Origin of the sequence: Candidatus Borkfalkia ceftriaxoniphila, assembly GCF_004134775.1 — a bacterium.
Classification (GTDB): domain Bacteria; phylum Bacillota; class Clostridia; order Christensenellales; family Borkfalkiaceae; genus Borkfalkia; species Borkfalkia ceftriaxoniphila.
The window spans coordinates 1-115,343 of sequence record NZ_SDOZ01000004.1 but is presented as its reverse complement, the minus strand read 5'-3'; the positions used below and the strand labels follow the sequence as shown (position 1 = coordinate 115,343).

The 115,343-nt window shown below is 52.8% G+C and carries 107 protein-coding genes, 1 tRNA gene and 1 riboswitch (1 of these 109 running past the window's edge); of the genes, 15 read left to right on the top strand and 93 right to left on the bottom strand.

Translation table 11 applies throughout. The annotated features are described in order from the left end of the window. The 6 genes from ESZ91_RS10445 to ESZ91_RS10420 all read right to left on the bottom strand — a co-directional run. Window positions 1-709 carry the 5' portion of a transporter substrate-binding domain-containing protein gene (locus tag ESZ91_RS10445; RefSeq protein ID WP_129227015.1) on the bottom strand. It extends 152 nt beyond the left edge of the window, so the window shows 709 of its 861 coding nt (coding positions 1-709); the start codon lies at window positions 707-709; its stop codon lies off the left edge, out of view. Window positions 710-923: 214 nt separating this feature from the next. Beyond that, window positions 924-4,022, bottom strand: a complete 3,099-nt coding sequence (locus ESZ91_RS10440) for an Ig-like domain-containing protein (protein ID WP_129227013.1) — start codon at window positions 4,020-4,022, stop codon at window positions 924-926. Continuing rightward, a complete protein-coding gene (locus ESZ91_RS10435) occupies window positions 4,019-5,704 on the bottom strand; it encodes a hypothetical protein (protein WP_129227011.1) in 1,686 nt (561 codons plus the stop codon). The genes ESZ91_RS10440 and ESZ91_RS10435 overlap by 4 nt, the downstream gene beginning before the upstream one ends. Next, the gene (locus tag ESZ91_RS10430) at window positions 5,688-6,440 is read right to left on the bottom strand and encodes an ABC transporter ATP-binding protein (protein WP_129227009.1); all 753 of its coding nucleotides are present in this window, start codon (window positions 6,438-6,440) and stop codon (window positions 5,688-5,690) included. Before ESZ91_RS10430 ends, ESZ91_RS10435 begins: the two co-directional genes overlap by 17 nt. A 44-nt stretch (window positions 6,441-6,484) precedes the next feature. Continuing rightward, complete coding sequence (locus ESZ91_RS10425; protein ID WP_161971143.1) at window positions 6,485-13,408, bottom strand: MBG domain-containing protein; 6,924 nt, start codon at window positions 13,406-13,408, stop codon at window positions 6,485-6,487. A gap of 204 nt (window positions 13,409-13,612) precedes the next feature. After that, window positions 13,613-14,296: an ATP-binding protein gene (locus ESZ91_RS10420; protein WP_129227005.1), complete on the bottom strand. Its 684-nt coding sequence runs from the start codon at window positions 14,294-14,296 to the stop codon at window positions 13,613-13,615. Between the two features lie 89 nt (window positions 14,297-14,385). Between ESZ91_RS10420 and ESZ91_RS10415 the strand changes: the two genes are divergently transcribed. Beyond that, the gene (locus tag ESZ91_RS10415; protein WP_129227002.1) at window positions 14,386-15,021 is read left to right on the top strand and encodes a Crp/Fnr family transcriptional regulator; all 636 of its coding nucleotides are present in this window, start codon (window positions 14,386-14,388) and stop codon (window positions 15,019-15,021) included. Here ESZ91_RS10415 and ESZ91_RS10410 read toward each other — a convergent pair. From ESZ91_RS10410 to ESZ91_RS10370, 9 genes are all read right to left on the bottom strand, one after another. Beyond that, window positions 15,018-15,590 carry a biotin transporter BioY gene (locus ESZ91_RS10410; RefSeq protein ID WP_129227000.1) on the bottom strand — a complete coding sequence of 191 codons (573 nt, stop codon included), beginning with the start codon at window positions 15,588-15,590 and terminating at the stop codon, window positions 15,018-15,020. The genes ESZ91_RS10415 and ESZ91_RS10410 overlap by 4 nt on opposite strands. 9 nt (window positions 15,591-15,599) lie before the next feature. After that, window positions 15,600-16,568 (bottom strand): biotin--[acetyl-CoA-carboxylase] ligase, encoded by a 969-nt coding sequence (locus ESZ91_RS10405; RefSeq protein WP_201270905.1) that lies wholly within the window; start codon window positions 16,566-16,568, stop codon window positions 15,600-15,602. A 95-nt stretch (window positions 16,569-16,663) separates the two neighbouring features. Beyond that, on the bottom strand, window positions 16,664-18,178 hold the full coding sequence (locus tag ESZ91_RS10400) for an uL15 family ribosomal protein (protein WP_129226998.1): 1,515 nt from the start codon (window positions 18,176-18,178) through the stop codon (window positions 16,664-16,666). A gap of 93 nt (window positions 18,179-18,271) precedes the next feature. Next, on the bottom strand, window positions 18,272-19,807 hold the full coding sequence (locus tag ESZ91_RS10395; protein ID WP_161971142.1) for a UDP-glucose--hexose-1-phosphate uridylyltransferase: 1,536 nt from the start codon (window positions 19,805-19,807) through the stop codon (window positions 18,272-18,274). Window positions 19,808-19,926: 119 nt separating this feature from the next. After that, complete coding sequence (locus ESZ91_RS10390) at window positions 19,927-20,721, bottom strand: hypothetical protein (protein WP_129226994.1); 795 nt, start codon at window positions 20,719-20,721, stop codon at window positions 19,927-19,929. Window positions 20,722-20,818: 97 nt separating this feature from the next. Further along, window positions 20,819-23,254, bottom strand: coding sequence for a DNA ligase D (gene ligD / locus ESZ91_RS10385; RefSeq protein WP_129226992.1), 2,436 nt, complete (start codon window positions 23,252-23,254; stop codon window positions 20,819-20,821). An 87-nt stretch (window positions 23,255-23,341) separates the two neighbouring features. Further along, window positions 23,342-23,417 (bottom strand) — tRNA-Thr (locus ESZ91_RS10380). A 64-nt stretch (window positions 23,418-23,481) separates the two neighbouring features. Beyond that, complete coding sequence (locus ESZ91_RS10375; RefSeq protein ID WP_129226990.1) at window positions 23,482-24,393, bottom strand: diacylglycerol/lipid kinase family protein; 912 nt, start codon at window positions 24,391-24,393, stop codon at window positions 23,482-23,484. Between the two features lie 88 nt (window positions 24,394-24,481). Continuing rightward, entirely contained in the window at window positions 24,482-25,168 is a 687-nt protein-coding gene (locus ESZ91_RS10370) for a hypothetical protein (RefSeq protein WP_129226988.1), read from the bottom strand. A gap of 81 nt (window positions 25,169-25,249) precedes the next feature. Between ESZ91_RS10370 and ESZ91_RS10365 the strand changes: the two genes are divergently transcribed. The 3 genes from ESZ91_RS10365 to ESZ91_RS10355 all read left to right on the top strand — a co-directional run bounded on the left by ESZ91_RS10365 (window position 25,250) and on the right by ESZ91_RS10355 (window position 27,806). Beyond that, complete coding sequence (locus tag ESZ91_RS10365) at window positions 25,250-25,927, top strand: DUF6062 family protein (RefSeq protein ID WP_129226986.1); 678 nt, start codon at window positions 25,250-25,252, stop codon at window positions 25,925-25,927. Window positions 25,928-26,077: 150 nt separating this feature from the next. Further along, window positions 26,078-26,662, top strand: coding sequence for a TetR/AcrR family transcriptional regulator (locus tag ESZ91_RS10360; RefSeq protein WP_129226984.1), 585 nt, complete (start codon window positions 26,078-26,080; stop codon window positions 26,660-26,662). A gap of 13 nt (window positions 26,663-26,675) precedes the next feature. Next, complete coding sequence (locus ESZ91_RS10355; protein WP_129226982.1) at window positions 26,676-27,806, top strand: glycosyltransferase; 1,131 nt, start codon at window positions 26,676-26,678, stop codon at window positions 27,804-27,806. Between the two features lie 36 nt (window positions 27,807-27,842). On the opposite strand, the gene ESZ91_RS10350 is transcribed toward ESZ91_RS10355, so the two are convergent. After that, complete coding sequence (locus tag ESZ91_RS10350) at window positions 27,843-28,490, bottom strand: HAD family hydrolase (protein ID WP_129226980.1); 648 nt, start codon at window positions 28,488-28,490, stop codon at window positions 27,843-27,845. A 13-nt stretch (window positions 28,491-28,503) separates the two neighbouring features. After that, window positions 28,504-30,225 carry an arginine--tRNA ligase gene (argS, locus tag ESZ91_RS10345; protein WP_201270904.1) on the bottom strand — a complete coding sequence of 574 codons (1,722 nt, stop codon included), beginning with the start codon at window positions 30,223-30,225 and terminating at the stop codon, window positions 28,504-28,506. Window positions 30,226-30,333: 108 nt separating this feature from the next. Between argS and ychF the strand changes: the two genes are divergently transcribed. Beyond that, window positions 30,334-31,431, top strand: a complete 1,098-nt coding sequence (gene ychF / locus ESZ91_RS10340) for a redox-regulated ATPase YchF (RefSeq protein ID WP_129226978.1) — start codon at window positions 30,334-30,336, stop codon at window positions 31,429-31,431. A 59-nt stretch (window positions 31,432-31,490) separates the two neighbouring features. Here the strand turns inward: ychF and ESZ91_RS10335 are convergent, their stop codons facing one another. From ESZ91_RS10335 to ESZ91_RS10320, 4 genes are all read right to left on the bottom strand, one after another. Further along, window positions 31,491-31,640 (bottom strand): YjzC family protein, encoded by a 150-nt coding sequence (locus ESZ91_RS10335; protein WP_129226976.1) that lies wholly within the window; start codon window positions 31,638-31,640, stop codon window positions 31,491-31,493. 60 nt (window positions 31,641-31,700) lie between these two features. Then, window positions 31,701-32,477, bottom strand: coding sequence for an undecaprenyl-diphosphate phosphatase (locus tag ESZ91_RS10330; RefSeq protein WP_129226974.1), 777 nt, complete (start codon window positions 32,475-32,477; stop codon window positions 31,701-31,703). Window positions 32,478-32,564: 87 nt separating this feature from the next. Next, window positions 32,565-32,774, bottom strand: a complete 210-nt coding sequence (locus ESZ91_RS10325; RefSeq protein WP_129226972.1) for a helix-turn-helix domain-containing protein — start codon at window positions 32,772-32,774, stop codon at window positions 32,565-32,567. Between the two features lie 158 nt (window positions 32,775-32,932). Continuing rightward, complete coding sequence (locus tag ESZ91_RS10320) at window positions 32,933-33,433, bottom strand: shikimate kinase (protein WP_129226970.1); 501 nt, start codon at window positions 33,431-33,433, stop codon at window positions 32,933-32,935. Between the two features lie 88 nt (window positions 33,434-33,521). On the opposite strand from ESZ91_RS10320, the gene ESZ91_RS10315 reads away from it, so the two are divergent. Then, entirely contained in the window at window positions 33,522-34,538 is a 1,017-nt protein-coding gene (locus ESZ91_RS10315) for an A/G-specific adenine glycosylase (protein ID WP_129226968.1), read from the top strand. Window positions 34,539-34,579: 41 nt separating this feature from the next. Here ESZ91_RS10315 and ESZ91_RS11670 read toward each other — a convergent pair whose 3' ends face one another. The 6 genes from ESZ91_RS11670 to ESZ91_RS10285 form a co-directional block, all read right to left on the bottom strand. Then, on the bottom strand, window positions 34,580-36,571 hold the full coding sequence (locus tag ESZ91_RS11670; protein ID WP_161971141.1) for a glycosyltransferase: 1,992 nt from the start codon (window positions 36,569-36,571) through the stop codon (window positions 34,580-34,582). Between the two features lie 162 nt (window positions 36,572-36,733). Continuing rightward, window positions 36,734-37,156 (bottom strand): hypothetical protein, encoded by a 423-nt coding sequence (locus ESZ91_RS10305; RefSeq protein ID WP_129226966.1) that lies wholly within the window; start codon window positions 37,154-37,156, stop codon window positions 36,734-36,736. Between the two features lie 113 nt (window positions 37,157-37,269). Further along, a complete protein-coding gene (locus ESZ91_RS10300) occupies window positions 37,270-38,148 on the bottom strand; it encodes an ATP-grasp domain-containing protein (protein ID WP_129226964.1) in 879 nt (292 codons plus the stop codon). Window positions 38,149-38,210: 62 nt separating this feature from the next. Beyond that, window positions 38,211-39,491 carry a homoserine dehydrogenase gene (locus ESZ91_RS10295; protein ID WP_129226962.1) on the bottom strand — a complete coding sequence of 427 codons (1,281 nt, stop codon included), beginning with the start codon at window positions 39,489-39,491 and terminating at the stop codon, window positions 38,211-38,213. Then, window positions 39,488-40,267, bottom strand: a complete 780-nt coding sequence (locus ESZ91_RS10290) for a type III pantothenate kinase (RefSeq protein ID WP_129226960.1) — start codon at window positions 40,265-40,267, stop codon at window positions 39,488-39,490. The genes ESZ91_RS10295 and ESZ91_RS10290 overlap by 4 nt, the downstream gene beginning before the upstream one ends. Window positions 40,268-40,291: 24 nt before the next feature. Continuing rightward, window positions 40,292-40,945: an ECF transporter S component gene (locus tag ESZ91_RS10285; RefSeq protein WP_161971140.1), complete on the bottom strand. Its 654-nt coding sequence runs from the start codon at window positions 40,943-40,945 to the stop codon at window positions 40,292-40,294. Between the two features lie 333 nt (window positions 40,946-41,278). On the opposite strand from ESZ91_RS10285, the gene ESZ91_RS10280 reads away from it, so the two are divergent. Next, complete coding sequence (locus ESZ91_RS10280) at window positions 41,279-41,482, top strand: chorion class high-cysteine HCB protein 13 (protein WP_129226956.1); 204 nt, start codon at window positions 41,279-41,281, stop codon at window positions 41,480-41,482. Window positions 41,483-41,525: 43 nt separating this feature from the next. Here ESZ91_RS10280 and ESZ91_RS10275 read toward each other — a convergent pair whose 3' ends face one another. Continuing rightward, on the bottom strand, window positions 41,526-42,056 hold the full coding sequence (locus ESZ91_RS10275) for an NUDIX domain-containing protein (RefSeq protein WP_129226954.1): 531 nt from the start codon (window positions 42,054-42,056) through the stop codon (window positions 41,526-41,528). Continuing rightward, window positions 42,053-42,787 (bottom strand): hypothetical protein, encoded by a 735-nt coding sequence (locus tag ESZ91_RS10270; protein ID WP_129226952.1) that lies wholly within the window; start codon window positions 42,785-42,787, stop codon window positions 42,053-42,055. The genes ESZ91_RS10275 and ESZ91_RS10270 overlap by 4 nt, the downstream gene beginning before the upstream one ends. Before the next feature lie 160 nt (window positions 42,788-42,947). Between ESZ91_RS10270 and ESZ91_RS10265 the strand changes: the two genes are divergently transcribed. From ESZ91_RS10265 to ESZ91_RS10255, 3 genes are all read left to right on the top strand, one after another. Continuing rightward, a complete protein-coding gene (locus ESZ91_RS10265; protein ID WP_129226950.1) occupies window positions 42,948-43,172 on the top strand; it encodes an HPr family phosphocarrier protein in 225 nt (74 codons plus the stop codon). A 121-nt stretch (window positions 43,173-43,293) separates the two neighbouring features. Beyond that, the gene (locus tag ESZ91_RS10260) at window positions 43,294-43,818 is read left to right on the top strand and encodes a DUF4364 family protein (protein WP_129226948.1); all 525 of its coding nucleotides are present in this window, start codon (window positions 43,294-43,296) and stop codon (window positions 43,816-43,818) included. A gap of 16 nt (window positions 43,819-43,834) precedes the next feature. Continuing rightward, window positions 43,835-44,113 carry a TIGR03905 family TSCPD domain-containing protein gene (locus ESZ91_RS10255; RefSeq protein ID WP_129226946.1) on the top strand — a complete coding sequence of 93 codons (279 nt, stop codon included), beginning with the start codon at window positions 43,835-43,837 and terminating at the stop codon, window positions 44,111-44,113. 52 nt (window positions 44,114-44,165) lie between these two features. Here ESZ91_RS10255 and ESZ91_RS10250 read toward each other — a convergent pair whose 3' ends face one another. From ESZ91_RS10250 to ESZ91_RS10220, 7 genes are all read right to left on the bottom strand, one after another. Beyond that, a complete protein-coding gene (locus tag ESZ91_RS10250) occupies window positions 44,166-45,281 on the bottom strand; it encodes a DUF5677 domain-containing protein (protein ID WP_129226944.1) in 1,116 nt (371 codons plus the stop codon). 23 nt (window positions 45,282-45,304) lie between these two features. Continuing rightward, complete coding sequence (locus tag ESZ91_RS10245) at window positions 45,305-46,654, bottom strand: MATE family efflux transporter (RefSeq protein ID WP_129226942.1); 1,350 nt, start codon at window positions 46,652-46,654, stop codon at window positions 45,305-45,307. 12 nt (window positions 46,655-46,666) lie between these two features. Further along, entirely contained in the window at window positions 46,667-47,872 is a 1,206-nt protein-coding gene (locus tag ESZ91_RS10240; protein WP_129226940.1) for an MFS transporter, read from the bottom strand. A gap of 10 nt (window positions 47,873-47,882) precedes the next feature. Further along, on the bottom strand, window positions 47,883-48,329 hold the full coding sequence (locus ESZ91_RS10235) for a GNAT family N-acetyltransferase (protein WP_129226938.1): 447 nt from the start codon (window positions 48,327-48,329) through the stop codon (window positions 47,883-47,885). 105 nt (window positions 48,330-48,434) lie between these two features. After that, a complete protein-coding gene (locus ESZ91_RS10230) occupies window positions 48,435-49,130 on the bottom strand; it encodes a vWA domain-containing protein (protein WP_201270903.1) in 696 nt (231 codons plus the stop codon). A 78-nt stretch (window positions 49,131-49,208) separates the two neighbouring features. Continuing rightward, window positions 49,209-50,435 carry an aminopeptidase gene (locus tag ESZ91_RS10225; RefSeq protein WP_129226936.1) on the bottom strand — a complete coding sequence of 409 codons (1,227 nt, stop codon included), beginning with the start codon at window positions 50,433-50,435 and terminating at the stop codon, window positions 49,209-49,211. Between the two features lie 9 nt (window positions 50,436-50,444). Continuing rightward, window positions 50,445-51,671 carry an aminopeptidase gene (locus ESZ91_RS10220; protein WP_129226934.1) on the bottom strand — a complete coding sequence of 409 codons (1,227 nt, stop codon included), beginning with the start codon at window positions 51,669-51,671 and terminating at the stop codon, window positions 50,445-50,447. Between the two features lie 137 nt (window positions 51,672-51,808). On the opposite strand from ESZ91_RS10220, the gene ESZ91_RS10215 reads away from it, so the two are divergent. Beyond that, a complete protein-coding gene (locus tag ESZ91_RS10215) occupies window positions 51,809-52,456 on the top strand; it encodes a pentapeptide repeat-containing protein (protein ID WP_161971139.1) in 648 nt (215 codons plus the stop codon). Continuing rightward, window positions 52,453-52,962 (top strand): GNAT family N-acetyltransferase, encoded by a 510-nt coding sequence (locus ESZ91_RS10210; protein ID WP_129226930.1) that lies wholly within the window; start codon window positions 52,453-52,455, stop codon window positions 52,960-52,962. The genes ESZ91_RS10215 and ESZ91_RS10210 overlap by 4 nt, the downstream gene beginning before the upstream one ends. Before the next feature lie 33 nt (window positions 52,963-52,995). On the opposite strand, the gene ESZ91_RS10205 is transcribed toward ESZ91_RS10210, so the two are convergent. The 27 genes from ESZ91_RS10205 to purE form a co-directional block, all read right to left on the bottom strand. Continuing rightward, on the bottom strand, window positions 52,996-53,829 hold the full coding sequence (locus tag ESZ91_RS10205; RefSeq protein ID WP_129226928.1) for an MBL fold metallo-hydrolase: 834 nt from the start codon (window positions 53,827-53,829) through the stop codon (window positions 52,996-52,998). 3 nt (window positions 53,830-53,832) lie between these two features. Continuing rightward, window positions 53,833-54,276, bottom strand: a complete 444-nt coding sequence (gene dtd / locus ESZ91_RS10200) for a D-aminoacyl-tRNA deacylase (RefSeq protein ID WP_129226926.1) — start codon at window positions 54,274-54,276, stop codon at window positions 53,833-53,835. Window positions 54,277-54,344: 68 nt separating this feature from the next. After that, complete coding sequence (gene efp / locus ESZ91_RS10195; RefSeq protein WP_129226924.1) at window positions 54,345-54,902, bottom strand: elongation factor P; 558 nt, start codon at window positions 54,900-54,902, stop codon at window positions 54,345-54,347. A gap of 32 nt (window positions 54,903-54,934) precedes the next feature. Beyond that, entirely contained in the window at window positions 54,935-55,987 is a 1,053-nt protein-coding gene (locus ESZ91_RS10190; protein ID WP_129226922.1) for an aminopeptidase P family protein, read from the bottom strand. Window positions 55,988-56,039: 52 nt separating this feature from the next. Then, window positions 56,040-56,882: a TIM barrel protein gene (locus ESZ91_RS10185; protein ID WP_129226920.1), complete on the bottom strand. Its 843-nt coding sequence runs from the start codon at window positions 56,880-56,882 to the stop codon at window positions 56,040-56,042. Beyond that, on the bottom strand, window positions 56,879-57,766 hold the full coding sequence (ribF, locus tag ESZ91_RS10180; RefSeq protein WP_129226918.1) for a riboflavin biosynthesis protein RibF: 888 nt from the start codon (window positions 57,764-57,766) through the stop codon (window positions 56,879-56,881). The genes ESZ91_RS10185 and ribF overlap by 4 nt, the downstream gene beginning before the upstream one ends. Then, the gene (truB, locus tag ESZ91_RS10175; protein WP_129226916.1) at window positions 57,760-58,608 is read right to left on the bottom strand and encodes a tRNA pseudouridine(55) synthase TruB; all 849 of its coding nucleotides are present in this window, start codon (window positions 58,606-58,608) and stop codon (window positions 57,760-57,762) included. Before truB ends, ribF begins: the two co-directional genes overlap by 7 nt. Window positions 58,609-58,676: 68 nt before the next feature. Continuing rightward, window positions 58,677-59,633 (bottom strand): DHH family phosphoesterase, encoded by a 957-nt coding sequence (locus ESZ91_RS10170; protein WP_129226914.1) that lies wholly within the window; start codon window positions 59,631-59,633, stop codon window positions 58,677-58,679. Beyond that, window positions 59,620-60,000 carry a 30S ribosome-binding factor RbfA gene (rbfA, locus tag ESZ91_RS10165; RefSeq protein ID WP_129226912.1) on the bottom strand — a complete coding sequence of 127 codons (381 nt, stop codon included), beginning with the start codon at window positions 59,998-60,000 and terminating at the stop codon, window positions 59,620-59,622. The genes ESZ91_RS10170 and rbfA overlap by 14 nt, the downstream gene beginning before the upstream one ends. 53 nt (window positions 60,001-60,053) lie before the next feature. Next, window positions 60,054-62,828, bottom strand: a complete 2,775-nt coding sequence (gene infB, locus ESZ91_RS10160; protein WP_129226910.1) for a translation initiation factor IF-2 — start codon at window positions 62,826-62,828, stop codon at window positions 60,054-60,056. Between the two features lie 4 nt (window positions 62,829-62,832). Then, on the bottom strand, window positions 62,833-63,159 hold the full coding sequence (locus tag ESZ91_RS10155) for a hypothetical protein (protein WP_129226908.1): 327 nt from the start codon (window positions 63,157-63,159) through the stop codon (window positions 62,833-62,835). Next, window positions 63,146-63,418 carry an RNase P modulator RnpM gene (rnpM, locus tag ESZ91_RS10150; protein ID WP_129226906.1) on the bottom strand — a complete coding sequence of 91 codons (273 nt, stop codon included), beginning with the start codon at window positions 63,416-63,418 and terminating at the stop codon, window positions 63,146-63,148. The genes ESZ91_RS10155 and rnpM overlap by 14 nt, the downstream gene beginning before the upstream one ends. 18 nt (window positions 63,419-63,436) lie before the next feature. Then, window positions 63,437-64,576, bottom strand: coding sequence for a transcription termination factor NusA (nusA, locus tag ESZ91_RS10145; protein ID WP_129226904.1), 1,140 nt, complete (start codon window positions 64,574-64,576; stop codon window positions 63,437-63,439). A gap of 27 nt (window positions 64,577-64,603) precedes the next feature. Continuing rightward, a complete protein-coding gene (locus tag ESZ91_RS10140) occupies window positions 64,604-65,077 on the bottom strand; it encodes a ribosome maturation factor RimP (protein ID WP_129226902.1) in 474 nt (157 codons plus the stop codon). Window positions 65,078-65,182: 105 nt separating this feature from the next. Continuing rightward, window positions 65,183-66,706, bottom strand: coding sequence for an exonuclease domain-containing protein (locus tag ESZ91_RS10135; protein WP_129226900.1), 1,524 nt, complete (start codon window positions 66,704-66,706; stop codon window positions 65,183-65,185). A 9-nt stretch (window positions 66,707-66,715) separates the two neighbouring features. Then, a complete protein-coding gene (gene ispG, locus ESZ91_RS10130) occupies window positions 66,716-67,756 on the bottom strand; it encodes a flavodoxin-dependent (E)-4-hydroxy-3-methylbut-2-enyl-diphosphate synthase (RefSeq protein WP_129226898.1) in 1,041 nt (346 codons plus the stop codon). 37 nt (window positions 67,757-67,793) lie between these two features. Further along, complete coding sequence (nrdR, locus tag ESZ91_RS10125) at window positions 67,794-68,282, bottom strand: transcriptional regulator NrdR (RefSeq protein WP_129226896.1); 489 nt, start codon at window positions 68,280-68,282, stop codon at window positions 67,794-67,796. A 132-nt stretch (window positions 68,283-68,414) separates the two neighbouring features. Beyond that, window positions 68,415-70,256 carry a glycerophosphodiester phosphodiesterase gene (locus ESZ91_RS10120; RefSeq protein ID WP_129226894.1) on the bottom strand — a complete coding sequence of 614 codons (1,842 nt, stop codon included), beginning with the start codon at window positions 70,254-70,256 and terminating at the stop codon, window positions 68,415-68,417. 119 nt (window positions 70,257-70,375) lie between these two features. Then, a complete protein-coding gene (locus ESZ91_RS10115; protein WP_129226892.1) occupies window positions 70,376-74,074 on the bottom strand; it encodes a phosphoribosylformylglycinamidine synthase in 3,699 nt (1,232 codons plus the stop codon). A gap of 10 nt (window positions 74,075-74,084) precedes the next feature. Further along, window positions 74,085-75,371: a phosphoribosylamine--glycine ligase gene (purD, locus tag ESZ91_RS10110; RefSeq protein ID WP_129226890.1), complete on the bottom strand. Its 1,287-nt coding sequence runs from the start codon at window positions 75,369-75,371 to the stop codon at window positions 74,085-74,087. 18 nt (window positions 75,372-75,389) lie between these two features. Then, window positions 75,390-76,574: a phosphoribosylaminoimidazolecarboxamide formyltransferase gene (locus ESZ91_RS10105; protein ID WP_129226888.1), complete on the bottom strand. Its 1,185-nt coding sequence runs from the start codon at window positions 76,572-76,574 to the stop codon at window positions 75,390-75,392. 13 nt (window positions 76,575-76,587) lie between these two features. Beyond that, complete coding sequence (locus ESZ91_RS10100; RefSeq protein WP_201270902.1) at window positions 76,588-77,310, bottom strand: IMP cyclohydrolase; 723 nt, start codon at window positions 77,308-77,310, stop codon at window positions 76,588-76,590. Between the two features lie 5 nt (window positions 77,311-77,315). Next, window positions 77,316-77,933, bottom strand: a complete 618-nt coding sequence (gene purN, locus ESZ91_RS10095; protein WP_129226886.1) for a phosphoribosylglycinamide formyltransferase — start codon at window positions 77,931-77,933, stop codon at window positions 77,316-77,318. Beyond that, window positions 77,930-78,955 (bottom strand): phosphoribosylformylglycinamidine cyclo-ligase, encoded by a 1,026-nt coding sequence (purM, locus tag ESZ91_RS10090; protein ID WP_129226884.1) that lies wholly within the window; start codon window positions 78,953-78,955, stop codon window positions 77,930-77,932. The genes purN and purM overlap by 4 nt, the downstream gene beginning before the upstream one ends. A 17-nt stretch (window positions 78,956-78,972) precedes the next feature. Then, window positions 78,973-80,400, bottom strand: a complete 1,428-nt coding sequence (gene purF, locus ESZ91_RS10085; RefSeq protein ID WP_129226882.1) for an amidophosphoribosyltransferase — start codon at window positions 80,398-80,400, stop codon at window positions 78,973-78,975. A gap of 18 nt (window positions 80,401-80,418) precedes the next feature. Beyond that, window positions 80,419-81,126 carry a phosphoribosylaminoimidazolesuccinocarboxamide synthase gene (gene purC / locus ESZ91_RS10080; protein WP_129226880.1) on the bottom strand — a complete coding sequence of 236 codons (708 nt, stop codon included), beginning with the start codon at window positions 81,124-81,126 and terminating at the stop codon, window positions 80,419-80,421. 30 nt (window positions 81,127-81,156) lie between these two features. Beyond that, window positions 81,157-81,654 (bottom strand): 5-(carboxyamino)imidazole ribonucleotide mutase, encoded by a 498-nt coding sequence (gene purE / locus ESZ91_RS10075; RefSeq protein ID WP_129226878.1) that lies wholly within the window; start codon window positions 81,652-81,654, stop codon window positions 81,157-81,159. A 65-nt stretch (window positions 81,655-81,719) separates the two neighbouring features. Here purE and ESZ91_RS10070 point away from each other — a divergent pair, with 65 nt between their 5' ends. Then, window positions 81,720-82,013, top strand: coding sequence for a hypothetical protein (locus ESZ91_RS10070; protein ID WP_129226876.1), 294 nt, complete (start codon window positions 81,720-81,722; stop codon window positions 82,011-82,013). Window positions 82,014-82,385: 372 nt separating this feature from the next. On the opposite strand, the gene mscL is transcribed toward ESZ91_RS10070, so the two are convergent. From mscL to ESZ91_RS10035, 7 genes are all read right to left on the bottom strand, one after another. Further along, window positions 82,386-82,952, bottom strand: coding sequence for a large conductance mechanosensitive channel protein MscL (mscL, locus tag ESZ91_RS10065; protein WP_129226874.1), 567 nt, complete (start codon window positions 82,950-82,952; stop codon window positions 82,386-82,388). A gap of 18 nt (window positions 82,953-82,970) precedes the next feature. Next, the gene (locus ESZ91_RS10060; RefSeq protein ID WP_129226872.1) at window positions 82,971-83,789 is read right to left on the bottom strand and encodes an HAD-IIB family hydrolase; all 819 of its coding nucleotides are present in this window, start codon (window positions 83,787-83,789) and stop codon (window positions 82,971-82,973) included. A gap of 59 nt (window positions 83,790-83,848) precedes the next feature. Further along, window positions 83,849-84,475: a putative ABC transporter permease gene (locus ESZ91_RS10055; RefSeq protein WP_129226870.1), complete on the bottom strand. Its 627-nt coding sequence runs from the start codon at window positions 84,473-84,475 to the stop codon at window positions 83,849-83,851. Window positions 84,476-84,542: 67 nt separating this feature from the next. Continuing rightward, window positions 84,543-85,226, bottom strand: a complete 684-nt coding sequence (locus ESZ91_RS10050; protein WP_129226868.1) for an ABC transporter ATP-binding protein — start codon at window positions 85,224-85,226, stop codon at window positions 84,543-84,545. Beyond that, on the bottom strand, window positions 85,217-85,978 hold the full coding sequence (locus ESZ91_RS10045; RefSeq protein WP_129226866.1) for an ABC transporter permease: 762 nt from the start codon (window positions 85,976-85,978) through the stop codon (window positions 85,217-85,219). Before ESZ91_RS10045 ends, ESZ91_RS10050 begins: the two co-directional genes overlap by 10 nt. 19 nt (window positions 85,979-85,997) lie before the next feature. Continuing rightward, complete coding sequence (locus tag ESZ91_RS10040) at window positions 85,998-86,999, bottom strand: substrate-binding domain-containing protein (RefSeq protein ID WP_129226864.1); 1,002 nt, start codon at window positions 86,997-86,999, stop codon at window positions 85,998-86,000. A 22-nt stretch (window positions 87,000-87,021) separates the two neighbouring features. Then, window positions 87,022-87,270: a TM1266 family iron-only hydrogenase system putative regulator gene (locus ESZ91_RS10035; protein ID WP_129226862.1), complete on the bottom strand. Its 249-nt coding sequence runs from the start codon at window positions 87,268-87,270 to the stop codon at window positions 87,022-87,024. A gap of 227 nt (window positions 87,271-87,497) precedes the next feature. Between ESZ91_RS10035 and ESZ91_RS11830 the strand changes: the two genes are divergently transcribed. Continuing rightward, window positions 87,498-87,632: a hypothetical protein gene (locus ESZ91_RS11830; RefSeq protein ID WP_268878054.1), complete on the top strand. Its 135-nt coding sequence runs from the start codon at window positions 87,498-87,500 to the stop codon at window positions 87,630-87,632. A 27-nt stretch (window positions 87,633-87,659) separates the two neighbouring features. Here ESZ91_RS11830 and ESZ91_RS10030 read toward each other — a convergent pair whose 3' ends face one another. The 10 genes from ESZ91_RS10030 to ESZ91_RS09985 form a co-directional block, all read right to left on the bottom strand. After that, window positions 87,660-88,505: a protein-ADP-ribose hydrolase gene (locus tag ESZ91_RS10030; RefSeq protein WP_201270901.1), complete on the bottom strand. Its 846-nt coding sequence runs from the start codon at window positions 88,503-88,505 to the stop codon at window positions 87,660-87,662. Window positions 88,506-88,521: 16 nt separating this feature from the next. Then, window positions 88,522-90,747 (bottom strand): hydratase, encoded by a 2,226-nt coding sequence (locus ESZ91_RS10025; RefSeq protein ID WP_129226859.1) that lies wholly within the window; start codon window positions 90,745-90,747, stop codon window positions 88,522-88,524. A 116-nt stretch (window positions 90,748-90,863) separates the two neighbouring features. Continuing rightward, entirely contained in the window at window positions 90,864-91,274 is a 411-nt protein-coding gene (gene atpC, locus ESZ91_RS10020) for an ATP synthase F1 subunit epsilon (RefSeq protein WP_129226857.1), read from the bottom strand. 8 nt (window positions 91,275-91,282) lie between these two features. After that, entirely contained in the window at window positions 91,283-92,668 is a 1,386-nt protein-coding gene (atpD, locus tag ESZ91_RS10015) for a F0F1 ATP synthase subunit beta (RefSeq protein ID WP_129226856.1), read from the bottom strand. Between the two features lie 31 nt (window positions 92,669-92,699). Further along, complete coding sequence (atpG, locus tag ESZ91_RS10010; RefSeq protein ID WP_129226854.1) at window positions 92,700-93,563, bottom strand: ATP synthase F1 subunit gamma; 864 nt, start codon at window positions 93,561-93,563, stop codon at window positions 92,700-92,702. After that, window positions 93,556-95,097, bottom strand: a complete 1,542-nt coding sequence (atpA, locus tag ESZ91_RS10005) for a F0F1 ATP synthase subunit alpha (RefSeq protein ID WP_129226852.1) — start codon at window positions 95,095-95,097, stop codon at window positions 93,556-93,558. The genes atpG and atpA overlap by 8 nt, the downstream gene beginning before the upstream one ends. Before the next feature lie 18 nt (window positions 95,098-95,115). Next, window positions 95,116-95,334 (bottom strand): F0F1 ATP synthase subunit delta, encoded by a 219-nt coding sequence (locus ESZ91_RS10000; protein WP_129226850.1) that lies wholly within the window; start codon window positions 95,332-95,334, stop codon window positions 95,116-95,118. A gap of 1 nt (window position 95,335) precedes the next feature. Next, window positions 95,336-95,869 (bottom strand): F0F1 ATP synthase subunit B family protein, encoded by a 534-nt coding sequence (locus ESZ91_RS09995; RefSeq protein ID WP_129226848.1) that lies wholly within the window; start codon window positions 95,867-95,869, stop codon window positions 95,336-95,338. Window positions 95,870-95,896: 27 nt separating this feature from the next. Beyond that, window positions 95,897-96,148, bottom strand: coding sequence for an ATP synthase F0 subunit C (atpE, locus tag ESZ91_RS09990; protein ID WP_129227110.1), 252 nt, complete (start codon window positions 96,146-96,148; stop codon window positions 95,897-95,899). Window positions 96,149-96,275: 127 nt separating this feature from the next. Continuing rightward, window positions 96,276-97,043, bottom strand: coding sequence for a FoF1 ATP synthase subunit A (locus ESZ91_RS09985; protein ID WP_129226846.1), 768 nt, complete (start codon window positions 97,041-97,043; stop codon window positions 96,276-96,278). Between the two features lie 182 nt (window positions 97,044-97,225). On the opposite strand from ESZ91_RS09985, the gene ESZ91_RS09980 reads away from it, so the two are divergent. Then, on the top strand, window positions 97,226-97,702 hold the full coding sequence (locus ESZ91_RS09980; protein WP_129226844.1) for a PH domain-containing protein: 477 nt from the start codon (window positions 97,226-97,228) through the stop codon (window positions 97,700-97,702). 84 nt (window positions 97,703-97,786) lie between these two features. On the opposite strand, the gene ESZ91_RS09975 is transcribed toward ESZ91_RS09980, so the two are convergent. The 13 genes from ESZ91_RS09975 to ESZ91_RS09915 all read right to left on the bottom strand — a co-directional run bounded on the left by ESZ91_RS09975 (window position 97,787) and on the right by ESZ91_RS09915 (window position 115,066). After that, window positions 97,787-98,317, bottom strand: coding sequence for a ferritin-like domain-containing protein (locus tag ESZ91_RS09975; protein ID WP_129226842.1), 531 nt, complete (start codon window positions 98,315-98,317; stop codon window positions 97,787-97,789). Between the two features lie 135 nt (window positions 98,318-98,452). Next, window positions 98,453-99,268, bottom strand: coding sequence for a TMEM164 family acyltransferase (locus ESZ91_RS09970; protein WP_129226840.1), 816 nt, complete (start codon window positions 99,266-99,268; stop codon window positions 98,453-98,455). Window positions 99,269-99,408: 140 nt separating this feature from the next. After that, window positions 99,409-100,203: a hypothetical protein gene (locus ESZ91_RS09965; RefSeq protein WP_129226838.1), complete on the bottom strand. Its 795-nt coding sequence runs from the start codon at window positions 100,201-100,203 to the stop codon at window positions 99,409-99,411. A gap of 103 nt (window positions 100,204-100,306) precedes the next feature. Beyond that, window positions 100,307-100,903: a signal peptidase I gene (locus ESZ91_RS09960; RefSeq protein ID WP_129226836.1), complete on the bottom strand. Its 597-nt coding sequence runs from the start codon at window positions 100,901-100,903 to the stop codon at window positions 100,307-100,309. Further along, window positions 100,890-102,509, bottom strand: a complete 1,620-nt coding sequence (locus tag ESZ91_RS09955; protein ID WP_129226834.1) for a DUF2357 domain-containing protein — start codon at window positions 102,507-102,509, stop codon at window positions 100,890-100,892. The genes ESZ91_RS09960 and ESZ91_RS09955 overlap by 14 nt, the downstream gene beginning before the upstream one ends. Before the next feature lie 19 nt (window positions 102,510-102,528). Then, complete coding sequence (locus tag ESZ91_RS09950; protein WP_129226832.1) at window positions 102,529-104,070, bottom strand: hypothetical protein; 1,542 nt, start codon at window positions 104,068-104,070, stop codon at window positions 102,529-102,531. A gap of 47 nt (window positions 104,071-104,117) precedes the next feature. Continuing rightward, window positions 104,118-104,813, bottom strand: a complete 696-nt coding sequence (locus ESZ91_RS09945) for a signal peptidase I (RefSeq protein WP_129226829.1) — start codon at window positions 104,811-104,813, stop codon at window positions 104,118-104,120. Between the two features lie 120 nt (window positions 104,814-104,933). Continuing rightward, window positions 104,934-105,872 carry a hypothetical protein gene (locus ESZ91_RS09940; RefSeq protein WP_129226827.1) on the bottom strand — a complete coding sequence of 313 codons (939 nt, stop codon included), beginning with the start codon at window positions 105,870-105,872 and terminating at the stop codon, window positions 104,934-104,936. Window positions 105,873-105,930: 58 nt separating this feature from the next. Then, the gene (locus ESZ91_RS09935; RefSeq protein ID WP_129226825.1) at window positions 105,931-106,614 is read right to left on the bottom strand and encodes a hypothetical protein; all 684 of its coding nucleotides are present in this window, start codon (window positions 106,612-106,614) and stop codon (window positions 105,931-105,933) included. A gap of 65 nt (window positions 106,615-106,679) precedes the next feature. Continuing rightward, a riboswitch (cyclic di-GMP riboswitch) is annotated at window positions 106,680-106,761 on the bottom strand. A 60-nt stretch (window positions 106,762-106,821) separates the two neighbouring features. Then, entirely contained in the window at window positions 106,822-108,225 is a 1,404-nt protein-coding gene (locus ESZ91_RS09930; RefSeq protein WP_129226823.1) for an EAL domain-containing protein, read from the bottom strand. A 91-nt stretch (window positions 108,226-108,316) separates the two neighbouring features. Then, window positions 108,317-110,623: an EAL domain-containing protein gene (locus tag ESZ91_RS09925; RefSeq protein WP_129226821.1), complete on the bottom strand. Its 2,307-nt coding sequence runs from the start codon at window positions 110,621-110,623 to the stop codon at window positions 108,317-108,319. A gap of 18 nt (window positions 110,624-110,641) precedes the next feature. Then, the gene (locus ESZ91_RS09920) at window positions 110,642-113,656 is read right to left on the bottom strand and encodes a GGDEF and EAL domain-containing protein (RefSeq protein WP_129226819.1); all 3,015 of its coding nucleotides are present in this window, start codon (window positions 113,654-113,656) and stop codon (window positions 110,642-110,644) included. 3 nt (window positions 113,657-113,659) lie between these two features. After that, window positions 113,660-115,066 carry an extracellular solute-binding protein gene (locus tag ESZ91_RS09915; protein WP_129226817.1) on the bottom strand — a complete coding sequence of 469 codons (1,407 nt, stop codon included), beginning with the start codon at window positions 115,064-115,066 and terminating at the stop codon, window positions 113,660-113,662. Between the last annotated feature and the right edge of the window lie 277 nt (window positions 115,067-115,343).

Sequence of the window (115,343 nt, the reverse complement as noted above, 5' to 3'; positions counted from 1 at the left end):
CGTCTCCGACCAAATATAAATATCCCGTCTGCGCTGTAGCTGCGCCCGCCTTTTTGCCTGTCAATTCTTTCAAAATCTTTTCCACATCTTCGACGGTCTTGCAGTTATCAAAAGTCGTGTCGGATTCTTTCACCGCGATCTTCTGCGTGGCCTGGTAATATTCAACGCTGAAATCCAACGTTTTATCTCTTTCTTCGGAGATAGTCAAGCCAGCCATGCAAATATCTGAACTGCCATCCGCTGCGGCAAGAATGGAAGCATCGAAATTCATATTCAAAACGACAAGCGTTTTGCCCATGTATTCCGCCATCATTTTTGCGACATGCATATCGATACCCGCCAATTTAGAACCGTCCATATATTCGAAAGGCGCAAATTCCGCATTGGTCGAAACGACCAATTCTTTGCTCCTGTCTTTGGACACGGTCTGCACAGAGCCGATATCGCCCAATTTTCCGTTTCCTTCCTTTTCGACGATGGAATCCAGCGTGACGCCGTCGATTCCTTCACTGCTCTTGAGCTTGCCCATAAACTCGTTGACTTTGTCCAAAAGTTCTTTGTTACCCTCTTTCACAGCATAAGCATAACTTTCGTCCGTCAGTTTTACGTCGATCACTTTTACATTTTCCGGCGATGCGCAACCGACGATCGCGAAACAGAGTACCGACGCCAATAACGCGGCGATGACAGCCAAAACTACTTTCTTCATTTTTGAACTCCTCTGGTATAAATTTACGGCGCGGAAAAATTTCCGCGCTGTTTTTCAGCATAAAAAACAGTTTTATGATACGGTTTCATTTTATCACGATACGCGCATAAATGCAACTGTTTTGGTTTTGAATTTGAATTATTATGCAACATTTTCATGGAATCATGAATATTTACAGGCGCCCGCATAAGCGGACGCCTGTAATAAACCGAATTTAAAACAACGGAACTGCCTTTACGCCCGCATACTTTATGCCCGCGGCCGTGTCGGACTGCTGTTTTTGATAATTGTTCGCGCTGTCGGATCCGTACATATAAAAACGGAAATCCTGCGTGCCCGCCGCGAGCGGTAAGATCTGTCCCTGATGACCCACGTCGCCCTCCGCGTCCTTCAACACGTCGATATTCACGTAATAACAGGAATAATCGGACAGAGAGGCGATCTGCGACGCCAAAGAAAGTTGCGCGTAATTTTTGCCGCCGCCGTAATAAGCGATGCCGCCGTGCACGTACTGTTTGCCGTCCACGATCTGGATCAGATTTCCGTAGCGCGCGGGATCTTTGCTGCAGACAAAATCGAGCATTGCGCCGATATTGAGTTTCAGATCGGACATTTCTGTGTCGATGAGCGTACTGCTGTCCACAAGGCTCAGATCCTTCCAGTCGTACAGACGCACGTCGCCTTCCAGACGGAGCACGGACGCGAACGACGTGCCGCCCGAACCCGACCAGCCCTCGAAATTCAAGCCCTGATCCGCCGAATCTTTATACAGCACGGTGCCCGAGAAGTTACTTTCCACTCCGACGGTAAAAAGTCCGCTCGTTTCCAGCACGCTGTCCTTTAAGACGACGTCGGTCATGACGTACGTTTTGTAAAAATATTCGTCGTTCAGATATTGGTTGCTCTGCGCGCGGTACGCGTTCCCGTTTTCGTCGAGAAGGTTGGGTTCGATGCACGCCGCAACGTCGGAAGAGAGCGCTTTGCTCGCGCGCAAAGCGCGGTTCGCGCCGATCTTCAACAAAAATTCCCGTCCCTGCGAAATGACGCAGCCTTCGATACGCACGTCGATGCGCTCATTCTCCGCGCCCTTGTTTTCGGAAAGGCTGTCGATGAAATACTTGCTTCCGTCGCGGTTGCCGCCGTATGCGCGCACAACGTTGCGCCCGTTGCGGATGCGGCAGTTCAAAATCTGCGCGTCTGCATTGATCTCCAACGTCGTACCCACGTTGTTCAGATTGGAAAGGTCGTAACCGCCGCCCTCCGTCTGCAAAGATTCGTCGCTGCACCCGAGCAAGGTCACGTTGTACAGCGTGACGCCGTCCGTACGGATAAGGAACGCGGCGTTGTCCTGCCCCGCGACGGAAGCGACCTGCCCGTAACTGACGAAATACAAGGGGCCTCGGAACAGCAGCGGCTGTCCCGTGCCGTCCCTGGCGTTGGTAAAGTATTCGGCATCGATGGAGTATCCGTTGCCGTACACGTCGTTTTTGAATTCAAGAACGTATTTGACGTACGCGTTCTCCTCGGCGTTCGTATTCTTATAGAATTCGATATTGTAGGTTGATTTCATTTTCCCGAGCATGGATTCGCGTTCGGAAAGTGGCAGGACTTCGCCCGCGGCGTTCGTACCGAGTTTGATATTTCCGCCCAAAACCACGGCTTTTCCCGCCTTTGTTTCCTTAAACAACTGCGCGCTCGTCTGCACCTGCACGGCGCGGTGCGCCACGTTAAACGTGACGGTCGCGCGCACGTTTTTGCCGAACGAATCGTTGCCCTGCCACGAGGCGGTCACGGTCACTTCTCCCGTGCCGACGGGGCTCAGCGTCACGCGGTCGTCCGTCACGGACAGTTTCGCCACCCTCTCGTCGGAAACTGTAAAATCCAGATCGGACAGTCCGTCCACGGCCTCGTCCACGTTATAAGCCAATACTTTGAGTTCATAAATATTGGAAACGGTTTTATCGCCCGTACCGTCATAGCGCTCGCCCGCGATCGTCGTGCGCCCCGCCAGCCCAACGCTGCTCTTATCGGTAAACTGCACCGCCGTGACGGAACGCACCGCTTCGATCTCCAGTTCCGCGGGATAAATATCCATCGGCTTATTGTTGCGGTAAGCCTGCGCCTGCAACGTGAACGCAGTGCCCACGCGCGCAGTCAGCGTACAGACGCTGCCGCTATCGTTCTGCGAAAGTTCTATCTGCGCCGCATCCGCCGTATTCGTGACCGACCAACGGTAGGTTATGCCGTTGACGATGACCGACGGCACCGCGTAAAAGGCGACGGGCGTATCCAAAAGTACGGTCGCGCCGTTGCCGCTCTGCACGGGCAACTCCGAACGGAGAGAGAACGCGAAGTCTTCGAACGAAATCCCCACTTCTTCGATTTTTCCGCCCGCGCTCACCGAAACGGTAAACTCGCTGTCGTGCATTTCGGCAAACCGCACGTCGACGCGGTAACGCCCTGCGGAAAGCATCGTCACCTCGCTTTCCGCGACGTTCGCGTTTTCCGCGACCGTAGGTTCGCTGTCCGATTCTACATAGAAACTCGTCTGTTCGCTTTCTTTTTCAAGCGATAACACTTGCCCCGTGCCGCCGTTGACGGTAAAGCCCGATACGGTGGCGGTCTTGGAAACGTCGAGCGTCACCGTCTTGCGGAGATCGCCGCCGAGCCCTCCCTCTACGGTCACCGACAGCACCGTTCTGCCGCTGAAAGGCAAAAGGATCGTCGCCGCTCCTTCGTCGATCTCGGCAAAGCCGCTCAGCACTTGTATCTTCGCCCCCGCAAACCCGCTCGGCACGATCGTCGTCTGAAATCCGAACCGTCCCGAAAACGCTTGCGCAGTATAGCCGCTTTCCGACGACGTCAGAATATTTTCGCGGTCGGCATCGCCGAAAGAAAAGAGAGTAAAATCAAAATCGTAAGGTTTCGAAGAACCGACGATCACCGTCAGAGAATCGGTGTAACCGCCGTCTTTGCTTACGGCCACGACGCGCGCCGAACCAGCGCTCTTGGCGATCAGCGTTCCGTCTTCTTTCACGGAAACGTCGGCAAATTCGCTGCCTTCCACTTCTTCCACGCGGAAAGAATATTCTTTGTTGCTCGCGTTGGCGGGGCGCACTTCCGCGCTCAGGCGAGTATCGTTATTATAACTCGCAAGATCCAGGCGAAGAGTATCGTGTTCGGGTTTTTCCAGAATTTCGATGCCGCTCGCCGAAACGGACACGCCCAGACTCGCCACGTTGCCCGAAGAAAACACGACGAATATGAAGAGCAACGGCAAGACAAGCATCAATGCAATGACATTTTTTCTCATAGCAGGCCTCCGCCGCTGAACTCGTAATATTTTTTACCGAGTTTGCGGACGAGATAATAGTAAGCGAGCGCCGCCGCGCACAAAGACACGACGCCGACGATCAAATAAGTGATATATTCGCCGTTCCAACCGCGCAGGGTGAAGAGCATACGAATGAGCAGCACTGCGCCGCCGATCAGGAACGAGGCGAGCATGCCGAGCACGATGATCGTACTGACGGTATTGCCCGATTCCTTGATCTCGCCGTCTTCTTCCGTGGAAAATTTGGCATGGTTGAAATCCGAACGCGTGGCAAAGCAGATCTGCGCGAAACTGCACAGCATTCCCGCGGCGAATAAAAACAAGGCGATCCATAGACTTAAGTATCCCGTTGCAAACAGCAAAAGCGCCGAGATCGCCTGCGAGTACGCAGTCACGACCATACACAGAAAAACTTTGGAAAAGAATACGGATTTATAACTGACGGGCATGGCTTTCACGGAATAAAACATGGCGCCGTCGCGGCTGATATTTGTGGTACAGAATACGTTGGTGAGCGAACCGAACAAGAGCGTCAAAAATATTGCCAGTTCCACGTTGCAGTTTACGCCGATCAGTTTGACGACGAGCGAAGCCCCTACCGACATACAGAAATATACCATCATCGGCATGATCACCGCCACCGAAAAATAAGAAAACATATAGGACGGCGTGCGGAAGATCTGCAAAAACTCCTTTTTCACGAGCGCGGAAAAGGTCGTTCTGCGTTGCGTCAGTTTACGTTTGGGATAAATAAAGTTTTCTCCGCCCGCAATGCGCGACTGCAACGCGCGGGTCAGGATGGCGCGGATCATGGTCATCGACAGGATCAGGCAGACGATGAGCATGATCAAAATGCCCAGCCCGCTGAATAAACGCTCGCGTTTGAGCATGAAATTGGCGAGCCATTTGCCCGGATAGAGAACGTTCGCAAACGATTGCAGGAAATCCATCACCCGTTCATTGAAGAAATATTTCAACTCGTCGCCGAGCAGCATTTCTTTCACTGCGCCGAGCAGCATGGCGTACAGGTAGAACAACGCCGCGGTGATCGCCGTGACGATGATAAAATTCAAAAGAAAGCGAGGTTTCAAAAACTGTTTGACCGCATTGTACGGCAGCGCCAGAAGCGAGGCGACCGCAATGGAAATGAGCGGCAGGAGCACGCAGGCAGCGGCAGTCATCAGATAATACCAGGCGGGCTGCGGAGAATGCACCGCGATCGTGATGTTGACGGGCAAAATCGTCAAAAGCGCGAATAATATCTGTCCCGCATAAATGGTCAAAAGTTTGGAAACATACAGCGTCTTTGCGCCGACGGGCATGGCGGAAAATAATTTCATATCGTCCGCGTCAAACAGCGCGCGGTTGATCTGCGAAACGCCGCCGATGACCATAAAAATCAGAATCGCGGTATACGCGATGCTCAAAAGTTCGTAGAGCCGCGCGGTGGGATTGTAAACGCCGTCCGTCTTGATCGAAAGATAAATATCGGAAAATTTTCCGAAAAATATTGCAAATATCACTAAAAAAGCGGCGGTCAGCAAAATGCGCAGCGTAAAGCCGACCGCGTCGAAATTGCCCTTTTTGAACGAGGAGGCGCGTTCTTGCCGCTGCTTGCGAAGGAGTGCTTTGAGGAGCGAAACGTCAATTTTGTCTTTCATTTTGTAAAAAGTACTCCTCGAAATCAAAATAAGGATCGCGCGCGATGATTTCTTTTACGTTGATATCGGAAATTTGTTTGCCCTTTCTGATCAGCACGACGCGGTCGCAAAGTTTTGCGACCGTGTTGAGCGCGTGCGAAGAAAAGATAATGCAGTTGCCCGCCTTGGCGTAGCCGCGCATAAAATCCTGCACGGCGCGCATAGTGCGGGGATCCAGTCCCGTCATCGGTTCGTCCAATATCCACAGTTTGGGCGCGTGAATGAGCGAAGCCATCATGCAGATCTTCTGGCGCATTCCGTGCGAATAAGAGGACACGAGGTTGTTGATCGCGTCCCCCAACTGAAAAACCTGTTCGAGCGCATCGAGGCGCTCTTTGCGAAGTTTCGTGGACACTTTGTAGACGTCCGCCATAAACGAAACGTATTGAATGCCAGTCATTTTCACGAACACGGCGTGATTATCGGTGACAAATCCCATGTTCATTTTGGCTTTCACGGGTTCCTTTTTGATATCGTAACCCGAGATCGAGATGCTGCCTTTTTCAAAAGGCAGCATCCCCTCCAGACATTTCAGCGTGGTAGACTTCCCTGCGCCGTTGTGGCCCAAAAGCCCCACGATCTCTCCCTCGTGACAAGAAAACGTCACGTTTTCGATCGCATAATCCGCTTTTTTCGAGTACTTTTTATACAAGCCCTGAATTTGCACGACCGCGGGCGAGTTGTTTTTTTGTTCCATATTCTTCCTCTTTCCTATTTTTGTAAATTATTCGTTTTACTGCCTTATACAGCGACTACCCAGCCGCTTTCGGTGTAGGTGTAGGTTTTGCCGACTTCGAACGATGCCGAATATTCGCCGTTGAAATTGCCATTCAAAATGAAATTTGTTGTAAAATAATCAATTGCACCAGATTTACTATAATCTTCTTGAATTGAATAAGTCAATACAGAGGTAGTCCCTATGCTGATTTTTGCATCTTTTTCCGCTGAAAGTGCTACAGCAAAATAAGCATTTTCGCAAACGATTAATTCGCCTTTAATAATAACTCTTGCAGGAGTAGTTGCGTTGTATGCAAACACAGGTTTTGTTCTATAAACATTCGGCATATTTAAACATGGATAATCTTTTACGTTGCCCAATTCCCCATCTTGCCATTGCATTACCTTATTATCGGCAAACGTATAATTGTCATTGCCATATGCAGATAAACCGCCAGCCGAATTCTCACCTTTTCCTGCAATAACTAATTTTGCTTCTTTTTCTACAGTCAAATCCATGCCTGGTAGCATTTTAATTTGCACGCCTTGTGATATTGTCGTTGTTCCAGAGGAGATAATTATATTGAAATTACCGGGGACAGGAACTTGTAGCTTTGAAGTATCCATGCTTAATAAACCATCAAGGCTTAATGTTAAATTATTTAATGCGGCATCCCCATGGATATCAAATGTAATTTCACCATTTTCTTCATTTAGCGATTTAAAAACACTACCACTCGATAACTGTATAAATGCTTTATTTGTGGTTGAAACAAAAGAAACATCTGCATTCACATCTTTTTCTGTTAAGAAAGGTTTTCCTGTTACAAAAGCTCGTGCAATATAGTTTGCACCGAATTGTATTTCTGTATTGCAAATAATACTGGACATTGAATATTGATTTATAGGAAAAACTTTTGATCTTAAAGATAAAGATATAGATATAGTCCCTCCTTTATAACCTACAAGATTGAAAGGTTCAACCATATTCGCGCCCGATTTAACTACTATATTTCCACTTCCATAAGCAAATCCCATGCATTCAAACGAAGCACCTGTTTCAAAATTGATGACTGCATGATCTTTAACTTCCATTTGTCCGAAATAATTACCTTTGGGCGTTGATGTAGTAGGATTGGACGCTGTAACCATTTTAGCATTTACAATAAGCTTTCCGTATACTGTTAAATTTGTATTCTCCGAAACCGTTAACGTGACAAACGCAGTTTTACCTACTGCAACCCAAGTCCTTTCAACATCTTTCGTATTCGTACTATAATTCGCATCATACGGCACAAGCAAGGTAACCCCTGCTTTCACTTCGTAGTTTGTAGCGGAGTACAAATCGGTAAATTTAGCGAGGGTTTCCGCAGAGGCGAAAGCCGTATCGTGCTTGACGATAACGGTGCCCTCCGTAGCCGCCTCGAGCGCATCTTCGATCGTGTAGAGTGTATCACCTACGCCGACCGATTTCAGTTTGAAATACGTTTCGGTTTCTTGTTCGGTCAACTCGAAATATTGATTTTCCGCATCATATGCCAAAGCGTATAATACAAAATAGGTGGAACCGATATCAAAATTCGCGTTTGTAGTAACAGTGAATTTAAGATTTAAATATGCGATTTCTTCCTCACTCAAAACGCGTTCCTCGCCCAAAATCCGATATGTGGGTTCGGGAAGAGCCTTTACCTCGAAATCCGCTTCAAGCGGATCGACGGCAATGGTCACTTTTTCGCGGCGGGCGTTGATCGTGATTTTCAAGGCAAAATCGTTGTAATTTTTCGGATCGGCGTTATAAACGGCGTCGTACTGATTGTTGCCCAAAACCAATTCACGCGAAGGCTCTTTCCAAGTAAAATATTCGTCCAATGTAATGCTTTCGAGCGTTTTTCCGACGCCCATGACTTCGGAAATTTCGGGGTGCGTCTTACCTTCGTAATCGGCTTTATGCACCGTGATCGTGATATCTTGCGTTTCACCGAAATAATTCTTTCCTTCCGATAAAGTCAACGTTATGACGAACGAACCGCCATCGGGAACGTCGGTAAATTTATTCTTCGTATTGCTCCGATTGCCGTCCCCCGTCCATTTCACGCCGCTAAGGTCTACGACCTGCTCCGCGCCGTTATAGGTATAATCCGTTTGCACAGCGGAAGTATCGATCGTGCCCTGCGCCTTGGTTATAGTAATAGTATATACGTCATTGACGCTTTTATAATTTGATCCGGAAACGGTATACGTGATCTCGTACGTACCCGCATCCGCAAAGGCAGGCGTCCCCTCGAAAGGTTTTCCGTTTACTGTATACGTGACGGTTAACTGATCGTCTACGTTGCCCGTAACCGTTATGCCCTCGCCGAATTCGGCACCGTCGTAAGTTTTATTCTGATTCCCCGGATTTGTCACCGTCAGTTCTTTGGGTGCGATGGTGACGGTATAGGAGCCGCTCTTTTCAATGTAATTCGCACCGAAAACGCGATAACCGACCGTATAACTGCCTGCGTCGGTAAACTGCGGCACGGTATCCGATTTCTTGTCACTATACGTATATTCTATCGTATAACCAGCATCCAAAGCCTCGACCGTCACGCCGTTGCCCTGCTTCTGCGCGTTAAAGGTAAAGTTATTTTCCTGCGGCGTGACCGTCAATTCCGCTTTATGGACGATGACCTCTATCGTTGCGGTCGCGTCCGCATAGTTGTCCGTTCCCGCGACAGTGAGCGTAATGGTATGCGTGCCCGCATTTATGAAAGCATGATCGCCCCAAGTCACCTCGCCGAAAGCCGCTTTCACATCGTTCAAATCAATAACGTGTTCTGCGCCGTCGTACGTCCATTCCGTACCCGTAACGGAAGAAACGTCGATCGAGTTGGGTGCTTTGGTAACGGAAAGATCATAAGTTCCGTTCGCATCGTTATAATTATCATTGCCCGTAACGGTATAATGCACCGTCACCGACTCGACGTTTGTCAGAACGGGCACGGCAGGGTTGCCGCCATATAAAACGGTGAAGTTATCTTCCCCGAATGCAGTTACGGAAATGCCTTTGCCCTGCGCGCTGCCGGTGTAAACGTACGATTGGTTTTCCGCCACGATTTCATAGTCTGCTTTGGCGACTTTTACCGTGACTTCGACGGAAACCGCCTTATAATTTTCGCTTTCCGCGACGGACAGCGTAACGGTATATTCGCCCGCGTCTTTAAATACGGTTTCGCCGCTGACGGCGACGGTGCCGTTGGTCGCGGTCGCCTTAGAAAAATCTACCGTATGATCTTGCCCGTTATAGGTAAATTCCGTTGCGCCGATCCCGGAGTAATCGATGTGATTTTCAGCCTTTAGTATCGTTACTTCGAAATCTCCGTCTACAGGAACGTAATTTTCCGCAGAAACTTTGTAGGAAATCTTATACGTGCCCGCATCGGTCAACGAGGGAACGGCAGTCGTAAATTCACCATCGTTTATACTGTACTCGACCGCAGCGGCGACGCCTTGAACGGTCACCTCGAATTCGTGCGCTTTGCCGTCGTATGTTTTCGTTGTTTCGGACGGTTCGAGAATGACTCCGTCGCCAAAGTTCGAATCCACTAATGTGACTTTTAAATTGTATGAAATTTCAAAATCGGCTGTGACGTCGGTATTCTGATAAAAAATTTGGTATGAACCGCTTTCCCATTCGAAATGTTGCGCAAAACTGCTTTCGTCGGTCGCCATATAGGTTCCCTGTTTTGTCGATTTCAGCCGCACGATGCCCTCGAATACGAAAGGCGAGCCTTCCGCAAACCGCGGCCCGAACGTCCATTTGATCCCGCTCTTCTGATTATCCGAACGTTCGACCGCGAAAACCTGTTTTTCCACGGTAAACGATGCCGAATCTATGGTGATATCATAATTCTCGTTGAAAAGATTTTCAATGGTCGCGGTATATTCGCCTGCGTTAAATAAAGCGGCGGGCGTATAGGCTGCGCCGTCCTTGGTATAAACGATGGTCATGTCGCCGAGTATGCTTTCGGGTTCGTCGAACGCGAGCGCCGAAACGGAATGCGAAACAATTACCTCGTCGCCGAAAGTATAAACGTCGCGTTCAGCGGACACTGTAACGGTCACTTCTTTCGGAGCGACGGTAAAGCCGATTCCGCTCATCTCGATGTCATAATTTTCCGCAGTAAATCCGACGGCTTTTGCCGTGTAATTGCCGACGATGAATTTTTCGTCTTCGTACGGAGATTCGTCGCGTGATACGGAAAGAGAGCCACCCACCAGGACTTTTTCATCTTCGTCATATGCGAATTTGCCGAAAACAAATTTTAGTTCGGGCGTTTCGCCGTAAATATATCTTTCTTTGTCCGCCTTTACGTCGATCGTCAAAGACTTTTTCGAAACGGTCAACTCCGCGGTCTCAACGTGTACGTTATAATCGGGAAGTTCCAGCCCCTCCAAAGAAACTACGTATTTGCCGACGGCGAGTTGCGAGCCGTCGAAGGACTGATCGCCTTGCGCATACGCGAATACGACGTTCTTCGTCTGTTCCTCCTCTTCCGACTCCGAAATAAAGCCTTCGTAAGCGACGCTCGCCTCGGGCAGATCGCCGTAAGTCAGAGAAGACTGTCTGAGACTCACCGTCGCGGTAAGGTCTTTTTTGATAACGGTAAACGGCGTTTTATTGACCAATATATCATAATTTTCGGATTGCGCCTCGACGGTCGCGATATAGTTGCCGACATGGAAAACATTGTCCGAAACAACAACGCCCTCGGAATTTTTGAATACGGCGCGGGGATTGCCGATATCGCTCATATTTTCCCCGTAGACGAAACCTTCGTACGTAATTTTCTCCACGGGTTTTTCGCCGTAAACGAGAGAAGTTTTTTCCACGCTTACATTGAGCGTGAGATCTTTTTTCGCAACTTCGAAGTTTTCCGCGGCTGCAAATGCGATGGCATAATTTTCCGACGTCAGCCCGCTCACGGAAACGGTATAACTGCCTGCAACAAAACGCGCGGAGAAATCATGCACTTCGCCGTCTTTGGTGTAAGCGTACACGGCTGTGCCCGAAAGCACGTTTTCGTTTTCGCCCTCGATAAATCCGTCGTACGTAATTTCAGGGTTCGGCTTTTCTCCGTATACGATCGAGGGGACCTTCACGCCGATCTGCAAATCCGCCTTTTCGATGGTAAATTCTGCGGCATCGACGTTCAGTTCATAATTTTCGTTCGCGGCAAAACGCGCGTTCACTACGTATTTGCCCGCGCCGAACAGACCGTTCGGCAGATAAGCCTCACCGTCTTTTGTAAAGGTATATTCGGGAACGAACAGAGATTCATCCTCTTTTAAAATTCCCGTAAATTTTACGTTACATTCGGGATCTGTTCCGTAAATGCCGCCCTTTGCGGTAAGCACAGCCCTCGCTTCGCGTTTGGAAACGATAAAGGATGCGGCTCTCGCATAGGAAATGTTATAATTCTCCGAGGTGAATCCCTGCACCGAAACGGTATATTCGCCCGCGCCGAACAAGCCTTCCGCCGTGAAAGGTTTGCCGTTTTTCGTATAGGAATATTCTGCCGCGCCGCCGAGCGAAGTTTCACCGTCGCCGTTCGCAAATCCGTCGAAACTCAAATCTAAAATCAATAAGATATCAGAAATTTCGCCGTAGACGAAATTTTCCGCGCTCACCGTAACGGTGAGATCTTTGGGCGTAACTGTCAGAGTCGCCGCCGTGACGTTAAGCACATAATTATCGGGTTCCGCAAATTCCGCGACGACGGAATACGTACCGACGCCGAGTTTATTGCCCGCAACGGGGATGCCGTCTTTCTCGGTATAAGTATAACGAGGGTGCAGATCCAAACTCGTTTGGCTGTCCTCGTATTGAAAATCGCCGTACGTGACGAAAGGCGCGCTTGCCGTACCGTAAACGACGCTGTCGGCGCCGAGTCCGACGGTGACGGAAAGCGCCGCTTTTTCCACGGTCACCGTTTTCGAAAATTCCTGCGTGTCGGTCAAGACGTTCTCGCCGTACACCGCGGTGACGGTTACGGAAAGTTCGTATTCGCCCGCATTGCGGAGCGTGAATTTTTCTTGGGCGGAACCGTCGTTCCACACAAATGTATAGACGATGCTTTCCTCTTCGGTATTTTTCAAATCCGAAACAAGAGCGAAATCGTCCCCTTTTCCGTAAATGAGATCGCCCTCGGTCGAAATCTCCGCGCCGGAAAAATCGACGCTGTATTTCGCGAAAATCTCCGCGTTATCGGCGGGCATTTTATCGCCCGTTTCGACGGGGGTATCGTAATTTTTATCCCAATACCAACCCTCGAATACGAACACGGGATCGACGCCTTCGGGTTCGGTCAAAGCGAGCGCGGATTCAAATTCGACGCTCTCGTCTTTCGTTTCGCCCAAAACATTTCTGGTGAGCCGATAATGATTTTTCGTATATAGCGCGGTTATGACCGTCTTGCTCGTAATGCTCGTGTGCGGTTTATCCCATTTCTCGAAAGTATATCCCGGATGTTCGGGCGGCGTAGGCAGAGTTGCGTCTTCACCCTCTTTGACTTTCTGATCTTCGCCGATCTTTTCGCCCGTGACGCCGTCTTTGAAAGACACGCTGAAATATACGTCTTCGGGGTCTTTTTCTTCGCGGGAAAATACCGCATAAAACGTGACGTCGCCGACGACGATGTGACTCTCGACGGGCTTTGCGTCCTCGCCTTCGGTAAGGCTCCAACCTTTAAACGTATACGTGTACGTTTCGTCGTCCTCTTTCGTCGGAGGTGTTTCGGGAAAAACGACGCGGCTGCCCAATGCGGCGTCCGCCGAATCATACTCCTCCCCTTCGCTGATAAACGTGACTTTATAAGTTTTGCCTACGATATTTGCGTCAATGCAACCCGTCAACAAAAAGGCAAAACCCAAAGCCAGCAATGCAGCCAATAACCATCTTTTTTTCATCATTGCTCCTTTTTTCGCGTGCAAAACAGACCGAAAAAACTGATTTCTTTTCAATCATTTTTCCCGGTCCGTTTTGTTCTGCAATTTCAGTTGTTCAATTTATACCATACTTTACGCCAAAAAGCAAGCGGATGATCCTCAAATTCGACAAATCGTGACTTTTTTCACGGAATTCTCATTCACATAATTACAAAAATTGGGAAATCATTTTTTGAACACCTTTCCGTCCGTCGAGACGATATAAACTTCAAAAGGAATATTTTTCCCGCTATTTTCCAGCGCCGCGCAAAGAGCGCTCTCCATTTTGCCGCAGCACGGCACTTCCATACGGACAAGAGTGAGGCTCAGAATATCGTTCGCCTTTAAGATCTCCGACAGTTTTTCGGAATAATCCGCCATATCCAGTTTGGGACAGCCGACGAGTGTGACGCGGCCGCGGATAAATCTGCCATGAAAATCGCCGCAGGCGTACGCGGTGCAGTCTGCCGCGACGAGAAGGCGGGCGCCTTGAAAATAGGGCGCGTTGACAGAGACGAGTTTGATCTGCACGGGCCATTGCGAAAGTTCGCTCCGTGCTTCGTTAGCCGTTTCGGGCGCGCTCCTGCGTTCGATCTTTTTCGATTGCGCGGACGGACAGCCGCACGGCAGCGTCTGCGTTTTTGCGCGCGCCACTGCCGCCGCGTCATAGGCGGGCGCCTCGCGCGTTTCAAACGAGATGGCGTTCGCGGGGCAAGCGGGCAGGCAATCGCCGAGCCCGTCGCAATAATCTTCACGCAAAAGTTTTGCCTTGCCGCCGGCCATGCCGATGGCGCCTTCATGGCACGCCGCCGCGCACAGACCGCAGCCGTTACATTTTTCTTCGTCTATTTTTATAATTTTCCGAATCATAAAAAAAATACCTCCTTGACTTTACGCATGAATTATACTATACTTTTTGCATAAAATACGTTGTAACGACAACGGATTGGAGAGAAATCATGAAAAATTTCCATCAAAACTGCCCTCTCTTTCGGAATCTCGAAAATGAAGACAGCGCGCTTGCAGCACTGTGCGCGCGCAATAAGAATTATGAAAAGGGCGAATTTTTATTGCACGCGGGAGAGCCGACGCGCGAATTCGGTATATTGACGAGGGGTACCGCGCATATCGTGCGCGAGGACGAAGAGGGAAATCCCGTGCTCGTGGCGGAACTCGGAAGCGGCGAACTGTTCGCCGAAGCGTTCGCGCTCGTCGGAACGCCTTTGGCCGTGAGCGTGATAGCGGCGTCCGATTGCGAGGCGCTGTGGCTCCGCGCGCAAAAATTTGCCGACGCCGACGCAAATTTACAGCCCGTAGCCGCCAATCTGTTACAGATCCTCGCGCAAAAGAGCGTCGCGCTGACGGAACGCGTGGAGTGCCTGTCCAGGCGGACGCTGCGCGGGAAAGTGCTCTGCTATTTAAAAAAGGAATCCGAGCGCATAGGCTCGGATTCCTTTACGATCCCTTTCGACAGGCAGGCGCTCGCCGACTTTTTGGGAACGGACAGAAGCGCGCTTTCCGCCATGCTGTCAAAATTGCAGCGGGAAGGCGCGCTCGAATTTCATAAAAATCGATTTCGGCTCAAAAATATTTAATCGGCGCGGAAATTTTTATTGACGATCGGCAAAAGTTTTTTGGCGAGCAGCGCCGCCAGAACGCAGAGCACGATATCCTTGAAAATATACAAAATATTGTACGTCCAAAGCGCCGCCCAGACACCCGAAGCGTGCATATAAAAACGCCATATACAGCAAAAGTAGATCGTGCCGAACAGATAGTCTGCGAACATCGCCGCGAGAGAGGCAAAGATCATGCGCCGGAACGACGGCATATTGTTCCGATGCGCGATCGCGCCCGCCGTTGCCGCGGCAGCGACAAAACCTAAGATATAACCGAAAGTGAGTTCCATCACATACCAGTATCCGCCCCCTTTCGTGAATACGGGCACGCCGACGAGCCCCAGCATAAGATAACAGAGCATGGACAGCGCGCCGTATTTCCAGCCGAGCAACAGCCCCGCGAGCACGCATATCACCGTCTGAAAACTCAGAGGCACGGGCCAGAACGGAATTTTTATGTAGGCCGCCACAGTCATGAGCACTACGAAGATCGCGCATTTCGCCAATTCCTGCGCGGCAGATACTTTCTTTTCAGATGTTTCCACAAAGCCTCCTTATTGTATCTTTACGCTGACTTCGCCCGAAGAGAGCGGGCACTCTCTCCCGTCCGCAAAACGCACGCGCAGATAACAGTTTTCGTCGATATCCAGAACTTCCGCTTCGCCCGATTCCCCGCCCGTAACGAGCACGGTTTTACCGATGAGAATGCTTCGGCGCTTATATTCGGGATAAAAGGCGCGCACGGGAATATTTTCATAATAATATCGGAACCGTTCCAGAATACAGGCGACGAGTTTTGCGCGCGTATCGCCCGAACATTCGCCGTCGGGATAGAGCGCCGCAGCGACGTTTGCAAGTTCCGCAGGGAACGCCTGTGTTTTGACGTTGATCCCGAACCCGAGCACCGCGTATTCAAGCCCGCCGTTTTCCACGCTGAAAGACGCTTCGGTGAGGATACCGCAAACTTTTTTGCCCGATACGAACACGTCGTTCACCCACTTGATGTCCGCCGACCGTCCCGTTACGCGCTCGATGCCCTCCGCCACGGCGACCGCCGCGCAGGTGGTGATGAACAGCGTTTCCGCCGCCGTGTATCCGGGACGGAGCACGACACTGCAATAGATGCCCGCCCCCCTCGGCGAGTAAAAAGAACGCGCGAAACGCCCTCTCCCCGCGCTCTGCTCTTCGGACAGGATCACCGTCCATTCTTTCGCGCCGCCGAGCGCGAGTTTTTTCGCCGCGTCGTTGGTCGACGTCACTTTTTTTTCCACGATCACGTCGAAATCATGCGTCAGAAAACGCTGCACCGACGGGGCGGTCAAAACATCGGAATCCTCTTCGAGAAGATAGCCCCGATTGGTCGCGGCATGGATGGCGTGCCCTTCCGCTTTGAGCCCCTTCACCGCCTTCCACACCGCCGCGCGCGAAACGCCCAACTCATCCGCCAACTCCTCTCCCGAAACGCTTTCCCCGCGCCTTTTTTCCAATACTTTTAAAACATCCTGTTTTACACTCATGTCCATGATTTTATCATATCGCGATCTTATTGTCAACCATATTGAAATAATTAGTTTACAATCTCGATCGAAAAAAGCGGGGAAGCGCTCCCCGCTTTCTATCATACCTTTTTCAGTTTGACGACTTTGCCGCCCGTTATGACGATCATCTTTACGGCGGGAAGAGAAAAATCCGCCGCCTCGACGGTAAGGGCTTTATCCAGGCTGCCGCGCGCGAGCACCTTGACGGCGCTCATCTTAGGCTGCACGAGTTTTTTCTCTTTGAGCGTCTGTAAATTGACGATCTCGTCTTCCTTGAAGTTGGCGGCAATGGTATCGAGATTGATATAGCCGCGCTTTGCCTGCGCGACGCGGGGCGTGTTGTCCGCGACCTCGTCCGCAAGAGCCATCAACTGTTTGGCAGTCGCGTCGCTGACCAGTTTTTCCGCTTCGAGCACGCTCACCTTATCCGTGACGGTAAAGGACGAAAGGCTCTCTACCGTAGCGCCCTCTTCGATGAACTCTTCGAGTTGCTCTTCGGTAATGGTTTCGCCCGAATCTTTTTTCGCATAGACTTTGATCAGTTTCTTTTTGATGAGATCTTCCCGCGGTTCGTAGGGAATGGAAAGATTCTGCTCGAAAGGAAATTCCTGCAAAGTCAGCCCGTTGTTATCCGCCGCCTGTTCGATCAGTTCCAGCGCGTATTGCAAACTGCGGCTGCCCGTGATCTTATAACGCACGGGTACGTCTTTATATCTCTTCTTTTCGCTCACGTCGCGGAAACGGTATTTGTCCTCTATATTGGAGGGCGACAGCGCGAGATACAGAATAAGACTCTTGCGGTTGGCGTTTATTTTCGCAAACTGCTTACGCCCGCGGTTGATGCTGTTATAGTTCCAACTCGTGCGCTCCTTTACCCCGCTGACCGTCAACAACGCGTTGCGCACCGAATTATAGATATCCTTGATCTCGTCATCCGCCTGAATGAGTCGCGCCGTGAAACTGCGGCGGTACTGCACGAAAACTTTGGTTCCCGTCACCGTCGTAACGAGCGCGTTGTCAAACTCGTCGCCTTCGGCCGCTTCCGTTTCGTCCTCTTCCTCCTCCGCCTCTTCCTGCGCGGGTTCTTCGGGAACAGGCTCCGCGGCAGGCTCTTTTGCAACGGGTTCTTCCACGACGGCGGTTTCTTCTGTTACGGGTTCTTCCACGACGGCAGTTTCTTCTGTTACGGGTTCTTCCACGACGGCAGTTTCTTCCGTTACAGGTTCTGCCGCGGCCTCTTCGTCCTCTTCTTTTTCCCAAAGGGCGTAAAGCACAATGCCTTTCTTTTTGACGCGCAAAGTTTCGGGCGCCTTTTGGGTACACGTTTCGTCAAGGTACCAACCGCCGAAACGATAGCCTTCGCGCTGTTCGGGTGCGGACTGATCGGCGCGCGCGCCTTTGTAATACGACTTAATATCTTCCTTGCCGCACGACACGTACGTGACTTGAATACGCCTTGAAAGCACGGCGATCAGACAGACGATCGCGATAAACAGTACCACGCACACCGCCAAAAGCGTAAGGGCGAGCGGGCTGTCGAACAGCGCTTTCAATTTCTCCCACCAGGATGCCGCTTGCAGTTGATCGATTCGCATAACTTCCGTTCCTCCTTGCCGAACGCTTTTTCAATATACCATATTATACCATAAAGCACCGCGAAAGCGCAAGGCTTTGAACGAATATTCCCCCTACGTTCTTTGAAATCCGCAACCGCGTAAAAATTCGTCGAACCCGCGGCGGCCCGTTTCGTCGCGCTTGAATACGGCGGTGCAGTCGAGAATGCCCGCGCATACGCGGTTGACGTAGGATATGACGCGCTCGTGCGCCGCCTCACGGTTTGCCGCCGTACCCTCTTGCAGCAGATCCTTTATCATGCCGCGGTGCAAATATAAGGGATGCGTATTTTCTTCCGGCGCCGACGCATCGTACGGCGCGCCCGCCACGATATCGGTGATCTCTTCGAGTTGCGCCTTCAAACGCCCCGGCAGGATAAATAATCCCATCGCCTCGATGAGCCCGATGCCCTCGCTTTTGATATTGTGATAGCGCGGGTGCACGTGGAAAATGCCGTCGGGGAACTGTTCGTCCGCACGGTTGTTGCGGAAAATGAGCGTAACTACGTACTTGCCTCCGACTTTGCGCGCGATGGGCGAGCAGGAATTGTGCGGCGTATCGCCGCTGTGCGAAAGTACGTTGCAGGCAGGGCTGTCGAATTTTTTCCACGCCGCGATCAGCCGCTTTGCGAGCGCCGCAACCGACGCGCGGTTTTCGCTTTCCAATTGAAAGGCGCTGTTATACCAATCAAGAATACCCGCGCGCACATCGGGAAAAGCGGGCTCCTCGTATAAAACGTCAAATTCAGCGCGGTGCATGGGCATTTCGTGCCTGCCGCCCTGGAAATGTTCGTGATTGAGAATGGAGCCGCCGATGATCGGCAGAGAGGCGTTGCTCCCGATAAAATAGTTGGGAAACGCATCCACGAAATCGAGCACCTTTTCCACCGTGGAATCGTTTACGTTCATGGGCGTATGCGCCTCGGAGATCGCGATACAGTGCTCGTCATAATAGGCGTAGGGAGAATATTGCACGAACCAGGGCTCGCCGCCCAGGATCGTCTTTACGGTGCGGATATTCTGGCGCGGCGCCTGTGCGCCTTGCCCTTCGAAGCCCTCGTTTTCCTTGCAGAGCGCGCACGCGGGATATCTTTTACTTTGCGGCGCGGTGAGCAGTTTTGCAATGTCCTTATTGTTTTTTTCGGGTTTGGACAGATTGACCGTGATCTCCAGCGTGTTCTGCCCGTCGTCGTAAGTCCATACGAGATTTTTTTCGATGGCGGTCTTTTGGATATAGCCGTTGCGCACGGATAATCCGTACAGATAATCGCACGCGCATTGCGCGCCTTTCTCCGCTTTGATCGCGTAAAAAGCGCGGTTCACTTCGGAAGGCGGGGGCGTCAAAAGCCCGAATATGCCCGCGGCAAAGCGCGCCTCTTCCCCCGCGTCGCACAGTCCGCGTTCGCGGGCGAACGCGCAGATCTCCGCGTACAGCGCGTCGGGAACGCGCATTTCGTACACGTCGCTCGTTTCCGCATTGCCGTCGTAAGGCGCAAACAGCCCGAATTTAGACAAAAGAAGATTGCGCGTATAAATTTCATCGCAAGCCTGTAAATGCAAAAACGCCTTTGCATAGGCGATCAGCCGTTCGATCAGCAATTCTCCGTTCATAAAACCTCCGTCAGAGCGCGTCCTTCTTACAATACATATGTATTCTAACAATTTTTTCATGATTCGTCAAGACAAAAAAAGGCGCGGAGCAAATTGCTCCGCGCCTTTCTTTATCAATTTCATTCGCCCTGCAACGGCGCTTTTTTTTCGGCAAAATATCGTTTGGCGTTGTTTTCCTCCAAACGGGTCAAAAAGCCCGCCGCGGGCAGTTTTTCGAGGTTTTCCCCTACCTTACGGGATATGAAAAGGTAAATACAGTAGATCGCGGGCAACCCCAGATTTGTTTCCAACAGGGAATTTACGACGAGCACTCGCAATTTTTCCGCCATTTCGACGATGCCGCTCGAACGGATACCTCCGATAAGCAGGGAAAATTCCCAGCCGAACTGCACGGCCACGCCGATCGCAATGAGCCACAGGATCCGGAAACGGTATTTCTTTTCCTTTTGGAAAATATTCCAGCCGATCACGGCGAGATAGGAAAGGAACAAAAATAAAGCCATAAATCCGTGATAAGCGCCCGTGGTGCGGGCAATGGTGATCTCAGGCGCGTTCCCGAACATGCCGGCCAGCATGGGACAGGCGAGCCACCAAAGGAGAATGAGCGCCGTCCATTCGGCGAACCGTTCGTCTTTACGGAGAGCCAGCCAGATCCAGGCAAAGTTTGTGATGCCGTAACTCATGGACATCCACAAGAGTACCCAGAACATACTGCCGCCCTCTATGGTACGCGAATGCGTCAGCAGATGAAAGATGCCGTAATCGACAAGAAAGTACAGCACGCCGCCGCACAGCGCGAACAGCAACGTCAATTTTCTTTTGCTCAAAAACAACAGCACACAAAATAACACCAAAAACGCCGTATCCAGCCAGATATACGCCGTGTTGAACGTGCGTTGCGCAATGACTCCCATTTTTCGATCCTCTCTTTCCTTTTGTAATATATATCCATGATTATATATGACAAAATGCGATTTGTCAATGAAAAAGACGGCATCGCCGCCGTCTTTTCTAAATTTGCAACTGCTGCCCGATTTGGAAAAATCCTTTCCACGGATCGGCTTTTTTCAGTCGTTTGAGCGCGTCGAACATATCGACGCCGTCGGGCGCCACCGTAGAGAGTTCCCGCCAGGCAATGGGCATGGAAACGTGCGCGCCGGGCCGCGCGCGGAGCGAATAAGGCGCGACGCTCGTAGCCCCCCGCCCGTTGCGCACCCAGTCGATGTAGATCTTACCCTTTCTTTTGATCTTGCGCACGTTGCTCGTATACCTTTCGGGCCATTTTTTCTCCATCAACTGCGCCACCTGCCGAGAAAAATCGCGGAACGCGTCCCACTCCGCCGTCGGACGAAACGGCACGACGACGTGATATCCCTTTCCGCCGCTCGTCTTTAAAAAACTTTGCAGGGACAGCGAGTCGAGCACTTTTTTCAGATCTTTGACTCCCTGTCGGATCTGACCAAGCCCCATGCCCTCGTCGGGGTCCAGATCGAAGATCATCATGTCGGGCCTTTCCAGATCGTCCGCACGGCTGCCCCAGACGTGAAATTCCAGCGTGCCGAGTTGCGCTTCCGAGATCAGACCCCTTTCGTCTTTCAGATAAAAATAATCGCTCTTTTCGCCTTCGCTGTTTTCGATCTCTAAAATTGCCGTCCCCTCGCCCTCCGACACGGGGTGTTTTTTAAAAAAGCACGCGGCGGATACGCCCTTATGACACCGCACGACGCTGAGCACACGCCCGCCCGCGTAAGGCATCATCCGCTTGGCGACGGCGGCGTAATACTGCGCGATTTCGAGTTTTTTCACTTCGGGATCTTTAAAAACGATCTTATCGGGACTGCTGACGGGAATGCCAAGCACGGTCGCCTCTTTTTTCGTTTCCCTCTTTGGTTCCGATTTTACGTCCTTCTCGGAAAGCGGCGTTTCCCGCACGACTTCCGTCGGTTTTTTGTCCGTGCGCAGCCCCTTGAAACTCGCCTGCCGCAACACGTTTTCGTCCGTCCATTCGGCAAACTGCACCTCTGCGACCAGACGGGGTTTCAGAAAAACCGTTTCCGTTTCGTCAAATTCGGGCGCGGTTTTAAAAGGAGATATTTCCGTGCGCAACTTGTCGAATTTTTTCAGCAGCGACTCCGCATCCCGTTGCCCGAACCCCGTTCCCGCGCGCCCCGCGAAAATCAATTTTCTGCCTTCGTACACCCCGAGCAGAAGCGCGCCGATCCCGCCCGCTTTTTTCTCCGAGATCTGATAACCGCCGATCACGAATTCCTGACGGTTATAGCATTTCATTTTGATCCAATCGCCGTTTCGCGTTCCACTGTACCGCGAATCGAGTTTTTTGCCGACAATGCCTTCCAGACCGATTTTTGCAGCGGCTTGAAAGATCTCCTCTCCGTTGCCGAGCGTGTGTTTGCTGTAAACGACGGATGCGGGCGCGCCCTTCATCAATTTTTCAAGCGCGCTTTTTCGCTCGGAAAGCGGGAGATCGCGCAGATCTTTGCCGTCGGCCGCCAACAGGTCAAAGACGATGAACGTCAATTCTTTTCCCGTCGGCTTTTTCAGATAGTTTTGCAGCGCCTGAAAATCGCTCTTTCCGTTTTCGTCCGCTATGATCATTTCCCCGTCGAGTACCATCGAGCGCCCCTTGCTCCACGTTTCCAACGCCTTCGCAACGCTTTTGAATTTCGCCGCATAATCGTGGCCGCCGCGCGTCATCAGTTTCACGGAGCCGTCCTCCGCGTACGCCAGTATGCGGTAGCCGTCGTACTTGATCTCGTAAGCCCAGCCATCTTCCTGCGGAAGTTTATCTACGGATCGCGCGAGATGCACGGAAAGGTTTTGAAACGGAATGACTTTCGTCTGCGACGATTCCTCCGCCGCGATCTTCTCTAACTTGCGTCCCGAGCGAACGCTCGTATCATAGTCGGAAATGCCCGTACCGGGTGCCGCAAACTCGTCCTTCTCTTTGATGAGCAGCCAATTTTCCGCGCTCTCGTTTTCCCTCGGAGCCATGCGGACAAGCGCCCATTTGCCGTGCAGGCGCTCTCCCGACAACTTAAATTTCAAAGAGCCTTTTTTAAGCCCTTCTTCGAAATCTTCCTGCGGCTCCCACGCGCCCTCGTCCCACAGCATGACCGTACCGCCGCCGTATTCTCCTTTCGGGATCGCGCCCTCGAAATCGGCGTATTCCACGGGGTGATCCTCCACGTGCACCGCGAGCCTTTTATCTTTGGGATTATAGGAAGGGCCTTTGGGCACAGCCCAACTGAGCAGCACGCCCTGCCATTCCAACCGAAAGTCGAAATGCGTTGTCCGCGCTGCGTGATATTGTACCACGAATTTCAAACCTTTCTTTTTGCGTTGCTTGCCGTTCGCAGGCTTCCCCTTCGGCTCGCTCGTCTTGACAAAATCTCTTTTTTCCTGATATTTCTTCAACTTTTCGGACATGGGTAACCCTCCATTGAAGTTTATTATGGACATTTTTAAAAGTTAAAAAACAAAAACCTCTCACGAAAATAATTTCGTGAGAGGTTTTGGAGCTGGTGGCCGGACTTGAACCGGCGACCTGCTGATTACGAATCAGCTGCTCTACCGACTGAGCCACACCAGCGTTTCGGCAAAAGCACGGGGCTTTCGCGATTAGCCTACTTATTATACCATAATTTTAAAAAAAATCAAATGTTTTTCAGCCCTTTCGGCACAATCATATTGATTTTTTTCGGAAGGACTTGAATTTTTACGTTTCCGCTGATCCCCTTTTCGCCGTCGAAATTCCAAATGACGTTTTCAGGCACGAAAATTTCGAATTCGGAGCCTTCAAAGCGCACGATCTGCTTTTCTTTGAATTTATATCCGAATAAAAACAGGCGCGCCAAGGCTATATATGCGCGTATCCGCTTTAAAAACGTGGGATTTTTCGTCTGCTTGACGAGCGCGATCTCCAGTTTTCCGTCGGCAAAACTGCCCTTTTTGTTGATGTGCATGCCCGCGACGTAACGTCCGTTCATCAGGAGCACGAACACGCTCTGCGTATTCACCGTTTCGTTTCCGTTACGCACTTCGACGGGAAATACGTCGAAGCGCATATTTTTTTTGATGCCTTCCAACCCGTATGCCATTCTGCCGATGAGTTTTTTCTGGCTCTGCGGCGTGGTGTACGTCGCACTCGTGAAAGCCCCCGCCGCCACCACGTACATGGCGTAGCGCTCGTTCACTTTCACGCAGTCGAGCATTACGTTTTCCCCGCCGAGTATGACTTTCAGCGCCCGGCGGATATTTTTCGGGATATGCAGAGAATGCGCGATATCGTTGACCGTACCGCTGGGAATATAGCCGAGTTCGGGCATGATCTCCGCAGACGCCACCCCCTGCAACACTTCGTTGAAAGAGCCGTCGCCGCCCGAAAAGACGATGGCGTCGTATTTTTTCGCCGCCTCGCGCGCCGCCGCAGTCATATCGCCGCAGGCGCGCGTTTCATATACGTCCACGATCTCATATTTCTCGCGGAGTTTATCCACGACGTACTTGATCTTTTTTCGGATTCGCCCTTTGCCGCTGACCGGATTGTAAATAAAAATACAATTCATGAATTTTAGCCAAAATCCCCGTAAAAATTCTCTGATGACATTATATATGATTCCGCAAAATTTAGCAAGCGTTCGCGAAAATTGCCCTTCATTTTTGTAATTTTTGTGCCGTTTGCATATAAAGATCGCTCATGCAGGCATAGATTGCACGAATGTCCGACGAGGCAAACAGCCCGTCGCTCACAGCCAGAAGCCCGCACGCGCTCTCCACGCTTTCGTTCATCGCGTCATAGCGCGCCTTGGAAAGCGTTTTTTCCCCCTCCAATATCGTTTGCAGTCCCGTAAGCGCGTCTTTTGCGCTCTCCATCGAACAAAACGCCCCCTCGCGGTTGATGCGCCCCGCGTCCAACTCGTCCGCCGTCTTGCTCAAAAGAACGATACAGTCGTAATACACGCGAAAATACGAAGCGATTTCGGCGGCCGCCGACGCGTCCGACGCGGGAAGGTAAAAACCGCTCATTACAAAGGACAGAACTTCGGCGTTCTGCCCTCCGTCGACGAGATCGGCGCAGACCGCCTCCGCCGATCTCTTTGTGCGGTACACGGAATATACGACGGCGTACCCCTTGCCGCGGTGCAAAAGATAGCCCGCGCCGCCGCCCGAGGAGACCACGTCGGAAACGGACAGCGCCAAATCCTCGCGGTAGACGGTCTGCGAACAGACGAAGTATAATTCCCGCCGCAGCGCGACGCGCGCCGCCCGCTCCCCCGCCGCGACGAGGATCGTCAGCGCGAGCAGGCAGACGGCGAGAAAAATTGCGCACGAAAGGCGCAAATAAAACGCTTTTCTTTTTTTCCGATTTGTTTTATAATGAATGCACCGCATACCTAAATTTATGACGGAAGGGGTTTATTTATGAATTACCATATCGGAAACATGCTCATTTACCAGGAGTTCAACGGGAAAAATCAATGCCCGCTGTGCGCCATCCGCAATATCCTGGAAAGGCGGCTGACCGAGCAATACCTGAACGAATCGGTGATGGAAGATTTTCAGCGCCGCATGGTCAACGAAAAGGGCTTTTGCCTGCACCATACCGAAATGATGCTGGCGCGCCAGAACAAACTTTCCCTCACATTGCAGCATATTACAAGGCTCACCGCGCTCAAAGGCCGTCTGGAAATTACCGCCGAACCGAAGATCGCGAAAGAAATGGCGGATTTTTTTATCGATTCGGACAGCCGCTGCGTCATCTGCGACGGCGTGGAAGTCAACATGATCCGCTATTATAAGACGGTTGCGGAAATGTTTTTCGCCGAAAAGAAATTCAAGGAGATCCTGCAAAACACGAAGGGGTTCTGCCTGGAACATTTCGGGCAACTGCTGCGTTACGCTTCGTTCGCGCGCACGCGGAAAAAGGATTATATCTATACGCTGACCAAACTGGAACAGGCGAGCGTGCAGTCGCTTTTAGAGGACTTGAACTGGTTTGCCGCTAAGCACGACTACCGCAATGCGGACAAGCCCTGGAACGGCGCGGAAGATTCCCTTTTGCGCTCCGTCGTAAAGATGCACGGCGATCGGGCGAAATAAAATATTTGAAATTCTTTGCGGAAAAATTTATGATTTCTTAATCATTTTCATGTATTCTTACATAGAACCGCAAAGATTTCTCCATTTATTGACAAAAACGAAAATGTCGTTTATAATTTATGGGTAGTAAGCGGAGGAAAAACCAAACAAATGCACGGCAACAAACAAGACAAACGCAGCGTTCGCACCTGCGCAGCCATCGAGAGCGCGCTTTTAAGGCTTCTCGGCGGCCGCGACATCAACGAGATCACGATCAAAAGGCTATGCGAGGAGGCGGACGTAAACCGCACTACGTTTTATCTGCATTATACCAGTGTTTTCGACGTTTTGGAAAACATTCGGGAAGAGATCATCACGCGCATTTTGAAAAATTATACCGTTCATAAATTTCCCCACGGCTCGGAGGCATACACCGATTTTCTGACTGCCGTGCGGGAAGAAACGGAGCGCATGCCCATGCTAGAAGAATTTCTGGCGAATTCAAAAGAGGCGGCGATGTTCACGCAGGATCTGAAATATTCTTTTTACGAACGGCTGCACGGCGCGCTCGTGAAAGAGGCGAGCGAGGACAAGAAAGAATGCTGCGCCTATGTGACCGTGTTTTTGTGTTCGGGCGTCATAGACGCGTATATTCTTTGGCTGAAAAACGGAAAGGCCACTCCTTTCGAAGTATTGTGCAAGAGTTTTTCCGCCCTCATCAAGACGGGGCACGCCTGCTTTATGCCCCACGAATGAACGAGAGGAATTTATGAAAATAACCATAGTCGCCGACGTGCTCGGCGAAGAAAATAACGGGACCACTATCACGGCGAAACGCCTCATTCAGCATTTAAAAGAGCGCGGGCACGCCGTGCGCGTGATTTCCCCTTCCGAAGAGGACGGGGAGGGGTTCATTCGGGTACCCAAGATCAATTTCGGAATTTTCAATTCGTACGTAGCGAAAAACGGCGTGGAACTTGCCAAACCCAACGAGGATATGATCCGCGAAACGATCAAGGACAGCGACGTGGTGCATATTCTGATGCCTTTTTTTCTCGGGAACGTGGCGATCAAAATGTGCCGCGAAAACGGGATCCCCGTTACCACGGCTTTCCACGTGCAGCCCGAAAACGTGAGTTGTCATTTCGGCCTGCAAAAGAGCGCGTTCGTCAACCGCCGCATCTATAAATTTTTCCATAAGCATTTTTACGCCTATACCGAATACATTCACTGCCCCACCCGATTTATCGCGGAGGAACTGAAAAAACACGGGTATAAACAGGATCTGCGCGTCATTTCCAACGGCGTGGACGAACTGTACCGCGCCGAGCGCGGCGAAAAACCCGAACGGTACCGCGGCAAATTCTGCATTCTCTCCACGGGGCGCCTGACCAAGGAAAAATGTCAGAAACTTCTGATCGAAGCCGTGAAAAAGTCGCGTCACGCGGACGAGATACAACTGTTCATCGCGGGACAGGGCCCGTTGCTCAAAAAACTCGTAAAGGCGGGCGAGGATCTGAAAAATCCGCCCGTCATCGGTTTTCATCCCAAGGAAGAGTTGGTAAAGATGATCAACTACTGCGATCTGTACTGCCACCCGTCGTATGCGGAGATCGAGTCGATCGCCTGTGTCGAGGCGATCACCTGCGGGCTGGTGCCCGTTATTTCCGACAGCAAAAAGTCGGCGGCGCGCTACTTCGCGCTGCGCCCCGAATGCCTGTTCAGCGCGGGCAACAGCGCGAACCTCGCGCAAAAGATCGACTACATGATCGAACATCCCGAATTCCGCGAAACGTTGCGCACGGAATATGCGGAATACGCAAAACAGTTCGCCCTGGAAAAATGTATCGACGAAATGGAAAAAATGTTTACCGACGCAGTCGAGGGAAAACACAGATAAAAAGAGCCGCGGAAATATTTCCGCGGCTCTTTCACGTTATCCGAATATTTTTTGCGTCAGTTCTTTGAAATCCCGCGCGAAACAGTCGGCGCCCGCCGCGACGAGTTCATCGCGCGTGCGGTAGCCCCAAAGTACGCTCACGCAGCGCATTCCCGCGTTTTTCGCGGTTTCGACGTCCGTATCCCCGTCGCCTACGAAGACCGCCTCCGCGGGTGAAACGCCCAACTGTTTCAGGATCGCCTGCGTGCCCGCGGGATCGGGTTTGACGGGATAGCGGGCGGAATTGCCCAGAACGGCGTCGAACGCGTGTTCCCGCAAAAGCGTTCTGCACAGCACTTCCGTCGTATTCTGCGCCTTATTGGTGACGATCGCGGTCTTGACGCCCCGCGCCCGTATATCCTGCAAAAACGCAGATTCGCCTTCAAACATTTTCGTGCGCCCGTTGTCCCAATGCACGTGCAGATCGCCGTAATAGGCATAGCACTCGTCCAGCCTGTGCCGTTCATTTTCGGGCAGCGACATCGCCGTAAACTCGCGGCCGCCGTGCCCCACGAATAGGCGCGTGTCCTGCATGGAAACGGGGGGAAACCCGAAATGCGCGAGCATGGCGTTCATACAGGCGTTGAGATCGGGCAGAGTGTCCAAAAGCGTGCCGTCCAGATCGAAAAGTATCGCTTTTACCATGGTATCGCTCCGATCACATTTTTTCGGGAACGCCGATCCCCAGAAGAGCCAGCGCGTTTTTCAGCGTTTGCAGCGTCGCACTCGTGAGCGCAAGACGGAAATTTTTGTCCTTTTCTTCCGCGCCCAAGATCTTGCAGTCGAAATAAAATTTGTTGTAGATCTGCGCCAGATCCACCGCGTAGCGCGCGATCAGGCTAGGCTCGTATTTTTCCAGCGCGTCGGAAAGAAGTTCGGGAAATTCCGATATCTTTTTGACGAGTTCGAATTCCTGCGGACAGATATCTTTCGCCTCGTACGCGCTTACTTCCCCGCCCTTTGAAAGAACGCTGTTCGCGCGGGCGCAGGTGTACTGCACGTAGACCGACGTTTCTCCCTCGAAATTGAGCACTTTATCGTAGGAAAAGGTGATATCCTTGATCTTATTGTTGTAAAGCGCGCCGAAAATGACCGCGCCCACGCCCACCGTGCGGGCAATCTCCTCTTTGTCGGAAAGGGAGGGGTTCTTTTCGGAAATGATCTCGTACGCCTTTTGAATACACTTGTCGATGACGTCTTCGAGATACACGACGTTGCCCTTGCGGGTAGACATGGCGCCCTCTTCCAAAGATACCATGCCGTACGCCACGTGCACCAGATCTTTCGACCATTCCTTGCCCATCAGTTCCAGCACCTTGAAAAGTTGCTTGAAGTGCAGATTCTGCTGATAGGCGACCACGTACAGGCATTTATAAAAATCGTACGTTTGCTTACGGTACAGCGCCGCGGCGATGTCGCGCGTGGCGTACAGGCTCGCGCCGTCCGAACGCAGAATGATACACGGCGGCATGCCGTACGCTTCCAGATCGACGATCTTTGCGCCCTCGCTCTCCTTTAAAAGCCCCTTTTCTTCCAACTCTTCGATGACGGGACCCATTTTGTCGTTGTAAAAACTTTCACCCGCCCAACTGTCGAAATGCACGTCCAAAAGTTTATAAATTTTGGAGACGTCTTTCAAGGTGAGTTCCTTGAACCACTCGAAGAGCGCCACGCTCTCCTTGTCACCCTCTTCGATCTTTTTGAAATAGGAACGCGCCTCGTCGTTCAGCGCCTCGTTCGATTCCGCTTCCCGATGAAAGCGGACGTACAATTCGTTGAGCGCGCGCAGGCCGCCCTTTTCCACGTCCTCGCGGCTGCCCCAGCGCTTGAACGCGGATATGAGTTTGCCGAACTGCGTGCCGTAATCACCCAGATGGTTGATGCCCACGGGCGTATATCCCAAAAATTTATGCAGTTTATAGAGCGAACTTCCGAGAACGGTCGTCGAAAGGTGCCCGATATGAAAGGGCTTGGCGATGTTGACGGAGGAATAGTCGATGCAGACGGTCTTGCCCGTTCCCTCGTCGGAAGAGCCGTAGCGCTCCTTTTCGGAAAGGACGCGCGAAAGCGTTTCCTTCGCCCAGAAGTCGCGGTCGATCTTGAAATTGACGTAGCCGTTCACAGCCGAAACTTCGCTCACGAATTCGTCCGCGGGAACAGATTTTGCGATCTCCTCGGCGATGAGCGCGGGGGATTTTCTGAAAATTTTCGCAAATTTAAAGCAAGGCAGGGCAAAGTCGCCCATCTCCGTATTGGGCGGCAGGGCGAGCATGGAAACGAGTTCGTCTTCCCCGATCCCCTCTATGTTCAATTTTTTCGCGATGTGCCGTTTAAAATCCATATCGACCTCGAAATTTCTGTAATATATCAATTTTACCATATTTTCGCGGAATTTACAACTTTTTGCGCTTTTCCCCCCGAAACTTTTTGATTATTTTCGCGATTTATATTATAATGGCATCTGACAGACAAACCGAGGTGTATTCATATGAAATTAGGCGTAGTGGGACTTCCCAACGTGGGCAAATCCACTCTTTTCAACGCGATCACGCACGCGGGCGCAGAGGCCGCGAATTATCCTTTCTGCACCATCGAGCCCAACGTGGGCGTGGTGGCGGTACCCGACGAGCGGCTCGATAAACTCGCCGCCCTGTACGACAGCAAAAAAATAACCCCCGCGGTCATCGAATTCGTGGACATTGCGGGACTGGTCAAGGGCGCGTCCAGGGGCGAAGGGCTGGGCAATAAATTTTTGTCGCATATCCGCGAAGTGGACGCGATCGTGCACGTGGTGCGCTGTTTTGCGGACGAGAACGTGACGCACGTGGAAAACTCCATCGATCCCATCCGCGACATCGGCACCATCAATCTCGAACTGATCTTATCCGACATCGAATCCGTGCAAAGAAGGCTGGATAAAGCCAAAACTTCCGCCAAAGGCGGCGATAAAAAATATCTCGCGGAAGCGGAATTTCTCTCCCGCATTCTCAGCCATCTCGAAGAGGAAAAGCCCGCGCGCACCCTCGAAATGACCGAGGAAGAGACGGAAATCATGAAAAACCTGTTCCTTCTGACTTCCAAACCCGTCATTTACGCGGCGAACATCGCGGAAAAGGATATGGGCACGGACGAAAACGAACTGCCCATGGTCGCAAAGGTAAAAGAATTCGCAAAGAACGAGGGCTCGGAAGTTCTGGTCATCTGCGCGAAAACGGAAGAAGAACTTTCCCAACTGCCCCCCGACGACGCGCAGATGTTTTTGGAAGATCTCGGACTCAAAGAGAGCGGGCTCAACCGCCTCATCAAAAAGTCGTACGACCTTTTGGGACTCATCAGTTATCTTACGGCGGGCGAAAAGGAAACGCGCGCCTGGACGATCGAAAAAGGCACCAAGGCGCCCCAGGCGGCGGGAAAGATCCATACCGATTTCGAAAAAGGTTTTATCCGCGCCGAAGTCGTGGACTGGCAGATCCTGCTGGAATGCGGCAGTTATACGGCTGCCAAGGAAAAGGGAAAGGTTCGTTCGGAGGGAAAGGATTACGTCATCCGCGACGGCGACACCGTCCTCTTCCGTTTCAACGTATAAAAAAGAGCGGAGTACGTCGTACTCCGCTCTTTTTGTTTTCCCGTAAAATTTACGAAAATTTATACCTGCTCGTAATAGCAGCCGGACTGCTGTGTAGGCGGGAAAGTTTCACCTTCGTTCATATAGAGTTTGCCCATGTCTTCGCCGTTCGGTCCTACGACTTTGTAGGTACCGCTCTTGGGACAATTGTCGCCTGAATGCATCTGCATAAATGAATTCCTCCTTGAATTTTATAGTAACAGTTTGCGCAGGAGATTTAAATTTATGCGTCAGAAAGGAAAAATAATCAAAAGGATCGATAGTACGATCAAATAAATGCAAAACGCCCCGTATTTTCCTTTTTTGATGGCTTTGAGCATGATGCCGATGGCAAACAGTCCGCACAAAAAAGACAGCAGCGTGCCCACCGCCAGTGCGGGAAAACCGATCCCCGCCAGCGACACGCCCCCTTTCGCGCACTTGACGATCTCCACGAGGAGCGCGCCCGCGATGATCGGAACGCTCATCAGAAAGGAGAAATCCGCCGCTTCGTCGCGGCTCGCGCCGCAAAGGACCGCGGCGGAAAGCGTCGTTCCGCTCCTCGATAGCCCGGGTATGACCGCGACCGCCTGCGCAAGCCCCACAACGAGCGCGCGGCGCTTGTCGACGGGGCGGTACAGCGCCGTACGGCGCGTCTTACGTTCGGCGAGCGCCAACAATACTGCGGTCAGCGCGAACGCCACCCACAAAAACTTTCCGCCGAAAAATGCTTTATCCACCAGATCGCCCAAGAGAACCCCGACGAGCGCCGCGGGCACGGTGGCGATCAGAAGCCTTAAAAGATCGGAAAAGGGCGGACGAAACAGCGCGAGCAGTTTTTTGAAATAGACCGCGATGACGGCGACGAGCGTCCCCGCGTGCAGTACGATCCCCAAAAACATATCCGCGCCGCCCGTACTCACCCCTAAAAGCCGCTCGAACAGCAGAATGTGTCCGCTGGAAGAAACGGGCAAGAATTCGGTGAGTCCCTGCACGATGCCCAATACCGCCGCTTTCCAGATCTCCATAAAGCCCCCTTGTCCGAAGAAAATCACTTTATATATATGAAACGGGGGGCGCGCATATGCGCGCCCCCCGCCGAATGTTCCGAATTATCAATAATTTTTGCGTCCGATGAGAAAATCGATGTCCACGTCGAAAAAGTCCGCCAACAGCCAGAGGCTCTTGATACTCGGCTCCTTTTTCTGTGAGAGCCATTCGCTCACGTTGCTCTGGCGCATGCCTATGGCCTTTGCCAGAGCGTACTGCGTGACGCCCGACTCCTTCATCAATTCTTTCAGCCGCTCCGCAACCAAGATTTTCAAAACGCATCCCCTTTTTTATTGACATTATATCTCAATGGTGATATAATTATTCAAAATATCTCCTTAGAGATATACAAAAGAAGACAAACGGGAACGATGCGTTTCGGTATGGGTAAAAAAAGCGGGGATCCGGAAACTTCCGGATCCCCGCTTTTTATTCAGAGCCCGACCGCCGCAGCGATGGCACGGACAGTCTCTTCCAGTCCCAACCCGTCACACGCGACTGTCGCGTCCGCATATTTTTCGTATAGGGGCGCGCGCTCGGCGTACAGTTCCGCGAGCGTTTCGCCCTGCCGCCGCATGACGACGCCGCGCCGCGCGATATTTTTCAGACGCCTTTCTACTTCGGCAAGGCTGAGTTCGAGATAGACGACGGTGCCCAGTTCTTTCAAATGTTTCATCGCACGTTCGCCGTAGACGACGCTGCCGCCCGTGGCGACGACGCAACGCTCCGCCCACAGAGCCCCGTTGACGTTCTCTTCGATTTCGATGAACTTTTCCGCGCCCTCGCGTTCGATGATCTCGCAGAGAAGGCGCTTTTGTTGGTTCTGTATCAGAAGATCGCTGTCGATAAATCCGTAGCCGACGGTTTTGGCGAGAAGGACGCCCGCCGTGCTCTTGCCCGACGCGGGCATTCCGATCAAAATAATGTTTTTCATAACAAAAAAATTATAGCGCAATCTGCGGAAAAAGTCAACCGCCCGCGAAAAACGTGCAAAACCGCGCGAGGTATGGTATAATGAAAGCATGAACAGACAAGAGATCCTGCAAAAACTGCCCGCGCTGCTTTTGCCATGGTACGATGTAAACAAGCGCGACCTTCCCTGGCGCAAAAATACCGACGCATACCGCGTGTGGGTTTCGGAGATCATGCTGCAACAGACGCGCGTGGAGGCGGTCAAGGAACATTACGAGCGGTTTATGCGCGAACTGCCCACCGTGCAGGCGCTCGCAGCGTGCACGGAAGAAAAACTTTTGAAGTTGTGGGAAGGGCTGGGCTATTACAGCCGTGCCCGCAATCTGCACAGCGCGGCGAAAGAGATCGCCGCGCTCGGGGAGTTTCCGTCCGATCACGAAAAGATACGCAAACTCAAAGGCGTGGGCGCGTATACGGCGGGCGCGATCGCCTCGATCGCCTTCGAACAGCCCACGCCCGCAGTGGACGGAAACGTGATCCGCGTGCTTTCCCGACTCTTGGCGGACGAGCGCGGACAAGACGTTTTAAAAGACGTTTTCGAAAAGGAACTCGCGCCCGCCTACCCTCCCGCGCGCAGGGGCGACTTTACGCAAAGCCTGATGGAACTGGGCGCGACGATCTGCCTGCCCTCTTCGCCCCGCTGTATGCTCTGCCCGCTCTTTTCGCTCTGCGGTACGCGCGGGGACGCGCTGCCCGTCAGAAAGCGCAAAGCGGAGCGCAAAAAGACGGAAATGACCGTGTTCGTCTTTTCGGGCGAAAACGGCGCGGGGCTTTTCAAGCGAACAGACGGCGTTTTGAAGGGACTTTGGCAATTCTATAACGTGACGCGGTTTCTCGGCGCCGACGAGGCGCGCGGACACTTGCTATCGCTGGGGCTGAAAGAGTTTTCGCTCTCGCCCGCGCCCGTTTCACACAAACACGTTTTTACCCACCTCGAATGGGATATGCGCGCCTACGCCGTGCAGACGGAAGAAGTCCTTCCTTTCCTGACTTATTTCCCGAAAAGCGAAATCGTAGAAAAAATTTCCGTTCCGTCCGCCTTTCAATGGTGCATCGAACTGATATAAAAAGGAACGCCGCATGCGGCGTTCCTTTTGTATTTATCGGATTATTCGGTCTGCGTCGCCTCTATCTCCTCTTCGAAAGAGGAAACGGGTGCGCTCTCTTCTTTTTTCACGTTTTTGGCGGAAGGCTCCTTTTTTTTCTTGATCTTGCGCCGTTCCCCTTCGGGCATCTTTTTGTTTTCCCAATAATTCACGCTCTTGCCGCCGTTGGATCCGGCGTACAGTTTTTCCATCGCCGCGACGGTGCGCTGCATCAGATCCACTTCCTGTTCCTTGGAAAAGAGCATATAATCGGGATAGATAGGCTCGCCGATGGTGATGGTCGCGCACGGTTTTTTAGGCAGAAACAAGCGGTACAGACCGCGGCGTTTGCGCCAACTCATCACGACGGGAAGAATGGGAACCTGCGCCTCGCGCGCGATCATGAACGCGCCGCGGCTGAAATCGCGCAGTCCCGCATAATAGTTGACGAGTTCCCCTTCTGCATACACGTGCAATAAACGTTTTTTCTTGACAAGTTCTTTGACTTCCTGTAAAAAGATGGGCATTTCGGAAACCTTGTCCGCCACGGGGATCACGCCCACGAAGTGCAGGATCCCGCCCGCCACAGGGATATGGAAATTGCTTTTCAGCGACGTGAAATGCACCTTTCTCGGGAACATTGCCAACGCGTTCATCGTGCAATCGAGCGTATGAACGTGGTTGGACACAGAGATCGCGCCCTTCTTTTTGAGTTTTTTCAGATTTTTGCGGCCGCTTATTTTCAGTCCGTACACGAGTTTGTTATAGACGAAAAGCAGCGGAATGGCGATCCCGTAATAGAAAAGCGAAGAAAAGAAATTTGCGATCTTCGAGCGTTTGCCGAAAAATTTGCGCATTTTCTTGTGCTCTTTGCCTTCCACGCGCTTTTTGTTCTTGTGCGTTTTGATCGCCTCGGTAAACATTTCTTCCGCGCGTTCGACCGAATAATCCAGACGATAGCGGCTGCCGTGGTCGGCGTATTTCTCCCCCATGCGGCGGCGCTCTTCTTCGTGTTCGATCCAGTAGTCGATCTTGGCGGCGAGGTCTTTTTCCGAACCCGCCTTGAAAAGCGAACGTTCGTCGAGCGCGAACTGCGGCGTCGCAGATTTTTTGGAATCGGCGATGACGGGCACCAGCCCGCAACTGAACGCCTCGATACAGGCGATCGCCTCGATCTCGATATCCGCGGCGTGTACGTACAGATCGGAAGAATGAATGACTTCGATCAGTTCTTTCTCGGGATAAAACCCGAACGTGACGGGATTTTTCAGATATTTTTTGCCCAGCCGTTCGAGTTTTTTGCGCTTGGGCCCCTTGCCCGCGAGCGTCAAGCGGATCTTGTCCGCATATTTGGAACGGGCGATGGCGCGGATGAGAACGTCCTGCCGTTTTTCGGTAGCGTAGCGCCCGATCATGAGGATATCGAAAAACTCCTTAGGCTCGGTGCGCGGCGTTTCGGGCGGACGGAAATCAGCCGCCACGCCGTTGGAAATGACGTGCAGTTTCGCCTTGTATTTATGTTTCCTGAGTTGGTCGGCAATGAAGACCGACGGGCAATGGATATGGTCGAAATACTTGTAAAATTTGCGGCGGAACCAGGAATAGATCCATCTGGGGACAAGCCTGCTGCGCTTTAAGCCGCAATTATAAGTAATGTTTTCGGGTTGCAGATGAAAGGCGGCCGTACAGGGAATACCCATTTCTTTTGCGATCTTCCTGCCCTTTTTTTCCAACTGAAAGGGAAGATAAAAGTGGACGACGTCCGCGCCCTCGAAGGCTTCGCGGAAGACCGATTCCACGGGCTTGCCGAAACGGATCTGCTGTTTTGACGCAACTTTTGTGGCGATGGGTAAGATACGCTCGGGGACCTCGTATTCGCCCTCTCCGCGCGCGCCCGTTGCCACGACGCGCACCGTATGACCTCTGCGCTTGAATTCTTCCACGAAACGGTAAGCCGTCATTACCGTGCCGTTCGTCAACTGGTCATATATATCTATCACTACGACGATGTTCATAAAACCCTTCTCAAGTTAATCAATAAGTATAAGCATACGTTACACTTTCCTTAATTATAACCTTTTTTTATGACTTTGTCAATGTTCGCCAACACCTTCTTCAACATTTGACGAGGAAAACAAAAAAAGGCGGGGCAAAAATTGCCCCGCCCGAAGTTCCCGTCAATTGTTGCAAGGATTGCAGCCGTTGCAGGGATTGCAACTGACGTTCACGCAGCCGTTCAACGCGTACTGACGGTTGTAATATTCGGCGTCGTTGCAGACGTTGCAGCCGCGGTTGCCCGCGCATCTGCCATAGCCGCATCTGCATTCGCAGACGCATTTGCAGCATCTGTTGCAGCCGCCCGAACGGGGCTGGTTGCAACCGCATCCGCAGCCGTCGCCCGCGCGTCCCTGATTGCAGCCACAGCCGCAGCCGCCCGAACGGGGCTGGTTGCAGCCGCAACCGCAGCCGTCGCCGGAAATACGCAGCGACGCGGTGTCAAAACCGTTGCCGCAACCGCAGCCGTCGTTCCGGTCGCAACCGCACCCTCTCGAACAGCAATTGCTCGCACAGCCGAACAGTAACAGATAGATCAATCCCATTTTAAAAATTCCCCTTTTGTGTAATCGGAGGCACCCGCCTCTCTATTATACTATGCCGCGCGTTCCGGATTTGCACCCTCGGCGCACCCGCGCGGCGCGGGAAATTTTTCCGTTCAGTTCTTTTTCATTTCGCGCGCGATATGCGCGGCGTAGGCACCCGCTATATTGACGCCCGTCACCTTTTCCGCCTCGTTGAAAAAAGCATTGGAATTCACTTCGCAGACGATCGGTCTGCCGTCCTCCCCCTCCAACAAATCGATGCCGCAGTAATCGAGCGACAAAAGTCGCGCCGCCCTTTCGGAAATTTCGCGGTACGACTTTGTGATCTCGGCGGGATAGCCGCGCCCGCCGAGTTCGATGTTGGAACGGAAATCGCCGTCGTTGCGGCGGCGCATGGCTGCGACGGCCTTGCCGCCGATGACGAGAACGCGCGTATCTTCCCCGCGCTTTGCGGCGATATATTTCTGATACAGGTGGGGAAAAAGTTTATATTCCTCCGCGATCTTTGTAAGTTCCGCAAAATTTTGTATGAGGTTGACGTCCATCCCCCACGAGCCGAAACTCTTTTTAACGACGAGGGGATAGCCCAGTCGCTCTTCCACGACGCGGCAGTATTCCTCTCGCACGCGCGCGTCGGGATAATAACAGAGGGGCGCGGGTAGCGTATCAGGGATCTCCACGCCGCCGTTTGCCAGGGCGATATAGGTGAGCATTTTGTCGTCGCACACCTCCACGCCATCGGCGCTGTTGAAGAGCCTCACGCCTTCCTTTTCCCAAAGGCGCGAAAGATATTTGTCCTTATCGAGATAGACCACGAAATCGGGTTTTTGCGCGAGACGGACGCGGGAAGAAAAAATATCCGCGTCGAAAGCGCCGTTCAGTCGCATTTCCGTCTGCACGCCGAGCGCGTTCAATTCTTCGGCAATGCGCGACGCCTGCCTGTTTGCGCCTGCGGACTTCGTATAGGCGTTGAGCAAAACGATTCCCTTCATATGACTCCTTTCAAGAAAAAGACCGCAAAGCGAAATCTTTGCGGTCTTACGTTTTTTTACGATCAGTCCTCGACGCGGATGACGCTGTTCACTTCTACGACGTCTTCGAGCGCGCGTATCTTTTCCACCGCGCGGCGCAGCGACATTTCGCCCGTTTCGTGCGTGACGAGAATGATGGGCACGTTGTCCTGTTCTTCGCCCTTTTGTATGAGATCTACGATACTGATATTGAATTTCGCGAAGATACCCGCGACTTTTGCGAGCACGCCCGCCTTATCACGCGCGGTAAAGCGGATATAATAGCGCGAACGGAAGTCGTTGACAAAGCGCACGCCCTTTTCCGCGCCCGCGGAATTCTTGAACGTAGAATATTTTACGTCCGAATGCGTGGCGGCGTAAATGACGTCGGAAACGATGGCGCTGCCCGTAGGCATATCGCCCGCGCCCCTGCCGTAGAGCATGATGTCGCCCACGCTGTCGCCCTGCAGATAGACGGCGTTAAAGGAACCGTTGACGGAGGCGAGCGGGTGCTTGTTCTTGACGAACGCGGGATGCACGCGCGCCTCGATGCCCTCCTCCCCGTTTTTGCCGATGGCGAGAAGTTTTAAAGTATATCCCAACTCCGCACCGTATTTGATATCCTTGCGGTCGACGGAAGTGATCCCTTCACGGTAAATTTTATCGAGCGGCACTTTTTTATGAAAGGCAAGGCTGGACAAAATTGAGAGTTTATAGGCGGCGTCGTATCCTTCCACGTCCGCGGCGGGATTTGCCTCGGCATAGCCGAGCGCCTGCGCGTCCTTCAAAACTTCCTGATAACCGAGCCCTTCCTTCGCCATGCGCGTGAGGATGTAGTTGGTCGTGCCGTTGATGATGCCTTTGAGCGTGCGGATATGGTTCGCCTGCATCCCGTCGATGAGCGTGCGGATAATGGGCACGCCGCCCACGCAACTCGCCTCGAAATAAAGCCCCGCGTTGGTGCGCTTTGCGGCGCGTTCCAACTCGTGCCAGTATTTGCAAAACAGTTCCTTGTTGGAAGTCACCACGCTCTTGCCGCTGTGCAGCGCCGCCAGAACGAAAGTGCGCGCGGGTTCTACCCCGCCGATGACTTCCACGACGATATCCACGTTGGGATTGCTGACGACTTCCGCGATATTGTCGGAAATGCGGCTCTCTTCGATGCCCAGCGCGAGCGCCTTTTGTTTGTTGATCTCCAAAACGCTCTCGACGCTGATATCCACGTCCTGCGTCTCTTTATAAAATTCTCTGTGGTCGCGCAGTATTTTATACGTGCCGCTCCCCACGACTCCCAATCCCAGTATCGCAACGCCTACGCTTTTCATCTCTTACCCTCCGTATTTAAGTCGTATAAGTATTTCAAGCCCTGTAAAGTGAGCAGTTTATCCACATGGTCGATGCAGGAAATTTCCGACGCGATAATCTCGCTGAATCCCCCCGTCGCCACGACCTGCATATCGGGGCACTTCATTTCTCTTTTGATCTTCCGCACGATATAATCCACCAACCCCGCGAACCCGAATACGATGCCCGCCTGCATGTTGGTCGTCGTATTCTTACCGATGACGCTCTTGGGGATCTCGATCTCCACGCGCGGCAGTTTCGCCGTGCTGTTGACGAGAGAATCCATCGAGCCGCGGATCCCCGGGGCGATGACGCCGCCGATGAACTCGCGGTTTTCGTTGATGATGTTGAACGTCGTAGCAGTGCCGAAATCGATGACCACCACGGGAGCGCCGTACTTTCTGATGGCGGCGACGTCGTTGACGATGCGGTCGGCGCCGACTTCCCGCGCGTTGTCCACGCGGAGATTGTGTTCGGTTTTCGTTCCGGGCCCCACCAGAATGGGGTCTATGTCCAGATATCCCGAACACATATGCGATATCGTGTAGTTGAGCGAGGGAATCACGGACGATACGATGGCGCCGTGGATCTGTTCGGCGCGGATCCCTTTGACCGCCAACATATCGACAAGTTTGGTGCCGTATTCGTCCGACGTGCGTTTCAGATCCGTCGCAACGCGGAAACTGACCGCCAGCTTGTCCCCGTCGAATATACCGTATTTTATGTTCGTGTTACCCACGTCTATACATAATATCATAAAATAACCTGCCCGAAATTATTTTTATCCGATTTTGCGCGGTTCGGAAAGCGGATTTTCATCCGTATCCTCCGCCGCGGGCGATTTTATAAACAGTCCGCTCACACGGTAAAGTGCGGGCGCGGCAACCAGATTGAGGCCGAGTTCGACCAAAAAGTTGATCCCTGCGCAGCCGATGATCAGAAAATACACGACGCTCGCGGTATTTCCGACCGACTGCATGAATCCCGCGATCGTGCCGCTCATCATCAGTCCGCCCAAAATGAACAGCCCCGTATTCACGACGGGCGCGACGATCGCCGCGGTAAACACCGCCGCGTACTGATTTTTCTTTACGATGAGCCGATACGCGTAACTTGCAGCCAGCCCCGCCGCGATCGCTTTGACAAAGCAGAGGACCGTCGTGAAGACAGGTTGCTGCGAAAAGAGATAAAAGGTGAACACGTCGTTGCCGACGACGCCGTTGATCAGCGTGACCAGTCCGAACGCGAAGCCGAGAATCAGCCCTGCAAGCGGGCCGAGCATGACGGCGCCCAGAACGATGGGCACGAGCGTGAGCGTAAAGTTCACGGGGCCGATCTTGATATAGCCGCCGAAGATCTGCAATACGATGACGAGTGCCAGCAAGACCGCCAGAAAGGTGATGTTGCGGGATGTGAAAAAAGCCTTCTTTTTCATGATGACCTCCATCAGATTTCCCGAAACGGGAATATCTGTGAAAAAAAAATAAATTTATGCATTTGCAAGGTCAAACCGCACGAACGTATTTGCCTTGTGCATATCCTGTTAAAAGTACCTACAATTATAACAAAAACGCGGCGTGATAGCAAGTGAATTGACTTTATAAATTTTTCAGCCACTCTTATTTTACGCGAAATCCGCACAATTATTTTTCCTGTAACATTTTTCTTTGCCGCGCCATACATATGAGTATAAGATATTTACGGCGCGGTACACCTTATAACCTACATACCGCCGCGGCGTAAATGAATACAGGAGGAAAAAATATTTATGAACTGTTTCGGACCTTGCGGCGATAACACTTGCCTTTGGATTCTCATTATCTTACTCATCATCTGCTGCTGCGGCACCTCTTTCATCGAAAATATCTGCAACAGCTGCTATTTGCCCGTGATCCTCGCGCTCTTGTATTGCGTATGCAAGAAAGGCGGACTGTCTCATCTCTTCGGGGGATGCGGCTGCGGTTGCAAATAAGCCGTAAACATAAAACTGCCACGGTTTCGCCGTGGCAGTTTTTTTATTTGCCGCTCAAAAGATAACCCTGCACGCCGACGATCGTCTTCGCGTCGCGTATCTCTCCTCTCGCGATCATCTCCCGCACCTCTTCCACGGGCACGAAATAAGAATTGAGAAATTCATCCTCGTCCAGATGCACGGCGCCCGCCCTTGCGCGCACGGCGCGGTAGATATAAATTTTTTCGTTGGTGTAGCCGGGCGAGGGATACATGACCTGCATGAGGGAAAGTTCTTCGGGAATATACCCCGTTTCCTCTTCCAACTCCCGCCGCGCGGTATTTTCGGGATCTTCGCCCGCGTTGAGTTTGCCCGCAGGCAGTTCCCAAAGTTCTTCCCCGTAAGGATAGCGGAACTGACGCACCAATAAAATTTTGTTATCTTTTACGAACAGCACGCACGAACCGCCGCCGTGCTCCACATATTCGCGGGTGCAAAGTTTGCCGTTCGGCAGCGACGCCTCGTCGCAGTGCAGTTTGACGATTTTTCCGTTGTAAACGACGTTGCTTTTGACGCAGGTTTCGGAAAAACTCATAGTTCGCTCTCCTTGATCTTTTCATATTCCGCCAACAGCGTATCCGTGAACGCGCTCGTAAAACCCGTAGACGCGATAAAATACCGATAGCCCGCCAGAAGCCCGCAAAAAGCCTTTCCGTCCTTTTGCGAAGCGATCGCGAGGGCGTTCAAGATCATCATGCCGTCCACTTTCGAACTGTCCGGCAGAGCCGAATGAAATAACTGTTCCCGCTCGGAAAGCACCGCGTCGGTGACATCCTCGTTTTTTTTATGCGGCGGGCGGTCCTTCGGTTCCGCTTCCGCGATCTTTTTCAGGCGCGATTCCTTGAACATCTGTTTGATCAGATTTTTAAAGGGTTTGACGACCTGATTGGAAAAGGCGTAAAAACTCTCGTAATAACTGCCGTCCTCGTAAAAATATTCCTGTAAAAATTCGCCGAGGTCGAAGGTCTTATTGTCGAAATCGACGAGAAGGCAAAAAATAAAGGCGAGTTTTTCGGCAGGATCTGCGGGAAAAAGAAGTTTCCGCTTGTTTACGCTGCCCTCGGGCGCGTAATTCATGTACTTGCGCTGCGCCGCCGCGTAATCGAAATCCTTTGTGATCTCCCTGAAAAAGGCGTACAAAAGATCCGAGGTCGCGATCGATTTCAACAGTTCGCTGATCTTCGTATCCGCGATGATGAATTTGGAGCGCATCACGTCGTCGCATTTTTCCAAAAACACATCGATCTGCTGTCGTTCTAAATCCATGTTAAACTCCTTTTTCCGTGCACATTTTATACCTTTTCCCGAATCGATTATCATTATATCACAAATTTTCATTTTTATTAAGTTATTTTCGGAAATTATCTTGATTTTCACGGAAATTTTATGTATAATAGAACCAATTCAAAAACGGAGGTTCATTTCAATGAAATCGGTTAAAATTTCTCTCCAAATGGCGCAGAACGTGAAAGAATTCGTGAAGATCGTGCAGGACTATCCTTACGAAATCGATTTGAAGAGCGACAAGTATGTTGTCGACGCCAAGTCCATCCTCGGTATTTTCAGCCTTGACCTTTCCAAGCCTTTGGTTGTGGAAATTCATGCGGATGACTGCCAGGATCTCATCGACGAACTCAAAAAGTTCGCGTAAAGTTCTTATTTAGCACAAGATACGGACAAATCCGCTTTTGGCATCTGAAAGCGGATTTTTTGTCCGCCGTTCGGGGCGGAAAGTCCCTCATTACGTTTTTTACGGCAAAGGAGCCGATTCCATGCAGATTCAAGGCGAAACGTCCATCAACAAATTAATACTCCTTTTCGTCTTCGACAAAATGGAAAGCGCCCTTTCGGAAAGGACTCTGGTGGATATGTGCGCCACCAGCAACGACTGGATCAACTATATGGATTGCGTCATGATGATATCCCAACTTCTCGAAGACGGGTTCATCTGCACGGTCGAGACCAACGACGATACGCTATACACCATCACTCCCGACGGAAGAAGTTGCCTTGCGAATTTCTATATCAACATTCCCAAGAGCGTGCGCGAAGAGATCGCCGTGTTCGTAAAGAACAACAGCGCCAAATACCGCAACCGTCAGGAATGCAAATCCGATTACTACCAGAATAAAGACGGCACGTACACCGTGTTTTTACGGATATTAGCGCCGGCGCAGCCCATGCTGGAACTGAAATTCGTCGTGCCCGACCGGAAAACAGCGCAGAACATCTATAAAAAATGGGAATTGAAGGCCGCAGACGTCTATGCGGTGATCTATGAAAATTTAGTAGATTAAAATACGAGGGTATCAAATGTTTACGTACAACACAAAAGGAACCTGCTCGCGCCAGATCATTTTCGACGTGGACGGGGAAAACAAAATTCACAACGTCAAATTCATCGGCGGTTGCAGCGGCAACCTGCAAGGCATTTCCAAACTCGTGGAAGGAAAGAGTATCGACGAGGTCGAAACTTCTCTCCGCGGCATTAAATGCAGGGCGAATACGTCCTGTCCCGACCAACTCGCGGAGGCGATCCGCCTGTACAAAGCGAGAGCCCTTCGCAAAGAAAGCGAAGAAATGGGATTTTAACTGAATCTGAAAAAACGCGGCGCGCCTTTTTTTAAAAGGCGCGCCGATTTCGTCAATCCGGGTATTTGACCGCGATGATCTTATTGTTGCGGACAATGATGTTCATATAGCCGTCGATGCTCTTCAAATAATTGTCGCATTCCGACGCTTTGATTGAACTTTCGCGGTAGCGTGCGACGTAAAGTTTGATCTGCTCCACGATATTCGTGAGCGAACGGTACAATTCGAACAGCGTGAATTTATAAAATTTGTCGTCGCGGATGGTCACGACCCACGCCGAGGGGTGCAGGATCTTGCTTGCGCTCGCATAGGCGGGATGCCTGCCTCCCTGCCCCGCAAGGCGCTGCAAGCCCTCTTTGAAATTGAGGCGGTATTCCTTGCCCACTTCTTCCTTGAATCCGGGCACGTATAAAAGCCAGCCGTAATTGATAAAGGCGTTCCGTTCCTTCACGCCGTATTGTTTACATTCCTCAGACAGGCGCTTTTGCAGTTCTTCTCCGTTGGGACTGCCCTCCATATTGAAATATTCCATGTGCTTGATGTACTTGAAGAACATTTCGTCGTCCGCGTTGTTCAAAACGAGCAGCACGCATTCAAGTTCGTGGAGATGCCGCCACAAAATGACCGCGTCGCAACTGTTGCCGCCCGCAAGCAGGCTGATCACGCTTTTAATGGTGATCATCGCCTTTTTGAAGAGATTATTGATCCCGTTCATGCGCCTGTTTTCGCCGCGGAACGAACCGAGCACGAAGAGCGAATAACTGCACGCCATGTTGTACGCGGCGATCTCGGGGGAATATTCGGAAGTATTGGAAAGTTTTTCGACGTTGAGGTGCTCGTTGATGACCATGTACACCGCCACGTCGCGCACGAGAAAACCGCGGTAGTTTTCATCCCCTTCCAACTGCGCGACGAGCGGCTGCGGCAGGTGCGCCGTATGGAAAAGATGATAATAGAACACATAACTCACGATCTCGTCCAGACGCACGGCGTCGAGTTGGCGGAGAACGATCTTGCGCTTTTGCAGTTCCTCCTTATATCGCTCTTTGACGCGGTAATACATGGCGCGCATAAATTCCTTATCGGGCGTCTTGCCCGTCTTGCGGGCGAGGCGGGTGATCTGCGCGTCGAAAATGTTCGATTCCATCTGTTCGAGAAAATTGGCCATAGTTCCTCCTTATCATAGCAATATCATCTGCCGCTTGCCGCGATATAAGACTTTTTCAGGCACGGGCGGCGGAAATAATAGGCGAGCGCGACAAACGTCGAGAGCGTCCAGCCGACGGGCCACGCCCAGCATACGCCCGCAAATCCCATCGACGGAGTCAATATAAACGCGAACGCGACGCGCAGCAGCAAATCGGTAAAAGTGCTGACCATAAAGCCCGCGTTGCCGCCGCTCCCGCGCACCGCCGCGTCCGCCGAAACTTTGACGTTCACGGCGAAGAAAAAGGGCGATACGATGCGGACAAACTGCACGCCCGCTTCCAGAGTCTTTGCGGTATCCTCCTCTTCCGATAAAAACAGTTTGACGAGCGGTTCCGCAAACGAGAACACCGCCGCGAAAAACGCAGCCACGAGCAGCGTGGAAATGACGAGTTCCGCGTAAAATCCGCGCTTGATGCGAGTAAACTCGTGCGCGCCGTAATTTTGCGAAACGAAATTGGTCAGCCCGTTGGCGCACGTGCAGAAACAGGTGGTGCAGAAGATCATCAGTTTAGAACCCGCCGTAAAGCCCGCCATCACCGCATCGCCGTAGCCGTTGATCTTGACCTGCACGATGAGATTCCCCACCGAAACGAAACTGTTTTGCAGCGCCACGGGAAGCGCCAAAAGGAGCAGCATTTTTAAGAGCGCTCCTGAAAATATTTTCGGTTTTTCCTCTGTTTTGATTTTTTTCAGGCGCAGAAAAACCGCGAACAGCGTCAGAAGACACGCCGCGCCCTGCGCGATGAACGTCGCCCACGCGACGCCCGCGATCCCCCACGGCCGCACCATGAAATAATCCAATATCACGTTGGTCACAGACGAAAACACGAGAAAATAAAAGGGCGTGCGGCTGTCGCCCAGCGCGGAAAAGATACCCGTTCCGAGATTGTACAGGATGAGAAACGGCAATCCCATGTAGTAGATATTGAGGTACACGACGCTCGCGTCGAGCACGTTCGAGGGCGTTTTGAGCGCACGCAGAATGGGCGCGCAGGAGGCGAGCCCCGCCGTCATGAGCAGGACGCTGAACGCCCCGAAAGCGATCAGCCCCGTATAGACGGATGATTTGACTTTGGCGTTTTCCTTTGCCCCGAAACAGCGGGAGACAAGCACCGCGCAGCCTGCGTTCGCGCCGAGCGCGATCGCCATCAGGATATTGACGATCGCCGTCGATGCGCCGATCGCCGCAAGCGCGGATCTCCCCGCGAATTTCCCCGCGATGACGGTATCCGCCAACGTGTAAAGTTGCTGAAAGACGGCGCTGCCCAACAACGGCAATATGTATTTTAAAAGGACTTTCCACGGTTTTCCCACCGTAAGATCGGTATTCATATTCTCGTACTTCTATTTTAAAATTTGCGGAAGATCATCTTGCTTTCTTTTTCCCGTTTTGGAAAAAAAGATCACGGCAACGGCGAGTACGGGAAACAGCGCGCCCGCACCCAGCCCAAAGGAAATGCTGCCGAACGTATCGGACAGCGCGCCCACCGCCGTGGGACCGAGAGAACAGCCCACGTCGCCCGCCAAGGCGAAAAAGGCGAACATGGCGGTACCCCCTTTCGGGCACTCCCTGGCGGCGAAACTGAACACGCCCGGCCACATGATGCCAACGAAAAATCCCACGACGCCGCACCCGACGAGCGCAAGCGCCGCCGCGGGCGAAAAGACGCACATCGCATATCCCGCGATACAGCCCGTACCCGCGATGAGCAGCGCCGTGCGGATGGGGATGCGTTCCCCGAATTTGGAAAACAGCACGCGCGACACGCCCATGCAAAGTGCGAAGGCGCACGGCCCGAGAATATCTCCCAGCGTTTTGGAAATGTTGAGTCCCGATTCCGCAAACGCGGACGCCCATTGGCTGATTGCCTGTTCTGCGCTGCCCGCGCATACCATTAAGATCGCGAAAAACCAAAACTTTTTGGTGGACAGGAGTTGCCGCACGGGCTGGCTCTCCCCTTCTTCCACCAGTTTATAAATGGGCACGAAGAGGAAATACACGCCGTTCAAGAGCGGCACCGCCGCCCAGATACAGGCGAGTATCCTCCAGTTCCCGATGCCGAAAATTGCGAAAAACAGCGTGGAAAGCAGAATGACAGCCATCTGTCCCCAACTGTAAAAGGAATGCAAAAGGCTCATTTTCGCCTTTTTATCCTCGAAAGGCAGAGCCTCCGTCACGGGACTGACGAGCACTTCCAACAGTCCGCCGCCGACGGCATAAACGGCGGAGGCGATAAACAGTCCCGCCCACGGCACGGGCAGAAGATCGGGAAGAAAGGCCAGAAGCAGAAGCCCGACGCAGGCAAAGCCGTGCGCGGCGAAGAGGCACGGCCGATAGCCGATCTTATCCACGAACAGCGACGACGCGAGATCGACGAGCAGTTGAACCCCGAAATTGACGGTGATCATCGCCCCGATGAGCGTCAGACTGATATTGTAATCCGCCACAAAGGTGACGAACAGGAGAGGTGCGAAATTGACGACGATCGCCTGCGTGATGTAGCCTATGTAACACGCGCCGAGCGTGTGGTTGACGCCTAATTTTTTCATACGTATATCTCTATCCGAGTTCTTTCACCATCTGTCCGTATTCGAGAGGCCGATAGCCGAGCCGCTCGTAGAGAGAACGCGCGCGCACGTTGTCCTCTTCCACTTCCAGACGAAGGCGGCGGATATTTTCGCGCGCGGCGAGCGCTTCGATAAAGGCGAACGCCTCTTTCCCCAATCCCTTGCTGCGGTATGCGGGACGCATATACATTTCTTCCAGCCATAAAACGAGCCCGCCCGCCTCGCGCGAGTAGGTCTTGGCGGTGAGCAGGTAGCCGACGATCTCGCCCTCCCACTCTATCATATAAGCCGACGCGTACTCTTTCGAGCGCATCAGTTCGTCGAACGCCGCCTCGTGATAAGCGGCGGGAATATCGTGCAATACCGCTTCCGACTTGTAAAATTCGTCGGATAAGCGCAAAAATGAATCGCGGTCGTTTCGGGTGATTTCTCTTATCATTTTACAGCCTCGTCTTTGTTTTCAACATTATACCCTTTTTCTACGGTAAAAGCAACTTGAAAGCGGGGCTTTTCTTACGAATATCGCCCCGCTTTTTTCATTTTTTTATTTGTCTTTTTTCGGGCATACCATCAACGGAAGAATTTTCGCCCGTACCGCGGGACGCTTGGGAGCGCCTTTTTTTTCACCCGCCTTCCATTCTTCGGAAACGGTTTCGCCAGCGCGCATCATACAGACCGCTTTGGCCACGCTGTCGAACGTATACTGCACGCCCTCCGCGCTCGCCGCAAAGTTCGCCGCGCGCTCTCTGCCGATCCCGATTCCGCCCGCGACCTGCTCCGCGTCGATATTCGCGCCCAGAAAGAGAAATTCCCAGTTGTATTTCTGTTTCTGATGCTCAATCATCCCGCGCACTCGTTTTTGCGTATATTCGCGGCTGGCGTTTTCGAAACCGTCCGTCGTGACGGCGACGATCACGCGGTCGGGCCGTTCGCTCTCGACGAGCGCGGCAAGTTTTTGCCCCGCTTCCGCCACGGTACGCCCCACTGCGTCGTACAGCGCCGTACTGCCGCGCACATAGTATTTGTCTTCGCCGAGGCGGGGCGTCGTCCGTAAATTTTCGCGATCGAATACCGTCTCAGTCTTATCGTCGAAAAGCACGAGCGTGACCGCGCCCTCAACCTTTTGTTCTTTCTGCTTTTCGATAAAAGCGTTGAAACCTCCGATCACGTCCTTTTCGAGCCCGCCCATCGAGCCGCTCCTGTCGAGAATGAAAATGATCTCCGTAAAATTTTTGCGCATATTCCGATGCCTCCTTGTTTCGATGGCATCAGTATAGCGCAAATCTTTCAACATTTGGTCGCTTTCCGAGCGACATTTTTAAATCGCCCAGTTACCGTTTACGAATATGGGCACGCGCGCACCGTCCTCCGTTTCGCCTTCGATGGAAAGGTCGCGGGCGCCGATCATGAAATCGACGTGGATCATCGAATCGTTGACGCCGAGTTCTTTGATCTTTTCGTCGGAATAATTTTCATAACCCTTCACGCACATGGAAAAGCCCCTGCCGAGCGCAAGGTGGCAACTGGCGTTTTCGTCGAACAGCGTATTGTAAAAGAGCAGACCGCTCTCGTTGATAGGCGAATCGAACGGCACGAGCGCGCATTCGCCGAGATAGGACGCGCCCTCGTCCATGGCGAGCATTTTTTTGAGCACTTCTTCGCCCTTTTCCGCCGCAGCCTCCGTCACTTTTCCGTCCGCAAAGCGCAGATGAAAGTTTTCGATCAACTGCCCCTGATAAGAGAGCGGCTTCGTCGAGTACACGACACCCTCCGCCAAGCCGCGTCGGGGAGTCGTGAACACCTCTTCCGACGGAATGTTCGGATTGAAATAGCGGCCCGAAAGCGTCGTTTCGCCGCCGCCTGCAAACACGCCTTCGGGCATGAGCCCCACGGTAAGGTCGGTGCCGTTGGACGAACGGTAAAAAAGTTTTTTCAGATGAAGTCCGTTCAGGATACGGCAGCGTTCGGAAAGATTTTTATTGTGTTCGTTCCAGTTGCCGATGGGATTGCCTTCCGCGCGGGAACAGCGCAAGATCGCCTCCCATAATTTTTCTTCGGCAGCCTGCGCGTTTTTTTCTTTGGGAAATACTTTTTTCGCCCAGTTTTTGCCCGCGACCGCCGCGATACACCACTGATATTTATTTTCCATCGCGTCGCGGTAGGGTTTGATCTTGGGAAAGCGGCGCATGGAGGCGCTGCTCACTTTGTGCGCGTCCACGCCGTTCATGCCGTCGGGATCCGCCGATTCCAGATAAATGACGGCGGGAAGAGAGAGCGACTGGTCGCGCAGTTTTTCTTCCTGCCAGGGCGCGACTTCCGCGAGGGTATCCTCGCTCTGATAAATCGCGTTGAGCCTGGAAACGGGCTGATGCGACCATTCCACGCGCACGTTCCTTGCGCCCGCACGGTAACATTCTTCCGCCACGTACGCCACGAATTCGGGCTGGTCGAGTTCCGCGCGAATGATCACGTCCTGCCCGCTCTTTACGTTGACGCCCGTCTTGGCGATGAGTTTCGCATAATTTTTCAAAACAGTCTTTTTCATGGTTTCTCCTTAAAACGCCCAGTTGCCGCGCTCGAAAATGGGCAGGCGCGCGCCCTCTTTCGTAACGCCCGTGATGAACAGATCGCGCGTGCCAACCATAAAATCGACGTGCACGGAAGAATCGTTGATGCCCATTGCGGCGAATTGTTCGCGCCCGTATGAGGCAAAGTTCTTCACGGTATTGGTATAGCCGCGCCCGAGCGCCAGATGGCAGGCGGCGTTTTCATCAAACAGGGTGTTATAGAATAAAATACCGCTCTTGTTGATGGGAGAATCGCAGGGCACGAGCGCGCATTCGCCCAGATAGCACGAGCCTTCGTCCATGTTGATGATGTCGCCAAGCAGTTTTTCATTCTCCTCCGCGCCCCACTCGACCGCCTTTCCGTTCTCGAAACGTATCCAGAAATCCTCGATGAGTTCGCCCCCGTAGGAGAGCGGCCGCGTCGCGCGCACCAGTCCCTGCGCCGAATTTTTGAGAGGCGTGGTGAACACCTCTTCGGTGGGAATGTTGGGGTTGAAATAATGTCCGTCCGCCGTCACCTTTTTGCCCGCGATGAATTCCGCTTCGGGGATGAGGGCTATGGAAAAATCCGTGCCGTTGGAACTTTTATATTCGAGGGACGCAAGTCCCATGGCGTTGAGTTTTTCGCAGCGCTCCTTCAAGGCGCGGTTATGCCACATCCAGTCGGTGAGAGGATCCTTCCCCGCCGCGCGGGAAGTTTCCAATATGAGTTGCCACAATTTTTCCACCGCCGCGTTGGAACGCTCGTCGGGGAAAATCTTTTTCGCCCAACCAACGGAAGGCACAGCCGCCACGCACCACTGATAGCGGTTGGTCATGCGGTCCTGATAAGGTTTGGTAATGAGCGAGCGCACCGCTTGCGCCTTGGTGAGTTTGTCGCGGTCTACGCCCTTCATGCCGTCGGGGTCGGCGGACAGGATCTTGATGCGTACGGGCAGTTTTTCCGTGCGCTCTTTTAAAAGTTCCTCTTCCCACGAAGGCACCTGCGAGAGCGTCTTTTGCGATTCGAAGCGGGCGGCGAGGCGGTCGACCGCCTGGCTCGACCACTCGACACGCACGCTGCGCGCGCCCGCCTTGTAGCATTCTTCGCACAAATACGTGACGAACGCGGGCTGGTCGGGCTCGGCAAAAATTTCCACGTCCTGCCCGGGGCGTATATTTCCGCCGACAACGGCGATGAGTTTCGCGTAATTTTTCAGCAGACTTTTTTTCATGGTTCTCCTCCCTTGGTCCTTTCCCCTTTATGATACTATTTTTACCGCGAAAAGTCAACGTTTCCGCCGGATCCGCGCTTGACAGCAGGGTAATTATACGATATACTGAAACAATCAAATTCACGGAGGCAACGATCATGCGCATTTTGCAGCCCGAATTTCCCGAGCCGCTTTATCCCGCCGATTTTTCCGCCGCAGTATCGGAATACCGCGACACGGAAGAGCGCATCGAACAAAAAATTTTCAAAAATTTCCGCGCCGAAAACGAACGGTTCGGGCACGCCGAATTTTTCGGCTGCGTGTTCGAAAACTGCAAATTCAACGACTGTGCCTTCGAACGCTTCGAATATACCAACGCCGTGTTCCGCGGCTGCGATTTTTCCAACGGCAGCCTACGCAATTCCTATTTCAAGCAGTGCGCCTTTCTGCAATCCAAATGGATGGGCGCGGATCTGTCCGAAAGCGTCCTGAAAGAGATCGTCGCGACGGGCTGTAACTTTTCTTACGCCAATCTGAACGCGGAAAAAATGCAGAACGCCTGCTGGAAGGAGTGCGATTTTTCTTTTGCCGACGTCGCCATGGGCAAACTGAAAGGCGTCGCCTTTTCCAAATGCGATTTTACGCGCGTGAATTTTTACACGACCTCGCTCAAAGGGATTAATTTGAGCGACAGCAAATTGAGCGGCATCGAGATCTCCGCCGATCTTTCCGAACTCAAAGGCGCGACAATCAACGCCGTGCAGGCGGCGGATCTAATCAAAAATCTGGGGGTGATCGTGCAATGATCGCGGAAACGGAGCGCACGTTCTTTTGCGAACTGACCGAATGCGATTTCGGCAATCTGTGCACGATTTTGCAGGACGAGAAGGCGATGTACGCCTACGAACACGCCTTTTCGGAGGGCGAAGTGCGCGAATGGCTCGAACGACAGATCGAACGGTACCGCATATACGGGTTCGGGCTGTGGGCTGTAAAAGACAAAAAAAGCGGCGAATTTCTCGGCCAGTGCGGGATCACCATGCAGAAATGGGACGACGCGCTCGTGCCCGAGATCGGCTATCTTTTCCGCAGAAAATTCTGGCATCGGGGTTACGCGACCGAATGCGCCGCCGCCTGCAAACGTTACGCTTTCGAAAAGTTGGATTTTCCCGCCGTATATTCCATTATCCGCGAAAACAATCTGCCCTCGATCGCGGTCGCCGTGCGAAACGGCATGATACCCGTCGGCAAACAGACCAAATATTATTACGGAATGGTCATGCCCCATATCGTCTATGAAGTAAAGCGTTAAGAAAACCCGCCGCACAAATTGTACGGCGGGTTTTTAAATTTCGATCGTCATGCCGTCGTAGGCGGCGATAAATCCGAATTTTGCGGCGAGCGAATCCATATCTTTCCGAAAAGGCGCGGCGTTGTGCGAAAAGTGCGTTATGACCGCCCGCACGTCGGGCGCGGCTGCGCCGATTCTCAAAAGTTTTTCCAAGACCTGCGCGTTCTCGTACACGTTCATATGCCTTCCCGAATGAATCTCCTGACTGCCGCCGAGCGTACAGTCGAAACTCACGAGGTCGGCGCGCAGTTTATGCTCCCGCAGAAAATCATACAAACCCTCGTCGGGCAGACCCGTATCGTTGAGATACAATATTCCCTTTCCGTCCTTGCGGATAAAATAGACGAGCGCGCGCTCGGAAGGCGTATGCTTTGCGGGAAGCGCGTACACTTCGTATCCGCCGCAGTCGAAAGCCGTAAAAGGTTCCGCCGTTATAAAGCGGATATCGGCGCGCACGTCATCCTTGATCTCCCGCGCGGTACCTTCTGCGAATACTTCCCGCACAGTTTCGTCGCCGTAAATGCGCAGTGTTTTTGCGCGCATGCCGTAGGCGAATTTATAGCCGCGGTTCACGAGTTCCTGCGCGTAAAAATGATCGGTATGCGAATGCGTCACGAGAAGATGCGACACGGCGGACAAATCTATTCCGAAACGCACGGTGTGATAATAGGTTTCGGGCGGAAGATCGACGAGCAGCGTTTCGTCGATCAGCGCCTGCGAGCGGGTACGCAGTTCGCCCAGTTCGCGCGCCATTTTACAGGCTGCGCAGTTGCAGAATACCGCGGGAAAGCCTTCCGCCGCCGCGGTGCCGAGATAACGTATCCGCATCGTTTACGCCTCGCTTTCGATCAGAATACTCACGGGCCCGTCGTTGTACTGCTCGATCTTCATATCCGCACCGAACACGCCGGTACAAACGGGTATCCCGTATCCGATCAGTTCTTCTTTTACGATTTCATAAAGGGGCTGCGCCGTTTCGGGGCGCGCCGCCGCGATAAAACTCGGGCGGTTGCCGTGCGTACAGTCGCCGTAGAGCGTGAACTGGGAAATGAGCAAAATTTCGCCGCCCTCGTCTTTGACGGAAAGATTCATTTTGCCGTTCTCATCCTCGAATATGCGCAGATGCGCAATCTTTTTTGCGATAAATTCCGCCTGCGCGCGCGTATCCCCCTCTTTCACGCCGAGATAGACCGCCAAACCGAACGGAATCTCCGATACGGGTTTTCCTCCGACAGACAGCGCCGTTTTGCGCACGCGCTGAACCAATGCACGCATGATTTCCTCCTTACAAAGTTACGCGGCGGACGGAAAATCCGTTCGCCGCGCGCCTGATTCGATTTAAATTACTTTACGCGCTCCATGTACTCGCCCGTACGGGTATCAACGCGGATCACTTCGCCCTCGTTCACGAACATGGGAACCTGGATCTTTGCGCCCGTTTCCAAAGTCGCCATTTTAGTGGCGTTGGTCGCGGTATTGCCTTTCACGCCGGGTTCCGCCTCGACGATCTTCAACTCGACAAAGTTTTCGCACTCCACCGAAAACGCGGCGCCCTTATAAAAACGCACGGTCACGGGATCGTTCTCTTTGATATATTTCAAGGCGTCCTCTACCTGATCGTGATTGAGCGGGGTCAGGTTGAATTCTTCGTCCATGAACCAATACAGTTCACCGTCCGAATAGGAATAAGTCATCTTTTTCGTTTCGATATGTGCGTTTTCCACCTTTTCGGAAGGGTTGAACGTAAGTTCCAAAACGGCGCCCGTTACAACGTTTTTCAGTCTAGTGCGCACGAAAGCCGCGCCCTTGCCCGGTTTGACGTGCTGAAACTCTACGACGACGTATACGTTGCCGTTGTATTCGATGGTGACGCCCTTTCTGAAATCTCCTGCTGCAATCATAAAATAATCTCCTTTAATCTATCTGAATTAAATTATAAAATAATCAATTTTTTATCCGAACGCATGAACGATTCGACTTTGCCGTCTTTCAGCCGCACGCTGTCCTCGATGCGGATGCCGAATTCTCCTTCGAAATATACGCCCGGCTCGATGGAAAAGACCATATCGTCTTTCAGCGTACAGTCCGCCCCGATGCGTAAGGTGGGATATTCGTGAATATTGATGCCGATCCCGTGCCCCAGAGAATGGGTAAAGAACTTGTCCAGTCCCTGCTTTTCCAAAACGCCGCGCGCGAGCGCATCCGCTTCGTGTCCGCTCATGCCTGCGCGGATATGCTCCGCAGCGTTCATGTGGGCATCGTAAACGTGAGCGTAAATTTTTGCGAAATGGTCGTCCGCGCTCTTTCCGAAAAGGCAGGTGCGCGTGATGTCCGAACAGTAACCGCCCACTTTGCAGCCGAAATCCAGAAGCACGGGCATTCCCTTTTCGAGTTTGGTATCGTCGGGCGCGTGGTGCGGCACGGAAGAGTTTTTACCGAACGCCGCGATGGTCTCGAAGGAACGGTCGCCCGCGCCGAATGCGCGCATATAGTATTCGAGCCGCGCGGCGACTTCGTTTTCCGTATCGCCCTCTTTCAACTCGCCGTACAACTTGTCCAACGCCTTTTCTGCGATCTCGCACGCGGCGGCGACGTTTTGCATTTCTTCGTCCGTCTTGACGCTCATCGCCTCGACGAACGCGGGCATACTGTCCGTCAGTTTGAATTTGTATTTTTTATAAACCGCCGCCTCGGGCACGCTGACGCGTTCCATGGGGACGGCGAGTTTTTTGACTTTTTTGGTTTTGATATAATCGAAAACGGATGCGGCGGATTTGGCGATCTCTACCTTGGTATCCTGCCCTTTCAGCGCTTCTTTCGCGCCTTCCGCATAGCGCGGGTCGGTAAAGAAAACGCTCTCTTCCCAATCCGTGTAGACATATCCGAACGAACTAAAAAAACCCGTCAGATAAGCGCGCAGATCGCAACTTTCGGTAAGCATGGCTTCCGCCTGCAACGCGCGGAGAAGTTTTTTTGTATTGTCCATAAAAATATTTTACCAAATTTTTTTTATTTAGTCAATTTATTCTGTGCGGTTTTCAGGCATTATATATGCGTTTCATCGCAAGCGCGTCTTCCGCCTGCGTGCCCGCCGATTCCGACACGATATAGGGTTCGAGTTTCAACTCTTTCAGCGCGACGGCGAGCGGCTCGAATTCGGGTCCGTACGTTTCGTCCTCGAAGGTCAGATGGCGCACTTCTCCCTTTGCCGAATACTGAATTTTGGAAAAATGCACGTGAAAATGTTTTACGCGCTCGTATCCGAGTTCGCCGACCATATATTCCAGCCGCGACTTATAATCGGAGACCGTCTTCAAACTGCCGCCCTCGCGCGCGTTGATATGCCCGAAATCAATGGCGGGGAGAAAAATTTCGTCGATCTTGCAAAAGGCGACGATCTCCTCGAGCGTGCCGATCTGCCCGAGTTTTCCCATCGTTTCGGGACAGAATAAAAGATCCTGCATATCGTTGAGATAGATATAATCGCGCAAAATTTTCAGCCGTTCGGCGGTAAGGGCGACGGCTTCCTCACGCAACATTTTGCCCTGCGTCGCCGCGTGAAAGACACATCGTCTGCCGCCCATCAGTTTCAAAAACCGACCGCTGTCAAGCACGTAATGATAGGACTTCTGCGCGCTCTCGTCCAGGGGATTCGCAAAATTGATATAGTAAGGCGCGTGCACGCTGATCTCAATCCCCTCGGCGGCAAATGCCTCACCGATGGAAATCGCCTTACCCTCGCCCATGTGCACGCCCCTGCCGAAAGAATATTCATAGCAGTCGAGTCCCCGCTCGCGCACGTATTTCGCCGCGTCCTCGGTATGGGAAAGTCCCGCAGCAAAGAAAGATTCGCTGTTGCCGCTCGGTCCGAATTTAATCATCTGATCTTCTCCAAATCTATTTTCAACTGCGCTTTGAGCGCATCCGCGCTTTCGAATTTCCGTATGTCCCGCAGCCGACCGTCGAAATATACGACGATCTCTTCGCCGTACAGATCGCCTTTGTAGCCGTCCAAGTATACTTCCAGAACCACCCGCTCGTCGCCGAAGGTCGGACGCGCGCCGTAGTTCGCGATACCGCGGAACTCTCTGCCCCCGATCGGCACGCTCACCGCGTACACGCCTTGCCGGAGCGGAAATTTTTCGTTTGAAAGGTGCAGGTTTGCGGTGGGAAAGCCAAGTTTCGAGCCTACGCGCCGTCCCTCCGTGGAAACTCTGCCCGCAACGAAATAGCGGCCGCCCAATAGTTGATTCAGTTTTTCGACGTCGCCCGCCGCAAGATATTCTTTGGCGAGCGACGCCGCCGCCTTGTGTTCGTAAATGCCGACCAAGGGCAGGACCGTCAAAGACGCGCCGTGTTCGAACGCCGCTCTTTTCACGTCCTCCGCCGTCCCCGCCGCGTCGCGCCCGAAAGTGAAATCCTCGCCGCAAACGAGCGCGCGCACGTTGCATTTTGCAAAGACCGCGCGCAGAAATTCTTCCTTTTGCGTGCGCTTGAACGTGTCGTCGAATCGCGCCGCAAGCGCGAAATCCGCGCCGAGGCTTTCAAAAAGGCGGACGCGCTCATCGAACACGTAGATCTGCCCGCCCTTTTTGCCGCCGTAAAAGGTCATCACGCCGACTTTCAGATTTTCTTTCGCCGCGCGGTTCATCGCGGCGTGCAGCAGGGCGCGGTGACCGATGTGCATTCCGTCGAAATAACCGAGCATGAGCACGCACGGCTCTTCCATCCGCTCCGCGGAATCGTAGTCGATAATTTTCAGCATAATTTCGTCCTTGCGCGGATGACGCCCCCGCCCGCCTCCGCAACGCCGTAAAACGCGCCGTCCAGCCACAGAGTATAGAATCCTTCGCCCGCAAACGGCTGCGTGAGCCCGTCTTTGAGACGCTTTGCCGTAAGATCGGAAAAGTCCGCGCGGGGATAAGAAAGCACGTTCCGCACAGGGATCAAAAACTCCTGCCAGTTGTCCTTTTGCAGAACGTCGGGCGAAACGGCGTCTTTCAGATCGAACATACCGCTCTTTTCGCGCACGAGAGAAGTCATGATCGCCTTAGTGCCCAGAGCCGCCGCCAGATCGCGCGCGATCGCGCGGATATACGTGCCGCCGCCGCAACGTATGCGAAAGGAATATTCGCCCTCGCCCGTCTTTTCAAGAAGGTCGAGCGAATATATCGCGACTTTCTTTTTTTCCAGCGTGAAGGGAATGCCTTTTCGCGCCAGATCGTACGCGCGCGCGCCATGCACGCATTTTGCGGAATACAGCGGCGGTTCCTGCATGATCTCCCCGACCTGCGAGGAAAGCGCAGCCCTGATCTCCTCTTCGCAAGGAACGCGGCCCGCATCGTACTTTACGTCGCCCGTGCTGTCGAGCGTGTCGCTGTCCGCGCCGAACAGAAAGGCGGCGCGGTACTGTTTTTCCTTATCGAGAAGATAGTCGAAAAGGCGCGTAGCGTTGCCCACGCCGACGGGAAGGACGCCGCCCGCCATGGGATCGAGCGTACCCATATGCCCGCAGGACAGCCCCGTAACGCGCTTAACGCGTCCCACGACCGCCGCGCTGGACGCGCCCGCGGGTTTATCAATATTGAGAATTCCGCTCGGCGTCATTCCTTTTTCCTCCGTTTTTCGCAAGGCGGGGCGGCGCAAAAAAATTTGCGCGCCGCCCCGCCGACCTTTTAGTCTTCGATATGCTGGCGGATGGTGTATACGAGTTTATCCACCACCTCTTCCAGTTCGCCGCCGATCATACAGCCGCTGGCAAGCACGTGCCCGCCGCCGCCGTAAACGGACGCGATCTTGTTTACGTTCGATCTTCCCTTGGAACGTAAAGATATCTTAAAGGAATGCGGCTTGGTCTCCAACAGGCACGCAGCCACTTCCACTCCGTCCACGGAGAGGGGAAAATCGATGAAACCTTCGGTCATGTCCGCGGAGGCGCCGCATTCTTCGAGCGTCTTTTTCCCGACGGAAATAAGCGCGATCTTGTCGCCGTAAAAGTAACGTATCTTCGACATCGTCCTGCCGAATAACAGCGCGCGTTCGCGCGGCTGACGCTTGAACATATTGTACTGTATCTCGTGGATATCCGCACCGCACCGCAGCAGTTTCGCCGCAGTCAGAAACGTGTTTTCCGTCACGTTCTTATGCGCGAAATTGCCCGAATCGGAACTGACGCCGAGCAGCAGGCAGTTCGCCGTGTGCACGTCGATGGGTACTTCCAGTTCATCCGCGAGCGCGGTGACGATCTCGCAGGTCGCGGCGCGCTCCTCCACATAGCAGTAATCCCCGAAACGGGTATTGGAAACGTGGTGGTCGATGTTGAATTTGATTTTTTTCGATTTGGTAAACGTTTCGCACAGCGCACCGAGGCGCGCCTCGTCGCTCGAATCCACCGCGATGAACGCCTGCGCGTCCTTGGTGGGTGCGGACGCGACTTCGCGCATTCCCTCCAAAAAGAAAAATTTTGCGGGAACAGGGCTTTCGCACACCACTTCGGACGGAATCCCGCACGCGCGCAGAAGGCCTTGCAGCCCCAATGCCGCGCCGAGCGTGTCGCCGTCGGGACGCATATGACAGAAAATCGCCGCGCTTTCAATGGTTTTCAGTTTATCTGCAATTTCACGTAACGTCATCGTTCTTCGGCTCCGTATCGTGGATCCCCTTGATGATGCGGTCGATCTTGTCGCCGTATTCCATGCTGTCGTCCACGAAAAAGTGCAGTTCGGGGACCGTGCGCATGGTCATCACCTGCGCCAGTTCGTGGCGGATAAAGCCCGCGTGTTTCTGGATCTCGGCAAAAGTCGCCGCTTCTTCCTCGCGGTTCTTCCCGTACACGCTGATATAAATTTTTGCGCTCTTCAAATCGGGCGAAACGTCCGCCTTGGTCACGCTGACGAGCCCCTTGATCTCGCTCGTCTTATATTTCAGTTTTGTGGATATGATCTCGTAAACGGCTTTTTGATATTCGCCCGAAAGCCGCTTTCCGCGCATATTTTGCATAAAAACCTCCGAAAGATGCGCGATGCGTCAAAATAACGCATCGCTCCTCTGAATTACGCCGGGATCTCCTCGGTGATATAACATTCGATCACGTCGCCGACGCGGATCTCGTTGAACCCTTCGATAGAAAGGCCGCATTCGAAACCGCCCGACACTTCTTTCACGTCGTCTTTAAAGCGTTTGAGTTGGTTGACGTTGCCCTCGACGATCATGATGTCGTCGCGGTAAATACGCAGTTTGCCGCTGCGCACCAACTTTCCTTCCGTCACGTAGCAGCCCGCCACCAGACCGACGCCCGTGATCTTAAAGGTCTCGCGCACTTCGCACTTGCCCGTCATGATCTCGCGGAACTTGGGCGAAAGCATGCCTTTGAGCGCCTTTTCGATATCGTCCAGAAGTTCGTAAATAATGCGGTACGAACGCACGTCCACGCCGCTTCTCTCGGCAAGCGCCTTCGCCTTGGTGTCGGGGCGCACGTTGAATCCCACGATGATGGCGTTGGAAGAATCGGCGAGCATGACGTCCGTTTCGTTGATGGCGCCCGCGCCCGAATGGAGCACGTTGACGCGCACTTCTTCGCCCGAAAGTTTCAAAAGCGATTGACGGACGGCCTCGACAGAGCCCTGCACGTCGCCCTTTACGATGATATTGAGCGCCTTGACTTTGCCTTCGGCGATCTTGCCGAACACGTCGTCGAGCGTCACGCGCGACTGCGATTTGATCATCGCGTCGCTTTCCTTTCTCTTTCTCTCGTCGAGCACCTGTTTCAAAAGTTTATCCTGCTCGACGGCGATGATGGTGTCGCCCGCGTTGGGAACGTCTTCCAATCCCAGAATGGAAACCGCCATCGAAGGGCCCGCGCTCTTGACCGTTCTGCCCTTGTCGTCTATCATCGCCCTGACACGGCCCGTGGTCGTTCCGGAAATGATGGAATCGCCCGTTTTCAGCGTGCCGTCCTGAATGAGCACGGAGGCGACGGGGCCTCTGCCCTTATCCAGTTTCGCCTCGATGATGATGCCGCGCGCGTTCTGGTCGGGATTGGCTTTGAGTTCGCGGATCTCCGCAACGAGATTGACGGTCTCCAAAAGGCTGTCGATGCCGTCGCCTGTCTTTGCGGATACGGGACACAGAATGGTATCGCCGCCCCACTCTTCGGGGACGAGCCCGTTCTGCGTGAGCCCCTGTTTGACGCGTTCGACGTTGGCGTCCTGTTTATCCATTTTATTGACCGCCACGATGATGGGTACTTCCGCCGCTTTCGCGTGGTTGATCGCCTCGATGGTCTGCGGCATGATGCCGTCGTCCGCGGCGACGACCAGAATGACGATATCCGTCGCCTGCGCGCCGCGCGCGCGCATTGCCGTGAACGCCTCGTGTCCGGGGGTATCGAGGAACGTGATGGACTTGCCCTTGACGTTGACCGTGTAGGCGCCGATATGCTGCGTGATGCCGCCCGCTTCGCCCGCCGTGACGTTGGCGCTGCGGATACGGTCCAGAAGCGAAGTTTTGCCGTGGTCTACGTGCCCCATCACCGTTACGACGGGCGGGCGCGTGACGTAATTGGTCACGACTTCCTGTTCGCTCTTATAAATATCGCTGAGAACTTCCTCCGCCGTCTTTTCGGGACGGTATTCCAACTCGATCCCGAGATCGGAGGCGATATAAGCGGCGGTGTCGTAATCGAGCGAATCGTTGATGGTCTTGGCGATGCCTTCGCGGAACAGGCGCTTGGTAATCTCCACCGCCGTAATCCCCAATTTTTCGCTGAGGACTTTCAGGGGAATATTCTCGCTCGTGACGACCGCATGATCGATCTTGATGGTCTGCACGGAAAGTTGTTTCTGCTTTTTCACGCGCATTTTTCTGTAACCGCTCTTGTTCTCGTCGAAATCGTCCACCGTGACCTGCTGTTTCACGAGCGCGCGGCGGGAGACCGTCTTTTTCTGCTCGGTATAGGTCTTTTCGAACGTCTTTTTCTTGGCGGGCGCATGCGTCTTGCTCGGTGCGGGCACGACGGGTGCGGGAGCCGCGGCGCCGCCGAAACGGGCGGGACGAGCGCCCATGCCGTTCTGCGGACGGGGTCCCGCGCCCTGCGGGCGGGGCGTATTATAGCGGCCTTGACCTGCCGCGCCCTGCGGACGGGGCGCATAGCCGCCGGGACGGTTGTCGGGACGATTATAGCCGCCCTGTCCCTGCGGACGAGCGCCGTATCCGCCCTGCGCGGAATTGTAGGCGGGACGGTTTTCGCGCGGAGCCGCCTCCGTGCGTTCTCTTCCCTGATAAGGGCCGCGGTTCCAACTGGGGAGTTCGCGCCCGTCTTTATTCGTATAGGTCGTGCTGCGCGCGGGCGTTTCCGTGCGCGGCTTGGCGGCAGGCGTTTCGCGCGGTTTTTCCTCACGTGCCTCCTCTTTGGGCGCGACGGGTTCGCTCTTTGCGGGGCTTACGGGTTCCGCTTCGGACGGTTCCTTTTTCTCGGGCTCGACAGCCTTGGGCGGTTCGGGGGCTTTGACTTCCGCCTTTATTTCGGCTTTCTTCTCGATCGCTTCTTCGGGAACCTTATTTTCGACTTTGTTTTCAACGCGGGTTTCGATCTTTTCTTCCGCGCGGGGCTTTTCCGCCGCCTCGGCAGCGGAAGAGCCTTCCGCCTCGGCAGACTGCGCCTGTTCGCGCCGCGCCGCTTCCGCTTCCAGCGAAGACAGGCGTCTCAAAATATCGCCGACCTTCTTTTCCGTAATCTGTACGTTTTTCATCAGCGAGCCTACCCCTTCGCCGCCCAAAAGCGCGTCGATATTTTCGATATTCGCGTAATTTTTCTTTGCTTCTGCCATCTTGCTAAATATTGCCTCCCGAATAGATTTTAAAATTTTCATCACCGCTTGTCAAAATCGCGTTTGCCAAGCCCGTATCTCTTACCGCCGCCAACTTCACGTTGGGTTTACCCGTTATTTCTTCCAACGTTCTGCCGCAGGCGATCAATAATTCACAGTTGAATCGGCGTTTGAGTTTCAGCGCTTCTCCGCGCGCGTTTTCGCTCGCGCTCGCGCATAATATCAGTAAAAAAACTCCCTTCTTTTGCAGGGCGACCGCGTTGAATCCGCAGGTGAGTTTGCCGCTCTTGATGCAAAAGCCGATGTAGGTTTCCGCTTTACTTCTTTGCAAAGAACTCCTCCTCGATGCGCTCGTACACCGAATCGGGTATTTCGCAGGAAAAAGTTTTATTGAGAAGGCGGGCTTTTTTCAGTTTTTTCACGCAGTCGGGGCGGTCGCACAAGTATGCGCCCCTTCCCGCGGCTTTGCCCGTAAAATCGATGAATACCTCGCCTTCTTTATTCTTGACGACGCGCAGCATCTCTTTTTTTGCCTTCATCTCGTGGCAGGCGATACACATACGCATGGGAATCTTTTTTACTTTCGGCATAGAACATCCCTTTGAAATTTACTCTTGTTCGTTCTCTTCGCTCTCTTGCGTTTCGGGTTCCGCGTCCCCGTCAAACTCTTCTTCCTCTTCTTCGTTCTCGCGGAAGATATCCATTTTCGCGGCGGCAGATTCGCTCTTTACGTCGATCTTCCAGCCCGTGAGCCGCGCCGCGAGGCGGGCGTTCTGCCCGTCGCGCCCGATGGCGAGGGAAAGTTTATCGTCGGGCACCACGGCGATGGCGGATTTTTCGTCCACCTGCGTGACCGAAACGACTTTGGCGGGCGAAAGCGCCTTGGCGATGAATTCCAGTGGATTTTCGCTCCACAGGATGATGTCCACCTTTTCGCCGCCCAGTTCCTCGACGACCGCGTTCACGCGCGCGCCCTTGTTGCCCACGCATGCGCCGACCGCGTCTACCTGCGCGTCCTCGCTGAAAATCGCCATTTTGGTGCGCTGTCCCGCTTCGCGCGAGATGGATTTGATGACGACCGCGCCCGATTTGATCTCGGGAACTTCTATCTCGAACAGGCGCTTGACCAAACCCGCCGCCGCGCGCGATACGAGGACCTGCGCGTTGCGCCCGTTGTTTTTGATATTTTTCACATATACTTTCAGGCGGTCGTTGACTTCGTATTTTTCGCCGGGCACCTGATCCTGCGGAAGCATCAGCCCCTCGATCTGTCCTTTGCCCAGTTCCACATATACGTTCTTCGCGTCGATCTTGCGCACGACGCAACTCATCAACTCGTCTTTTTTGTCGGAGAACTCGCTCAAAGTGTTGTCGCGTTCGGTTTCGTGCAGTTTTTGCAGAATGACCTGTTTCGCGGTCTGCGCCGCGATCCTGCCGAAATCTTTCGGAACGAACTCTTCATACACTTCGTCGCCCAGTTTATAACTCTTTTTGATCAACTGCGCCTCGGCGAGAGAAATTTCTTTTTCCTTATCCTCCACTTCGGCAACGGCTGTTTTGACGGTATAAAATTTGATGGTGCTCTTTTCGGGATTGAGTTTTACTTCCACGATGCTCGCGCCGCTCTCGTATTGTTTTTTATATGCGGAGGCGAGCGCGTTCTGCAACGCTTCGATAAACACGCTTTCGCTTATCCCCTTTTCCGCTTCCAGGTCCGCCAAAGCCAAAAAGAAATCCTTGTTAACCATTGTGTTCTCCTCGATTTATTTTCAATGTTATTCGAAATCGATAGCCTGAGAAATTTTCGCTATCTGATTTAAGTTGAGTTTGAAACTATCCTTTTCGCACGAGACGCGGATATTCCCCGCCACGGGATCGAACTCTTCAAGCACCGCCTCAAAAAACTTTTGCCCTTTGATGGGCGCGTACAGGCGAATCTCCACTTTTTTTCCGATGTTTTTATAGAAATCCTTGTCGTTTCTGAAAGGTCTGTCCAATCCCGGACTGCTCACGTTAAGCGTATAGGGCCGGCCGAACGTGGGGTCTAACTCGTCGAGCGGGCCGTCGATGGCGTTGTGGACGGCTTCACAAAGATCGAGATCCACGCCGCCCTCCTTATCGGAATCGATAAAGACGGTGAGCGAAGGATTTTTGCCCTGTTTGAACACGACCTCGTAAATTTCCGCGCCGCAACTTGCTGCGATCGGCTGCAAAAACGCCGCGATCTCCTCGGCGGTTTTCATTTTCATAGGATCTCCTTCGGGAAAAATATCCCTACATAAAAAGATTTGAGAGCGGTTTCCCACTCTCAATCCTCAGCATACCATATTCAGTATGATAATTATACCACCTTTTCAATGATTTGGCAAGCATTTTTTCGCTTTAATCAACTCTATAAATATTTTTGCGGTGGCGAGCGCGTCGTCGAATGCGCGGTGATGATTGAACTTGATGCCGTAATAATCCGCAACGGTGTTGAGTTTGTAGTTGGACAGAAACAGCATGCTCTGCGCCAGCGTCACCGTGTCGTAAGTTTTCTGTTCGAACATATAATCGTCCTGCGCGCCGTAATAGGAAATAAACTTAAAATCGAATTGTACGTTGTGCCCCACGAGATCGCATCCCTCGCAGAATTTGAAAAAGTCGGGAATGACTTCGCCGATCTTGGGCGCGTCCCTGACCATATCGTCGGTAATGCCCGTGATCTTGATATTCTCCTCTTCCAGTTTGCGCTCGGGATTGACGAGGGTTGTGAACTTTTCGGATATTTCGCCGTGCACGATCTTGACCGCGCCGATCTCCGTGATCGCGTCCATGCGACCGCTTACGGGAGAATTGTTGAGCCCCGTCGTTTCCAGGTCGAACACCACGAAATCGCGGCTCGTAAGACATGCGGGCAAAGACGCGTTCTCGAACAGGTTGATCTGGTTGTAGTCGGTGATCTTTTCGGGAACGATCAGCTGATACCGCGCGGGCGCGGGCTTGCTCGGCCGCTTTTCGGGCACGAAATGATCGGGCATCCTGCCGTAATTGATATAGCGCGCCGTAAAGCGAAGGCGGCCGTTGAACAGTTCGTTCGCGCCCGTGCAGACGATAAAATCGCCCTGTTTGAGTTGTTTGATCTTTTCTTCCGTCTTCTTTTTGGGGAAATAAGATAAAAACAGTTTGTCGGTCGTGTCGGTGAGGGTGATGGAATAATACGGCTTGCCTTTCTGCGAAATTTTTTCCTGTATGTACACGATCTCCCCGCACACCGTAAGGTTATCCGCCGCCATGGAACAGTCCTTCATATAGGTAGCCGTTTGAGGAACTTCGGCAAAATCGATCGCCTCGAAATCGACGATCGGGAAGGTGCGCGTCGCCAGAAAGCGGACGGGTTCGTCCTCCTCTTCGATCTCGGTATCCTCGACGGGCTTTTCTTTCAGTTCCAGTTCGCCGCGAAACTGCGCGCAGAAATTTTTTTCGAGCATTGCCGCCACGTTTTCCAGAATGTTGCGGGTCTCGAAAAAAGTCTTTTCCGCTTCGTCCACGCCGAATACGAACACGGTGGGCTCGCCAGTGCGCACGGAAATATCCTCGCCCTTGATGAACGCCGCCGCTGCAAGGTGGGTGGCTTTGAGATATTCCAAGATCCTCTGACGCACGAGTTGTTCGTCGCACACGAGTTTTCTGATCTCGAATCCCGCTTTCAGCGACGGGGGCACGGCCTTTTGCACCAGATCCCGTATAAATTCTTCGTCCTGCGGCGTGAAGGGTTGATCGGTGATCAAAATAAAATCCGCGCGCCGCGCGCGGCGGTCCAGAACGATCTTGTTTACGACCGCCTTTTTAAAATTTTCGCGCGAACGCAGCGCGCTTAAAAATTCTCTTTCGTCCATATGCCGACCTCATTCTTCTTTGAGTAATTTCTCCACTTCCCCCAAAAACACGCGTTCCGCGTCCGCCGCGGCGATTTTTTGCGTGACGGCGCCGCCGCGAAAGAGCGCGCAGTATTCCTTGCCCCCCGCGATGCCGAGATCCGCGTCTTTCGCCTCGCCCGGCCCGTTTACCACGCATCCCATCACGGCGATCTTCAGATTTTTTTTGCTGGCAAAGGTAAGTTCTTCGACTTTTTGGGCGAGTTTCATGCTGTCCCACTCGCAGCGCCCGCAGGTGGGACAGGACACGACGTCCACACCGCCCGCCAGATTGCACGCCCGTAAGATACGCTTTGCCGCGTAGATCTCTTCGACGGGATCCTCGGTCAAAGAAACGCGGATCGTGTCCCCGATCCCGTCTAAAAGCAGCGCGCCGATCCCGATCGCGCTCTTGACGACGCCGCTCTCGTGCGTGCCCGCCTCCGTCACGCCCACGTGCAGCGGATAATCGGTAAGCGACGCGAGCAACCTGTACGCCTCTACGGTGAGGGGCACGGACGACGCCTTGACGGAAATGACGATATCGTCCACGCCGAATTTTTCAAACGCGGCGACATTCCCGAGCGCGCTTTCGACGAGCGCTTTCGCGCTCTTTCCGTATTTTTGATAATGTTCCTTTTCAAGGCTTCCCGTATTGGCGCCTACGCGCACGGGAACGTGATGGGCGCGCAGACAATCCGCGACCGATCTCAACTGATTTTCGCCGCCGATATTGCCGGGATTGACGCGGACTTTGTCCGCGCCGTTCTCTACGGCGAGCACCGCGAGTTTTGCCGAAAAGTGGATGTCCGCCACGAGCGGCAGCGATATTTTATCGCGGATCGTCCGAATGGCGCGCGCGTCCGCTTCGTCGCGCACGGCGACGCGCACGATCTCGCAGCCCGCCGCGGCGAGTCTTCCGATCTGCGCGGCGGTCTTTTCCGCGTCGCACGTCGGCGTGGTAGTCATAGACTGGATCTTTATTGTTCCGTCGCCTAAGACGGCGGAACCGACGTTCACAATTTTTTTCATCGCATTTTATATAAAAAAAAGCCCGTCAGGGCCTTTTTTACTCCTCGTCTTTACGGTCGGTCTTTTTGATCTTGCCTTCCTGCATCAGCGTTTCAAGTTCGCTCATAAAAGAAGAGATATCCGTAAACGAGCGGTACACGGACGCGTAGCGCACGTAGGCGACCTCGTCGATCTGCCGCAGTCCTTCCATCACCATTTCGCCGATCTGTTTGGAAGTGATCTCCTGTTCGAGAGAATTATAGATCTGCTTTTTGATATCCTCTACCAGTTTTTCGATCTTGTACATGGAAACGGGGCGCTTTTCGCACGCTTTGATGATACCGTTTTTGATCTTGTTGGGATCGAACGCCTGGCGGTTGCCCCCGTTTTTTACGACGAGCACGGGCGTCGTTTCTATGGTTTCATACGTCGTAAAGCGCTTGCCGCACTGCATGCATTCGCGCCTTCTGCGGATCGTTCTGCCCTCGTCGGTCGAGCGGCTGTCGATCACTTTGCTTTCGGTATAGCCGCAATACATACATTTCATGCCGTCATCCCCTCCCTACAATTAGTAGTATGTATTTATTTTACCACAAGATAGCGATTTTGTAAAGTTTATTTTTACAAAAATAATCCCCTTTGCAGTATTTCCGTTGCAAAGGGGGCAATTTCAGTGGGATCATGTTCTTTTACTGCGGATCAGTACCGCCGCAAGGACGATCAGAGCCGCACCGCCCGCGGCCGCTCCCGCCGCAAGATGCGATCCGCACCCGTTTTTCGAGGGCTCGGGTTCGGGTTTCGGCCCGGGGGTCGGTTCAGGCTCCTGCGCGCCTTGGATCCGCACGCGCACTGGTTCGCTGTACACGACGAAATTGTTCGCCTTGTGTTTGAGGATCACCGTCGCCTCGTTTCCCGAAACCTCATAGCGGAAAACTTCACATTGTTTTTCTTCCAGCGTGCGGTCGCAGAATTCCACGTCCGCGGGAAATGACGCGCCTTCGAGCGCCGCCGCGCTTGCGACGGTGTAACCCTCGCGCGGCAAAATCCGTTTCTGATAGCCGCCGACTGCCGCAGGCACGTTGTTGGTGATGCCCGTCACGCCCATCTGCACGGCGTTTAAAACGCTGTTCGCGTCGTACGTCCAGGAAAAGTTGACGAATCCGCGGTTTTTTAAATTTCTTTCCCAGAAATACGTCGGATCGCATTGCGCGTCTACGGCGGTGTTGTTGACGCAGAGCGCGCGCAACTGCGGCCCCGCCGCATCCTGCGAAATTTTATTGAGATAGGCGGTGGGAATGCCCGCGTCCGTTTCCTTCATGAGCCCCAGCATATCCATGCCGAAAGCGATCGCCACGACTTTTCCGTACATGCCGTATTCCTTCACTTTGTCGGAAAAGAGTTGCACGATATTTTGATCCGTCGTCTTGATCTCGCACACGATGAGGCAGTCGTCGATCTTTTTGAAATATTCGAAAAACTCGTCGAGCGTGGGAATATCGTACGCCATGCCCGTTTCCGCGCCGTTGTAGTCTTTGGTCACTTTATATTGACGCAACTGTTCCAGCGTCATATGTTCCGCGATCCCCTGTCCGTCGGTCGTGCGCTCGAGCGTGGAATCGTGCAGTATGAAAATTTCGCCGTCTTTGGAAACCTTCATATCGATCTCCACGGCGTCCGCGCCCGCCTCATAGGCGGCGATGCAGCCCTCCAAAGTGTTTTCGGGATAACCGTAAGGCATGCCGCGGTGCGCGATATTGAGATAGGCGCGCGGAATGGAGTTGATATTGTAATTGTCGTAATAATGATACAGAGTTTCCGGCTCGCCGTCCGAAAGTATGCCGTAGGCGCCGCTGGAAACGCAGCGGTAAAAATTGAACTCCTCCGCCGAATCGGCGGCGAGCCACACGGCTTTGAAACGCGCCTGGAAAAACGCCACCGTTTCCGCAGTCGCCGCGCCCTGCGATAAGAGCACCGCGTTGCAGTAATTCTCGTTTGCCTCTTTGACCAAGGCGGCGGCATCCAGATCCTGCGCCGTCTTTGCGGAATAATCGGCAATGCCCCGTATATCTTTTTCTTTGGTTTTCAGATATTTCACGACGGCGGGATCGGACGACATCGCTGCGAGGTCGAACTCGTCCGTTTCGATCAGCCACGCGGACAGCGCGTCCGCCTGCACGCGGTTTTTCAGCCGCACGACGGTCAGAATCCCTTCCGAAGAGAGCGTTTCGAATACGGTCGAAAAATCCCCGATCTCTTTCCCGCCGGCGTCCAGTACGTTGAGTTCGTCGTCCACCGTTACGACGGCGTTCGAGGGGCGCATTTTCGGGTCGAGTTCGGCATAACTTTCCGCCTGCCCTTCGGTTCGCAATTCTGCGATAATTGACGGCGCCATGCTCAATTTGGATAGATATGTATTCGTTTCCACGAATCCCGCATACGCCGCGGCCTCGACGGGCGCATTGCCGACGAAAATCGCGGCAAACAGAACGAGCGTTGCAGCCAGCGCGCATATTTTTTTCATCGAGTCCCCCCCTTTTTGCTTTTATTTTAAACGGGGAACCGCGAATTGTACATGACAGCAAGCAACTATTTGTTTATCATATTTTAACAAAAAGAGCGGCAGTAACGCCGCTCTTTTTACTATTTGAAATATTTGACGCCGCTTTCGAACAGTTTCATGTCGAAGTTGCCGCCGCAGTTTTTATAGAGGTTTTCGCCCGTGCGCTCGGTGTGTCCCATTTTGCCGAACACCCTGCCGTCGGGCGAGGTGATGCCCTCGATCGCCCATGCCGAGCCGTTGCAGTTATAGGGATATTCCATGGTGGGCGCGCCGTTCAAGTCGCAGTACTGCGTGGCGATCTGCCCGTTTTCGCGCATGCGTTCCAGTTCCTTGAGAGGCGCGACGATGCGGCCCTCGCCGTGGGATACGGGAACGGTGAACACGTCGCCCACCTTGCACGCGGACAGCCACGGCGATTTATCGGACGCCACACGGATATCGACCAGCGTGGAAACGTGGCGGGAAATGGTGTTGTAGGTCAAAGTCGGACTGCCGCTCGTCAGGGGACGGATCTCGCCGTAAGGCACAAGCCCCAATTTAATGAGCGCCTGGAACCCGTTGCAGATGCCTAAGATCAGTCCGTCGCGCTCGGAGAGCAATTTTTGTATCTGTTCGGCGATGAACGGATTGCGGAACGTGGTCGCGATGAATTTGCCGCTGCCGTCGGGCTCGTCGCCGCCCGAAAAGCCGCCGGGGAAGGCGACGATATTGCTGCGGGAAATGGCTTTCGCGATCGCCTGCACGCTCTCCTCGATATCCGCGCTCGTGCGGTTTTTGACGACGAAAATTTCGCTTTCCGCGCCCGCAAGATCGAATTTACGCGCGGTGTCTAACTCGCAGTTGGTGCCGGGGAACACGGGGATAAAGACGCGGGGTTTTGCGGTTTTCGTCGCAATATTCGTATAGCGTTTGCCCTTGCAGTCGAAATCGCAGTCGCGCGCCCTGCCCTCCGCCTTGGCGGTGTTGGGGAATACGCCTTCCAGCGTGCCGCAAAAAGCCGCGCGCGCCTCTTCCGAAGTCACTTTTTCCTTATCGTAAACGAAGTCGCGCTCCGACGTTTCGCCGAGGTAGATCTTCGTGCCGCGGAACGCTTCGGGATCTTCCAGAGCCACGATCATCTCGCCGTAATGTTCGCTCAAAATACAGTCGCAGTCGCCTTCGAAAACGAATCCGAATCCGTTGCCGAGGCAGGATTTTACGATCGCCGACGCGATGCCGCCGTTTTCCGCGACCGTGGCGAATTGGATATTGCCGCTGCGGATATTGGCTGTGACTTCTTTATAAGTTGCGGCGAGTTCGGCAAAGTCGGGAATTTTGGAAAAATCCTTGTGCATGGGGATCCAGTACAGTTTCATTCCCGCCTTTCCGATCACGTTGGTAATGAGCCCGCTCGCCTTGGCGGGCGCGAGCGCGAAGGAAATGAGCGTGGGCGGAACGTCGATATTTTCGAAGGTGCCGCTCATGCTGTCCTTGCCGCCGATGGCGCCCAAGCCCAACTGTATCTGCGCGTACAGCGCGCCCAACAGCGCGCTCAAAGGCACGCCCCAGCGCTTGGGATCGCGGTTGAGCCGCATGAAAAATTCCTGGAACGTGAGGCGGATCTCGTCGTAATCGCAGCCGCTCGCGATGAGTTTCGCCACCGAAGTCACGATGCTGTAGATCGCGCCCGTAAAGGGCGAAGTGCTCATCAGTTCGGGCGAGTAGCCGTACGCCGCCACGGTGGCAACGTCCGTTTCGCCGCCGCAGATCTTCGCCGCCATGGAAATGGCGGGCGTCAGCTGATATCTGCCACCGTAAGGCATATAGACCGTGCGCGCGCCGATGGTCGAATCGAACATTTCCGAAAGCCCCTTCTTGGAGCATACGTTCAGATCGGCAAGCGTCTTTAACACGCCCTCGCGGAAATCTTTTTGACGGATATCGAAATAATGCGTCGCGTTGTCGTCGATCTCGGCGGATATGATTTGCTTTACGCCGTTGGTATCGAGAAAATCGCGGGAAATGTCCACGATGGCGCGGCCCTTGAACAGCATTTTCATGCGCCTGTCGTCCGTGACGACGGCGACGGGTGTGGCTGTCAGATTTTCTTTCGCCGCGAGGCGGATAAACTCTTCTTTGTCCTTTTCGGCGATGACCACCGCCATGCGCTCCTGCGATTCGGAGATGGCGAGTTCCGTGCCCGACAGCCCTTCGTATTTCAAGGGCACTTTGTCGAGGTCGATCACGAGCCCGTCGGCAAGTTCGCCGATGGCGACGGAAACGCCGCCCGCGCCGAAATCGTTGCACTTTTTGATCTTGCGCGTGACTTCGGGATCTAAAAACAGGCGCTGCAATTTGCGTTCGGTGAGAGGGTTGCCCTTCTGCACTTCCGCGCCGCACTGCTCTACCGAACGCGCGTCGTGCGCTTTGGAAGAGCCCGTCGCGCCGCCGCAGCCGTCGCGTCCCGTTTCGCCGCCCAATAAAACGACGATATCGCCCGTTGCGGGTTTTTCGCGGTAGACCATATCGCGCCGCGCGCCGCCCACGACAAAGCCCGTTTCCAGACGTTTCGCCTTATAGCCGCTGTGATAGACTTCGTCCACGATGCCCGTGGCAAGCCCGATCTGGTTGCCGTAGGAGGAAAAACCGCCCGCCGCCGTGCGGGTGATGACGCGCTGGGGAAGTTTGCCTTTGAGCGTCTTGTCGATGCTCTCGGTGGGATCCGCGGCGCCCGTCACGCGCATCGCCTGATACACGTACGTGCGCCCCGATAAGGGGTCGCGGATGGCGCCGCCGAGACAGGTCGCCGCGCCGCCGAACGGCTCTATTTCCGTAGGGTGGTTATGCGTTTCGTTCTTGAACATGACGAGATATTTTTCGGTTTTGCCGTCGATCTCCGCATCGATGCAGATCGAGCAGGCGTTGATCTCGTCGGAAACATCCAGATTATCGAGCCGTCCCTCTTTTTTCAGTTTTTTCACCGCGATGGTGGCGATGTCCATCAGGCACGGGTATTTATCTTCGCGTTTCGCGTTGAATTCTTCGAACAGATCGCGGTACAAATCGTAGGCTTTACGGATATGCGGATTGTCCGAATGAATATCCACGCGCTCGATCTCCGTCGCGAAAGTCGTGTGGCGGCAATGGTCCGACCAGTACGTATCGATGACCTTGACTTCCGTTTCGGTGGGATTGCGGCCTTCCTTTTTGAAATAATCGCGCACGAAAACAAGATCTTCCACACTCATGGCGAAACCGCATTTTGTGTGATAGTTCGCGATCTCGTTCACGCTCATGTCGATAAAGCCCGCGATCTCCTTGACGTCCTGCGTCTGCATTTTGGCGCGGCGCAGCGTTTCGGGCTTGTCGAGGGAAACTTCTTCGCTCTCCACGGGGTTGATGAGATGTTTTTTGATACGCGCAAGTTCCGCGTCGGTCACGCCCTTGACGGCGTACACGCGCGCGCAGCGCACCAACGGGCGCGCCTTGCGCGTTAAAAGTTGCACGCACTGGGCGGCGCTGTCCGCCCTCTGGTCATACTGCCCGTTCAGATAACTGACGGCGAACACTTTGTAATCCTCGCCGCAATCCATATTTTCAAGATATACGTTATCGACGGGCGGCTCGGAAAATACGTTGACGATCGCCTCTTTCAGTTCCTCTTGCGAGAGTCCCTCCACGTCGTAACGGAGGATCTCGCGGAAATCCTCCACCGCGATGCCGAGCTGCGCGTCCAGGTCTGCGCGCGTCTTTTTCGCTTGCAGATTTTCTTTTTTCTCCACAAAAATTCTGTATATCATCTTTCTTCGTTTACCCTTTTTTGTTGTATTTCACGCCGATATCCCTGCGGTAGTGCATGCCCTCGAAGGAAATCTTTTCCACGTTGCGGTATGCCTTTTCGCGCGCCTCTTCCACAGTGTTTCCTTTGGCGCACACGCCCAGAACGCGGCCGCCGTTGGTTTTTAAAACGCCGTTTTCGCGTTTCGTGCCCGCATGGGCGAGCAGAATTCCTTCGTCTAGCGCGCCGATCTCGATTTGTTTGCCCTTTTCGTATTTTTCGGGATAGCCGCCGCTCGCGAGCACCACGCACACGCAAGCGCCCTCTTCCCATTCTATTTTCAGTTCGGACAGCCGCTCGTCGGTCACCGCCTCGAAAATATCGAGAAGGTCGGTCTTTAACATGGGCAGAACCACCTGCGTTTCGGGATCGCCGAAACGGGCGTTGTATTCGACCACTTTATAGCCTTCGTCCGTTCGCATCAGACCGAAGTAGAGAACGCCTTTGAACGGCCGCCCCTCCGCGTTCATCGCGCGCATCGTGGGGAGAAGGATGTTTTCCATGACTTCTTTTTCCGCCGCCGCGTCGTAAAAGGGACAGGGCGTGAACGTGCCCATGCCGCCCGTGTTCAGCCCCTTGTCGCCGTCGTAGGCGCGCTTGTGGTCGCAACTGGCGACCATGGGAACGATGGCCTTGCCGTCGGTAAAGGTGAGCACGGAGACCTCTTCGCCCGGCTCGAATTCTTTGCCGCGCAAAAATTCTTCGATCACGATCGTATTGCCCGCGGCGCCGAACGCCTTGTCGAGCATGATCTGTTTCAAGCCTTCCTCCGCTTCATGCAGGTTTTCGCAGATGAGCACGCCCTTTCCGAGCGCCAGCCCGTCCGCTTTCAAAACGACGGGGAATTTGCCCGCGCGCACGTAGGCGAGCGCCGCGTTGTAATCTTCGAAAGTTTCGTAAGCCGCGGTGGGAATGCCGTATTTTTTCATGAGCGCCTTGGCAAACGCCTTGCTCGATTCGATTTCGGCAGCGCGCTTGTTCGGCCCGAACACTCTGTGTCCGCGGCTTTCCAACTCGTCCGCAAGCCCCAGAGCGAGCGGATCGTCGGGCGCAATGACGGTATAGCCGATCTCGGGATGCGCATCCACCCAATCGCCCACGGCTTTCACGTCGCAATAATCGACGTCCACCAAGGTTGCGATCTCCGCGATGCCCGCATTGCCCTTCATGCAGTATAATTTTTCGACGCGCGGACTTTTTTTGAGAGCCTGCGCGATCGCATGCTCTCTTCCGCCATTTCCGATGATCAAAACGTTCATAGACACTCCTTATAGAGATCAGTGATGGAACAGGCGCATTTTGGTGAACGCCATCACCATGCCGTACTTGTCGCACGCGTCGATGACGAGATCGTCGCGCACCGAACCGCCCGGCTGAGCGATGTAGGAAACGCCGCTCTTTCTCGCGCGCTCGATGTTGTCCGAGAAGGGAAAGAACGCGTCGCTGCCCAAAGAAACGCCGCTGATCGTGGAAAGATAGGCTTTCTTTTCTTCCGCGGTGAAGGGTTCGGGGCGCACTTTGAAAAACTTTTGCCAGACGCCGTCGCCGAGCACGTCTTCCGCTTCGTCGGAGAGATAGATATCGATAATATTGTTTTTATCGGGCCGCCCCACGCCGTCCGCGAATTGCAGGGAAAGCACTTTTTCGTGCTGGCGCAAATGCCACAGATCGGCTTTGCTGCCCGCAAGGCGGGTGCAATGAATGCGCGACTGCTGTCCCGCGCCCACGCCGATCGCCTGCCCGTCCGCCGCAAAACACACGGAATTGGACTGCGTATATTTGAGGGTGATGAGGGCGATGATCAGATCGACCGCCTTTTCTTCGGGAAGGTCTTTATTCTTCGTCACGATATCGGAAAGGAGCGATTTGTCGATTTTAAACTCGTTTCGCCCCTGTTCGAACGTCACGCCGAATACCTGTTTGCGCTCGACGGGATCGGGCCTGTAATCTTTGTCGATTTTCACGATATTGTAGGAGCCTTTGCGCTTGGCTTTTAAAATTTCCAGCGCTTTGGGGGAATAGGAAGGCGCGATGACTCCGTCGGAAACTTCGCGGGCGATGATCTTCGCGGTCACTTCGTCGCACTCGTCGGAGAGCGCCACCCAGTCGCCGAAGGAGGACATGCGGTCGGTGCCGCGGGCACGGGCGTAAGCGCACGCCAGAGGCGAATCGTCCAGCCCTTCGACATCGTCTACAAAGCAGGACTTTTTCAGCGGTTCGGACAATTTTTTTCCGATCGCCGCGCTGGTGGGGCTCACGTGTTTGAAAGAAGTCGCCGCGCATTGCCCGACGTTTTCTTCGATTTCTTTCACCAACTGCCAACTGTTGAACGCGTCCAGAAAATTGATGTAGCCGGGCCGCCCGTTCAGGATCTCGATGGGAAGATCGCTCCCGTCCGCCATAAAGATTTTCGCAGGTTTCTGATTGGGATTGCACCCGTATTTAAGTTCGAATTCTTTCATCGCCCTTTTCTCCTTACTTGTTTTTATTGATCATCTTCGCCTGCGTCTTGCCGCTTGCAAGGTCGGTATAGCGCACGTACAGCGAAATTTTGTTCTGTTCGTTCAGATTGTTCCAAAGATCCGAGAAAAACTCCTCGATATCGTCGGGGATCTTCACGCGCTCGGGCTCGCCCGTAAAGGTGGGAATCGGATTGCCGTCGCAGTTGTAGGTGTGGATAAAATGTCCCACGCCCGCGAGCGGACTGTAAGAAAAGGTATAGCGGTTGCAGGCGCTTCCCTTCTCGTCCGCGCTCTTTAAAATGCTCATTTTATAGGTAAAGCCCTTGTCCTTGAAATCGAGGACGCCGCTGATACGCGGGGTGAAATTGGGCGCGTCGGGTTCGAAGCAGCGCGTTTCCAGCGCCTCTTCAAACGTTTTTCCCTTCATCAGAAAATCGTACACCGTATCCGTCTGGTCGCCGTTGGTCACGATGACGCTGTTTCCCGCGCGGCGCACGGGCGAATAAATGATGAGCGAAGGATCCTCCACTTTGCTCTCGTCAAAGGGATAAATGGTGACTTCTTCCCCCCTGTCCTTGAAAATGCGGTTGCGGCTGTTTTCGCTGCGCCCCATGATGAAATAGGCAAACACCGCGTTTTTGCCGTTTTCGCTCTCGCCGATCACGACGCCCCTGCCCACATAACTGTTGTCCTTGATCAAATCTCCGATATTGCCGATCTTATATACGCTCTCCACTTTCTTTACCTCCGTATGATGACCTTTCGTCCCTCTTTTCGTACTTTTCCCGTCGTTAAGAGCCGCACCGCCTCGGGAAGGGCGCGGTGCTCTTCCTCCAAAACGCGCGCCTGCAACATTTCGGGCGTGTCGTCTTCCAGAACGGGCACACAGCGCTGCAATATAATGGCGCCGCTGTCGTAATGTTCGTCCACGAAATGCACGGTGCACCCAGAAATTTTAACGCCGTATTCGAGCGCCGCACGGTGCACGTTCAGCCCGTAATACCCTTTGCCGCAAAAGGAAGGGATAAGCGAGGGATGAATGTTAATAATTCTGTCGGGAAACGCCTTTACGAAATTTTCCGCGATCATGTTGAGATAGCCCGCCAGCACCACAAAGTCGATATTCCGCGCGTTGAGTTCGCGGATGATATCTTCGAACATTTCCTCGTTGGAGGGGAAATCCTTTTTGCTGCGGACGATCGCCTCGATATTGTGCGCTTTGGCGCGTTCTAAGGCGTAGATGCCCTCCTTCGACGCCACGAGAAGGGAAATTGCGCAGAAAGGCTCGCGCTCGTTTTCGTCGATGACCGACTGAAAATCGCTGCCCGAACCGCTCGCGAACACCGCTATTTTTTTCACAGCAGCGTAACTCCTTTTCCCGCGACCGTCTTGCCGAGCACGAACGCCTTTTCGCCGCTCGCGCTTAAAAGTTTGACGGTTTCCTGCGCATCCTTTTGCGCGACGCAGACGACCATGCCGACGCCCATATTGAAGGTATTGTAGATCTGCGCGTCGGTGATGCCCGCGCGCTCCTGCATGACGCGGAATACGGGAGGGACTTCGTAAGAATTTTTATCGATCTCGCAGCCGATGCCTTCGGGGAAAATGCGGGGAATATTTTCGAAAAATCCGCCGCCCGTGACGTGCGCGATCCCCTTGACGCGTACTTTGGAAATGAGATCCAAAATGCTTTTCACGTAAATTTTCGTAGGCGTCAAAAGTACGTTGAGGGGCGTGTCGCCGAGGCGCTCGTCGTACTTTGTCAACTCCTCTTTGTTTTCGTCGCCGAACAGTTTGCGCACCAGCGAATAACCGTTGGAGTGCACGCCGCTGGACGCGATACCGATGAGCGCGTCGCCCGGCTCGATGCTCTGCCCGTTGATGACTTTCTTTTTATCGACGATGCCCACGGCAAAGCCCGCGATATCGTACTCGCCGTCGGGATAAAATCCGGGCATTTCCGCCGTTTCTCCGCCGATGAGCGCGCAGCCGGATTGGCGGCAACCTTCCGCAATGCCCGAAACCACGGTCGCCACCGTTTCGGGCGAAAGTTTGCCCGTGGCGAAATAATCGAGGAAGAAAAGCGGCTTCGCGCCCTGGCAGACGATGTCGTTCACGCACATCGCCACCGCGTCGATGCCGATAGTATCGTGTTTATCCGCGAGGAAGGCGTACTTGAGTTTTGTACCCACGCCGTCCGTGCCCGCCACGAGCACGGGCTCTTCCATCTTCTCGCCCGTAATCGAATAAAATCCGCCGAACGAACCGATATCGCCCAATACGTTCGCATCGTAGGTGGATTTTACGTGTTTTTTCATCAGTTCGACCGCCTTGTAGCCTCTCTCGACGTCTACGCCGCTGTCTTTATAGGAAATTGCCATGTCGTTTTCTCCTTCGCTTATTCGAATTTATGTTTATCCGCCTCGTAATCGTCCATCGGATAAGGATAGTTTTTATCGAAACAGCCCGTGCAGAACTGTACGTTCGCGCTCTTTACCGTTTCTTTGAGTTGTTCCACCGTCAGATACCGCAGCGAATCCGCGCCGATATACGCCGCGATCTCCTCGACGCTCTTATTCGCGCCGATCAGTTGCGAATAGGACTGCATATCGATGCCCAGATAGCACGGGTGCTTGATGACGGGCGAACAGATCATCATATGTACTTCTTTCGCGCCCGCGTCGCGCAGCATCTTCACGATCTTCTTGCTGGTCGTGCCGCGCACGATGGAATCGTCGATGAGGATCAATCGCTTGCCCTGTACGTTGGCGCGCAGCGCGTTCATCTTGACGCTGACGCTGTTTTCGCGCATCGACTGGTCGGGCTGAATGAACGTCCTGCCCACGTAGCGGTTTTTGGCGAGCGTTTCCACATAGGGAATGCCCGTCGCTTCTGAATAGCCCCTCGCGGCGACCACCGCCGAATCGGGTACGCCGCTGACGATATCCGCGTCCACGGGGTTATATTTGGCGAGCAGCCGCCCTGCCTCTTTTCTCGATTCGTACACGCTGCAACCGTCCAGAACGCTGTCGGGGCGCGCGAAATACACGTATTCGAAGATACAGGAGGCGCACTTTCTGCCCGCGCCTTCCAGAAAATACGAATGCTCGCCCGAGGAATCGATGACCAGAACTTCGCCCGGCCTGACGTCGCGCACATAATTGGCGCCCACGGCGTCGAGCGCGCACGTTTCGCTCGCGATGACGACGTCGTCGAGATTCTTGCCCATCACGAGCGGGCGGATCCCGTAAGGATCGCGCACGGCGATCAGTTTGTCCGCCGTCATGACGACGAGCGCAAAGGATCCCTTGAAACGGTTGCAGGCGGCGAGCACGCCCTTGACGATATCGCCGTAACTGTTCTTGTTGATGAGCAGCGCCATGACCTCGGAGTCGATGGTCGTCTGAAACACGGCGTTGTCGTTGATGAGTTCTTCCCGAAGTTGTTTGGTGTTGGTTAAGTTTCCGTTGTGCGCGAGCGCCATTTTGCCGCACTTGCCCGTGAATACGATGGGCTGCGCGTTCAGTAAAAGGCTCGCGCCCGTGGTGGAATAGCGCACGTGCCCGATGGCGATATCGCCTTCGGGCAGCGTGTCCAGGTTGCCGTTTGCAAAGATCTCGGGAATCAACCCCATGCCCTTGTAGTATTGGATCTTATTGGCATAGGCGACGGCGATGCCGCCGCTCTCCTGCCCCCGATGCTGCAAAGCATACAGCCCGTAGTAAACGGTATGCGCGACGTCGCGCGTCTCCGCACTGTACACGCCGAACACGCCGCACTCTTCGTTCATACTGTCGAACGGATTTTTCCCGTCCCTCAAATACATCCGCCGATCCTCCGCGAATTACTTGCCCGTAAGGCGGGCGAACACTTCTTTGTAAGCGTCTTCCACGCCGCCCATATCCCTTCTGAAACGGTCTTTATCGAGTTTTTCACCCGTGGTCATATCCCAGAAACGGCAGGTGTCGGGCGAGATCTCGTCCGCAAGAATGATCTGCCCGTGGAAACGGCCGAATTCCAGCTTGAAATCGATCAGATCGATATTGAGCGTCTTGAAAAACTCCTTCATGACCTCGTTGACCTTGAACGCCATGTTTTTGATGGTCTCGATCTCTTCGGGTGTGGCGAGTTCCATGGCGAGCGCGTGATAGTCGTTGATCAAAGGATCGCCCAGATCGTCGTTCTTATAACTGAATTCCAGAACGGTGACGGGGAGTTTTTTGCCCTCGGGCACGCCGAGGCGTTTGGAGAAACTGCCCGCGGCGGTATTGCGGATGATGACTTCCAAAGGCACGATCTCCACCTTTTTGACGGCGGTCTCGCGGTCGGAAAGTTCCTCTACGAGATGGGTGGGGATCCCCTTGCTCTCCATGATCTTGAACATCATGTTGCTCATCTTGTTATTGATGACGCCCTTACCCGCGATGGTCCCTTTTTTGAGGCCGTTGAAAGCGGTCGCGTCGTCCTTGTAGTCGACGATGACCACGTCGGCATTGTCGGTTGCATAGACCTTTTTGGCCTTTCCTTCATAGAGTTGCGCGCGTTTTTCCATTTTATGTATCCTCCGAAAATTGATAACGATTTAAAGATTTTTCAGTTCTTCCTGCAAAGCCTTGTCGTCCGCGTTGATCTTATTCGCCATGGACGCCTTGAATTCTTTGAGTTTTCTGGCGATGTCGGGATATTTGACGCCGAGGATCTCGAGCGCCAGAAGCCCCGCGTTTTCGCCGCCGTTCACGCCTACCGTAGCCACGGGAATGCCCGAGGGCATCTGCACGATGGACAAAAGGCTGTCCAACCCGCCCATCATATCCGTCTTGACGGGAAGCCCGATGACGGGGAGCGTGGTGTAAGCCGCGATGACGCCGCCCAGATGCGCCGCTTTTCCCGCCGCGCAGACGATAACTTCCACGCCGTTTTTCTCGGCGTTTTCGGCAAACGCGTGCGCTTCGTCGGGCGTGCGGTGCGCGGAAATGACGCGCACTTCCGTTTCCACCCCGAATTTTTTCAAGGCTTCCGCCGCGGGTCTGACCACGGGGAAATCCGATTTGCTGCCCATCAATATCGCAACTTTTGCCATACTACTGTCCTCCAAGTATGAAATAATCGATTTTTGCACATACTCCCCTAAAAAGGAGAATGGTTATGCTCTACATTTTGTTTGCCGTGTATCTTGCCGCGATCAACTTTTTTGCCCTTCTGTTCGTGCGAAAGCAAAAAAAAGCGGCGGAAGGCGCGTTGGACAAGCCCAAATACCGCGACGGAAAACTGCTGCTCGCCGCTCTCTTAGGCGGCGCGCTCGGCGCGTTTCTGACAATGCTGTTTTCCAAATTCCGGACCGACAACATTCTTCTGATGATCCTTTTGCCTCTGTTCATCGTATTGAACGTTTACGCGGTGGTCAGCATATTCCGCAGCGGGATCTTCGTGTTCACCTGAGGGAAAAATCAAAAAACAGGCTCGCAAACGCGGCACATTCTGCCCTGCGCTTGGAACCTGTTTTTTTCATCTGAAAATTCTGTTTGCATTTCGGGCACAAGAGTGCACTATTCCCGTTTCGGCGCTATAAGGGTACATTTTGCCTTTGCACTTTCCGAACGGAACGCACAGGGCAAACGGGAAATTACGATACCCGACGGAAATAATCTGCGAATACATATTTCTTTACCTCATAGCATTTGTAAACGATATATAAATTATATCATAAACTTTTCTTTTGAAAAACTGTTTAACGCCCCTATTTTGAATTTTTTCGGTGATAAATTTTAACAATCGGGCCGCCAAACACTTGACTTTATCAAAGGCGGGAAATTATTTATTTTCCGTTTGGTTTTTTTCCGCTTTCAAAAGGTCGCGGATCTCGGCGAGCAGCGCCACCGCGTCGGGGGAAAGTTTCTCTTCGACGGGCGCGGGCGCAGGCGCGGGTTCGGGAACGGACTCCGCAGCGGGTGCCGCTTCCGCTGCGACAGCGGTGTCTTCCTCCTCTTTGACGAGTTTTTCTTTGAGAAGTTCGGTGCCCTCTTTGAGTTTCTTCTGCGCGTTGCGCACGATGCGGATGGCAGTAAAGATGACGAACGCGTCGATGAGGAAAGTCAAGATCGCCATGATCAGATTGCCGTAGTTGAGCGTGATCGCCTCTTTGACGATTTCGCCCGCCTCGTTCATGACCGCGGCGCGCAGCACGACGACAAGTTCGCTCATATCGCCGTTGACGAGCAGCGCGATCAGCGGCTTGATCACATCGTTCACGACGCTGTTGACGATCGCCGTAAACGCGGCGCCGACGACGACCGCGACCGCTAAGTCGACGATGTTTCCGCGCGAGATGAACGCTTTGAAGTCTTTCCAGAAAGTGCTCTTTTTCTTTTCTTTTTTCATAAGGCATACCTCACAATTTTATTTTTCGTACGTTGATAAAAATTTTGCCACCGCGTCCTCCTCGGAAAACCCGATGACGCCGCTCGCCATCGCTTTGAGCCTATCGTCGGCGTTCTGCACGGCGTAACTCTCGTCCGCCGCCTCGAAAAGCGAAAAGTCGTTGACGCCGTCGCCGAACACGACGAGCCGCTCCGCGCCCGCGATCTCTTTGAGCGCGCGCGCCGCGTTGCCCTTAGACGTAGCGGCGGGCATGATCTCGCACCACCAGTCGGTGCGGTAGGTTTCCTGCTCGAAGATCGTCTTCAAATCCAGACTTGTCTGCACCGACTGCTGTAAGCCGTCGAGCCGCGCCTTTTCGTCGATACAGGTAAAATAGAAAATATCGCCCTCATAGAGCGCGCTTTCGCTGTCCACGGGATGCAGCCGCGCGTCGCCGCGGCGGCGCGCGAGATAGCGCAGCATTCCCTCCGTTTCGCGTCCCCTCTCCCATGAGACCAGTTCGCGCCCCTTCTGAAAAGAGTAGACGAGCGGGGAAAGGCCGTACTTTTGAAGGAGCGAGCGTATGTATTCCCGCTGACCCGCGTTGAAGGGGTTATTGTAAAGCATACTGCCGCCCGACGGCTCCATGATGACGGCGCCGTTGTACAGAATGACGGGCAGATTCTGCCGAAGCCCCCACACGGCTTTCGCCGCGGAATTCAAAGAGCGGGCGGTGGCGTAGGTGAACGGCATACCGCCGTCGATCATCGCGTTCAGTTTTTCAAGACTGTACGGCGAAATATTTTCCGCGCTCGTAAGCAGCGTTCCGTCCAGATCCGAAACGAACAGAGTTTTCAAAAGCCGCCCTCCCTTTTCCCGATCGCACCTATTATAGCACCTTTCAAGCCGTTAGACAATCAAAAAAGCATAAAACGATAGCCGTGAATCGCCAAATATATATAATTGAAGGCATAATCCGCCAATAATGCAACGATAATGACGGCGACGACGGCAGTGATCGCGCGCGAAGGCATGAGCGCGGCGAAACGCAGCATGGGCACGAACCCGAACCGCATGAACACGGTGGACAGCGCGCCCCATATCAGCGAAAAGCCGAGGCTGACGTAACCCGAAAGATTGAACGCATAGCGCTCGTAATACCACAGGCGCACGGAAAAGGCGGAATCGAAAAAGAGCGCGGTGACGTATTCGAGGGCAGCCGCCAGAAACGCGGTGACGAAAAAATAATAGGCGTAGCGCAGAAAGGCTGCCGCCCCGTTGCCCTGAAAGACGCGCAGTTTGAAAAAGCGCGGTTCTTGCGGCAAGCCGAACGCGTAATAATAAAACAGCGCGGCCGTGCCGTAAATGGTGCAGAACGGCAGTGTGAGAAAGCCCCTGTCCTGCCAGCCCGAAAAGGGATAGCAGGCGAGCATTTCCGTACACCAGCCCAAAAAAGAGACGAGCGCAAATACAAAGACCATGTTTTTGACGTCGCGTGCGACCAGATCGCGCCGCACGCGCGCGGGAGCGTTATGTGTTTCCATACCCGCAGTATTGACGAAACGGCAAAATTCTATGCGCGCAAAGAAAAAAGAGCGGGAAGTCCCGCTCTCAGCCTTGCAGCATCGCCTGCAAAATATTTTGTTTGAACGGCGAAGGTTCGCCGTACGGACGCGGTATCTTTTCGCCGCAGGTAAAATCCGCCGCCGCTTTGCCCGCGCGTATGAGAACGGCGCGGTGCGCGAGCGTATACGCTTCCTCCACGTCGTGCGTGACAAAGACGACCGTTCGCCTGTCGCGTTCCCACAATTTGCAGAAAACTTCCGTCAGACGGATCTTCAGCGCCGTATCGAGAGAGGAAAACGGTTCGTCCATCAAGAGAAGTTCCGACGGATAGGCAAAAGCCCGCGCGATGGAAACGCGCTGCGCCTGCCCGCCCGAAAGATCGGAAGGATATACGTCCGCCTTGTCCGAAAGTTCCACAAGGGCGAGCATCTCTTCGGTCTTTTGCGAACGCTTTCCCAAAACGTAATCGATATTCTGCCGCACGGTGAGGTTGGGCAAAAGCCGCTCTTCCTGAAAAATATACGACACGCGCCCGGGCACGCCCCTGATTTCGCCCGTATATGGCAAAAGCCCCGCCAGCATATTCAAAAGCGTCGTTTTGCCGCAGCCCGACGCGCCCAGAAGACAGGTGATCTCTCCCGCGCGGATGGTGAGATCGAAATTTTCGTACACGGCCGTTTCGCCGTAATTTTTGCTTACGCCGCAAAGGACGATATCTTTCATTTCCATCGGACGATTGCCCTCCCGATCAGACGTATGATCCACTCGCAGAGTACGGAAAGCACGATCGCCGCTACGGTGACGGCAAACAGTTTTTCCATTTCGAGATTGATCTTGGCGTTCTGCATCAGCCCGCCCAGACTGAACCGCGTGCTCGCGAGCGCCTCCGCCGCGATAATGAGTTTGATATTGAGAGAAAACCCGCCCGCCGCGCCTTCAAAGAGCGCGGGCGCCACGTTCGGCACGTACAGTTTCAACAGCATATCCCGCTTTTTTACCCCGTACACTTTGCTCATCTCGTGCAGTTTCGGATCGACGGACAAAATGGCGGAAAGAAACGCGGAATACAGCGTGGGACAGATGACGATGACCGCGATGACCACGGGCGCGAGCGTACGCGAAAACCAGATGACAAGGATAAAGATGATCGCCATCGTGGGTACCGCGCGCACGATCGCCATCAGCGGGCGGACGAGCCTGTCCGCCGCTTCGGAAAACCGCGAAAGGAGCGCGAACGCGAGCCCCAGCGCAAAGGAAATGAGAAAACTGTAAAAGGAACGCCACAAAGAATTTGCGAGAGCGCGCCAGAAAACCGAAGTCTGCACGTAAGCGAACAACTCGTGAAAAGCCTGCGCGGGCGTGGGAAGGATCAGCGTGACGCCCTTCGCGTACGCCGCGGCCGCCCAAACGCCGAAAATCAAAAGCACGACGGCGAGCGGATAACAGATATTTCCGATGATTTTTTTGACTTTCGGTTTCATAAGTTTTTACCTCGGACGATTATGCGGAATAGGTATAGAAAAATCCGTCGTCCAGATCCTGTTTATTGAGTATTTTCACGTAATCTTTGACCGACTGTTTGATATCGGAGGATTTTTGAAAACCGAGATGACAGTTGGCGACGGTCTCCGCAGTAATGGGCGCGGTGATCAAAGACGATGTATAATCGCCGTCTTTCAGCGCCTGTTTGAATCTCGCGATATTGTCGGCGTTTTCCAGCCACGCGGCATTGCCGGCAAGACTGTTCGCGAATGCTTCGGCAACGTCGGCGTGATTTTCCGCAAATTCGCTTTTCACCACCAGAGAAGCCTGCGGATAGCCCTCTTCACCCGTCAGTTTTTTCCATTCTTCCTGGAAATCGACGATAAAATCGCTGCCTTCCACTTTGGCTTTGCACGCCGTCACCTGCGGTTCGCCCAGAACGCCGTAACATTCTTTGTTATTCTTTTTGGCATCCGCCATAAACGCGATGATTTCCGAGCCTTCCGTCGCCTGCTGTAAATTGATCTTTTCGGGATCCACGTCCGACGTGTTGCCCATTTCGGCGTATTCAAGCCCCTCGGTCTGATCGATGATGTAGCGGAACATATCCACGGTGGTGCCCGTGGTATAATAGACCACTTTGCCGACCAACCCGTGAAGATCTTCGGCGCGGTTTTCGCCATATCCCACAACGTAGAGGTTGCCGAACACATTGGTGCTCATCAGTTGGATCTTGACGTTCTTTTTTCCATACAGCGTGGCGGCGGCGGTCGTGGGCATGATCGCGAGATCCGCTTCGCCGTTGGCTACGACGCCCGCGATTTCGGTAGCGGGTACGGGCTCGAATTTAAACGTAACGTTCGTTTCGCTTACTCCCTCGGTGATCGCCTGCGCGAGCGCCAGCCCGGGCGTGCCGTCGGGGAAATAGACCATTACTTTTTCGCGTCCGCAGGCGACGAGCGCGAACGCGCCGCTTACGAGCAGCAGAACGGACAAAAGAAAAGTCAATAATTTTTTCATGGATATACTCCTTAAAATGAAATCAATATTTCGAAAACAAAGTTTTTGCGGACACGCCGTCGAGCATGCCGAGTTTGCCCGTGAGCGCATTGACGATCTCCGTCGGCGCGTCGAGCACGACGGACAGGACGGAAATGCCCTTGGGTTTATAAGGTATCCCCATTCTGCCGATGATGTATTCCCCGAATTCGTGCAGAACGGCGTTGAGTTTTTCGGTGCTCTCTTTCTTTTCCACGACGATACTGACCGCCGCAACGCGGTTTTCGGACATAAAAAAACTCCCTTTTCCCGCGCGCGGAAAAAAGAGAGTGCCCCGACTCGTTTCAAACAAATCCGATTCTCCCCTTTCCCGTCGGGCGTACCCTTCGGCGCAGGTTGCAAATATTTTTAAAAGGCATTTGCCCTTCGGCATCTGTCTTGTTTTTATTATAAACCTTTCCGCGCGAAAAAGCAAGAGATACGCGCATACTTTTCGGTATCTATGCAAATACTGCGGGCATGAAACGGTTTTTGTTATGCGCGCTCTGCGCGGCGGCCCTCTGCGGCACGGCGAATCTCATGCACATCGACAAGGCGCAGTTTTCGCCTGCGAAGCCCGAAAGACCCGCTCTGTATCAAATTCAGGCGGAATAAAAGACACGGCTGACGCCGTGTCTTTTCCTATACGTTGTCTAAAATTTCGCGATAGATGGCAAGGTCTTTGTCCAGAAACACGTCGAAGATAACGCGGATCGGGTAATCGTTTTCCATGAGCCACTGTTTGACCGCACCCACGGCGACGGCCGCCGCCTCGTCGTTCGGAAACCCGAAAATTCCCGTGGAGATACAGCAGAAAGCGATGCTTTCAAGACGCATTTCCTTTGCGAGGTTCAGACTGGAAATATAGCATCCCCGCAACACGCGCCTGTCCTCGTCGGTCACTTTGCGCCCGACCATCGGCCCTACGGTATGGATGATATATTTGGAAGGCAGATTATACGCGCGCGTGATCTTGGCGCAGCCGGAAGGCTCCTTTTCGCCCTGCGCGCCCATGATCTTGGAACAGTCCAGACGCACTTGCACGCCCGCCCGCGAGTGGATGACGTTGTCGATACACTTGTGGTGGGGAATGAAACAGCCGAGCAACCGATTGTTGGCGGCGTTCACCACCGCGTCCGCGTTCAGACGGGTGATATCGCCCTGCCACAGCGCGATCCGGTCGCGGCAGGGAATGTCCGCAACGTCGACGATGCCGTTTTCCAGCGTTTCCGACCAGAACAGTTTATCCTGGATTTCCAGAAAACGCGCGCTCACGGGATTGGGCAGACGCTGGTTGAGATAGCCCCAGATGAGATCCCGTTTGACCTTGTACGGATAACTGAACGCCGCGATCTCGTTGCGCTCTTCGAGCAACACGGAGAGCATTTCATCGCATATCCCGTCCTTTTCCCGCTCGCTCAAAATGAGCGGCTCGCGCGGACGGATCGTCAGATCTATGATGTTTTTATACTGCTCCAATCGGTACATATTATAAGCCTCCGCCCTATTTCGCGGCGTTGAAATTGATCAGACAGCCCTTCAAAATGATATTCTTTTCGTCATCCGTGAGGCCGCCCACGCGCAGCGTGATATCCTTCACGCTCTTTCCGCTCAGATGTTTTGCGGGAATTTCCTCCGCGCCGTTTCGGATGAGTTCGTCTATGTTCTCAATGTAAATATAATCGCCCACTTTGAAATTGAGTTTATCGGCGACGAAGGGCAGCATGCCCCAGTTAATGAGGTTGCTGCGATAACGCTTGGTCGCGTACTCTTTGGCGATATTGGCGATGCCGCCGAGCACCCTCTGACAACTCGCCGCCTGTTCGCGCGCCGAACCGTCGCCGGGTTTGACCGCCACGACGCAACTGCCGTAAATCGTGCCCTCTTTGATCTGCAAAGGACCGACCTCTTTCAGCACCTCTTCGGGAAGCGAGCCTTCCGCGCGGCGCGCCTCTTCCGCCGCTTTGACCTCTTTCGCGCGGCCGACATAGGCGGGATCTTTTCTTGAAAGCGCGAATTCCGCGAGTTTCAGGGGATTGGAACGGTATGAGGAAGTTTCGCCCGAAGGGATGAGTTCGTCGGTGGTGGTAACGGGATCTTCCAAAACGCTCACCGCTTTTATGAGAACGTTCTTGCCGAGCGGGATCATTTCGGGCCAGTCCGCTATGTTCGGGCCGTATTTAAGCGGCGTTTCGGTGTGCGCGTCGCCCGCGCCGCGGTAAACGCGGTTTCGATAAATTTCCGCATCGAAAGAATATTTTTTGATTTTTTTAGTGTAGTCGACGTCGAGCGCGGAAGTGAGGAAACCGCCGTTCGCCGCCGTAGCCGCGATGGAACGCGCGTCCATGAGCGCGACCGCCGCCAACTGTCCGCTCGCGGGTTTGCTGCCCTCGCGGCTCTCGAAGTTGCGGGTGGTGTGACGGATGGACAGCCCGTTGTTCGCGGGCACGTCTCCAGCGCCGAAACAGGGACCGCAGAACGCAGTTTTGACCACGGCGCCGCTCTCCATAAGCCCGCCGATATAGCCGTTATCCACCAGACTCTTGAACACGGGCTGGCTGGAAGGATACACGGACAGCGAAAACTCGCCCGTGCCCGTGGACTTGCCTTTGAGTATTTCGTACGCTTCCGCGATATTTTCGTACATACCGCCCGCGCAGCCCGCGATGATGCCCTGATTGACGTAAATCTTGCCGTCGACGATCTTATCGGTGAGCGTAAAACTTTCGTCGCCCTTCAATTTGCGCCCCGCCTGTTCGACTTCGGACAAGATCTCGTAAGGGTGCGCCAGAAGTTCGCGGATCGTGTACGCGTTGCTGGGGTGGAACGGCAGCGCGATCATCGGCTCTACGGTCGAAAGATTGATCGTAATGCCGTAATCATAATAGGCGGGATTTTCCGCCTTAAGTTCCTTGTAATCTTCCTCGCGCCCGTGGACTTTGTAATATTCGCGCGTCTTTTCGTCCGTTTCCCAGACGGAAGAGAGGCAGGCGGTCTCGGTGGTCATCACGTCGATACCGTTGCGGTAATCCATGGATAGGTTTTTGATGCCGGGGCCGACGAATTCGAGGATTTTATTTTTGACGAAACCGTTCTTGAACACGGCGCCGCACAGCGCGATCGCCACGTCCTGCGGGCCGACGCCCTTTCTGAGATTGCCGCGCAGGTACACCGCCACCGTTTCGGGGCGCTTGATATCATAGGTCTTGCCCAAGATCTGTTTGACGAGTTCGGGACCGCCCTCGCCCACCGCCATGGTGCCGAGCGCGCCGTAACGCGTATGCGAATCGGAGCCGAGGATCATGCGGCCGACTTTGGCCTCCGTTTCGCGCATATATTGGTGAATGACCGCAAGGTGCGGGGGCACGAAGTTCGCGCCGTACTTTTTCGCCGCGGAAAGGCCGAAGACGTGGTCGTCCTCGTTGATGGTACCCCCCACCGCGCAGAGGGAGTTATGGCAGTTGGTCAGAGTGTACGAGAGCGGAAATTTTTCCAGACCGCTCGCCTTCGCCGTCTGAATGATCCCGACGTAGGTGATATCGTGCGAGGCGATAGCGTCGAACTTGATCTTCAGATTTTCTTCGTCGCCCTCGTTGTGCGCGCGGAGGATCTTGTAAGTCATCGTCCCCTTTTGCGCCTTCGCTTTCTGCTCCGCCGTCAGAAACGCCTGATTTTCCTTGACGAGCGCGCCGTCCATGTAATAGCACCCGCCCCTGATGAGTTTGATCATACCGTATAACTCCTGTTCTTTGTAAAAGTAATTGCTTTCATTATAGTACGATACGCGTTTTTTGTCAAATAGAAGAAGAAAGGACGGCGCAAAAATACGCCGTCCTCCAAAATTTTCTAATCTTTCATATGATCGTTTTTTACGCGCAGGCGCGAAAACGCGCGCTGCAGCGCGATGCGGTTGAGCCGATATTCCGAAGCGCTCCTGTTGCGCCGTATCATCTCCTCGGCGCGCTCCGCAGCCTCCCGCGCGCGCTGCTCGTTGATCTCTTCGGGCCATTCCACCGCCTGCGAAAAGACGACGGTTTCGTCGGGGCGCACCTCGATAAAACCCTCGCTGATAAACGCCTCGCGCGTCTTTCCGTCCGCGGTGATCTTCAAGATCCCCGGCTCGGTGGCGAGAACGGTGGGCTGGTGCATCGCCATGATCGTGCACAGCCCCCCCACGGCGCTGACCGTGATCGATTCGACCCGTCCGCTGTAAAACGTGCGCTCGGGCGTAATGATTTCCAGAAAAAACTTATTCATAATTTTCTTTAAGGCTGCAATTCGCGCGCCTTCTTTCTGACTTCGTCGATATCGCCCACGTTGAAAAAGGCGTTTTCGGGCAAGTCGTCCACTTCGCCCGCCAGAATGGTTTCAAAACTCTTGATCGTGGCTTCCAGCGGCACGTAGCGGCCTTCCAGTCCCGTATAAATTTTGGAAACGAAGAAGGGCTGAGACATGAATTTCTGAATTTTCCTTGCGCGGAAAACGGAATTTTTATCCTCTTCGGACAATTCGTCCATGCCGAGAATGGCGATGATATCCTGCAATTCCTTATATCTTTGCAGCGTCGCGATGACTTTGTTCGCGACCTCGTAATGGCGCGAACCGACGATCTGCGGATCGAGAATGCGCGAATTGGATTCCAGAGGATCCACCGCGGGATAAATCCCCTGTTCCACGACCTTTCGGGAAAGCACCGTCGTCGCGTCGAGATGCGCGAATATGGCGGCGGGCGCGGGATCGGTGATATCGTCCGCGGGCACGTACACCGCCTGAATGGAGGTGATCGAGCCACGCTTGGTGGAGGCGATGCGCTCCTCTAAAAGCCCCATTTCCGTCGCCAGCGTGGGCTGATAGCCGACCGCGGAAGGCATTCTGCCCAAGAGCGCCGAAACTTCGCTGCCCGCCTGAATGTAGCGGTAAATGTTGTCGATGAAAAGCAAAACGTCCTGACGGTTGACGTCGCGGAAATATTCCGCCAGCGTCAGCCCCGTGAACGCGGTGCGCATACGGCTTCCGGGCGGTTCGTTCATCTGCCCGTAGACCAAGGCGGTATTTTTAATGACGCCCGACTCTTCCATATCCGAGATCATGTCGTTGCCTTCGCGGGAGCGTTCGCCCACGCCCGTGAAGATGGAATAGCCGCCGTGTTCTTTGCTGATGTTGTGGATCAGTTCCATGATGAGCACGGTCTTGCCCACGCCCGCGCCGCCGAACAGCCCGATCTTGCCGCCCTTGGAATAGGGAGCGATCAGGTCGATGACTTTGATGCCCGTTTCGAACACTTCGGTGGAAGGGTTCTGATCGTAAAAAGCGGGCGGTTTGCGGTGAATGTTCCAATGCGTCTTGGCGTCTATCTCGCCCTTGTTGTCGATGGGCTCGCCGAGCACGTTCATCACGCGGCCCAAAACGCCTTCGCCCACGGGCACGTCGATCTGCGTGCCGCAGTCGATCACGCGCATACCGCGGGAAAGCCCTTCTGTCGCGCTCATGGCGATGCAGCGCACCACGCCTTTCTTGACGTGCGCGAGCACTTCCAGAACGGTGCCGCCCTCTTCTATTTGCAATTTTTCATATACGGGGGGCATGGCGCCGTCGAACCGAACGTCGACGACAGGCCCGATAATCTGATTGATCTTGCCCGAATTTACCATAAAATCTCCTGTGTTTGCCTAATTTGCCGCATTATCTCTTCGAGGCAAACCTTCCCGACGCCAGATCCAAAAGTTCAGTCGTGATGGCGCTCTGTCGGGAACGGTTGTATTCGAGATTGAGCGTGTCGAGCATCTTTTCCGCGTTTTTGTTGGCGTTGGACATCGCGAGCATACGCGCGGCGTGTTCGCTTGCCGACGCGTGAATGAGCGTGGAATAGATGACGCCGACCAGATACTGCGGCACGAGTACGTCCAGCACTTCCTTGGGGGAAGGGTCGTATTCGAGTTGACCGCCGTACGACGGGGCGTTTTCCACCTCGATATCCTGTTCCATAATGGGAAGAAGGCGGATGAGTTGGGGCGTCTGCACGACTGTGGACTGCATTTTGGTGAACGCGACGATGACCTCGTCCATCAGATTCTTGTCGTACAGATCGAGAATGTCGCGCATAACGCCGCGCGCGTCGTGCATGGTGGGATTGGTCACGGCGTGCGTGAATTCCAGATCGACGCTCTGTTTCTTGCTCTCGAAAAAAGCGCGCGCCATCTGCCCGATGGTGATGACGTAATGCACGGGACGCTTTTGCATATGCTCCCACGCGAGATTGAGCACGTTCGCATTGTACGAGCCTGCCAATCCCTTGTCGCCCGCGATGACGATATACGCCGTGCGCGAATCGGGACGGTGGTCGATATATTTATTGTGAATATCCGCGCTGTGGCGCAGGATATCTTTGATCGCATAGCGCACCGTATCGAAATAAGGGGCGTTGGCGGCGTGCTTTGCCATCGTCTTGTGCATCTTCGCCACGGAGATCAACTCCATCGCCTTCGTGATCTGATGCGTATCGTTGATCCCCTTGATGCGATGCTTGATCTCTGCGGTATCAGCCATTTTCCGCCTCCGTGCTCTCCTTGCGAACCGCGATGCCGACGTAACTCAAACATTCGCGCGCAACTTCCAAAATGCGCTCTTTGAGTTCGTCGCCCGGTTTTTGGTCGGGGTCGATATCCGAGAGGATCTCCGGCCTGTTGACGCGGATGAAGTCGAGAAGATTTTCGTTGTATGCCGTCACCTTCTTTTCGGGAACGGCGTCGATAACGTCGCTCTGCGAAACCAGAAGGAGTACGAACATTTCGCGCACGCTGTAATTGAGATACTGCCTCTGTTTGAGAGTATCCGTCAGTTTGGCGCCGCGGCTTAAAATTTTCTGCGTTTCGGTGTCCAGATCGGAGCCGAACTGCGAGAAAATGGCGAGTTCCCTGTATTGCGCGAGATTGATGCGGAGTTGCCCCGAAACAGAGCGTATTGCAGGGCGCTGCGCGCTGCCGCCCACGCGCGAAACGGAAAGGCCCACGTTGACCGCGGGGCGCACGCCGCTGTTGAACAGTTCGCTTTCCAGATAGATCTGTCCGTCTGTAATGGAAATGACGTTCGTCGGAATATACGCGGAGATATCTCCCGCCAGCGTTTCCACGATGGGAAGCGCGGTGATCGAGCCGCCTCCCTTTTCTTCGCTCAGTTTCGCCGAGCGTTCCAACAGGCGCGAATGCAGATAAAATACGTCGCCGGGGTACGCCTCGCGTCCCGCGGGGCGCTGCAACAACAGGCTCATTTCGCGGTATGCGACGGCGTGTTTCGTAAGATCGTCGTACACGATCAGAACGTCCTTCCCCTGATACATGAAGTATTCGGCAAGGGCGCAGCCGCTGTACGGCGCGATGTATTGCAGGGGCGCGGCGTCGTCCGCCGTGGAGCCGACCACGCAGGTGTATTCCATGGCGCCCGCGTTCTGCAGGGTGTTGAGCGTCTTTGCAAGCGAGGACGCTTTCTGCCCTATGGAAACATAGATACAGATCACGTTTTCGCCCTTCTGATTCAGGATGGCGTCCACGGCGATGGCGGTCTTGCCCGTCTGCCTGTCGCCGATGATCAGTTCCCTCTGCCCTCTTCCGATGGGGATCATGCTGTCGATGGCGAGGATGCCCGTCTGCAATGGTTTGTTCACTTTGCCGCGGTCCATGATGGAGGGCGCGGGATATTCCACGGGGCGGGACTTGCCCGTGTGCAGTTCTCCCAGCCCGTCGAGCGCCTCTCCGAGGGGATTGACGACTCTGCCGATGAGTTCTTCGCCCACCTGCATATCCACGGTCCTGCCCGTAGAATAGGCATAGTCGCCGAACCGCACCTTATCTTCGCCCGAAAAAAGCACCGCGCCCACCAGATCTTGTTCCAGGTTGAGCGCAAGCGCGTGATAGCCGCCCTTGATGTCGAGAAGTTCGTTGTACTTTACGTCCGAGATGCCCGAGATCCTGATGATCCCGTCTCCCGAATAGACGATGCGCCCCGTCGAGCGTTCGTCGTGCGACTCCTGTACTTTGGCGATTTTTTCTTTGATGCCTTTGGCTATTTCGTTTACGTCGATCATAATATCCTTGTACGGACGTTACAACGCTTGCTTGATATTTTCCAGCCTGCCCCTTACGGAACCGTCGTATATAACGTCCCCTATCTGAATGATAATTCCGCCGATTATGTTTTCATCGATGATGTAATCGACGCTGTAACAGTTGTGCCGCTTGACGAAATCGGCAATCTTTTTCATCGTTTCGTCGTCGGGCTTGATCGTTACGGTCACTTTTGCGACCTGTTCGCTCTTGGACATGTTATTTTTTGCTCCACTCTTCGAGGCACTCTTCGATCATGCGCTTGTTATCCTCTTTGGTGATGTCGCGCGCAAGTACTTTTTCCGCGACCACAAAGGATACGTCGGTAATTTCCTTTTCGATATCCTGCTGCAATTTTTTGCGCTCTTCGTCCAGTTCCTTTTCCGTGCGCTCCACGAGCCCTTTCGCCTTGATTTTAGCCTCGCCGATAATGTCGTCCGCCTTTTGATTGGCTACGCGCACGGCCTTTTCGTGTATATCCGCGGCTTCCTTTTTCGCCTCGGTCAATACCTCCTCGGTATTGTCTTTCAGTTTTTTCACTTCCGCGTTGAGTTCGCTGTTTTCCTGTTCGATCTTTTTTACTTTTTCCTGCCGCTCGCGCACCATCCTTTTGACGGGCTTGAACAAAAGAAAATACAATCCGACGGTAAGCACTACCAGATTCAATAAATGAAGCAGAATGCTCGTTACGGAAATACCGAACGTATCTAATATACTCGCCAAAACGAGATTGAGAGGGATCATTTGCGACATTTCACACCTTTTACGTAATTATTTTGTCTATGCCACGCCTACGAAAATCAACAGTATACTGATCAATAATCCGTAGATCGCGGTGGTTTCCGCAAACGCGAGCCCCAGAAGGAGCATCGTTCTGATCTTGCCGACCGCTTCGGGCTGACGCGCCGTCGCTTCTACGGCTTTGCCCGTGGCGATGCCCATACCGATACCTGCGCCTACGCCCGTAAATGCCGCAATGCCCGCGCCGATCGCCGCGCCCAACGCCGCGCCGTCGCTCGCCAAAAAGTTCATAAGCATCGTTACCAATAATTCCATTTTTGCATACCTCCGAAGTTTACTCTGAAAACCGCGTTTTCAAAGTCAGGGCTCAGCCCTTCATTTATGCCACTCGCTCTTAAACGCGAGAATATTGTCTTTGTTACGCCGCGATCTCTTCGCCGCGCTTTTTCTTCTTTTTCTTTTGCTTTTTCGGTCCCTCTTCGATCGCTTCCTGCACGAACATCAACGTGAGCGAGGCGAACACGTACGCCTGTATAAACGCGTGGAACAGCGTGAACAGCGGCGAAACGAGGGCGGGAATAATGAGCGGAAGCCCCACGAACCAGATCGCCTCGACGACTATATATACGAGTTCCATGATCACCATACCGCTTAAAATACTGCCGAATAACCGGACGGTCATGGAAACGGGCACGGCGATATCCGTGATGATGTTGATGGGATTGAGATAATGCAGCAAACGCCTGTGTTTCTTCTTCACGAAACCGAGCGTATGGATAAACAAAAAAGTACAGAGGGCGAGCGACAGGCAGGCGCCTACGTCCGCCATGGCGGGGCGAAGTCCGAATAGTTCGACGAGAACCCCGCAGCAGATATACGCCGCCGCACCGAACGTGTACGGTCCCATGAACGACGCGTAATTTTCCGTAGAATCTTCCGCCTGTTTATCGAACGTGCAGACGAGCCATTCCAAAAACATCTGCCCGCCCGTGGGCGTCGTTTTCCATTTGCGGATGATCGTCAGGCGCATGATAAGCGCCGCCAGTAAAATGACCGCAACGACGATAAAGCCCGAGATCACGCTGTCGTTGACGGCAAACAAGCCTTCGCCGAAAATGAACTTCGGGAATATTTTTTCACCTAACGCGGTAAAATCTATAAGTAGTTGTGAATTGAATTGTTGCACGATTGATAACGCTCCTTTCTTTCGCCTAACCTATTTTACACCTTTTAAAATAATAAAACAAGCAAATTGCCCTTTCCTATATATAAGAATAAATTATATCACGAAGGGAAAAACTTGACCTCGGTGCTTTGGTACTGTTGATTTTTGCCGTCGTTTGTGTTACAATGTGACCGAGGTAAATTATGAAAGACTTTAAATTCAAATTTTCCAGAACGGCGGTCATCCTTTCTGTTCTCGCGATCGCGCTCGCATTGGGCGGCGCGGGCTGGACGATTTATCGCATTATACGTTTCGGTTTTCCGAGTTTTACCCTCGGTCTGCAGCACGTGGTCATGCTCATCGTATGCGCGCTTCTCTTAGTGGTATTCGTCAGTCTGCTCATCCGCTCTTTCTACCGCATCACCGACAAAGAGATCGTGCTCCGTTTCGGGGTGATCAAGAGCACCTTCAAAATCGAAGAGATCACGTCGGTGCATTTATTTACCAAAACGAACAAATTGGTCGTTTATTTCAAAAACGAAACGTTTACGGTCATCGTCGTCAAACCCGAGTGGAACAACGAATTTATCAAGGCGCTGACCTCTAAAAACGAAAATATCCGCTACGACGTTTCCTACACCGAAAAAGACGAGGACAACGACGGGCCCGACGGACAATAATTTATAACAGTATCCGCAAAACAGATAAAAATAAAACCTCCGCGCCATTCGCCGCGGAGGTTTTTATCTGTTTATTGTTACGATTTACTTGAAATATCTTTTCAAAAGACCGTTGAAGCCGGCGCCGTGACGGGCTTCGTCCTTTGCCATTTCGTGCACGGTGTCGTGGATCGCGTCGTAGCCCAACTCTTTGGCGCGCTTGGCGATCATCAGTTTGCCTTCGCAGGCGCCCGTTTCCGCCGCGACGCGAAGTTCCAGATTCTTTTTGGTCGAATCCGTGATGCACTCGCCCAAAAGTTCTGCGAATTTGGATGCGTGCTCCGCCTCTTCGAAAGCGTATCTCTTATAGGCTTCCGCTATTTCGGGATAGCCCTCTCTCTCGGCAACTCTCGCCATGGCAAGGTACATGCCCACTTCGGTGCATTCGCCCTCGAAATTAGCTCTCAATCCCTTGACGACTTCTTCGTCCAGCCCCTTGGCAACGCCCACTTCGTGCACGCACGCAAATTTGATCTCGGCGCTTTCGTCGATGGGAACGAATTTCGTCGCCTTGCATACAGGGCAGACCATCACGTCGTCTTCTACGACTTCACCGCAAATAGCACATCTTTTCATAATGATAACCTCTCTTATTCTTATTTCATTTCGGAAACGGTTTTCCGTCTCCCCTTTTTACGTACTTATTTTATCATCAAACCCGCAAACATACTGTTGCAAATACAACATTTTACCTGCTTTATCTGGAAAATTTTACATTTTTTTGTCAGCCGCGCGTTCCAGCGTCGAAGCGGCCGCCTCTTGTTTGCGCGCGTTCCGCGCCTTGTTGGCAAAATGCCACGCGACCATAAAAACAGCATAAGCAAGCACGAAACCCAACCCCACGAACCACCAGGTGAGAATAGTATCGGGCACGATCGCGACGATGATATTCATGGCGTCGTACATGGGATCGAGCGGTAAAAACATACTCAGTTCAAATACGCCCACGGTCATAAACGTACTGAGCCCCAATGGAATCGCGTACCATTTCTTTATGTCGGGTTTCATATAGCCTGTATAAACCATAAGAACGAATATAAATACACACATCGTATGATGCAAAAGCCCCGAGATCGTGCTTGGATAAAAAAACAGACGGTGCTGCCCCACGTAATAGGGATAAATGAGATTTACGATCCCGCCGAACATAGTCAGATACGCTATAAAATGCAGGACGATATTGTCTTTTTTTCCGAATATAAGCGCAAAAGCGAGCACGAACGAACCCAGCCCGCAAAAGGAGTTGGGAAAGATGTAGTACCAGCCGTGCAACCGAAATATTTCACTGACACGGTTGATTGTAACGAAAAACAATAGAATCACGCCGCACACTCTGAAAATCAATGATAACGCCCTATCGTTTTTAGCGTATTTTTTACGTACGAGCAGAAAGATCGCGGCGCCGACGGCGATGACGACGACAAGATACAGTAAATGCTGCCAACCGAAAACGCGCGGCGGCGGCATATTGTGCGGACCTGCGGGCGGCGGTGTCCCCTCGCTCGGTCCAAGCACGTATTCAGACATGATATTTCTCCCACTTGCCGCAAAATGCGACTTTTTTCGACATATTTTCTCAATATATATCGTATCACGAATGCACGCGTTTGTCAAGTTCGTTCACAAAAAAGGAGCGCTTCCGCGCTCCTTTTTAAAAAGTGACTTTTCTACTTTGCCCGCACGGCGACCGTATACGGTTTGATCAGCCCTTTGGCGATCAGAGAATCGTCCGAGGCATAGGCATAGCGATACTCCATGTATATGCTGCCTACATTCGCCAGATCGTACCTGGTTGCCAATTGTTTGATCAATTCTTTGGCGTAATTCATGGCGCGCCCGGAAGTAATTTTCAACTTCATCGGCACGAGCGCGTACGTCTTTTTCGCGGATACGTCCTCAAAACGGTATTTTCCGTTTTCATACAGGCTCGGCGCGAGGGCGAGATACAGGCAAAGCGTCTTGCCCGACACGTTGAATTTGGCGATCAGGCTTTTGCCGACGCGGAAAGATTCATAATGGAAACTCATGCGGCACTTCACGCCCGCATATCCCAAAATGTTGTTTTTCAACTGACTGTAAAATTCCTGAATGTTTTCGTTCTGAATGAGCCGCGAGCGGAAACTGCGGCGATACCGCGTCACGAGTTCCCTGCCCGCGAGCGACTCTTCGGCTTTCTCTTCTGCGTTTTCCTCTTTCAAAATCTCCTCCGTTTCCTCATCGGGCCCGTATTCGCTGACGGTCGCGGCGACTTCGTCGGAAATATCTTTGGGTTGGTTTGCCGCGCGTTCGCGCAGCGCCGCCCGCGCGCAGGGATACGTTTCCGCCTTGACGCAACAGGCGCAATAACTCGCCTCGCCGCACAGATCCTTGCCCGCCTTTTCGCTCGCAAGCCACTTGTCGATATCGATGATCTTTTGTAATTTTTCCAATTCTTCCGAAGGTGCGCTAAATCCGTCTTTCATGGGACCCTCCGTTCTTTCTGATTAAAACTATTATAGTACAAATCGGCTGCGAAAGCAAGTTATTCGGATTTTTTTATCGCGAATTTATAAAGTGTGCGGAACGTTACGATCGATCCTGTTTGTCGCTATCCTCGGGATTCTTTGCAATTTTGACGATTTTGACGATCTGCATGATCGCGATGCTCACTGCGACGAGCACGACGAGCAGCAACAGCCAGTTTTCAAGTTTGGTGAAAAAGCCGATGATCTTGCCCCAAAAGACGGAGTGCCCGACTTCCACGCCCGTAAAGTTTTCCGCCCGTACGGGATCTGGATCGACGGGCGCCCCCTCTTTCACGCCCTGTGTGCGGAGATAAACGCCCTGTTCGTCGTGACCGACCTCCACGACTTTGTGAATGATGCGCTGCCCTTTCAGCATTCCGCTAAGGCTGACAAAGACCGCGTTCTGCCCTACCTGAACGCTTTCGATGCCCGTGCTCTCGATGACGACGAGTTCGCCTACGCCGATCTCGGGCGTCATGGAATCGGTGAGCACGATGACGAACGAGCGCCCGAAAAATTCTACCGGTTCATTTTTGCTCTTTGCGTCCAGCGAAACGAAAAAAACGTACAGCGCAAGCAGAAAGATTACAGCCGCAAGAGTAAAACTTACGGCTGACAAAATCTTTTTTTTCTTATTTTTCGGTTCAATCAAGCCCATCGTATTTTTCCCGTAATTCTTCCAATTTTTTGAGTTCCCTTTTCCGCTTGGTTTCCTCGCGTTTCCGACGCTTTGCCTCTTCGAGTTCTTCCGACTTTGCGGCGTCCTTTTCGCGCAGCCCCTCTTCGTACAGTTTTGCCTTTTGTTCCGCGAGAAGTTTTTTCGCTTTGATCCTTTCCAACTGCGCTTTCTTCTTGCGCGCCTGTTCCAGCCTGTCGCGGCGTTTACCCTTTTCCTTATCCAGTTCGGCTTTCAGTTTCTCCAATTTCAGAAGTTCGCGGCTCTCTTTTTTGAGCGACTTTTCGAGTTCCTCTCTCCTGAGGCGCGAAATCTGCTGATAACGGCGGTACGTGAACTGCGCGTCTTTGACCGCCTGTTCTTTTTTCTGAATGGCAGTCTTTTTCAGCAGATCTTTTTTCGCGGGGATCTGCGAGGCGATCACCTCGTCCAACATGGCGTTGTTGATCTTTTCGATCGCCTTAAAAAAACGCTGAAAATTCATTTTCAGTTGTTTTTCTTCCGCCAACGTGCCGAGCCCTGTCGCTTTGACGAGTTCGTTCTTCATCTGACGGAAATAAAACTCGTTGACGGTATCCTCGCCCGCCGTCTTTTTATCCTCTGCAAAAGACGGCATAAATTTATATTTCGTGACGACTTTATAATTTTTTCGTTTCGGCTCTCCGAAGGGAATATTTTCATATTCCTCGGCCTTTAAAAGTTTGTTCGTAAACAGCGACTGCACGCTCAAACCCGCAAGAACCGTGAGATCGTCGAAATAATCGCCGTCTACGGGCAGGTTTTTGTCCTTGACTTCCACGCTGTAACCGACGAACGTGTACGACGAAATGTACAGCCACAATTTGTAGCAGTTCTGATAATCGACGTTCATCTTGATGAGATTGGTCTTCATGATGGGCGGGTGCACGGGCTTTTTGCCGTTTAACTGACGCATGAAATCCGTGCTCTGTAAAATTTTCAGACGGCGGCGCAGCGCCTTTACCTTTTCCAGCAGTCCGCGGTTGCGTTCGAGCAGAACTTTGTCGTGCGGCGGTTCCTTCATCTTGACGAAAAGTCCGCATTCCACCTCGCTTTCGCCGTAATGAAAATTCGATCTCAAATTCACGTTGGTGATATCGTACATGTGCATTTTGCCGTTGATATCGTTGTAGCGCTGTTCGACAAAAGTCACGAGCCTCTGTACGAGTGCGCACACAAAACGGTTCTCGTATATGGCGAGATCTTCCTGCATCTCGGTCGTCAAAAGTTTTTTGGGGCGCACCTCCCCGCTTTCGGAAATGCTTTGAATATTTTTCGTGTTGGAGGCGAGATGACGTATCGTCTTTGCGTTGGTGCGACGCGCGCGCTCCACGTCAACGATCAGTTCTTCGTCGATGATGAATTTGCGGGGATTGCGCGCGATCTGTTCGATGGAATGCAGCGCGCCTTCCAGCGTCAGGATCCAACTGTCGTCGAGAGTGACCGCCTCGGACACGACGTTATGGAATACTTCGTTCTTCCCGCCGCGCAGCGCCTTGTAAAAATTGTCGTACAACAATCCGCCGCCGCGCATTTTTTCCATAAAATTCTGAAGATATTCTTTGTCCATGCCCGTTTCTCCTTCGCGGTCAGTTCACTTTTTGCAATTCACGAATGTACGCGATGGAATATTTCATCGTGCCCTTGCCGAACTTTCGGTCGAAGTAAGCGATAAGTTCCTGCAACTCTTTGGTCAGAAACGGCAGGTTGAGCGAATTGAATTTGCGTAAGATCTTGCTCGTGACGATGAAATCGATGCCGCCCGACTCCGTACCGCCGCAAGCCATGTAAGCGGGAACGAACAGTTTCAACTGTTTCATGATACGGTTGCCGAAACTGATCTTGAATTTCGACTGTATAAAGGCGTCCAGATCTTTGATGAGCGCAATATTCTTATCGGAAATCTCATATTCTTTGTACGCCCTGTCGAACAGGGATTCCAGATAATTGAACGTGCAGTTGAAACTTTCGGTCATGGGCGCATCGAAGTAATCAGCTTTCTGATTGAGTTCGAGCGCGATGGCGCGGTCGTACACCTTGTCGGTGATGGTAAAGGTGGAATCGTCGTTGTTCGCCGTGCCCACGAACCAGACGTTCTGCGGCACCAAAAGTTTTCCGTAAATGACGTTTTTCGGGTCGGTCGGAGAGGGCGACGAGATGAGATCGATCTTCCATTCCGCTATATCGGGCATTTCCATAATGGATAAAAAATCCGCGAAGTAGTATTCGATACGCGCGAGGTTCATTTCGTCGAGTACGATAAAATTGGGATCTTCGCGCAGCGTCGTTTCGTAAAGGCTGTTCAAAAAGTCCGTTTCGTTGAACTTTTTGGTAAATTCGTTGAAATATCCGACAAGTTCCGCGCGGTCGCGCCAGGACGGCTGCACGGAAACGATGGACGTATTGTTGTTGAAAAACTTGCCCATTGCGTAGGGAAGGCTTGTTTTACCCGTACCCGAGATGCCCTCTAAAATAATGATTTTGGAAGTCGCAAGGCCTGCGAAAAACAGTCGGATCGTATCTTCGGTATAGTAGAGTTGGAGTTGCGACGCGGCGAAATCGACAAATCTTTTCACGATATCCTGCAAGGAGATCATGTCGGTATCCGACATAAAGATGATATTGGGATTGCGCCCGTACTTTTCGTCGAGGTTGATCAGTTTCGTAAATCGGCTCGCTTCCCGATTGCCGCCCGTCCCCTCGTCCGAGGTGACGGCGAGCGCGTCGTTCGGGACATAGCCTTCGGAAATCTGATTGCCCACTTTGAGCGCGAAAATCTGATTTTTTTCTTTGACGAGTTCTTCCGCCTGTTCGTGCAAGCGGGCGATCTCCTCCATCAGTTTGTCTTTTTCCACTTCTTTGCCGCGGTAAACGATATATCGGCGGATGAGTTGGACCAAGCGATATACGATAAAAAAGACGAGCGCGATATTGACGAGAGAAACCAAAATAAGGCAGATCCAACCGAGTACGTCGAAATTGCCTACAACTGCGCCCAGCGCCTTGAAATAATTGATCGTATCGAGAACGACGATCTTGTAAAACGCGTAGAGAATGGAATAGATAAAGTTCCAGATATTTTGCAGCGCGTTCCACAAAAAATCCACGTAGTATTTCGCAAATTCAGCCATACCAGACGGCGCCTCCCTACGGGCGGACGCATGCCGCCCCGATGTCGTTAATCCTGATCCTTGTTATCCGGTTCCGAAATTTCGTCGTCATTTCCGACAGATAGTTTACCTTCCGCGCGAAGTTCCTCTAAGAGTTCTTGCCGCAGTCGTTCTTTTTTCGTTTCGTCGCTGACTTTGTTCCTCTCGCGAAGCACCATGACCAGATTGAACGCAAAATACGCCACGATCAAAAACGCGGGGAGCACGATGCACACAAAAAAGCCCGTGGAAGAGTGAAACCAGGAAACGACGTTGCCAAGTCCGCCGATCTTGCCCTCGTAGATACCGACGATGGTTACGTCGGGTATAAGCATTTTATCGGCATCGAGATTATTGTCGCCCTTGGTTTCGTATCTTACCGAGCCATCCGACTGCTTCTCGACCTTGATAATCCTATGCGAATTCAGTACCAGTTGATTATCCACGATGGTATTGTCCCAAAAAGTGATCACATCGCCCGGCTGCAAATTTTTCTTTTCTTCTTCATCGAGGATCTTGATTTTCAGAAGATCGCCCTTCTGGAAGTTATCGGCTTTATCGCCCTTCATCGAATTGCTTTCCACCGATACGTAAGCGGTGCCGAAAATCGAAGTGTAACCTTTATCCCCCGACAGAATGATATTGAGCGTGAGAATAAAAACGAACACCAGAATAATGGCTACGATGACGTTTACGACGATATTGATTACTTTTTTGTTACGCATAATACACCTTTGTTACTTTTTTCGCGCGTGAAATAAACACAACCGCAATGATCGCAATCACAAAAGGCGGACGAACATCGCCCGCTTTTTGTGATTGCCTGGTTTTGTAAATATTTAGATTTACGAACCGGACTTCATAATACCCGTAAGATTTAACATAACAGTCATTTTGTCTTCGAAGATGGAATTAAGGCAATCGCCGTCCGTGCCTTCCAGCCAAACTTTCACAGTTACGGTGCCGTAATAAATACTTGCAGTTTCAGCCGCGGGTTTTTCAAGAATCAAGATCTCACTCGTAGAAGCATATGTACTGTCATTCGTCAACGGCAATATTACATTTTTAGCAACTGTCTGAGCTATTGATTCGGAGACGCCTAACGAATAATTATAGTACGCCGCGGCAAGGTTGCCCTTATAGAACCCGGCTTGCGTCGTATCGTTACCGCCGTTTGCCGTCGTTTCGAAAGGCGCCCAAACTTTTCCCGTCGCAGAGTCCCCGCTGCCCGTAACGAACGCGATACGCGATGCGTGCGCGGCTCTCGCCTCGATTCTCGCACCTTTTGCAACGGCTTGCCCATAGGTTGCTTCCGTAATCGAATCGTCCCAGGCGAAAATCTGATGCGCTTGCACGGCTGTGTCTTTAACAGCAACCTCGGCAGTATTTCCGAGCAATACGCTCAAGCCTTTATTTGAATAAAATGAGAGGTCGAATTCCAAATAAGAACCCTCACCAGCCGCAGAGTTCTCTTTATCTTTCAATTCCACGCCGTTGTGATCCGTATCGGCGCTCGTCAAAGCGTCGAGCGAAATCGTTTTATCCTTCAAAACATCCGCAGATAAAATTTTACGCCCGAACTTCAAATTCGACCAATCCGTAGCGCTCGTCGGTTTGCCCAACGCGATTTGCAGATCGTCGTTACCGGAAGTAACCTGTAAGTCCAAACTTTCCACCGTAACTTTCTGATTTGTCGTGAACCAGGCGAAAGTGGAGCCCGTGGCTACGGCGATCGCTATGACCAACGCCGCCAAAGCGCCGATCAGTTTTTTTGTTGCTTTCATAAGATATCTCTCCTTTGATCATTTCATAATATTTTTACGGGCGTCGCCCGTAGCAACCTTAATACGCGTAAAAGTCCAGTTTCATTTTAATACGGTCTTGCAGCCGCTCGTCGGTGCAGTCCATATCCCAACCTTCCACCCAGATGACGATCGTGTATTTCACTTTGTCTTCGGGCTGAAAATCGGTCACCCGCTTCGCCATCAGTTGTTTTTCGGAAATAAATGCGATCGTTTCGTATGAAGTGTGCTGTTTCAGCCAGTTTTCGCCCTCTTCGCTCGCTTCGGGATTGGCGTATATATCGCCGCCTTCCGCGTCGCCTTCGATGATCATGACGCGCATGATATCGATCGCCCTGCCGACGCTGTCGACGACGTTCAGGCTCATGTCGTAATCCACCGAGCGTTCGGTCTTGTTGACCAGATAAAAACTGAATGCCATATAGGTCTGATATACGGTGTCGCTCTTGTTTCCGATCCCCCTGGCGATCGAGCGGGGAATATCTTCATATGTGGTGGCGCCCTGCCCTTCCAGTCCCGAAACGGACAGGCGGGAGGACAGATCGGACAGATCCTCTTTCATGGTCGCGGCAATATGCGCGCCGTCGTTGGAAACATTGATGATAAAATTGCCGACTTTGTTCCCGTAGATCGTAAAGCCCGCAAAAATAACGGAAAGTGCAAGCGAAACGGCTATTACGATTTTTGATATGCGCATCATTTGCAGACGCTTTAACCATTTCATAGCACGACTCCCCGAATGATCAAATGATTTTATGAAAAAAAAATTGCCAAAACATCATAGAATGTTTTGGCAACTGACAACCATATCTTGCGACTTAGGCTCTTAGCTTTGCGTCATACCCTTTTGGATACTTTGCTTTTAACTTATTCTAATTATAGAATATTATTATAAAATTGTCAAGTACTTTTAAATTTTATTCGAAAAAACTCAAATATCGTATTCCGCGGGCGCCTTGGGCTTGCCGAAATAATAGCCCTGCCCGTACGGGATCGAAAGTTCCTTGATAAAATCCAGCGTTACGTCGTCCTCGATCCCCTCGGCGATGATACGGAAATCGTTCTTTTCCGCGTAGCCGACCAGCGAGTTTGCCACGCCTCCGATCAAAAGGTCGTCTTTCGCTTCGTCGATAAACGAGCGGTCGAGTTTTACCCAGTTGACCTGCAGATTTTCCAACCGCTTCAAAGAACTCATTTCCAGTCCGAAATCGTCGAGCGCGATCTGAAAGCCGCACTGTACGAGTTTTTGAATATTTTCGTGCACCTCAGGCATTTTGTCGAACATGGCGAATTCCACGATCTCCATACACACTTCGTTTGCAGGCACTTTATATTTTTTGAGCACGCGGCGGAAATCGTCGGTAAGATTGGGATTCATTAACTGTTTGGGCGAAAGGTTCATGGAAAAAGTGACGTTTTTATCGGGATTTTTCTGCTTATAACGCTGCTGCGCGATGAGCAGTTGTTCGAACGCCCACGCTCCGACCCAGTTGATGTCGCCCGATTGCTCCAAGATATTCAGAAATTTTCCCGGAGCGAGCACGCCGAGCGTCTTGTGATTCCAGCGCAACAGGCTTTCGTAGGCGAAAATAACATTGTTCTTTAAATCATACACGGGCTGATAGTATAAAGTAAACTCGTTCGCCTCGATCGCCGATTTTATCTCCTGATAATATTTATATTCTTCGCTCTCGCTGTTGGAGATTTCCGAAGAGTAGATCGTATATTTATTGAGTCCGTTTCTTTTGGATACGGCGAGCGCGAGTTCGAGATTCTGCTTGAACGCGTTAAAATTGGCGCTGAACGCATTGTAACTGTTGACGCCGATGCTCAGATCGAGTTCCAGCCGCACGCGCGTGATCAAACTGACGGTTTTACGCCCTTCCAACAGGCAGAACGACGCCAGATCGGAGAGCGCTTTTTTATCCAGGTCCTCGTCGACGAGAACCGCCAAAAGGTCGTATTCGTACAGGCAGACCTTGCTGCCTTTGGGAAGGAGCCTGTACAGGCGTTCGACGAGTGTATTGACCGCGCCTGCGAATTGTTTTTCACCGAACGATTCGCGGATATTTTTCGCATCGTTGATCTCGATGAAAAAGACGCTGAAATGCGTATTTTTGCCCGCGGAATGAAAGCGGCGCAGAATCAAATCGTCAAAGGAATCCTTGTTAAGTTCGCCGATCTTCAACTTATCCGCGATATAGCGGTTTCGGTCCTTGCGGATACCGCGATAGAGGAAAAACATCGCCGCCGCTGCAACGAGGACGAACAGGACGACCAACAGAATGGCGACTCCGGGTTTCAATTCTGCGCCTGCGAGCAGTTGACGGATCATGTCTTTGCCTCCTTTTCTTATTCATTATATGTGCATTATACACCCGATCGGGCAAATATACAACACAATTTTCGACAAATATTTCTCAAATTTAAATTTCGGGTTTGAAATTTCGCAACATTTCCAACGCGGCGTCTTCCTTTACGGAGCGTCCGATCAAGTACCCCTGAATGACGTCGCAGCCCATTTCCTGCAAGATCTGAAGTTGTTCTTTGGTTTCGATCCCCTCGGAAATACTCAAAAGTTTCAGTTCCTTGGTAATATTGAGCACCATGCGCGTGATCGCGCGGCTGTACTCGTTGGCCGCGATATCGCTGATAAATTCGCGGTCGATCTTAATGGCGGCAATGGGCAGTTTTTTCAGATATAACAGCGAAGAATATTGGGTACCGAAGTCGTCCAGATGGATAGAAATGCCCTGCTCGCACAGAATCTGCAATTTTTTGAGCGTTTCGTCGAAAGTGTGCATGAGAAAGGATTCGGTGATCTCCACCGAGATCGTACCCGCTTTCAGATCGTATTTATGATATATTTTCAAAAAGTTCTCGACAAAGCCCGCCTGCATCAGTTGAATTGGCGAAACGTTCAAAGAAACCGTGACGCCCCTGCCTTCGATGATCTTGGCAAAACGCATGCTTGTATCGAAGACAAAATCTCCCAGCATGACCATGTTTCCCGTACGCTCGGCATAGGAAATGATCTCATACGCGCTCACGTTCATTTTCGGGTTGCGCACGCGGAAGAGAGCCTCGAATCCCGTAATGCGGTTTTCTTTCAGACTGTACTGCGGCTGATATTCCATGTAAAAATCGCCGTCGTCGAGCATTTTACGGATATCGTATTGCACGAAAAATTTGGCGTACTGTTTTTTCTGGGATTCGTGATAGATGAAATAATCGTTCATCTTGTCTTCCGCAGCGCGCTTTAACGCGGCGTCCGCCGCAATCGCCGCGTACTCGAAATCGCGCCGTTCCATGACCGCGTCGCAGACGGCGAATCCGAATTTCGCGCCGATATTGACGAGGTTGCCGTCGATCATAACGGGCTGATCGATAAAATTCACCGCGTCTTTGATATCCTGCAATAAATTATCAAGTTTTTTCCCCTCGGGATACAGAATACCGATGTGACTGTCGTCTATCTCGTAGGCGTAAGTAAATTCCTGCTCGGTCTTTGCAAAGATCTTCGCATAGACTTTTTGGGCGAATTCCGTGCCGAACATCGCCTTGAAATTGGCGAGATTGCCGATAAAGATCGTGCCTATCAGAACGCGCCCGCCCTTGGCTGTAAAAACGTCGTACACGTTTTTCATCAGATCTTTATTTTCAAGATCCGATTCGTACGGGAGCGCGAGTTCGCTCGCGGAAAGGCGGATCCTGCCGTTCGTCTGTTTTTTCGCGACGCACGCGAGCAGGCGCTCGGCGCCGAACGCGGAAATCTTGACGGCGTTGAAAGTCTTTTCTTCGAACCGCGCCACGTTCTCTTTGATCTCCACCGTCTGGGGGAAATCCTGTTTGAATTTCGCGTTGGCTCTGATAATTTTCCCGTCCGCGTCGGTAACGATACGGTAGGAATAGCGGAACGAATTTTCGTTGAGCCCTACCCAGAAAGAATATAAAAGGAACAGTACGCCGACCACCGCGCCCGTCACGATAAGAATGACCGCGATCTCCCGCGCAAGGGAATCGGAAATTTTCTGCTGTCCCGTGAAATCCACGAACGCGCCGAGATAATAGCCCGTAGCGCCCAGAACTCTGACAGAACAGGCGTAGTGCCCTTCGCCCTCGTTCACGATGCGCACGGACGACGCTTCCGACGGCTGCAATTCGAAACCGTAATCCTGAAAATAGCCGTCGAAGACACCCGTCGCAAAGACGACGCGGCCGCTGCCGCTCGCGAGCGCGATCCCTTCGAACCCCGCCATGGAAAGTTGTTTCACGGCCTCTTCAAAGGGGCGCAGGCGCAGTGCCGTTTCGCCGTTTACAGATTTTGTATAAACGGTATATAGCGTTTCATCGCCGATTCCTTTGCACATATCGCTTAAAGAATAGAAGAGCACGGGGCGCTCCTGCAGGTTATGGGCAATCGTCTGCGATTGCACGGCATAACTTTGCCCCCCGATCTCGATCTCCGCGCCCGCGGCGTCGAGCGAGCCTGAAAGAGCGAACCCGTCCTCTTCGTCGAAATTTCCGACGTCTTCGGAAAAAATTTCATTCAGTTCGCGCTCGATGCCCGAAAGCGACGCGGCGTACTGACGGAAAGTACCGTCGTATGCGGACGTGACGGCGTTGTGATACAGAGAAAAGCCCGCGATGAGTTCCACGGATATAAGGACCACCGCGACGACGATGGTCTTGATCCACATGGTTTTATTGAATTTGGCAGAATGCTTTTTCACGCCGTACGCTTGCTCCGTTTATTTTCCGTTGCATAAAAGAATTTCTTTTTTCTTTTCGTCGGATAAGCCGAACTCGGTAAAACTCGGCTTGTGCAGATAGTAGCCCTGGATATAGTCGACGCCCAACTCGATGACTTTCTTCATCTCCCCGAACGTTTCCACGCCCTCGGCGATCACCCTGATATTGCGGCGGTGCATATAATTGACCATATTTTCCACCATCAGCATCTTATCGGAAGAGGCGTCAATGCCCTGTATGATGGCGCGTTCGAATTTGATGTACTGAGGCTGGGTGATCAAAAGCACCGCGTCGGTATTGTAGGCGGAACCGAAATCGTCTATGGCAAGTTCCGCATTCCAGCGCCCCAGATAACTTATTTTCTTTTCCAATGTGGAAGAAGAACTGATCGGCTCGTTTTCCATGATCTCCAAAACCACGTTGCCGAGAAGTTCGCCGTACGCCGTTTCCAACGCGCGGATATCGTCGGGCGGAATAATACAGTCGCTGATGGAATTGATGAACAGCCTGGCTTTCTTTTCCAAAAGCCCCTCGCCGAAACGGGTCTGATACGTTTCCAGCGCCCCATTCCAGGTGAGTTGTTCGATCACGTTGAGTTTGGCGCACTTCTTGGCGATCTCGAGGATCTGCACGGGGGATTTGATGGTTTCCCCCTGCGGGCGCATGAGAGCCTCGTATCCGTAGGTCTCGCCCGTGCGCGCGTCCACGATCATCTGAAAAGCGTATCTGACTTTGCGGCTCTCTACGATATGGAAAAATTCTTCCTGCCCGCTCATGATAAATTCGTTCTTGCGGTAGTCTTCGATATCGAAATCGCCGAGGCGCCCCTTATCCGTATGCTTGACCGAATACATGGCGTAATCGGAGTAACGGAACAGTTCTTCGGGCGTGGCGGCGTTGCGCGGATACAGCGCATAGCCGCCCGAGGCGCGCAGTTTGAAATTTTCACCGCTCGGCAGCGGCAGAAAGCACCGTTCCATACGCGACCATACGCCCTGCACTTCTGCAAGCAGTTCCGCTTCGCTCGCGTAGCCGTAGAGAAAGACGGCAAACTCGTCGCCCGAAAGTCTTGCGATGAGCGCATTGCTGCGGGGAAAACCCTTGATGAGTTCGCCCATCAACTGAATATACTTATCGCCGTAAGAATGCCCGTAGGTATCGTTGACGTATTTGAGTTCGTCCAGATCGATCATCACCATGGCGCCGATACGGACGAGTTCGGGCGTTTCGCACAGTTCGTACAATTTATCGTTATAATAGCGGCGGTTGTTGAGCCCCGTCAGAACGTCGAAATCGCGCTCGAATTCGATGCGCCTCTTTTCGATGACGTCGAGGGTGATATCGGTGATCGTGCCGATGATCTTTTTACCGTCGTCCACGACGGAGATCTGGATCCACGCTTCTTCTTCGGGGATCTTATAGGTGACTGTTTCGTCCCTTTCGTTTAAAGGATCGATCTTGGACATGAGGCGGCGGAAACGATCGATGCCGATATAATCGTTTATGCGTTCGTCCTGCCAGCGCATGAGCGTATAGACGTTGCGGCTGACGAAAACTTTCTTTTCCCCGTACACGTATTCGAACACGCCGATCTGCGTGCGCGAATTGGAGATGATGCCCGAAACTTTCTGCGCGATGTTTTCGGCGGTTTCGCTCTTTTCCAAAAATGCTTCGGCTAAAAGGTCTATTTCCTTGATATACGTCTTGCGCAAAGGCTGCTCATTCGCCGCGCTGTAATTCTGCGTATCCTCCGCAAGTTCCGCAATGGGCTTGCTGATACTGCGCACGACGAGCGTGACCGCCACGAGCGCGAGCGCCACCGCCGCCAGCGCCGAGGCTGACATCGCGATGAGAATGGTATTGTAAAAGGTCATCAGAACGCCCTCGTCGACCATGCCGACCACCGCCCATACGTCGCCGCTGAACGGGCCGTTCCGATTGTAAATATCCAACGTCTTGACGTTGCATACGACTTTGGAAGAAGGGATCTTATAAAAATTCGTATAGCCGTCCGGCAAGGCGGAAACACTGCTTACGGAACCGAAAACGCTCTGTCCCAGACTGCCCGAATGTACGATGCGTTCCAGATCCACGCTGCCGTCCTCGTTGTTTTTCACGAGGCATACCGCGGCGCCGTATTCTCCCGACGTGTTTCCGATATTGACTTGCCCGCTCAGATAAGCGACGGAAAGGCCGATGCCCAGCACTCCGAACACGTCGCCTTTCGAAGAGATAAGCGGGATCGAATACGATACGATCGTTTCGCCGTACTGATTCATTTTATATGAAGGCGACCAATAAGCATAATTTTTCGTATCGGATACTTTTTTCGCTTCTTTCGCCGCATTCAGCGGTTTGAAAAAGAATGCCTCGTTATCGTTGGAGCATTCTTCGGAAAATTCAAAGGTGGAATAGGTTTTGTTTCCCGTCACGTGCAGTTGATCCCGGATCTCGATACTGCCGTAAGTCATTTCGATATCGGCGTTATCCGAACTCGCGGAGGTAGGATCCATGTCCCTCAGACAGATGCCTCCCTTATAATAGTCCTGCGGCTGGTTGCGCGTTCCGGGGCCGTCGAGCACGATAAACGCGTCGGTGACCAGATTTTTGCGCAGCATATACAGGATATCGTCCGCGATTTCGGATAATATAATTTCGTTGATGTGATAGGTACGGGGGCCTTCCGTGGCCTTTTCCTCTTCGGTAAAAGGTTTTGCAATATCTTCGTACGATTTTCCTTGTTCTTGAAGAATCGTTTCCACGCGGCTTACGACGTCGTTCTCCGTTTCGCTGATGTTCGACCATACGCGGATCATGTTGTTGGTGAGCGAATCGGAAACATTAATCACTTTGCCGTTGAACATTTCGAAACTGTTGTTGCGAAGGTTCGTAAAGGTATCCGACGCAAAAAGAGCGCAAAAAAAGAACACCGTCTGAAACACGATCACCAAAACGATCGGGATCAGGGTTTTCCGTAAAATAGATTTGGTACGTTTGTTCTTTTTCCCTTCCATCTCTTATCCGTTGTCTTTCAGATTTTCCAAACTCGCGCCCAGCGCTTTGAGCCACTCTTCGAAATGACCGACGGTCAGGCACTGCTGCAGAGTAACTTTTCCGTTCTCGATCGCGGCGAAATCTTCGACCGCCTTATCGATCATCGAAGTATTGACGATCTCCCGCGCCTCGGTACCGCAATCGAAGGGAAGCGTGGTGTACAGCGTATAATTATTGACGATTTCGATGCCCGTATAGAGCGTGCTTTTCATCAGCGCGGAAATTTCGATATTGTCCGTAAAATATTCTTTGGCGGCTTCTTCGGTGTTGAGATCTTTTTTGACGGGAAGATAGCCCGAACCGAGCGAATATTTTAAGTTGTTGTCCTTTTCGCTGAACCAACGCAAAAAGACGGTCGAAGCATATTCAGTTTTTTCGTCGGAACGCACGACCGCCATGCCCGCGCCCTGCTGCACGGCGTATTTTTCCGTACCCGCAAAGTTGGGGAGCGGCAAAATCATGCCCTGGATCGCGTATTCGGGATCCTTATTGTTATCTACGTTCTCGGGAAAGTACGTGACGCCCGAAGTCGAACCGACGCAGGCAACGATCGCGCCGCTCTTGATATCGTCGGTGCGGAATTTTCCGCCGTGTTTGAACCAGCCCTTGACGTACGGTACATAATAGTTATCCCACAATTTCCGCATGACTTCGGAATCGAGTTGAAAAGTCACCTGCCCGTTTTCCACTTCGAAAACAGGTTTACCGAGTTGTTTACTGCCTACGAGCATATAATTGGCGAAGGCGTCCCTTCCGAAAAAGGCTTTACCGCCGCTCCATGCGTAATACTGTTCAGACAACTCCGTAATGCCTTCCCATGTGGCAAACTTTTTAACGTCGGCGCCCGTTTTTTCGGAAAATTTATCCCAGTCGGTCTTGTTGATCGCCAAAACCTCCGTCGATTTCGCGATGGGGAACATTTTGATCTCCCCTTCCTTTTCGAAACCGCCTTCCTCTATGTAACTGGGCACGAATTCTTTGATTTGCGACGCGGTAAGATAATTTGACAGATCCGCGATCTTATCCTTGACCGAATAGGCGGTGTCGGAATACACGGAAAAGATCTGAGGCAGCGCTTCCGCGCCGATCTCTCCATCTATCGAGGCGCGGATGGCCTCCTCCACGCCGGCGATGCTCCCTTTGGATTTGGCGGATACGACGATCCCCTTTTCCTTTCCCAGCGTGTTATTGAAATCGGTGACCATTTCGTCGAAAGTGGAACCGAGCGCGCCGTTGTAGTAATGCCATATCGTGACGGGCGTGGGCGAACCGGGATTAAGCCCGTGATCGTTGCCGCCCGAACAGGCGACGCAGGCGATGAGCATAGAACAAACTGCTACAGACATCAACAGATTTTTGAAAATTTTCACGTTTTCTCCTTCCAAACAGGAATTGTGCGCTTTTGCAGAAAGCGCACAGCCCCCCACTGCGGGGGGCAAACGTAAATTCACGGCCCGCGTAGTTTTTCGGCACGCCGCTCGGGCGCACTGTCAATTTCGTTCATTATAACATTAAAAAACGGTAAAGTCAATGTATATGAGAAAATGTCGAAAAAAGAGACTGTTTTATTATAATTGACGTGTTAAAAGTTGGAACCCGAAAGGGGTTATCCACTTTTAACACGTTATTTTTATTTGGCGGCGGCCA

Excerpts from the sequence above, each read along its gene's own strand:
- ESZ91_RS10105 (WP_129226888.1), bottom strand. The coding sequence starts at position 76,574 with ATGAAAGAATTCGAACTTAAATACGGGTGCAATCCCAATCAGAAACCT.
- ESZ91_RS10035 (WP_129226862.1), bottom strand. The coding sequence starts at position 87,270 with ATGTCCGAAAACCGCGTTGCGGCGGTCAGTATCGTCGTGGAAAAGAAA.
- ESZ91_RS10435 (WP_129227011.1), bottom strand. The coding sequence starts at position 5,704 with ATGAAAGACAAAATTGACGTTTCGCTCCTCAAAGCACTCCTTCGCAAG.
- ESZ91_RS10070 (WP_129226876.1), top strand. The coding sequence starts at position 81,720 with ATGCTCTACATTTTGTTTGCCGTGTATCTTGCCGCGATCAACTTTTTT.
- purF (WP_129226882.1), bottom strand. The coding sequence starts at position 80,400 with ATGTATTTGAGGGACGGGAAAAATCCGTTCGACAGTATGAACGAAGAG.
- nrdR (WP_129226896.1), bottom strand. The coding sequence starts at position 68,282 with ATGAAATGTATGTATTGCGGCTATACCGAAAGCAAAGTGATCGACAGC.
- ESZ91_RS10300 (WP_129226964.1), bottom strand. The coding sequence starts at position 38,148 with ATGAAGGGAATCGTTTTGCTCAACGCCTATACGAAGTCCGCAGGCGCA.
- mscL (WP_129226874.1), bottom strand. The coding sequence starts at position 82,952 with ATGAAAAAAGAAAAGAAAAAGAGCACTTTCTGGAAAGACTTCAAAGCG.
- ESZ91_RS10415 (WP_129227002.1), top strand. The coding sequence starts at position 14,386 with ATGAAAAATTTCCATCAAAACTGCCCTCTCTTTCGGAATCTCGAAAAT.
- ESZ91_RS10360 (WP_129226984.1), top strand. The coding sequence starts at position 26,078 with ATGCACGGCAACAAACAAGACAAACGCAGCGTTCGCACCTGCGCAGCC.
- ESZ91_RS09955 (WP_129226834.1), bottom strand. The coding sequence starts at position 102,509 with ATGGACAAAGAATATCTTCAGAATTTTATGGAAAAAATGCGCGGCGGC.
- ESZ91_RS10220 (WP_129226934.1), bottom strand. The coding sequence starts at position 51,671 with ATGAAAAAAAGTCTGCTGAAAAATTACGCGAAACTCATCGCCGTTGTC.
- ESZ91_RS10400 (WP_129226998.1), bottom strand. The coding sequence starts at position 18,178 with ATGCGAATCGATCAACTGCAAGCGGCATCCTGGTGGGAGAAATTGAAA.
- ESZ91_RS10315 (WP_129226968.1), top strand. The coding sequence starts at position 33,522 with ATGAACAGACAAGAGATCCTGCAAAAACTGCCCGCGCTGCTTTTGCCA.
- ESZ91_RS10405 (WP_201270905.1), bottom strand. The coding sequence starts at position 16,568 with ATGGACATGAGTGTAAAACAGGATGTTTTAAAAGTATTGGAAAAAAGG.
- ESZ91_RS10320 (WP_129226970.1), bottom strand. The coding sequence starts at position 33,433 with ATGAAAAACATTATTTTGATCGGAATGCCCGCGTCGGGCAAGAGCACG.
- ESZ91_RS11830 (WP_268878054.1), top strand. The coding sequence starts at position 87,498 with ATGAAACGGTTTTTGTTATGCGCGCTCTGCGCGGCGGCCCTCTGCGGC.
- ESZ91_RS09980 (WP_129226844.1), top strand. The coding sequence starts at position 97,226 with ATGAAAGACTTTAAATTCAAATTTTCCAGAACGGCGGTCATCCTTTCT.
- dtd (WP_129226926.1), bottom strand. The coding sequence starts at position 54,276 with ATGCGTGCATTGGTTCAGCGCGTGCGCAAAACGGCGCTGTCTGTCGGA.
- ESZ91_RS09975 (WP_129226842.1), bottom strand. The coding sequence starts at position 98,317 with ATGAAAAGATGTGCTATTTGCGGTGAAGTCGTAGAAGACGACGTGATG.
- ESZ91_RS10040 (WP_129226864.1), bottom strand. The coding sequence starts at position 86,999 with ATGAAAAAATTATTGACTTTTCTTTTGTCCGTTCTGCTGCTCGTAAGC.
- ESZ91_RS09965 (WP_129226838.1), bottom strand. The coding sequence starts at position 100,203 with ATGAAAGACGGATTTAGCGCACCTTCGGAAGAATTGGAAAAATTACAA.
- ribF (WP_129226918.1), bottom strand. The coding sequence starts at position 57,766 with ATGCTGAAAATTATCGACTACGATTCCGCGGAGCGGATGGAAGAGCCG.
- ESZ91_RS10260 (WP_129226948.1), top strand. The coding sequence starts at position 43,294 with ATGCAGATTCAAGGCGAAACGTCCATCAACAAATTAATACTCCTTTTC.
- ESZ91_RS10205 (WP_129226928.1), bottom strand. The coding sequence starts at position 53,829 with ATGCGGATACGTTATCTCGGCACCGCGGCGGCGGAAGGCTTTCCCGCG.
- purD (WP_129226890.1), bottom strand. The coding sequence starts at position 75,371 with ATGAACGTTTTGATCATCGGAAATGGCGGAAGAGAGCATGCGATCGCG.
- ESZ91_RS10420 (WP_129227005.1), bottom strand. The coding sequence starts at position 14,296 with ATGATTCGGAAAATTATAAAAATAGACGAAGAAAAATGTAACGGCTGC.
- ESZ91_RS10285 (WP_161971140.1), bottom strand. The coding sequence starts at position 40,945 with ATGAAAAAGAAGGCTTTTTTCACATCCCGCAACATCACCTTTCTGGCG.
- ESZ91_RS10190 (WP_129226922.1), bottom strand. The coding sequence starts at position 55,987 with ATGGACAATACAAAAAAACTTCTCCGCGCGTTGCAGGCGGAAGCCATG.
- ESZ91_RS11670 (WP_161971141.1), bottom strand. The coding sequence starts at position 36,571 with ATGAACATCGTCGTAGTGATAGATATATATGACCAGTTGACGAACGGC.
- ESZ91_RS10115 (WP_129226892.1), bottom strand. The coding sequence starts at position 74,074 with ATGATATACAGAATTTTTGTGGAGAAAAAAGAAAATCTGCAAGCGAAA.
- ESZ91_RS09945 (WP_129226829.1), bottom strand. The coding sequence starts at position 104,813 with ATGCGTAACAAAAAAGTAATCAATATCGTCGTAAACGTCATCGTAGCC.
- ESZ91_RS10390 (WP_129226994.1), bottom strand. The coding sequence starts at position 20,721 with ATGGGAGTCATTGCGCAACGCACGTTCAACACGGCGTATATCTGGCTG.
- ESZ91_RS10355 (WP_129226982.1), top strand. The coding sequence starts at position 26,676 with ATGAAAATAACCATAGTCGCCGACGTGCTCGGCGAAGAAAATAACGGG.
- ESZ91_RS09935 (WP_129226825.1), bottom strand. The coding sequence starts at position 106,614 with ATGAAATGGTTAAAGCGTCTGCAAATGATGCGCATATCAAAAATCGTA.
- ESZ91_RS10250 (WP_129226944.1), bottom strand. The coding sequence starts at position 45,281 with ATGGCCAATTTTCTCGAACAGATGGAATCGAACATTTTCGACGCGCAG.
- nusA (WP_129226904.1), bottom strand. The coding sequence starts at position 64,576 with ATGGTTAACAAGGATTTCTTTTTGGCTTTGGCGGACCTGGAAGCGGAA.
- purE (WP_129226878.1), bottom strand. The coding sequence starts at position 81,654 with ATGGCAAAAGTTGCGATATTGATGGGCAGCAAATCGGATTTCCCCGTG.
- ESZ91_RS10045 (WP_129226866.1), bottom strand. The coding sequence starts at position 85,978 with ATGAAACCGAAAGTCAAAAAAATCATCGGAAATATCTGTTATCCGCTC.
- ESZ91_RS09930 (WP_129226823.1), bottom strand. The coding sequence starts at position 108,225 with ATGATCCGTCAACTGCTCGCAGGCGCAGAATTGAAACCCGGAGTCGCC.
- ESZ91_RS09940 (WP_129226827.1), bottom strand. The coding sequence starts at position 105,872 with ATGAAAGCAACAAAAAAACTGATCGGCGCTTTGGCGGCGTTGGTCATA.
- ESZ91_RS09920 (WP_129226819.1), bottom strand. The coding sequence starts at position 113,656 with ATGGAAGGGAAAAAGAACAAACGTACCAAATCTATTTTACGGAAAACC.
- ESZ91_RS10350 (WP_129226980.1), bottom strand. The coding sequence starts at position 28,490 with ATGGTAAAAGCGATACTTTTCGATCTGGACGGCACGCTTTTGGACACT.
- ESZ91_RS10235 (WP_129226938.1), bottom strand. The coding sequence starts at position 48,329 with ATGATAAGAGAAATCACCCGAAACGACCGCGATTCATTTTTGCGCTTA.
- ESZ91_RS10185 (WP_129226920.1), bottom strand. The coding sequence starts at position 56,882 with ATGATTAAATTCGGACCGAGCGGCAACAGCGAATCTTTCTTTGCTGCG.
- truB (WP_129226916.1), bottom strand. The coding sequence starts at position 58,608 with ATGACGCCGAGCGGAATTCTCAATATTGATAAACCCGCGGGCGCGTCC.
- atpG (WP_129226854.1), bottom strand. The coding sequence starts at position 93,563 with ATGGCTGATACCGCAGAGATCAAGCATCGCATCAAGGGGATCAACGAT.
- ESZ91_RS10430 (WP_129227009.1), bottom strand. The coding sequence starts at position 6,440 with ATGGAACAAAAAAACAACTCGCCCGCGGTCGTGCAAATTCAGGGCTTG.
- atpA (WP_129226852.1), bottom strand. The coding sequence starts at position 95,097 with ATGATCGACGTAAACGAAATAGCCAAAGGCATCAAAGAAAAAATCGCC.
- ESZ91_RS10000 (WP_129226850.1), bottom strand. The coding sequence starts at position 95,334 with ATGTCCAAGAGCGAACAGGTCGCAAAAGTGACCGTAACGATCAAGCCC.
- ESZ91_RS10295 (WP_129226962.1), bottom strand. The coding sequence starts at position 39,491 with ATGAAAAGCGTAGGCGTTGCGATACTGGGATTGGGAGTCGTGGGGAGC.
- ESZ91_RS10245 (WP_129226942.1), bottom strand. The coding sequence starts at position 46,654 with ATGAATACCGATCTTACGGTGGGAAAACCGTGGAAAGTCCTTTTAAAA.
- ESZ91_RS10305 (WP_129226966.1), bottom strand. The coding sequence starts at position 37,156 with ATGGGATTGATCTATCTGTTACTGTTCGGCTGTGCGAGCAATTGCTGT.
- ESZ91_RS09995 (WP_129226848.1), bottom strand. The coding sequence starts at position 95,869 with ATGTCGCAAATGATCCCTCTCAATCTCGTTTTGGCGAGTATATTAGAT.
- ESZ91_RS10275 (WP_129226954.1), bottom strand. The coding sequence starts at position 42,056 with ATGAGTTTTTCCGAAACCTGCGTCAAAAGCAACGTCGTTTACAACGGA.
- ESZ91_RS10395 (WP_161971142.1), bottom strand. The coding sequence starts at position 19,807 with ATGAACGGAGAATTGCTGATCGAACGGCTGATCGCCTATGCAAAGGCG.
- ESZ91_RS10170 (WP_129226914.1), bottom strand. The coding sequence starts at position 59,633 with ATGACGTTACGTGAAATTGCAGATAAACTGAAAACCATTGAAAGCGCG.
- ESZ91_RS10365 (WP_129226986.1), top strand. The coding sequence starts at position 25,250 with ATGAATTACCATATCGGAAACATGCTCATTTACCAGGAGTTCAACGGG.
- ESZ91_RS10050 (WP_129226868.1), bottom strand. The coding sequence starts at position 85,226 with ATGGAAATGAAAGATATCGTCCTTTGCGGCGTAAGCAAAAATTACGGC.
- ESZ91_RS10335 (WP_129226976.1), bottom strand. The coding sequence starts at position 31,640 with ATGCAGATGCATTCAGGCGACAATTGTCCCAAGAGCGGTACCTACAAA.
- argS (WP_201270904.1), bottom strand. The coding sequence starts at position 30,225 with ATGGTAAAATTGATATATTACAGAAATTTCGAGGTCGATATGGATTTT.
- ESZ91_RS10440 (WP_129227013.1), bottom strand. The coding sequence starts at position 4,022 with ATGAGAAAAAATGTCATTGCATTGATGCTTGTCTTGCCGTTGCTCTTC.
- ESZ91_RS09970 (WP_129226840.1), bottom strand. The coding sequence starts at position 99,268 with ATGTCTGAATACGTGCTTGGACCGAGCGAGGGGACACCGCCGCCCGCA.
- ESZ91_RS10330 (WP_129226974.1), bottom strand. The coding sequence starts at position 32,477 with ATGGAGATCTGGAAAGCGGCGGTATTGGGCATCGTGCAGGGACTCACC.
- ESZ91_RS10240 (WP_129226940.1), bottom strand. The coding sequence starts at position 47,872 with ATGAAAAAATTAGGCGTCAACCACACGCTCGGCGCGTGTTACATAGGC.
- ispG (WP_129226898.1), bottom strand. The coding sequence starts at position 67,756 with ATGAAAAAAATTGTGAACGTCGGTTCCGCCGTCTTAGGCGACGGAACA.
- atpD (WP_129226856.1), bottom strand. The coding sequence starts at position 92,668 with ATGGTAAATTCGGGCAAGATCAATCAGATTATCGGGCCTGTCGTCGAC.
- rbfA (WP_129226912.1), bottom strand. The coding sequence starts at position 60,000 with ATGCAAAATATGCGCGGAAAGCGGCTTTCGGGCGAATATCAAAAAGCC.
- infB (WP_129226910.1), bottom strand. The coding sequence starts at position 62,828 with ATGGCAGAAGCAAAGAAAAATTACGCGAATATCGAAAATATCGACGCG.
- ESZ91_RS09960 (WP_129226836.1), bottom strand. The coding sequence starts at position 100,903 with ATGGGCTTGATTGAACCGAAAAATAAGAAAAAAAAGATTTTGTCAGCC.
- atpE (WP_129227110.1), bottom strand. The coding sequence starts at position 96,148 with ATGAACTTTTTGGCGAGCGACGGCGCGGCGTTGGGCGCGGCGATCGGC.
- ESZ91_RS10120 (WP_129226894.1), bottom strand. The coding sequence starts at position 70,256 with ATGAAAAAAATATGCGCGCTGGCTGCAACGCTCGTTCTGTTTGCCGCG.
- ESZ91_RS09950 (WP_129226832.1), bottom strand. The coding sequence starts at position 104,070 with ATGGCTGAATTTGCGAAATACTACGTGGATTTTTTGTGGAACGCGCTG.
- purM (WP_129226884.1), bottom strand. The coding sequence starts at position 78,955 with ATGGCAATTTCCTATAAAGACAGCGGCGTAGACGTCGAGAGAGGCTAC.
- ESZ91_RS10280 (WP_129226956.1), top strand. The coding sequence starts at position 41,279 with ATGAACTGTTTCGGACCTTGCGGCGATAACACTTGCCTTTGGATTCTC.
- ESZ91_RS10270 (WP_129226952.1), bottom strand. The coding sequence starts at position 42,787 with ATGGATTTAGAACGACAGCAGATCGATGTGTTTTTGGAAAAATGCGAC.
- ESZ91_RS10225 (WP_129226936.1), bottom strand. The coding sequence starts at position 50,435 with ATGAAAAAGACTGTTTTGAAAAATTATGCGAAACTCATCGCCAAGACG.
- ychF (WP_129226978.1), top strand. The coding sequence starts at position 30,334 with ATGAAATTAGGCGTAGTGGGACTTCCCAACGTGGGCAAATCCACTCTT.
- ESZ91_RS10290 (WP_129226960.1), bottom strand. The coding sequence starts at position 40,267 with ATGATATTATGTATAGACGTGGGTAACACGAACATAAAATACGGTATA.
- efp (WP_129226924.1), bottom strand. The coding sequence starts at position 54,902 with ATGATTGCAGCAGGAGATTTCAGAAAGGGCGTCACCATCGAATACAAC.
- ESZ91_RS10230 (WP_201270903.1), bottom strand. The coding sequence starts at position 49,130 with ATGCGCAAAAATTTTACGGAGATCATTTTCATTCTCGACAGGAGCGGC.
- purC (WP_129226880.1), bottom strand. The coding sequence starts at position 81,126 with ATGGAAAAACGCGCGCAACTCTATGAAGGAAAGGCCAAAAAGGTCTAT.
- ESZ91_RS10215 (WP_161971139.1), top strand. The coding sequence starts at position 51,809 with ATGCGCATTTTGCAGCCCGAATTTCCCGAGCCGCTTTATCCCGCCGAT.
- ESZ91_RS10140 (WP_129226902.1), bottom strand. The coding sequence starts at position 65,077 with ATGAAAATGAAAACCGCCGAGGAGATCGCGGCGTTTTTGCAGCCGATC.
- ESZ91_RS10135 (WP_129226900.1), bottom strand. The coding sequence starts at position 66,706 with ATGGACGAAAGAGAATTTTTAAGCGCGCTGCGTTCGCGCGAAAATTTT.
- ESZ91_RS10210 (WP_129226930.1), top strand. The coding sequence starts at position 52,453 with ATGATCGCGGAAACGGAGCGCACGTTCTTTTGCGAACTGACCGAATGC.
- ESZ91_RS10055 (WP_129226870.1), bottom strand. The coding sequence starts at position 84,475 with ATGGAAACACATAACGCTCCCGCGCGCGTGCGGCGCGATCTGGTCGCA.
- rnpM (WP_129226906.1), bottom strand. The coding sequence starts at position 63,418 with ATGCCGAAAGTAAAAAAGATTCCCATGCGTATGTGTATCGCCTGCCAC.
- ligD (WP_129226992.1), bottom strand. The coding sequence starts at position 23,254 with ATGTCCGAAAAGTTGAAGAAATATCAGGAAAAAAGAGATTTTGTCAAG.
- ESZ91_RS10425 (WP_161971143.1), bottom strand. The coding sequence starts at position 13,408 with ATGAAAAAAAGATGGTTATTGGCTGCATTGCTGGCTTTGGGTTTTGCC.
- ESZ91_RS10255 (WP_129226946.1), top strand. The coding sequence starts at position 43,835 with ATGTTTACGTACAACACAAAAGGAACCTGCTCGCGCCAGATCATTTTC.
- ESZ91_RS10025 (WP_129226859.1), bottom strand. The coding sequence starts at position 90,747 with ATGATCAAACTCATCAGGGGCGGGTGCTATTACATGGACGGCGCGCTC.
- atpC (WP_129226857.1), bottom strand. The coding sequence starts at position 91,274 with ATGAATAAGTTTTTTCTGGAAATCATTACGCCCGAGCGCACGTTTTAC.
- ESZ91_RS10030 (WP_201270901.1), bottom strand. The coding sequence starts at position 88,505 with ATGTACCGATTGGAGCAGTATAAAAACATCATAGATCTGACGATCCGT.
- ESZ91_RS10265 (WP_129226950.1), top strand. The coding sequence starts at position 42,948 with ATGAAATCGGTTAAAATTTCTCTCCAAATGGCGCAGAACGTGAAAGAA.
- ESZ91_RS10375 (WP_129226990.1), bottom strand. The coding sequence starts at position 24,393 with ATGAATTGTATTTTTATTTACAATCCGGTCAGCGGCAAAGGGCGAATC.